Source organism: Saccharospirillum sp. (assembly GCF_039982735.1).
GTDB lineage: Bacteria > Pseudomonadota > Gammaproteobacteria > Pseudomonadales > Natronospirillaceae > Saccharospirillum.
This window is the reverse complement of the sequence record NZ_JBDWXV010000018.1, coordinates 115,343-198,082: the sequence shown is the minus strand read 5'-3', so window position 1 is coordinate 198,082 and position 82,740 is coordinate 115,343. Positions and strand designations below refer to the sequence as shown.

The window sequence follows — 82,740 nt, the reverse complement described above, 5'->3', positions numbered from 1 at the left end:
GGTGCACCGCCCCTGGGGCTCGTACAAAACCATTAACCTGGGGGAACGCCACCAGGTAAAGCGCATTACCGTGAAACCCGGTGAAAAACTCTCGGTACAGATGCACCACCACCGCGCTGAACACTGGGTGGTGGTGAGCGGCACCGCCAATGTCACCATTGGCGAGAAGACTCAAATGCTCAGTGAGAACGAATCGGTCTACATTCCCATTGGCACCGTGCACGCTCTGGAAAACCCCGGCAAGATCCCTCTGGAGCTGATTGAGGTGCAGACGGGCAGTTATTTGGGCGAAGATGACATAGTGCGGTTCACGGACCGGTATGGGCGGCAGTAACACCGCCTTTGGCCGGGGCACTGCCCCGGCACTCCTCTGTTGCGACTTTTATTTCCATTACCCGCCCCCACCCTGCTGTCATAGCCACGTTAAGGACCCAGCATGTCGACTGAACGCATTCTCCAGGCGCTGAACACCCTGAAAGATCCTCACACCGACCGGCCTTTCGCCGACACGGCTGACATCGATATTACCGAAGGCTCGCCCGTAAAAGTCACGGTGACACTGCACTATGCCGCAGGGCAATACCGGGAAGGGTTGGCTATGTTGCTGGCCAGCCATATTGAAGCCCAGGTCGATGACGTTGAAGTTGAGGTCTCTGTTCGCTGTGAAGTCGGCTCAGTGAACGTTCGGGAAAACCTGCCAGGTATGGAGAACATTAAGAACATCATCGCCGTTGCTTCCGGTAAAGGCGGCGTTGGCAAGAGCACGACGGCCGTTAACCTGGCGATGGCGCTGCAAGCGGAAGGCGCCCGGGTTGGTTTGCTGGATGCCGACATCTATGGCCCGAGCATTGGCACCATGCTGGGTGTGCCTGAAGGCACCAAGCCGGAAACCGTTGACAACAAGTTCTTCAAGCCCATAGAGGCCCATGGCCTGCAAAGCATGTCGATGGCCTACCTGGTCACCGAGAAAACGCCCATGGTGTGGCGTGGGCCTATGGTTTCGGGGGCATTGCAGCAATTATTGACCCAAACGAAGTGGGATAACCTCGACTACCTGGTCATCGACATGCCCCCGGGTACCGGCGACATTCAACTGACGCTGGCGCAGAAAGTGCCTGTTTCAGGCTCTGTGATCGTCACTACCCCGCAAGACATCGCCCTGCTGGACGCGCGCAAAGGCATCGAAATGTTCCGCAAAGTGAATATTCCGGTACTGGGCATTGTTGAGAACATGGCGATGCATGTGTGCTCAAATTGCGGACATGTTGAACACATATTCGGCGAAGGCGGCGGCGCAAGGCTCTCGGAAGACTACGACGTGAACCTGCTGGAGAGCCTTCCGCTGGACATCAGCATTCGCACCCAGACCGACAGTGGTAAACCCACCGTGATCGCGGAACCGGACGGTGAAGTGGCGGCGCATTACTTTGTGCTAGCGAGGAAGACGGCCGCAGCACTGGCGTTGCAAGGGGTTGATACCGGGCCTGAGATTTCGTTTGTCTGACGAGGGATTTAAGGGACGCGAAACAATAACTGACGCAAGACAATAGAAGACGCTGAACATCAAGCGACGTCAGTTGCTGTTCTGCGTCTTTCGATGTTTCGCGTCAATTATTGTCCTACGTCACTCCATGTCCCGCGACTTTTTCTATACCGGATTCCGGCCCACCGAGTAATAGGTAATTCCCTTCTTCTGCATCCGCTTGGGCTCAAACAGGTTGCGGCCATCAAAAACAATCGGCTCGGCCAACTGTTGTTTGATGGCTTCAAAATCCGGTGCCCGAAAAGACTTCCATTCGGTCACAATAGCCAGTGCATCGGCACCTTTCAGGGCACTTTCCTTAGTGCCGCACAGCGTTAACGCCGCTTCATTGCCGTAGATACGCTGGGTTTCTTCCATTGCTTCCGGGTCGTAGGCTTGCACCTTGGCACCGGCGGCCCACAGGGCTTCCATCAACACGCGGCTTGGTGCTTCGCGCATGTCATCGGTGTTGGGTTTAAAGCTCAGGCCCCAGACGGCAAAAGTTTTGCCTTTCAGATCGCCGTTGTAGTGCGCGTGAATCTTGCTGAACAGGGTGGTTTTCTGTTCGTAGTTGCGCGCCTCTACGGCTTTGAGCACTTTGGCGTCGAAGTCGATGCCATCGGCTGTGCGGATCAGCGCCTGAACGTCCTTCGGAAAGCAGGAACCGCCGTAACCAACCCCCGGGTAAATGAACTGATACCCAATGCGTGGGTCGCTGCCGATGCCCTGACGCACAGCCTCGACGTCAGCACCCAGCCGCTCGGCCAGATTGGCGATTTCGTTCATGAAGCTGATTTTGGTAGCCAGCATGCAGTTGGCGGCGTACTTGGTCAACTCGGCGCTGCGAACGTCCATCTGAATGATTTTTTCATGATTGCGGTTGAACGGGCCGTACAACTCACGCATTACATCCATAGACGCCGCACTTTCAGTGCCGATAACGATGCGGTCCGGTCGCATGCAGTCACTAACGGCCGCACCTTCTTTCAGGAATTCGGGGTTGGAGACGACATCGAAAGTCAGGCTGGTATCGGCCCGCTTGGCTAATACTTCCTTAATTGCCGCCGTGACTTTGTCGCCGGTGCCGACCGGTACCGTGGACTTGTTCACGACAATGGTGTGGCGGTTTATGTTTTCGGCGATGGTGCGGGCAACGGCAAGTACGTACTTGAGGTCGGCACTGCCGTCTTCATCGGGCGGGGTACCCACGGCAATGAACTGGATGTCGCCATGGGCGACGGCTGCAGGGGCATCGATGGTGAAGCTGAGTCGGCCGGATTCGTAGTTGGCCTTCACCATGGGTTCAAGCCCTGGCTCGTAGATGGGGATGATGCCTTTTTTCAGATTCTCGACCCGGTTGGCATCGACATCGACACACACGACCTCGTGCCCGGCTTCAGCCAGGCAGGTTCCCTGCACCAGGCCGACGTAGCCGATACCAAAGACAGTAATCTTCATTGTTTATCCCTTCACGTTGCGGGCGTAAGACGGTTTAAAGTTAATGGCGCGCAGTTTACCGCAGGTGATTGAGGGCTGCGACACCCGATTGCTTGACCTTTACCCAACGACCGATGTTAGATACACGCCCTTTTTTCAGTGCAGTCTTTTGGATGAGCGTTATCGATGGGTGAACTCTTTGCACTATTAGCCGCGCTGTCATGGACGCTGGCCGCCTATGGGTTTCGCCATCTCGGCACTGCCCTGTCGCCGTTACAGCTGAATTTCTGGAAAGGTTTGCTGGCCTGTGCGGGCTTGCTGGCGTTTATCTGGGTGTCGGGCCAGTGGGTCGAGATTCCGCCGGAAGTATTAACGCCGCTGCTGCTCAGTGGCTTCATTGGCATTACGCTGGGCGATACCTTTATTTTCTCGGCACTGAACCGCATTGGTGAACGCACGACGCTGTCGATTGCCGAATCGAGCGCGCCCCTGTTTGCCATTGGCCTGGGCATGTTATGGCTGAGCGAGTTTCTGACGCTGTGGCAATGGCTGGGCGCGGCGATGATCATCCCCGCCCTGTTCTGGGTGCTGGAACCGGAAAACCCGGCGCATCGCAGTCATCCGTTTCTGGGTATGGCGTTCGCGCTGGGGGCCGCGTTGTGCCAGGCACTGGGCATGGTGTTTATGCGTGAAGTGTTTCTGGCGGTCGATATGCCAGCTTCACAGGCATCGTTTTTGCGGCTCGCCGCCGGCATTACCGCCATTCCGCTGATCATAGGCTTGCAACGCAAGGCGTTCTGGCCCCGGCTGACAGGCCGCCAATGGGCGATTCTGGCGCTGAGTACCTTTGTTGGTACCCTGCTGGCCATCTGGTTTCAGCAATTGGCGGTTAAGCGCACCGAAGCCGGTGTAGTGCAAACCCTGATCGCCACCTGCGCCATTATGGCGTTCTCTATTGACCGGATACGCGGGCATCGCGCCAGTCGCAAGGCCTGGGGTGGCATGTTATTGGCGGTGACTGGTGTGGCGGTTATTGCGTTGAACGGGGCAACGCACTGACCACTAGCGCTGCACCTACAGTCCTCTCTCCACCTCTGGGGGAGAGAGTTAGAGAGAGGGGGCGGCGCAGCCGTTGGGTTTTTGGTTTCGATTGGAATGCACTGAAACGAGAAGAGAACCCTCTCCCCAGCCCTCTCCCGCAGTGCGGGAGAGGGAGCTATTTGGTGGTTGAATGACGCTTGTGCTTCGTTTGTGGCACCTACGTTTTATTACCATAACCAAACACACTAAAACGATTCCGCCAATTACCTTGTTAGCTATATGACAATTCACGATAATAGCGGCCTACTTTCTTATCACCTCATACACCGTTAAGGCCGTCTTTTAGATGAGCGACTACCTGCTTTTGCTGGTTGGCACCATTCTGGTTAACAACTTTGTTCTGGTTCAGTTTCTTGGGCTGTGCCCCTTTATGGGCGTGTCGAGCAAGCTGGAGACGGCCGTGGGCATGTCGGCCGCGACGACCTTTGTGCTGACGCTCTCCTCGGTGGCGAGCTATGTGGTGTACACCTGGTTGCTCGAACCACTGGGGTTGACCTACCTCAGAACCATCAGCTTTATTCTGGTGATTGCCTTTATGGTGCAGTTCACCGAGATGCTGGTACGCAAGACCAGCCCACTGCTGTACCGGGTGCTGGGCATCTTTCTACCGCTGATCACCACCAACTGTGCGGTACTTGGGGTTGCGTTGTTGAACATCAGCCGCCAAAACAGCCTGATTGAGAGCTTCTTGTATGGCTTTGGTGCGGCCGTCGGCTTTTCACTGGTGCTGGTGCTGTTTGCCGCCATGCGTGAACGGCTGGCGGTGGCCGATGTACCGGTTCCGTTTCAGGGCGCGGCCATTGGCCTGGTGGCGGCGGGCATTATGTCGCTCGCCTTTATGGGTTTCTCTGGTCTGGTGACGTTGGGGTAATTTATGTGGATCGCGGTTGTCACCCTGCTCATTCTCGCCGCTGTGCTTGGCGGCCTGCTTGGTTTTGCCTCGGTACGGTTCCGGCCCGAGGGTAACCCCATTGTCGACAACATCGACGACATTCTGCCGCAAACCCAGTGCGGCCAATGCGGCTACCCGGGTTGCCGCCCTTATGCCGAGGCTATTGCCAATGGCGACAAGATCAACAAGTGCCCGCCCGGCGGCGAAGCCACCATTCAGGCCCTGGCCGACCTGCTCGATGTCGAACCCGAGCCACTCGACGCTGAACATGGTGAAGAGAAAGGCCGCACCGTCGCGGTGATTCGCGAAGACGAATGCATTGGCTGCACCAAGTGCATTCAGGCCTGCCCGGTCGATGCCATTTTGGGCGCTGCCAAACAGATGCACACCGTGATCGAAAGCGAATGCACCGGCTGCGACCTGTGCGTCGAACCCTGCCCGGTCGACTGCATTGATATGGTGCCCATTGAAGTCACCCTGCGCAGCTGGCACTGGGACAAACCCGAACCCGGGGTTAGCCTGATCGCGACCGATCAGCCCGCAGACCGGGAGCGTGCCGCATGACTGCCCAGGCTGTGATCGTGACCGACAAGGTGTTTTCGCTGAAAGGTGGCATTCACCCGGATGAACGCAAAACACTCTCGAACACCACCCCCATTGCCGAAGTGCCACTGCCTTCAGTACTGGTATTGCCGCTGACCATGCACCTGGGCGCCCCGGCCGACCCGGTGGTATCCGTTGGCTCTACCGTGCGCAAAGGCGACGTATTGGCGACCGCCGTCGGCGGCATCAGCGCGGCCGTGCATGCGCCTACTTCCGGGCGAATTTGTGCCATTGAAGAGCGCGTGATCGCCCATGAATCCGGCTTGCCTGCCCCCTGCATTCTGCTCGAAGCCGATGGTGAGGACGACTGGCGCGCCCGCTACGGGCTGCCGAACTGGCGCGAGCAACCCGTCGATGAGCTGATTCAACGGCTGCGCGACTGTGGCGTGGTTGGCCAGGGTGGCGCCGGCTTCCCGACCGATGTGAAATACCGCAACAAGCACAAGCCGATCACCACCCTGCTGATCAACGCCGCCGAGTGCGAACCCTATATAACGGCCGACGACCGCCTGATGCGCGAGCACGCTGACGAGGTACTGCAGGGTGCCGTCATCGCCAAACACCTGCTCGGTGCAAGCACCATTCGCCTTGGCATTGAAGACAACAAGCCCCAGGCACTGGTTGCCATGCGCGAAGCTGCAGGCCACCTGGGCATCGACCTGCGCATCAGCGTGGTGCCGACCAAATACCCGAGCGGCGGCGAGCGACAGTTGATTCAACTGGTCACCGGCCAGGAAGTACCGCGCGGTGGCTTGCCGAGCGATCTGGGCATTGTGTGCCAGAACGTGGGCACCCTGGCCAGCATCTACCGGGCCGTTGTGTTTGATGAACCCCTGATCAGCCGGGTGACTACGGTGACCGGTGAGGCCGTCGACGCACCGGGCAACTACGAGGTGCGCATTGGCACTCCCATTGAGACCGTACTGAACCAGGCCGGTGTTCATCTTAAAAAAGCGGACCGGGTAATCATGGGTGGCCCAATGATGGGTTTTGCCATTCCTGACATTACCGCGCCGCTGATGAAAACCACCAACTGCCTGCTGGTGCCCACGCGCAAGGAACTGCCCCGGCCCATGCCGGATAACCCCTGCATTCGCTGCGGCTTGTGCGAACAGGCGTGCCCAGTCAATCTGCTGCCACAACAGCTGTTCTGGGCTTCAAAACACCGGGATCTCGACGCCGCCGAATTGCATTCGATCAACGATTGCATCGAGTGCGGTGCCTGCGCCTATGTGTGCCCGAGCCGCATTCCGCTGGTGCAATATTACCGCTACGCCAAGGGTGAATTGCGCAACGAACAGGAAGAGCAGATCAAATCGGAGCGGGCCCGGGCGCGCTTTGAAGCCCGCCAGGCCCGGCTTGAAAAAGAACGTCTGGAGAAAGAAGCCCGTCGCAAAGCTCGCGCAAAAGCGGCAGCCGAAGCCCGTGCCGCCAAGGCTGAGAGCGGCAGCGGCGAACCCGATGCCCAGGACGATGCCATCAAAGCCGCCATGGCACGCGCCAAAGCAAAAAAGGCCGGAGCCACACAGAACACGGCTGAACCAAGCCGGGAAGACCTTGAAAAAGCGTTGGAACTGGCGGCAACGAAAGTCAAAAAAGCCAATGAGCGGCTTTTGGTCGCCGAACAGGAATCGCCGGCCATGGTGCCCGCCTTGCGCAAGGCACTGACCAAACTCGAAGAGAAACATGCTACGGCTCAGGCCGCACTGGAAAACGCCGCTCATGGCGAACCGACACGCACAGAAGTCAAAAAGGAAACCGATTCATGACGGGGCTCAACCTGACCTCACCGCACGTGACCGGTCGCACCTCCGTCAGTTGGGTTATGGGCTGGGTACTGCTGGCGCTGGTGCCGGGCTGGATCGTTCTGATTGTCAGCTTCAGTGTCGGCTATGCCATTAACATGGTGTTGGCGTTGCTGACAGCGTTGATCGCCGAGGCACTGTTGCTGGCCTGGCGTGGCCGGCCCGTGATGTTCTTTTTGAAAGACCTGAGCGCACTGGTGACCGCTGCCCTGCTCGCGCTGGCGCTGCCGCCGCTGGCGCCCTGGTGGTTAACCGTTTTGGGCACGATGATCGCCATTGTATTCGCCAAACAATTGTTCGGCGGGCTGGGCAACAACCCGTTCAACCCGGCCATGGTCGCCTATGCCCTACTGCTGGTGTCGTTGCCGCTGTACATGACCACGCGCTGGGCCAGCCCCGACTTTTCGCTGCCGATCACAGACACCCTGGCGGTGATTTTCGCAGGCCAGACCCCGATCGATGGTGCCACCGGTGCTACCCCGCTGGATGTCTACAAGCTGGATATCTCGCGGCTAACCTCGGCTGAAGTGCTGCAATCACCCATTTTCGGCAGCTGGATCGCCGAAGGCTGGGATGTGGCCAACCTGGCGTTTCTGGCAGGCGGTGCGCTTCTATTGTGGAAACGCATCATCACCTGGCACATCCCGGTCAGTCTGTTGGCGGGCCTTGGCATGATGGCACTGTTGTTCAGTGGCGATGCCGATGTGCGCACCCCGATCGACCTGCATCTGTTTGCCGGGGCCACTATGCTGGGCGCGTTTTTCATCGCGACCGACCCGGTCAGTGCGGCCACCAGTAACCGGGGTAAACTGGTTTATGGCGCCGGCATTGGCGTGCTGATCTACCTGATTCGAACCTGGGGCAACTACCCCGATGCCGTGGCCTTTGCGGTGCTGCTGATGAACTTTGCCGCCCCGTTGACCGACCACTACACCCGCCCTCGTGTTTACGGCCACGACAAATCGGTGAAAGGCTTCAAGAATGACTGACGAAACCGATAATAACGCACAACCGGACACCGGCGCTGAAGCACCCATCACGCTAACGCAGGCGATTCGCCGCAGTGCCATCGGCCTGGGGATTTTTGCCGTGTTCACGGCTGGCATTATTGCCGTTACCCAGACTTTGACGGCCGATCGAATCGACGCCAATCAGCGCGAATTCGAAGCGCGGTCTCTCTATGACCTCACACCGGAAAGCCTGCGCGACAACGACTTACTGGAAACCGCCTACCCGATCGAACTGCCCGCCCTGACCGACACCGCGCTGCTGCGATTGAACCGCGACGCTACCTGGTACCAGGCGCGCAAAGACGGGGCCGTGACGGCGGTAATACTCCCGCTCGTCGCCCCCGAAGGTTATACCGAACCAATCCGGTTGATCGCCGCCATTGAGGCCAGCGGCACTTTGCTGGGCGTGCGGGTGATTACTCATAAAGAGACCCCGGGCCTGGGCGACCAGATAGAAACCAGCAAATCGGACTGGATATTCAGTTTCGACGGCCAGTCGTTCGAGACGATTGAGCCCGATCAGTGGCAGGTGAAAAAAGACGGAGGCGCCTTCGACCAGATGACCGGTGCCACCATCACCCCCCGCGCCATCGTGCGCGCCGTGGCCAGAACACTGACTTTCTTCGAGACCAACCGGTCGGTGCTGCTAAGCACCGACCCTGACACCACCGGAGTCGATTCATGAGCGACGCGACCCCCGCCAAAAGCACCGCCTCGGCCCGCGAGCTGACGCGCAACGGCCTGTGGAACAACAACGCGGCCCTGGTGCAGTTGCTGGGCTTATGCCCCCTGCTTGCCGTTACCGGTTCGGTGGTGAATGCGCTTGGGCTGGGCATAGCCACCATGGTGGTGCTGGTCGGCTCCAACACGGCGGTTTCGCTGATTCGACACTACGTGCCGGATTCGGTGCGGTTGCCCGCCTTTGTGATGATCATCGCCTCCTTTACGACCTGCGCCGAACTGCTCATGCAGGCGTTTACCTATGAGCTGTACCAGGTACTGGGTATTTTTATACCTCTGATTGTCACCAACTGCACCATTCTCGGCCGCGCCGATGCCTTTGCCCGCAAGAACCCGGTACTGCCGGCGATGCTCGATGGCTTTATGATGTCGCTGGGGTTTCTGGCCGTGCTGATTGTGCTCGGTGGTCTGCGTGAACTCATTGGCCAGGGCACTCTCTTTACCAATATGGATCTGATTTTCGGGCCCGTTGCAGAAAGCTGGGAAATCACCCTGTTTCCAAATTATCCGGATTTTCTGTTTGCCGTTTTGCCACCCGGTGCTTTCGTGGGGTTGGGCTTGTTAATCGCTGTGAAGAACCGGGTGGACTCGGGTATTGAAAAGCGCAAGGCCGCAAAAGCCGAGAAGCCGGTTGCTGGCTCCAAACGCGTGCGGGTAACCGGGACCATCAGTTAGTGGAATCATGAACAAAGCCAAACGAACTGAAATATTCAGCCGCCTGCGAGCCGCCAACCCCAACCCGGAGACGGAGCTCAATTACAGCACGCCCTTTGAGTTGCTGGTGGCGGTGGTGTTATCGGCCCAGGCGACTGACAAAGGGGTCAACAAGGCCACCGACAAACTCTACCCGGTCGCCAACACGCCGCAGGCCATTGTTGAGTTAGGTGTTGAAGGGCTGAAAGACTATATAAAAACCATCGGTTTGTTTAACAGCAAAGCAGAGAACGTGCACAAGCTGTGTCGCCTATTATTAGACCAACACAGCGACCTGAACCTCGATGCCGGGGAGATTCCGAACGAGCGAGTTGCTCTCGAAGCCCTGCCCGGCGTCGGCCGAAAAACGGCCAACGTGGTGCTGAATACCGCTTTCGGCCAACCCACCATGGCTGTAGACACCCATATTTTCCGCGTCGCCAACCGCACCCGCATTGCACCGGGCAAGAATGTGGTTGAGGTTGAACAACGCCTGCTAAGGCTGATACCGGCGGAATTCCTGATGGATGCTCACCACTGGCTGATTTTGCACGGACGCTATACCTGCACAGCTCGCAAGCCTCGTTGTGGTGCCTGCATCATTGAAGATTTGTGCGAGTTCAAAGACAAAACAGAATAATCTGTATTAAGCTAGGTAGCCTCTAAACAATGGATACCGGAACAGGACGTTCACCCCATGCAGTATCTGACACTGGCACTGGATGCCAGTTGCGACTTGCCAACGGCCGTTTATCAGCGCTTTGATCTGGCCACCCTGCCTTTAACCTGGCTCGCGAAACCAGCCAGTTTGCCACCCGATGACCGCAGCAAGGCAGTAACGGATGCCTGGTATCAAACACCAGACCACCCAACCCGCCTTTCATTGCCCGAACTGCATCAGGATACCCATCTCAGCCAACGGTTAAACGACAGCTGGTTGCTGCAGAGTGACGGCACCCTGATTATTACGCCGGCAAAGCATCGTCACCCCGGTCACCACCACTGGAACCATCAGGCTGCCACCCTGCAACCACAGCTCGACCGCCTCCGGCATGCCGCGAACTTGCACAGCCATTTCAGATTGCGCGTTATGGACAGCGGTCATACGCTGGCCGCTTACGGGTTACTGGTTCAGGAGGTCGCCCATTTGCATCGCGATCAGGGGCTCACCATCGATAAACTGCGCCTGCCTCTGCTGGCCTTTGCACCTAGAATTCGACACTTCTACAGCGTACCGGCGTTTGCCAACCCTGTGCTTTTCCCACTCCCCCCTGCTTTCCCACCACTGAACTGGCTGAAACGATCCATCATGGCTCACCGGAAGACCTTTCCCGTCTTTCAGGCTCTGGATGGAGAAGAAAAAATGATTCAACGCGCAACCGCTGAAGACCCTATTACTCCAATCGTCGATCTGGTCCATGCGGCACTGGAAGAAAGCCGGTTGAGTCATTCAGCGGTTAATGCCAGCTTCGCGGGTGACATAGAACCCTTGCAACAACATCCGGCTGTTCGACGCCTTCATCAGTTGGTCACTGCACAGGGTGGCCATCTTTGGTTGAGCCCAATGGCCGGGTCATCCGCCTGCCTGTTCGGGCGCAATGCCTTTTCCGTCGCATTGGTGAACTAAAAGCTTTTGTGGAATGGGGCTGGCTATCGTTCGCCGCTGGCACGGTTCAGTTCATCTTGCTGCAGCAATTTCAAAAATGACTGGCCCAGCAATTCATCCACCGTACCGTCACGCAGACGATGATTTCGCAGGTATTGATACAGCGCGATGATGTGTTTCAGGGTTTCGGTATCGGGGGTGTGAAACTTAGTAGCACCGGACTCGTTCGCAATGATATGCAGGGCCGACTGAAGAGCATCGATGGCGACTTCGGGTGCTGTATCAAATGGCAACCCTTCGCCACTGGCCAGCCAGACCAAAGAGCATTGGCTGGCTCGGGCAATTTGATGTGCCCGCGAGAGCGAGGGTTCGGAGCCGTTCAGGTATTTGCGAATCAGGCTTTCGCTGAGGCCGACTGAGCGTGCGAACTCGCTGACAGTACGGCCGGAGATCAGTATTTTCAGGCGACCGGAAAACGACATCAGGCTTCGCGGCGACTGGCCATGGCCGGAACGGTTTTCAGCGCCACTGACTCACCGGTGTCGGTGAGGCTCCAGCGGCCGAGATTATCGAACTGAATCAGCGACATGGAATGCAATTGCAGTTTAACTTCATCGAGTGCCGCACGTTCGAGCTTCACATCGGCCACTGCATGGCTGCCTTGCCAGCGACGCTTGACGTCGACCAGTGCCAGAGGCTGCAAATATTCGGCCAGTAGAGCGTTTACCCGGGCTTCTGTAACCGGGGTTAACAGGGGTGCGGCCAGCCAGGTAAAGACCGTTTTCCAGGAAACGGAGACACTTCCCTTCAACACTTTAAGCTGCCCTTCACGAAACGCCTTGCAACTGAACTGGCTGTGCCAGACCGACCGGGGGTTCGTCAGCGCCGACAAATCAGCGGCGGCTCGAGATGAACGGCCGGCAGACAATTCCTGTCTCAGGCGCTCTGCTTCAGCCCGTAAGGCAGCGAGCTCGGCAGACGATTCAGTCACCGTGCCTGCCTTTTGCCAACCGGGTGCCGGATGCTCTTCCATCACTTGCTCGATGGCGCGCTCGGTGACATCGCGCAGCGTTTCTTCGCCGTCCCACTCGTAATAGATACCGGTCTTCAGCAGACCAACCAGCTGATTCAGGCGGGTTTTATCGATGTCGCTTGGGCTGGGAATTTCATGGCCGGTGTAGATGAAGGCGACGGGGGTTTTGTGCTGGGCGCGAACGGTCGCGTAAGTCTGATGCAGGTAGCCAACGCCCTGCTCCGTCAGTGGGCCGTATTCATTACCGACCAGCAGGAACACATAGTCGGCATCGCTTAAGGCAAGTTGGTTCAGTTTCCAGAGGTAATTCGCAGAGACGGCCGGAAACGGCAGGCCGGTGGGAACACACTGCTGCGCCATGATGGCTTCAAACAGCACATTGCGTTCCTTTACGAGGTGACGCTCGAGTGACGCCACCATGATCAATTTTCGTGTATCAGACATGCTTGCTAACCACCTGCCCCATCCATGTTCGCAGAACCCTGTGATGAACCCGGACCCTTGCCGGCGCTTCTGGCAAAACTCCGAAGACGAGTATAACACAGGGTCTGGTAAACATGTCGCTAATCACGCCCCGGCCATACCCCTCGGGCATCACAACCGACCTGGCCGGGTTACACCGGTAAAGGCGGGCAAGGGCCAGTCTGTCCCCTCGGTCAGATTAACCAGCTCAAGCAGGATCATCGCCGTCAGACCCCAGATGTGGTGCCCGTCAAAATCGTAATGCGGGATCTGAAACGAAATACCATGACGTTCGATAGGCTGCAGCCGGGGCGCTGTATCGGTAAAAAATGCCCAGGGCACCGTAAACCACTCGGCAATTTCATCCGGACTGGCCACACACTGGTCGAGGTTCAATACCTTGCCGACAAACGGAAATACCTGAACCCCATTTTTCGATAAACCGGTCGATAACGGGCCCAGCACCTGAATCAGATCGGGCGGTAAATTCAATTCTTCGTGCGTTTCGCGCAAGGCCGTGGCCTGCAACGAGGTGTCTTCGGGCTCCCACATCCCCCCCGGAAACGCGATATCACCAGGGTGCGAATTCAAATGACTGGCCCGAACCGTCAGTAGCAGAGAGGGTTCACCAGCGTTGTCGACAAGCGGCACCAACACCCCCGCTCGCGGCTGGTCGAGCGAAAGCAGTCGTGGTTCATGGGTCGTCAACCGGCGTTCCAGTTGGTGAAAAAACGGGGAATAAGCAGTCATGGCCTCATTTTCGCACGTTTACAGCGCTGTGAGTGGCGTAGCGCACCGACCGTTTTCATGACCTTTACGGAGCAACCGTAAATAGACTGTTTTTTGAACAGTGTCACTGCCATTTGCCACTCAGTAGTGCTAGATTAAATCGGACAAGGAAGAGTCTGGTTCACACCCAGCCCAGTATAAGGCAACAGAAAGTAGGTTGTAGACCTTAATAGGCAACCCATCCATACGGAGACTGTGATGGCCAACCCTGTCATCGAACTGCCCGCCTTCGATACCCTTAAAGCGCTGGCTGATGAAGACCCCGAAGCGCTGGAAACCCTGCGCAGCCAACTGGTCGCCGAGGTTATTGAACGGGCGCCAAGTCACCAGCGGGCGCAATTGCAGGGTCTTCAATTTGTGCTCGATATGGAACGTCGCCGGGCTAAAAATCCGATGCAATGCTGTATTCGTATGTCTCAACTCATGCATGAACGGGTCGACCGGTTACGCGAATGCCTCAAAGATACGCTGTATTACGACGGATTGGCCAGCGCCGGAACCCGGTCCGAGCAGGATCACAATGCTGTGATACTGGATTTTCCCCGGCCGGTTCAAGACGCGCCGCCGAAGTCCTGATAGGCTTGTCGCAAGGAACCCACAACGAAACGTTTTATTCATGAATTTTTGCAGCCATTGCGGACACCGGGTGCGATTCGACACCCCTGAACTCGATAACCGCCCCCGCTTTATGTGCGACCAGTGCGGTACAGTCCACTACCAAAACCCTCGCGTTATTACCGGTACTTTGCCGGTGGCTCCCGATGGACGGATTTTGCTTTGCCGACGCGCCATTGAACCCCGCCATGGCTACTGGACCCTGCCCGCCGGCTTTATGGAAAACGGTGAAACGACGGTTGAAGGCGCACTGCGGGAGACGGTCGAGGAATCCCGCGTGATGGGGAAAAACCCGCAATTGCTGTCGATGGTCAGCCTGCCCGATTTCGATCAGGTGCATGTGTTTTACCGGATCGACATGCCCGACTTTTCGTTCGAAACCACGCCCGAAAGCAGTGAAGTGGTGCTGTTTCACCACCAGGACATTCCCTGGGATGAGATCGCCTTTCTGACGGTCAAGGTAACGCTTGAGCATTACCTGGAGCATTTGAATACCGAGCAAGTTCCGGTGCTTAATTCGGTGGTGCATCGACCCCAAAAACAGGTCTAGTAACGGCTGCGCCGTCCCCCTCTCTCTAGCTCTCTCCCCCCGGAGGTGGAGAGAGAACTGGAAGGTGCAGTGTGCGAGTGACTGGAACTGGCCAAAATTTGCTATCTTTCAGCGCTTCTGTCCAGTGCTCTTAAACATACAAGGGTTCTCTTCCGGCTACTGTTAAAAATACCGGGTTTGCCGCCTGGTTATTGCCTGCAACCCACTGTTACCGAGTTCTACCCCCCAGCCAGATTCGCCCATGCCACCGAACGGCACATCGATGCGACTGCGCATTGGCTTGTTAATGGCCACGTTGCGAGTGGTTAGCCTGCGCGCGATTCCGGTTGCTTCCTCAAGTGAACCACTCCAGACCGCGCCGCCCAACCCATAACGGCTTCGATTGGCCCACCGAACCGCCTGATCGACCGTTGAATAGGCCGCCAGTTGCAGTACCGGGCCGAAGATTTCATCCGGCCACACCGGGCTGGTCATCGGGTCATCGGTTACGGCCCAGGCCGGGCTGACGTATAGCCCGTCTACGCTAGGGTCTTCACTGTGCCGGGTCGCGGTTACCTTCAGGTTGTGCCACTGCTGGAGCAGGCGGTCGCGAATGTCGGGTCGCGCCAGAGGGCCTAGTGTACAGCCTTCAGACTCCGGCACTGCCGGCGTGAAATCCGCAAGTCGCTCCTGCAACCGGGCCAATACGGCATCCAGCCGGGTTTCCGGTACCAACCAGCGTTTGGCACACAGACAGCTCTGGCCCGAATTATTGAGCCGGGATGCCAGGGCGTTGTCGACAAAGGCATTCAGATCGCCACTGTCTGTCAGTAGCCAGACATCGCTGCCACCCAGCTCAAGCGTGCTGGGAATCAACCGTTCGGCACAGGCCACCGCGATGGCCCGGCCCGCATTGCTGCTGCCAGTAAAATGCACCTGGCGCAAATGGGGGTGATCGTACACAGCGGGCAGCACATCAATGTCGATCTGCAACAGGGCCACCGCGTCGGCAGGAAAACCGGCCTGGTGCATCAGATCGACGAGCATCCGGGAGCTGAGCCAGACGTTTGGGGCGGGTTTAATGGCCACCGTATTGCCCGCCAGCAGCGCCGGCAGCGCAAAGCGGCACACCTGCCAGACCGGGTAATTCCAGGGCATGATGCCGAGAATGCCACCCCAGGGTTCGAAGCTCAGCACGGCATCCGATTGCACATCGGTTTGCTCTAACGCGGCGGGACCCTGTGCAACCAGGTATCCGATCAGATCGATCGTCTTACTCAGTTCAGCCAGTGACTGGGCAAGAGGTTTGCCCATCTCCCGGCTGATCTGCCGGGCCAGAGAGTCTTGGTGCGTCGCCAACAACCCGGAGAGCGCTTCAAGCCAGCGCGTGCGATGCTCCAGTGGCAATGCCGCCAGTGCAGGCCATACTGTCTGCTGGCGATCCAGAACCTCTATCGTTTCAGCCTGTGACCAGCCATTCGCCTCAAACAGGCATTCCTGACTGGCTGGATTCACAGATCTGAATACACTCATGGTTCATCCTATTTTGAGGCGAAATGTTGTAAAGTTACAATCAGGCCAGGCGTTGTAGTCCCTTCGCCGGCTCCGTCCGTATTGAAAGAGGGGCGCAGTGACAGGGTTATTCGTACAATTAAGCCACTCTGTCGCTTGCACGATGCACACAAAAAATGAAAGAAAAGTACGACTACAGGGTTTACCACTGTAGGAAGCACTTGTTCGGTGCACCGGTGCAGGGAGCGCATTCTAAAGCATCGGTTGCCAAAGTTAACCTTTTCCCGGGAGAGATCGACACATGACTGTAATTCCTGACACCCTGCGTGAAAACGTACGTCTGCTGGGCGAACTGCTGGGCGATACCCTGCTGGAAACCCGCGGCCCCGAGCTGTTCCGCAAGGTTGAAGAAATTCGCCGTCTTGGCAAGGCCGTTAATACCAACGAGAACAGCGACCCACAGCCATTGATCGATGTGTTATCGAGCCTGGAAGACGACGATGTGCTGCCCATTGTGCGAGCTTTCAGCCAGTTCCTGAACCTGGCCAACATTGCCGACCAGCAATTTTTCTCCAGTGCCGAGGCCAATCAACGCGAAGCGGTGGAAGACACACTGGAACAGCTGGTCGATACGCTCGGCAAAGACAGCGTGGCCGATGCCCTGCGCAACCTGAACATTGAACTGGTACTGACCGCCCACCCGACCGAAGTGACGCGGCGCACCCTGATTCGCAAGCACGAACGCATTGCCGAAGACCTCGCCGACCTGAAACGCAACGACCTGCTGCGTTATGAACGGACCGAGCTGAAGTCGAATCTGCGCCGCACCGTCAACGAGATCTGGCACACCAACGAGATTCGGGATGAACGGCCGACCGCCGTCGATGAAGCCAAATGGGGCTTCGCCGTCATCGAAAACTCGCTCTGGCACGCCGTACCGCAATTTCTGCGCGAACTTGACCGCACGGCCCGCTCCCGTCTGGGCCAGGGCTTGAGTGTCGATGCCTCACCGTTCCACTTTTATTCCTGGATGGGTGGCGACCGCGACGGCAACCCGAACGTTACCCACAAGGTTACGCAGGAAGTGATATTGCTCGGGCGCTGGATGGCGGCCGACCTGTACCTGAAAGACATTCACGACCTGGCCGGTGACCTCAGTATGAGCGAAGCCAGTGCCGATTTAATGGCCGAGGTGGGTGAAACACCGACGCCCTACCGAGCCAAACTGCACGGCTTGCGCGCCCGGCTGGAACATACCCTGGCCTGGGCCGAGCGCCGGGTTCAGGGCGAAACGCTGGCCGCGCCGGACGACGTCATTGTCACCCGCGACGACATTCTGGCTCCGCTGATGACTTGTTACGACTCTCTGCTGGAGTGCGGCATGAGTCGCATTGCCAACGGCGCGCTGCTCGATTGCATCCGGCGTGTGCACTGCTTTGGTGTCAACCTGGTGCCGCTCGATATTCGCCAGGACAGCGAACGCCACATACTGGCCATCGATGAAGTGACTCGCTACCTGGGCCTGGGCGACTACAAAGACTGGGATGAAGACCAGCGAGAAGCCTTTTTACTGGAGCAACTGGGCAGTCGTCGCCCGTTGATTCCGCGCCACTGGGAACCGGGAGCGGATACCCGGGAAGTACTGGATACCGCCCGTATTCTGGCAGAAGAGCCGGCCGAGGTGTTATCGAGCTACATCATTTCGATGGCCAAACAACCGTCGGACGTTCTGGCCGTCGCGTTGCTGTTAAAAGAGAGTGGTCTCGACTGGAACGTGCCCATCGTTCCCCTGTTCGAAACCCTTGATGACCTCGACCGTTCGGTGTCGGTCATGGAAAAACTCTGGTCACTGCCCTGGTACCGCGAGTATTGCGGTGGCAAACAGACCGTGATGATTGGCTATTCAGACTCAGCCAAAGATGCCGGTAAACTGACCGCGACCTGGGCTCAGTACAAGGCTCAGGAGCGCCTGGTCAAGCTGGCCAGCGATAACGACATTCACCTGATGCTGTTCCACGGCCGTGGCGGCACCGTTGGCCGGGGCGGTGGCCCGGTTGAAAAGGCCATGGCATCCCAGCCGCCCGGGTCGGTACGTGGCGCCATTCGGGTCACAGAGCAGGGCGAGATGATTCGCTACAAGTTCGGCATGCCCCGGGTGGCCGTGCGCAGCCTCAGCATTTATGTGGCAGCCACTCTGCGCGCCACCCTGGAACCGAGTGCCGCGCCCAAAGCGGAATGGCGTGACCTGATGGAAGCGATGTCAAAGGCCAGCCTGGAGCGTTACCGCTCGGTGGTGCGGCACGATGAACGCTTTGTGCCCTATTTCAGGAGCCTGACCCCCGAGCAGGAACTGGGCATGCTGGCGCTGGGCAGCCGGCCGGCCAAACGCAAGGCAACCGGCGGTGTAGAAAGCCTGCGCGCCATTCCCTGGGTATTTGCCTGGATGCAGGTACGGCTGAACATGCCTTCCTGGCTGGGTGCTCGCCAGGCGCTGGAACATGGCCTGGCGACAAACCCGGAGCTGCTGCAGGACATGGTTGAGAACTGGACGTTCTTCAGCAGCTTTCTCGACCTGCTGGAAATGGTGCTGGGCAAAGCCGACGGCTCGATCACGGCCTACTATGAGCAACAACTGGTACCGCCGGAACTGCATGAACTGGGCGAAGACCTGCGTGAAGACCTGAAAGCCAGTGAGGTGTTGCTTAACCAGATCAAGAAACAACAGGTACTGCTGGAAAGCGACCCGCTACTGGCGCAATCGATTCTGGTTCGCAACCCCTACACCGACCCGCTGAACTACTTGCAGGCGGAACTGTTGAAACGGGCCCGTAAGACGGGGAATCTCGATTCACAACTGGAGCGTGCCCTAAAAGTCACCATGGCCGGCATTTCAGCCGGCATGCGCAACACGGGGTAACCGGACTGGGCTGGTGTTTCGCACCAGGCCAGCCCTCTGGGTGACGGAGAGAACTGCCATCCAGAGGGCTGGCCCTACTGGAGGCTGGGAGTCTTCGCCGATACGGATACTCCCAGTCGCCTCTTGCCTTTAATAGGAGCCTTTCGTCCTGCTATCGACTGAAGTCTAACCGCCAATGGTTGAGCTTGGCGGCCTTGGCGGGTATCTTAGCGTCTGGCTGATGCAGGCCTATAAGTTCGACACTGCATCAAGATCACCAAAAATAACAGGAATTAAACGATTTTACCGGTAGTTGCCGCCACATAGAGCAGCATACTGACGCTCAGACCGGAGCCGCACTCCTGACGTTTACAGGGGGTATCTGGCTCACGACCCCTGAATAGGACACTGAATTTGCAATAACGAGTGGATCGCTCAGTCGGTTCAGATTTTTTTAAACCATGTTTTTTCAAGATTAAACATTAACGAGGAGCTCGCCATCTATGCGCATTATTCTGCTGGGTGCACCTGGTGCCGGTAAAGGGACGCAAGCCCAATACATCACCGAAAAATTTCAGATTCCGCAAATCTCCACAGGCGACATGCTGCGTGCCGCAGTTAAAGCCGGCAGCCCTTTGGGCGTGAAGGTCAAGGAAGTCATGGCGTCTGGCGGCCTGGTCTCGGATGAAACCATCATTGAACTGATCAAAGAGCGCCTAACGCAACCGGATTGCGCCAATGGCTGCCTGTTCGACGGCTTCCCGCGTACCATTCCACAGGCTGAAGCCCTGAAAAACGAAGGCATTCGCATCGACTACGTCATCGACATCGACGTTCCCGATGAAGAAATCATCAAGCGCCTGAGCGGCCGCCGTGTACACGAAGCCTCTGGCCGTGTGTATCACGTCGACAATAACCCGCCCAAGCAAGACGGCAAGGACGACGAAACCGGCGACCCACTGGTGCAGCGCGAAGACGACAAGAAAGAAACCGTCGCCAAGCGCCTGGACGTCTACCACGCCCAGACCGAGCCGCTGATTGGCTTCTATAAAGACCTGGCCGCGAAAGAACCCGAAGTAGCGCCGAAGTACATTCATGTGCCGGGCATCGGCAGCTTTGAGGATATTCGGGACAAGATTGTTTCGAAGCTTTGAGCTGAGAGCTACGAGCTGTTAGCTGAGAGTTTAGAGAGCCCGCTTTTTAGCGGGCTTTTTTGTGGGCGGGGTTTAGAGGGGATTTTGGCTATTTCCATTCAACCTCAAGCTGAGTGTTGGCTGCTGGGTCTGGTTATCCGGGGTAGTCTGAGGCACGGATGCCGAAGTCTAGGCCCCATGGACGGGTTTATGCCGACCCCGGATAGCCAGACACAGTGGCCGACACGGGCTCATGGCACAGAATAATGCCAACGGCGTAACCACCTAGGCCCAATGACGGGCGATGGTTCAGTGGAGTGAGTCCGTGAGGGATTGCCTCGCACGCGTCCTGCGTGCGACCCCTTCGGGGCGCTTGCGCGGGCCTGAACGCTCCCGGCGTTCAGTCGAACCCGCGGGGGCTTCGAACGACTCCCTGCGCTTTGCGCAGGTTAAACAAAAAAGGGGTCCCCTTGGGGACCCCTTTTTTGTTTAATTTGGCGGAGAGTGAGGGATTCGAACCCCCGGTAGGCTTTCGCCTACGTCTGATTTCAAGTCAGGTGCATTCAACCGAACTCTGCCAACTCTCCTTAACAACGGGGCGTATGTTAACGAACCTGTGTTGGGTGTCAACCAAAAAGTTGCTAAGCTGCTGAAATTAAACAAGAAAGATCGCCCACTGCGGAGACACACTTATGTACTTACTGGTTGTTTATGTACCTGAAACGCACACTGAGGCGCTGATTGACGCGCTGTCTGATGCTGGAGCCGGTAACATTGGCGATTATGATCGCTGTGCCTGGTCGGTGCTGGGTCAGGGGCAGTTTCGGCCTTTGGTCGGAGCCAACCCTACTCTTGGCGAAACCGGGCAGTTGGAGCGCGTTGCCGAGCATCGCGTGGAAATGGTGGTTAAGAAAGACCGCATCAAAACGGTACTGCAAGCTCTGGTGGTTGCACACCCATACGAAGAGCCTGCGCATCATGTGATGGCGGTCATGGATCGACGAGACTTCCTATAGGCTACATGACAGTGGGCTAAACCGATGTTCTCTGGCAAATACCCATAAAAAAACCCGGGGCACTGGGTGCGCCGGGCTAAAATATTTTGCAAGAGAGTCAAAACGCTGCGTATCTTACGATTCAGCAGCGTAATGTAAACACTACCACCCGATTACGTCGCTTTTATTAAAATCGACCGGTTGTACATAAAATACTACATGCCCCTACCCTGGCGTTAATTGTCGTCCTGCGGGCGCAAACCACCATCCAGGCGACCTTCAAACAAATCGTCTACTGTAGGCGGCAAATAACGATCGTCTACATGATCCATGGTCTGAATGCGCACATCCCATATGCCATCCATACGGCGTGCTCTCAGATCTTCATCGCCATCCACAATGATCGTTGGGCGAATAATGACCATCAAATTGGTTTTTTGACGTTCAGTCGAGGTACTTTTAAACAGGTGGCCCAGGATCGGGATGCGCCCCAACAGCGGGACCCGGCTTTCACGTTCGATCAGGGTGTCGTCAATTAACCCACCCAAAACAATGGTACGACCATCGCCAATCAACACTTCCGTTTTGACTTGCCGCTTGTCAGTAATGATGTCTACGGCACCGAAGGTGTTGTTGCCTGAAATGGATTCGACGACCTGGTCGACCTCCAAACGTACAGAGCCATCCTGCTGAACATGGGGTATCACCGTAAGCGTGGTACCGACATCCTGGCGCTCAATGACAAACGGGTTTTCATCGCTTCCGTTACCACCCGTTTTGAAGGGCACTGAGCTGCCTACGGTGATAAAGGCCTCGCTGTTATCCAACGTCATGACGCTCGGTGTCGACAACAAATTCGTGTTCGACTGGGATTCGATCGCCTGAATAATGGCTGCAAAATTAGGGGTATCACTGATGGGGTCAACCAACCCCAGGAAAGCCCCGTTCGGCAAAGCCCCCACGTTTTGACTCGCCGCACCGGCTACCACACTGGGTAAGGAGGAAATCGCACCGTCAATACCCAGGTTGGTGCTACCAAAGGGTACACCATCGCTCACGCGCTCAGGGTTGGTCGCCCATTGAATGCCAAGAGCATCACTGACATTACCATTCACTTCAACGATAGCCGCTTCAATCAACACCTGTTTACGACGCACGTCCAGTTGGCGAATGATGCTTTCAATTTCAGTCATGACCGAAGGCTCTGCACGCACAACCAGGGCGTTCAAATCTTCGTCGGCAAGTATGTTGACTGGACCGGCAGGTGGCGCTGTTTGGCCATTGGAGCCTGTCTGAGCGGCACCTCCGGTAAACCCTTTGAGCAACTCGGCCATCCGCGCGGCGTCCGCATTGTTCAAGAAGATAACCTTAGACGCGCTGTTCTCCTGGGCGGGAATATCGAGCTCGCGGATCAGGGCGATGATTTGCGCCCGGGCATCGGCTTCGCCCTTAATGATAATGCGATTACTGCGCTCATCGCCAACGAGGTGGACGCTGCGCAAGCCACGTACGTCACCGCCCTGCTGAGACCCGGAAGTAACCGGTGTGGGGGCGACACGTTCGAGCAGCGTAATCACATTGCCCACCCAGGCATGCTCGAGTTCAATGACTTCTATTTCTTCGCTACCAGCCCGGTCGAGCAGTTCAACGATTTCGGAAATACGCTCAATGTTAGTAGCCCGGTCGGCGATGATCAGGGCGTTGGCAGTGCTCACGCCCGCCAAATGCCCGTACTTGGCCACCAGCGGGCGCAGAATCGGAACAAGCTCCATGGCAGAGGTATTCTGGATCGGGAAGACCCGAATAATGATTTCCTCACCGGACATCGACCCATCGGTATCAACGTCGAGACCTGCCGATTTGATGTCGGCCTGGCCAATAATTTTAATGGCGTTATCGGTCTCTACGGCAGAGAAACCATAGACTTCGATGGTGGCCAGAAAAATTTCGTAGATGGCGTCTGCGGTCAGGTTGCGATCTGAAATCACCGTTACCTGGCCACGTACCCGGGGGTCGACGATAAAGCTTTTGCCGGTAACGCGCGCCACCAGGTCAATCACTTCATTAATGTCGGCACCCTGCATGTTCAGCTGATAGGTTGGCTCTTCGGCGCGAACCGGAAGGCTGACCAGCACCAGCGCCAGAATCAGTAGCAGTGACCGTAACAGGGGTTCCGCAATCCTGCGAACCGGGCTGAAAGCATGCATCTTGTTGTCCTTTCTTAATCGATCGTTCTGCATTTGTCAGAATCGAGGTATGGATTGGTAGATGGTAAAGGAGCGCGAACCCCGTTGAATCTGTATTTTCAATTCACCGCCGGTTTGCAGAATCTGGTTCAGCAATGCCTGATCCTGCCCGATGTTACCAACCGGCTGATCATTAACCGCCGTCACCACATCGCCCGGGCGTAGCCCGGCCATGGCGAGCTGGCGTGCATTCTGGGTTACCTGATAGCCGGAGCCGGTGGCTTCGAGGCCGACTTCATCGAGCAGGCCCTGAGGGTCTGAGTTGGCACGTTGCTGAACATAAGACACCATTTGTTCAACCTGTGCCTGTACATCTTCGCCCCGGTCGACCCGCTGCTGAGCCTGGTCAATGGTCTCTCTGAAACTGCTGTCGTCTTCGATGGGCTCATCGTTGACTTGCAACAACTGCGATGTCGCTTCCCGCTCATAGCGCAGCGTCTCCAGCTGGCCATTGCGGTCGAGTATGACCCGGTCACGGTATACCGCCGACAGGGTCGCCTGGTTAAAAATATCGTCACCGACCGAGAACGCACTGGCCTGACTACCGCCGCGCGAAATAATGGCAAAACCAGTACCGTCGTCGCCACGGGCAAGCACGGCCTGCAGCTTCATGTTCAATCGCGTTTCAGGGGCTTCGACCGGCTGCTCGGGTTCGGCAGTTGCCACCGCCTCAAATTGCCCGAACAAGTGGCGTTCGCCCAAAGCGGCGCCGAGTTGTTCGGGGTTGGTGCTGCTCGCGGTGTTATTCAGGTTGGCTGGTTGAATGCGCGGTGCACCTACCTCGGGTACCGGCTGCAGCCAGAGCCAGGTAAGTTGGGCGCCGTAAACGGCGCTCAGGGCTATGAGGATCACCACGACCCAGCGCTGCAGCGGCAGCCATAGTTGCCGGCTTTGATTGACCCAATCCATCAAAACACCTTCTGTGAGATTTCTACCAGGGTCTCACGCCCGCCGGGAACCGGAATGCCCAGCCGCTCGGCCATGGCCCGTTGCACGGTAACTTGCCCCTGCCCTTCCCGGCTCAGTTGCGCCCGGATCAGTGAGGTGTCGTCCAGCGCATCGATCGCTACACGCCAGGCGGTGTCGTCGCTGGTGATTTCCCCTTGCATCTGGGGTACGTCGAACTGCTGCCGGGAACGCCCCATCGGCACTTCAACGGGCCCGCCGGACCAGGAGAGTTCACCGCTAGCGTCACCGAGGGCCCCGCCCCAGCCGGCATTGGCGCTCAGGTCTGAGATAACCAGCCGACCCTGGAGAGTCGAATTATAAGACCGGGTAATCTGGGCAAACGCCGCTTCGTCGACATACCCGGATACCTGCTCAACCCCCACGCCCGTCGGGCGCACCTGAATCTGGCCAGACACGTCGAGCGACGGGCTGGATACACGGATATCGTAGGGTAAGCGGGCTGTCAGCAGACCCAGGGGCTTCACCTGCCATTCAAGATTGAATTCGGGGCTGTTTGGCACCAGTACCCGGCTTTGTCCCTGCCAGATATTACCCTGCGGCTGTTCGAGGCGTACGCCTGCAGACCGCAGCGACGGCTCCGCGAAGCTGATGACCCAACTCAATGGCACGGTCGCCACCAGGGTGAGCAAATACACCCCTACAAACAACACCACTAATTTTAGATTAATTCTCATAGACTTCCGTTCTGCACTATCCCTGCGCCTTTTTCAGGCTTGCGCCCACAGATCAAAATATCGGGACGCCAGTGTATAGAAGGCCCCTATTCACGACAATCGGTTTACACCCATCTGACAGTGCTATGCGGCCTTGCTGCTGCCTCGGGCAGGCGTTTGCCGCCCATAAAAAAGCCCGCACGAAGCGGGCTTGTCGGGTATTGGGCCGGGCTGGCTTACATCATGCCGCCCATGCCACCCATACCACCCATGCCGCCCATATCAGGCATACCGCCGCCGGAAGACTTTTCTTCTGGCTTGTCGGTGATCATGGCTTCAGTGGTGATCATCAGACCAGCAACCGAGGCAGCCGCTTGCAGGGCTGAACGGGTCACTTTGGCCGGGTCGATAATACCCAGTTCCATCATGTCGCCGTATTCGCCGGTTGCCGCGTTGTAGCCGTAGTTACCAGAGCCTTTCTTGACTTCGTTCAGTACAACAGACGGCTCGCCACCGGCGTTGTAAACGATCTGACGCAGCGGGGATTCCATGGCACGCAATGCCAGGGCAATACCGGTGCGCTGTTCTTCGTTGTCGCCCTGAATCTCGCCTACGTTCATCAGTGCGCGTACCAGGGCTACACCGCCACCGGCAACCACACCTTCCTGAACGGCTGCACGGGTTGCGTGCAGGGCGTCGTCAACGCGGGCTTTCTTCTCTTTCATTTCCATCTCGGTGGCAGCGCCAACCTTGATGACCGCAACACCGCCTGCCAGCTTGGCAACGCGTTCCTGCAGTTTTTCCTTGTCGTAATCGGAGGTGGACTGCTCGATTTCGGCACGGATCTGCTCAACGCGGCCTTTGATGTCGGCGTCTTCACCGGCACCGTCAACGACGATGGTGTTTTCTTTGGACAGGGTGACCTTCTTGGCGCTACCCAGGTGTTCCAGGGTGGCGGTTTCGAGGCTCATGCCCACTTCTTCGGAGATCACGGTACCACCGGTCAGAATCGCCAGATCCTGCAGCATGGCCTTGCGACGGTCGCCGAAGCCCGGTGCCTTGGCAGCGGAGACTTTAACGGTACCGCGCATGTTGTTGACAACCAGGGTCGCCAGGGCTTCGCCTTCGATGTCTTCAGCAATGATCATCAGCGGACGGCTGGCCTTGGAGACAGACTCCAGTACCGGGATCAGGTCGCGGATGTTGCTGATTTTCTTGTCGACCAGCAGGATGTACGGGTTTTCGAGCTCGGCCGTCATGGTCTCCTGGTTGGTGATGAAGTACGGAGACAGATAACCACGGTCGAACTGCATGCCTTCGACGACTTCCAGCTCATCGTCAAAACCACTGCCTTCTTCAACGGTGATCACGCCTTCGTTACCGACTTTTTCCATGGCATCGGCGATCAGGCCGCCGATGGTGGCGTCGGCGTTGGCAGAAATGGTACCGACCTGAGCGATGGCTTTCTTGTCTGAGCAAGGTACAGACAGCTTGGCGATTTCATCAACAACAGCACGTGTTGCTTTATCGATGCCGCGCTTCAGGTCCATCGGGTTCATGCCCGCTGCGACTGATTTCAAGCCTTCGTTAACCAGGGCCTGGGCCAGTACGGTTGCGGTAGTGGTACCGTCACCGGCTTCGTCATTGGCCTTGGAAGCAACTTCCTTGACCATCTGAGCACCCATGTTTTCGAACTTGTCTTCCAGTTCGATTTCCTTGGCTACCGATACACCGTCTTTGGTGATGGAGGGTGAACCGAAGGATTTGTCGAGGATGACGTTACGGCCCTTGGGGCCCAGGGTTACCTTAACGGCGTCGGCTAGCAGGTTCACGCCTTTCTGCATTTTACCGCGAGCGGAATCGCCAAATTTTACGTCTTTAGCTGCCATGATGTGCTTACCTTCCTTAAAATTCGTTTAACGAGTTCGGTTTATGCAATAACGCCGAAGATGTCGCTTTCGGTCATGATCAGCAGTTCTTCACCGTCGATTTTAACGGGGCTGCCAGCATACTGACCAAAAACAACGGTATCGCCTACCTTCACATCCAGCGACTTAACGTCGCCGTTTTCAAGGATTCGACCGTTACCTACTGCCAGGACTTCGCCTTGAGAGGGCTTTTCTTTGGCAGAACCGGGCAGCACGATGCCACCAGCCGTCTTTTCTTCCTGTTCCTTGCGGCGTACTACGACGCGATCATGCAAAGGACGAATTTTCATGGATCCAATCTCCTAAAACACATAGTGGGAGTTTTGTTGTGAATTCGGGTCTGTTCGATACTGAACGGCCCCGGAATGCCAATGCTCACCGTTAATGGGGCCGACAAATTTTCATTTCAACACCTGGGGAGTTAAATTTTTTCTGTGCCTTTCGTTCGTGCCGGGTACCAGATAGGCCTGTCCGGGGCCGGCGTGAACCCTTCCCTGGGGCCTAGGCTTCGGCATCCATGCCTCAGACAACCCCGGACAGGCCTATCTGGCACCCGGCACTTGTTGCGTAGCCACCGCTCAATTTCACAGATTGCTTACTCGTTAGCCGACATTGGGTTCAGTGGGAAAACATCACCCGGCTAATACCACAGATCGGAAATGGGAGTGTCTGGTTCAAAATGATAGGCACATTGGGCCTGAAACAGTTCGGCCGTGGCCAGAGCATCCGTGAGGGCATTGTGAGGTGGGTAATGCGGCAGGCCGTAGCGTATACGGCTGTCCGATAGGCGGATGGAGACGGGCCGGCGGTTGGTCAGGCGGGCCCAGAGGCTTCGGGGTTTGTCGCGGTGCAGCATTGCCTCTATGGCCATGGTATCGACCATTGGAAATTGCAGGCCTTCGTTCCAGCGGGCTTTGACGACGACATCCATAAAGGATCGCTCTATGGCCCTATGGTGCACCACAGCAACTCGCCCGGCCAGGCAGTCGAGCAGACCAGGCAGAATCTCGGCCATGTCGGGGGCGTTTTTTATGTCGGTGTGGGTGATGCCGTGGAACTGAATTGACTGTTGAATCAGTGGCAGTCGGGGCTTTACAACCCAGTGCCGGCTTTCCGCTACCGAGATGCGTTTTACGGTAAAAGGAACCAGGCCGACGCTGAGAATGGCATGGCGATCTGCGTTCAGGCCGGTGGTTTCCACATCGAGGGCAACAAAGGGCACTTCGTTTACCGGACAGTCGGCCGCGACGGTCCCTGCCCGGTAAAAGCGCTGCAATTCCGGGTGCCTGACCTGGTCTGCCCAGGCGTTGAAGCAGGCAGGCCAGTCGGGCCTGGCCTCTGGTGTGTCACGGTCTCGGGGAACAAAAAAGCTCACACCCGATTCACCTGATACCGCATTCGCAGGTACTTCTGGGCGTTGCTAATGACCTGAAAGGCGTCTTTAAGGTTGCGTCGTTCGAAGACCGTCATGTTCTCGGGTTCAACGTTGTTGTCGGGTTCCTGTTCGGATTCCAGGTCAAGCGCCTGGTGTCGGGCACGTACAATGGAAATGTATTCCATGGCGTCGCGCAGGTCGTCACCGTTGCTGTGACCCAGAATGCGGGATTCGGCAATGGCATCGAGCCGGTTGAAGGAGTTCTGGGCGGTAGAGCCCGCCGCCAGAGCGTGAACCCGTATAACGTCGCTCAGCGGTGCGGTACCGCGTCGCTTCAGGTTAATGGACTTGTTGTGCTTGCCGTCGTTTTCCATAACGAAGGTTCGGAAAAAACCCAACGGTGGTGTTCGGTTGAGGGCGTTGCGTGCCAGGCAAGCCAGGAATCTCGGGCTGCGCTGAGCCCGGCTGGCGACATCAACCTTGAGGGTCTCGGCCAGGGCTGTTTCGCCGTGAATGCCGTCCAGGTCGAAAAATATGGAGCTGTTGAGCAAGGCCTGGGGGTCGGGGTTGTCGATCCAGTCTTTGAAGTAGGCGCGCCAGACGGACAGCGGCTGTCGCCACTGGGGGTTGGTGGCCATGATGCCGCCTTTGCAGTATTCGTAACCGCACTCTGCCAGACCATCACTGACGTAGGCTGCGAGCTTGGCGAAGTAATCGTCGTGTTCGTCCGGGTTGAAGTCGTCGCTGAGGATCATGGCGTTATCCTGATCGGTGACGACGTATTGCTCATCCCGCGCCATGGAGCCCAGCGCCAGAAAACAATAGGGTACCGGTGGCGGGCCAAATTCTTCCTCGCCCAGTTCCAGCAGGCGCTGTGTGAAACTGCGACCAATTCCGGCGATGGCGCTGCCGATCATGTGGCTGGTAGCGCCTTCGTTCACCATGCGAATGAAGGTGGCCCGAACGTCGGGCATCAGGCTGCTCAGGTCTTTTCTGCTTGGCTGGCGATGAATCTGGCTAACCAGATAGAGGCTGCTCTGGGATTCGTAGCGAATGATATCGGACAATGCCAGCACACCCACGGGCTTGCGCTGGCGTAACACCGGCAAATGGTGCACGTTGTGGCGCAGCATGCTGAGCATGGCATCGAATACAAAGGCTTTGGCATCGATGGTGATCAGTTCGGTGGTCATGAACTGACTGACCGGCGTGTCGTAGCCCAGTCGTTCCGCCAGGGCGCGGGTACGAAGGTCGCGATCGGTAATGATGCCGACCATGAAACCCGCCTGTTCGGGATGATCCGGATCGGTAATCACCAGGGAAGAGACACCCTCTTCGGTCATGGCCAGTGCAGCTTCGTGCAGCGTCGCAGTCTGCGGCAACATAACCGCCGAGCGCGACAGCAGTTTGTACACCCGGGAAGTCATCAGATCGGTATTTTGTTGCTGATTGACGGCGGCGCGCAGGCGAGACTGATCTTCAACCTCGACGAATTCGGCAAAGGTTTCACTCGACTCCCAGAGCCGGTCGAACAGATCTTTGGCGACAAAGTAGATGAGGGTGTCCTCTATCGCACGCGCCGGAAAACGCACGGGGCGATTCATCAGCAGGCCCCACTGACCGAAAATGTCGCCCTCGGCGAGGCGGTTATAGAGTTCGCCATTACTGCGGTACAACTCGACCGCCCCACTGCGGATAATGTGCAGGTAGGTGACCTCTTCGCCTCTGACCATGATGTCGGAACCGGCTTTGAAGTAGCCGATTTCGATCTGGCTGGCCAGGGTGTCGAGCCATTCATCCGGAAGCTGGTCAAACGGGGCGAACCGCCTGAGCTGATCACGTATCTCCAGATGCTCGACTTCCATCCTCACCTCCTGATATGGCGTTTTTCAAGACCTCTGGCATCTTAGCCGGGTTGGGTCTGTTCTGATAACGAATGGTGCCGACTCAAACAATGGTTGTCCAACCTCAACGCCGACCTTTATACTGCTGGCATTAAGGTTGTAACCTTTTTGTAAAGGCTTCTTATAAAGGACGTGGCCGCCCACTTTAATACGGCGGAGGCTGCAGCAGTCGGATCGTGCGCAGTATGCGCGATGACAACAAGGATATATGGACATGTCAGACACACCCAAAGGCCCGGAGCACCCGGGGCTGCCCCCCAGTGGGACGCATGATACCGCTATCATGATCGTCGACGACACCAAGTTCAGCAGCGCGATCATCCAGCGCATGCTGGTCAATGCCGGGTTTCGCGACATTCGCATTGCCGACAACGCCATTGATGCACTGGACGCGCTGAAACAGCGCCCGGCCGAGCTGATGCTGGCCGACTGGTTGATGCCGGGCATGGATGGCCTGGAACTGACTCAGCTGGTTCGCGAACTGGACCGGCGACGAGGCTGCTTCACCTATGTGATGTTGCTGACCGCCAAGGAGAACGACGAAGCCCTGCAAGAAGCTTTTGCCAAGGGCGTCGATGATTTCATTGGCAAAACCCACCTGAAAACCCAGTTACTGGCCCGGGTTCATGCCGGTCAGCGGTTGTCGCGCCTGCATAACTCACTGATCTCCCGTGAGCGTCAGTTGAAAGACCAGTTCCGGGCGGTGACCCGCATGAACCGGCTCGATGCTACAACCGGGCTTGGCAATTCGCAGCACCTGCGCCATCAACTGGACCGGACGCTGGTTCACATTAAAGGGCGTACCGGACAAATGGGGCTGATTCTGTGCCGGATCGATAATCTCGGTGAACTGGCCACCCAGGGCGGCCGGGCCTTACGCAATGAGCTGATTCGCGAGGCCTGCAGCCGCCTTACTGAACACACCCGTCCACTCGATGACACAGCCCGGCTTGGCGAGAACATCATTGGCGTGCTGTTGCATTCCACGGGCGGCAATGTGGCGACGCAGAAACTGATTCGACGCCTGTACGATGCCTTGTTCACCCGCGCCTATTCGACAACGTCCGGCTTTGTGTCACTGACGGGCTGCATTCAGCTCGACCTGGCCGATGCCTCCCAGCCCCTGCCCGCCTCGGCAGAATGGATGCTGGAGCAGGCGCTGGTGCGGTTACAGAAGATTCCCGTAGAACAGCGCCATGCCATGCATGTGTGGCAAAACGGACAAAGCGCCTGACTCTGGCCAGGCCTCTTTTGGTGGCTATCGTCCGCTGCGGGTACCTCAGTCAATTTTGAAACCAGCGTTAGGTCCACCAATGTCGCCTTGGGAGGTGCGCTAGCGTTACCATATGCGCTCACCCGGTAGGGACACGACGATATGGCAACCATCCTTCTGATTGGCCCCGGCGCCATCGGCAGCCTGATGGCCTGGTCACTGCAAAAACACGCAACCATTAAGGTGTATGCCCACCGTTCGGGCTTGTCGTTGCCTGGCTACGTTGAATCCGACGGAGAAACTCATCCGCTACGGTGGTCACTGACCGACTCGCTCGATGGTATCGATGCCGTACTGGTGTGTTGCAAGGCCACTCAGGTTGAACGCGCTACTTTGCCCCTCATTCCAAGACTTTCTGATATTCCCTGGCTGATTCTGTGCAATGGCCTGGGCCTACAGGCCTGGCTCAGCCAACAGCTGCCGGGACGGGTACTGTGGGCGTCGACGACAGAAGGCGCGGGCCGGTTTGGTCAGCGGGTTCGGCACACCGGGGTTGGGGAAACCCGGATTGGAAACCCGGCGCAGTATCCCGTTACTGATGAGACCGAACAGTGGGGGCGCAAACTGGTGAATCAGGCGGGCCCGCTGGAATTGCACTGGGAGACTGATATTACGGCGGTGCTTTGGCGTAAACTGGCGATCAATGCCGTGATAAACCCGATTACGGCGGTGCAACAGTGCCTGAACGGCGCCCTGGCCGAGCTGGAATGGGTCGGTGAAGTAGAGCTGTTGTGCGCTGAAATTCAACAGATTGCGCGGGCCAGTGACGTTCAATTGCCATCGGATCTTGCCGAACGGGTGGTGATGGTGGCCAAAGCGACGGGGCGCAACCGGTCGTCGATGCTGACAGACATCGAGGCCGGGCGGGAAACCGAGGTCGATTCGATTCTGGGCCCTTTGCTCTGTGCCGCCGATCGGCATGGCCTGGCGGCGCCACGTTTGCAATACTGGTACCAGGCGGTGATTCGCCTGCACCCGCTGATTCGCTGACGAGCGCGTAACCGACAGCGCCTTAACCGCATACCAAGGAGCCTGCATGGCCTATGCATCACCGACCCTGCTGGGGCGTATTCTCTGGTGGTTACTCGGGATCACCGTTGTCAGCAGTCTGAGCATTGGCTTTGTCTTTTTCTCGGGCCAGCACCTGCATCCGCTGGTGGTGATGTGCCTGATTGTGGTGATTTCCATTCTGGGTTCGGCCGTGTTGCTGCAGATTTTCCGCCGGCATTTTCTCAACCCATTGAACCAGTTGATGCTGGTGTCGAACCAGGTAACGGCGACCTCCAATGTGACGCTGCGGGCAAAAAAACACCACCAGGATGAACTGGGCAAGGTGGTTGACGCGTTCAATGCCATGCTCGATCAAATGGCGCGACGCGAGGCCGATCTGAAGGCAGAACGTGACCGGGCCACCCTGGCCGGACAAGAGTCGGAAGCCATGGCCGAGGCGGCGCAGAAGGCCATGCACAAGCTGGAGTTCGAGGTGCAGGTACGCCACCGGGTTGAACGCCGGCTGACCGAGTTTCAGAATTACCTGAACGCCATCATCAATTCCATGCCGTCAGCGCTGATCGCCGTGGACGAGAAGCTGATCGTCACCCAGTGGAATACCGAGGCGGCGCTGATCAGTGGCACCCGCCCGGAGCAGGCCATTGGGCTTTCGCTGCAGGAGGCCTTCCCGTTTCTGGGCCAGCATCAGGATCTGATTCTGCTGGCGCTGACCCGGCACAAAGTGCAAAGCCGGCACAATCTTGAACTGCAAACAGCCGAGCAACCCATCCGCGTCGACCTGGTGGTTTACCCGCTGCAACAGACCGATTCTCAGGGGGCGGTGATTCGGCTGGATGACGTAACCGAGCAGTTCAAGCTTGAAGAAGTGATGGTACAAACCGAAAAAATGATGTCGGTTGGGGGCTTGGCCGCAGGCATGGCCCATGAAATCAATAACCCGCTGGGAGCCATTGTTCAGAATGCACAGAACATTGAACGACGGCTCGACCCGGCCCTCAAACGCAACCGTGAACTGGCGTCCAGCCTGGGGCTGAACCTGGAACTGATGCAGCAATACCTCGCCACACGGGATGTACCCAAGTTCCTGACCAACATTTCCGAATCTGGCTTGCGGGCGTCACGCATCGTCACCAACATGCTTCAGTTCAGCCGCGACAGCGACCGTTTGCTGCAGCCCTACCCCATCGGCCAATTACTCGACCAGGCCATCAACATTGCCCTGAACGACTTCAATCTGAAATCCGGGTATCGCAAACAGCATCTGTTCGTCGATCAGGATTTTCGATCGCCCGAGGTTGAAGTGCCCTGCGTGATGACCGAACTCGAACAGGTGTTGCTGAACCTGATGAAGAACGCCGCCCAGGCGATCCGCGAGCGGTTCGACACCTTGAATGACATTGATGAGGGCATCATCCAGATACGGCAATACGTGCAGGACGATCATTGCGTGATCGAAGTGGCCGACAACGGCATCGGCATGGATGAACCTACCCGAAAACGCATTTTTGAACCGTTTTTCACCACCAAGGATGTGGGTGTGGGCACGGGCCTTGGTTTGTCGGTGAGTTTCTTTATCATCACCACCCATCACCACGGCCGGTTGCAGGTCGAATCGACCGTGGGCCAGGGCGCCCGGTTCATTCTGTCGCTTCCGCTGACCGATCCGCTGGTCAAACAAACGCTTGAACAGGTAATAACAGCCGATGACGTTCCTGGCCCGGCTGCCGATACCGATGCAGACCAGCCACCCCTTTAAAGAGGCTCGCTAACGTCAGCGAGCTTAAACCAATACCAACCGCAAGGACCGACACCACCATGGGTAACCGACTTTCCAAGATTTACACCCGCACCGGCGACGCCGGCGACACTGGCCTCGGCATGGATGGGCGTGTGCCCAAAGACAGCGGTCGCATTGCCTCTATGGGTGACATCGATGAACTGAACAGCCTGGTCGGCTTTCTGATGGTCTGCCTGGGAGACCAGCACAGTGAATACCCGATGCTCAGCCAGATTCAACACGACCTGTTTGACCTGGGCGGTGAACTGGCCATGCCCGGCTATGAACTGCTCGACGCAGCGCTGATCAGTGATCTGGAGGACCACATCGACCGCATCAACGAGCACCTGCCGCCGCTGAAAAACTTCATTCTGCCGGGTGGCAACGAAGCCGCCAGCCGCTGCCACCTGGCCCGCGCCACCTGCCGCCGGGCGGAACGGACGCTGGTGGCCTTCAACCGCCAGGAAGCAGAAGGCCATGTGCTGGCCCAGCAGTACCTGAACCGCCTGTCAGACCTGTTTTTCGTGCTGGCACGGCAGCTTGCCCGGGCCGATGGCTCCCAGGAAGTGCTGTGGCAATCGCGTCATCGTAAGAAGGATTCCTGATAGAGTTCACAGATTGGCAGAAGACCACTAAACAATGGCGATTATCCGCCGATAGCTCTTTCAAGCACTGACCAACCGAGCGTATAGCATGGCCGCCATCATCCTTGGCAAGAATCTGATCAGCGAAGATGAACTGATAGAGTTCGCTTTCAGTGAAGAAAACCTCAACGACCGCACCCTGCGCGAGTTGAAGGCCGAGGCCAGTGAGGCGGCGCTGGAATCCTCCTGGCTGCTGATCCGGATCATGAAGGCAGAGCGCATCTACATCAGCCACAAGCCCGCAATGCGCACCCCACCCCAGGCACCTACTCCTCCGACCCTCAAGTAGTTCTGGTTTGGTGGCAATTTTACGCGCCGGCCGCCGGGGATGGCCCTGTGGGGTCGGCGTAAATCCGTCAATGGCGGTACGTCTGGTCCGGCACCCCGGTCTCGGGCCTAGACCGCAGCATATGAATCCCATCCATGGGATTCACCCTTCGGGCTCGCTTAGCTCATGCTAAAACGCTCCTGGCGTTTTAGTCCCTGCTGCGGACTACCCCACAGGGGCATCCCCGGCAACCGCCGCTTGCATCCGTGGCCAATTCAAAATCCCAAAGAGTTTGACTCCCTGCCTGCAAAACCAGCGGTGGCTGTTTCGCATTCAGGCTGCTAAATTACGCAACAATTCCGGTAACTCGGGGTCAGGTCACTGCCTGCTCTGCTTTACCCATGCCTGTAAACCATGATCCGTGACGATCCGAGACCAAAGGGTTATTCCATGAGTACTATTCCAGCCGATTTGAAATATGCCGCCTCCCACGAATGGGTCCGTGACGAAGGTGACGATATCATTACCATTGGCGTATCCGATTTTGCCCAGCAACAACTGGGCGATGTGGTTTTTGTGGAAGTGCCGGAAGTGGGCGCCGAAATCGTTGCCGGTGACCCGGTTGCAGTGGTTGAATCGGTAAAAGCGGCCTCCGACATCTATACGCCGGTGACCGGCACTGTCATCGCGGTGAACGAATCGCTGGAAGATGCGCCGGAACAGGTCAACGAAGACCCTTACGAGAACGGCTGGTTTTTCAAAGTGAAAATGCAGGACCCGGGTGAGCTGAAAGATCTGATGGACGCCGAGTCCTACCAGGACCAATGCGCCGAAGACTGATCTTGCTGCGGCTCTGCGGGCCGCGTTAACGACCCCGTATCAGGGCGTGCCTGCCGGAACCGGCACGCCCCATCCCGCCCTACTGGACCGAGAGCGAGCACCATGACCGCACCCTTTTCCCTCGATGATCTGGAAAGTACCGACGAATTCATTCGCCGCCACATTGGCCCAGGCCTTGGTGAGCAAGCGGCCATGCTTGACGCTGTCGACGCCGACAGCCTGGATCACCTGACTGAACAGATTGTGCCCGGTGCCATTCGCCTGAACTCGGACCTGAACATCGAACGCGCCACCAGCGAACAGGATGCACTCGATTACCTGCACGCCATGGCACGCCAGAACAAGGTGTTCAAAAGCTACATTGGGCTTGGCTATCACGACACTCTGACGCCCAATGTCATTGCCCGCAACGTGCTGGAGAACCCGGGCTGGTATACCGCATACACACCCTACCAGCCGGAAATTGCCCAGGGCCGCCTGGAAGCACTGATTAACTACCAGCAAACCATCAGTGATTTGACCGGCATGCCTCTGGCCAATGCCTCACTGCTCGATGAAGCCACCGCAGCGGCGGAAGCCATGGCGATGGCGCACCGCTGTTTGCGCAAGGCGCCGGGCAACGTTTTCTATGTCGATGAAAACGTATTGCCGCAGACGCTGGCAGTGATCAAAACACGCGCCCGTTACATGGGCTTCGACGTGATGACCGGGCCCTTGGAGCAGGCAGCCGAGCACCCGGTGTTCGCCGCCTTGCTGCAATACCCGGGTGCCAATGGCGAGATTCGCGATCCGGAGCCGGTGATTGAGGCCCTGCACGCCAAAGGCGCGCTGGCGGTGGTGGCGACTGACCTGATGGCCCTGCTGATGCTCAAATCACCCGGCGAGATGCAGGCCGACATTGTGCTGGGTAACTCCCAGCGCTTTGGTGTGCCGCTCGGTTATGGCGGCCCTCATGCCGCTTTTTTTGCCACGCGCGATGAGTTCAAACGCAACATTCCCGGCCGGCTGATCGGCGTTTCCAAAGACACCCATGGCAAACCAGCGTTGCGCATGGCACTGCAAACACGTGAACAGCATATTCGCCGTGAAAAGGCTAATTCAAACATCTGCACCGCCCAGGTATTGCTGGCCAACATGGCCGGGTTTTATGCGGTCTACCATGGCCCCAAAGGTCTGAAACGCATCGCCCAGCGCATTCACCGGCTGACCGGCATTCTGGCCGAAGGGCTGGAAGCCAAAGGCATTCACATCGTTAACAGCCACTTTTTCGACACCCTGACCATTGACCCCCAGGGCAACCGCGAACTGATTCTGGAGCGGGCTGCTGCCAAGCAGATCAACCTGCGCGAAGATGCGGCAGGCACCCTGGGCGTCAGTTTGCACGAATGCACTAGCCGGGAAGATGTGGAAGACCTGTTCGATGTATTGATGGGTGACCACGATTTCAATGTGGCCGACATCGACGCCCAGATCACCGAACATGGCACCACCTTTATGCCAGAGACACTGGAGCGCGAATCGGATTACCTGACCCACCCGGTGTTCAACAGTCATCACAGCGAAACGGCGATGCTGCGCTACCTGAAGCGGCTTGAGAACCGCGACCTGACGCTGACCCACAGCATGATTTCGCTGGGTTCCTGCACCATGAAGCTGAACGCGACGGCAGAGATGATTCCGGTCTCCTGGCCGGAATTTGCGCGCATTCACCCCTTCGCGCCCCGTGCCCAGACCAAGGGTTACCGGGTGCTGCTGGAGGAGCTGGATACCATGTTGCGCGCCATTACCGGGTTCGATGCGATCAGCATGCAGCCTAACTCGGGCGCTCAGGGCGAATACGCGGGATTGCTGGCGATCCGTCGCTATCAGGAAGCCCAGGGGCAGGAAGGTCGCCACATCTGCCTGATTCCGCAGTCAGCCCACGGCACCAATCCGGCCTCGGCACAGATGATGGGCATGACGGTGGTGGTCGTTAAGACCGATGAGGCGGGCAATGTGGTCGCCGAGGATCTGCAGAAGAAGATCGCCGCTGCGGGCGATGAACTCAGCTGCCTGATGATCACCTACCCTTCGACCCACGGCGTTTATGAGGAAGGCGTTAAGGCCCTGTGCGATGCTGTGCATGCGGCCGGTGGCCAGGTGTATATGGACGGTGCCAACCTGAACGCTCAGGTCGGCGTGACCCGCCCGGCTGACATCGGTGCAGATGTGGCTCACCTGAATTTACACAAGACCTTTGCGATTCCCCATGGTGGCGGTGGCCCGGGCATGGGGCCGATTGGCGTGAGATCACACCTGGCGGACTATCTACCCGGTCACAGTGTGATGGCCAATGCGACCGGTCTGGCCGCTGAGGGCGCAGTCTCAGCGGCGCCCTTTGGCAGCAGTTCCATTCTGCCCATTTCCTGGATGTACATTCGCATGCTGGGCGCGCAAGGTTTGCGCACGGCGACTCAGGTGGCCTTGTTGAATGCCAACTACCTGGCGCAGCAGTTGAAGCCGCACTACCCGATTCTCTACACCGGCCGCAATGACCGTGTCGCCCACGAATGCATCCTTGATTTGCGCCCGCTCAAGGCGGCCACTGGCATCACTGAGGTCGATATTGCCAAACGGCTGATGGATTTCGGTTTCCACGCCCCAACCATGAGTTTTCCGGTGCCGGGCACCTTCATGGTTGAACCGACAGAAAGCGAAAGCAAAGCCGAACTCGACCGGTTCGTCGATGCCATGGTCTGCATTCGGGCGGAAATTGATTCTGTAGCCTCGGGTGAGTGGCCGGCCGACAATAACCCGCTGGTCAACGCCCCTCATACCCAGGCCGATCTGATCGGCACCTGGGAGCGCCCCTACAGCCGGGAAACGGCCATCTTCCCAAGGCGCTGGGTCAGCCAGGCCAAATACTGGCCGAGCGTAAACCGGGTTGACGACGTCTGGGGTGATCGCAATCTGTTCTGCTCGTGTCCAAGTATGGAAAGCTATATTTAGGGCTGGTGGTTGCTCACGTCGAATTGAGTCTGTGGCTGGAGCTCGTGTCGGCCACTGGGTATGGCTATCCGGGGTCGGCGTAGATCCGTCCTGGCGGTCCGACGTCTCGGGCCTAGGCCGCAGCATCCATGCTGCGGACTACCCCGGATAGCCATACCCAGCAGCCAACACTTGGCGACAGGTTAAATTCACTGAACCTCTCACCCAACTATCTCGGGCCGCCAAAATCCGGCTGATGGTCAAATAATATCTAAGGAGCACTTATGGAAATTATTCTCAGCATCATGGCATCAGACCGCCCCGGCATTGTCGAGCAAGTTGCCTCTGCGGTAGCCGATGCCGGCGGTAGCTGGCAGGAGAGCCGGTTGGCGACCATGGCCGGTCGCTTTGCCGGCATTGTTCGGGTCAATCTTGATGCCGGCCAGTTGGAGACGTTGCGGGCCAGCACTCAGGCTCTCGGCAGCAAAGGCTTGTCGATTCAGATTGAAGTGGGCGATAGCGAAGACACCACACTGCACCATCACCGCATCGCGGTAGTCGGCAATGATCGCACGGGTATTGTCGCGGAAGTTACTCGCAAGCTCGCGGCGATGAACATCAATCTTGTGGATGTTCATACCGATGTCGAACCGGCGTCGATGAGCGGTGGGGTGTTGTTCCGAGCCGAGCTGGAATTGGGGTTAACCGACGAACAAAGCCTCGACAGTGTGATTCAGGGTCTGGAGGATCTGTCGGCTGACCTTATGGTGGATGTGTTGGGTAGCGACTAAAACCTGACAACAGGCCAAAAAAAAGCGACCCGAAGGTCGCTTTTTTTATTTCTGCCTATCCACTTAGCTGCGTGGTTCGCTGGCTAACCCTTTAAACAGGGAGACACAGCAGAGCAGCAACACAATGGTAAAAGGCGCGCCCGTCGAGACGGACATGGCCTGCAGAGCCGTCAGCCCACCCCCCAAAATCAGAGCGATGGCGACCAGGCCTTCAAAGGTAGCCCAGAACACGCGCTGCGGTGTTGGGGCGTTCACCTTGCCACCGGCGGTGATGGTGTCGATCACCAGGGAGCCGGAGTCGGATGAGGTCACGAAGAAGACGATGACCAGCACAATGGCGATGAAGGAAGTGATCTGCGCCAGGGGCAGTACGTCGAGCATGGCGAACAGTTGCAGTTCCAGGCCAGAGTTGGCGACAGCTTCATAACCATCGTTGACGAACTGGCTGATGGCGGTGCCGCCGAAAGCAGTCATCCACAGAACACACGCCGCAGACGGGATCAGCAGAACCGAGACCATAAATTCACGAACGGTACGACCACGTGATACCCGCGCGATGAACATGCCAACGAACGGTGACCAGGAAATCCACCAGGCCCAGTAGAAGGCTGTCCAGCCTTGTCTGAAGTTGTCGTCTTCACGTCCGAACGGCATCGACAGAGCCGGGATATTCTGTACATACCCCCAGAGGTTGCCGACGAAGCCGGTCAGAATAGCCAGAGTAGGACCGACCAGAATGACGAACAGCAACAACAGAACCGCCAGGCTCATGTTGATTTCAGACAAGCGCTTAACCCCGGCATCGAGACCGGCCACAACCGACACCAGTGCAATGGCGGTAATGCCCATCACCAGCAGGACCTCCGTCGTCGCCCCCATCGGTACGCCAAACAGATAATTCAGGCCTGCACTGGCCTGCGAAGCGCCAATACCCAGTGAGGTTGCCAGACCGAACAGTGTCGAGAACACAGCAAGAATGTCGATGACATGCCCCGGCCAGCCCCAGACGCGCTCGCCGAGCAGCGGGTAGAAGATGGACCGTACGGTCAGTGGCAGCCCTTTGTTGAACGAAAACAGGGCCAGCGCCAGTGCCAGCACGGCGTAAATCGCCCAGGGGTGAAGACCCCAGTGATAGATCGTTGCGGCCATGCCCAGCCGTTGTGCAGCCGCTGCATCACCTTCAGCGCCACCTAGAGGCGCCCAGTCGGTACGAACGCCGCCTTCGGTCGCTATGCCACCCAAAGACGAGCTGAAGTGCGACATGGGCTCGGAGACGCCGTAGAACATCAGACCAATGCCCATGCCGGCGGCAAACAGCATTGAGAACCAGCCAAGGTAGCTGTAATCCGGTGTTGCGTCGGTACCGCCAATGCGCACCTTGCCCATGGGCGATACGATCAGAAACAGACACACCAGAACGAAAATGTTACCGGATATCAGGAAGAACCAGTCGAGGTTGCCCGTCAGCCAATTCCGCAAATTGCTGAACATGGGGCCCACACTCGTCTGGAATGCCAGCGTCAGAATAACGAAGGCAACGACTGAGAGGCCGGAAATCAGGAAAACACGGTTATGAATATCGAGCCCGAAAGGCCCGATATTCATTTTGATGTTGTCCTGACCGATCTGGTAGTCGGTGTCGATGGCATCGACTCGCCCATCGGGCGGTATCATGTCGGTATTTTCTGTCATAAAGGTTCCCTACTGTCAGATTGGGATCAAGAGTTAAGGCAAACGGAGGCCATTAGCGCAGTTGTGAACACTGACAATCCCGTTTACATACAACACACGTGGCGACTATCGACTGCACGGCTCTGGTTCGACAAACACTCAGGGCCGGGCGCTACAACGGTTGTTTGTCGCTGACAGGTCGCACGTTGGGGGGGAGTGTAAACCACCCTACTAACGTTTCGTGCACTAAAGACTAACGCACTGACACGCTCCATACAACCCATTGACAGTCACACTACTCGCAACATTGTTATCGTAATTGGTTATGCGAGTACGTCTCGATGGTAAAACCAGCGTTCAAAAAAAAAGCGCCTGTAGGCGCTGTTTTCTGATCAATTCCCGACATTTCCCCGTCAGTTGTTGGCAATGACTTCATTTTCGTTCACCGACAGGGTCTGTCCGAACTGCAATTCGGCCAACCGACGGTAGAGGGGAGACTGTGTCAGCAACTGGGTGTGCGTGCCTTCAGCAACGATGCGTCCCTGATCCATCACAACGATTCGATCGGCCCCCTGAACCGTCGCCAGCCGGTGCGCGATGATCAGGGTGGTGCGTTGTTTCATCAGTTTCTCCAGCGCCTGCTGAACCTGATATTCGCTTTCTGCATCTAGGGCACTGGTGGCCTCGTCGAGCAGCAGCAGATCGGGGTCTTTCAAAATGGCCCGGGCGATGACCAGGCGTTGCTTTTGGCCGCCACTGAGTCGCACCCCGGCCTCACCCAGGTCGCTGGCAAACCCCTGTGGCAAGGCTTCAATAAACGCCATGGCGTTGGCTGCTTTGGCGGCCGCCAGTACCTCGGCATCGGACGCGTCGGGCCGCCCATAGCGGATGTTGTGCCAGACGTCGTTGCTAAACAGCACGGGCTGCTGAGGTACCAGGCCGATGTGCTGGCGCAATTCGGGTAATGGCAATTCCCGGACATCCTGCCCCAGCAGGGTGACCGAGCCCTGTTGTGGGTCGTAAAAGCGCAACAGCAGCTCGAACAGGGTGGATTTGCCCGCGCCACTCGGGCCGACCAGCGCCACTGTCTCGCCGCGTTTTACGGCCAGGCTTACCTCACTCAGCGCATTGGTTTCAGGCCGGCTCGGGTAACTGAAGCTGACGTTGTTCAGGGTCAGGTGATGCTCGGCTTCCTGGTCGAGAGGCCCGGCTTCAGCGGGCGATACGATGATCGAGGGCTCTGCCAGCAATTCCATCAGGCGCTCGGTGGCACCCGCCGCCCGCTGCACTTCGCCATAAACCTCCGACACCCCGGCGACACCAAAGGCCACCATAACGGCGTAGAACACAAAGGCAGCCAATTCACCTCCGGTCATCGTGCCCGTCATGACGTCGTACCCACCAACCCAGACCATGGCCGCGATGGCGGTAAAGGCTAGCAGAATAACGACGGCCATCAGGATGCTGCGCTGACGAATGCGCTGGCGGGCAACGTCCAATGCGGCATCAACTTCCACCTGAAAGGCCGCCTTTTCGAAGGGCTCACGGGCATAGCTTTGCACGGTTTTGATCTGGCGGATGATCTCGCCAGCGTAACTGCCTACGTCGGCGACAGTGTCCTGGCTGCGCCGGCTGAGCTGGCGCACTTGCTTGCCCATGTACAGCACGGGAATCAGCACCGCAGGCACACCCAGCAGCACGACCAAAGACAGCTTGAGATTAGTGATCAGCAACATAATCAGGCCACCGGTCACCGTCAGTGCGTTACGCAAGGCAAACGACAGGCTAGACCCGATAATGGACTGCAGCAGGGTGGTATCTGTTGTCAGTCTCGACATGATGTCGCCACTGGCGTTTTCTTCAAAGTAGCTCGGATGCATGTGCACCAGGTGGGCAAAAACATCGGCTCGCAAGTCCGCCGAGACGCGTTCACCGAGCCAGGTAACCAGGTAAAACCGAACAAAGGTACCCACGGCCATGGCCACAACCAGCACCATCACAAACCCCAGGGTGCGATTCAGGGCACCGAGTGATTCAGCCAGTATGCCCTGATCGATCACCAGGCGTACGCCCTGCCCCAGTGCCAGCGTCAGGCCCGAGGTAAGCAACAGGGCCGCAGCGGCGCCCAGCATTAAATGACGATAACGTTTCAGATAAGGCCACAGCTGGGCCAGGAATCCGAAGGGGATGGCGGCAGATACCGGGCCAGACCCGGGCGCGGTACCGGGGTGTCTTGCGGCAGACGGCTCAGTAGCGTCGGCGATGACCTGAGGGTCTTGGGGTGAACTCACGGGCAATTCTCCTGATCGATTCCCGTCTAGTCAGGTCTAAGGGCCAGGAATACAAGGTCAACCGGACAGAATGTGACTTTCAGCCAGCCGGTCGACCCGCACAGGTTAAGTCAGGGTCGCTGCAAATCACCAAGGCCGCGTTCAACAATGCGGTCGGTAATGGACGCCAGGGCGTCAGTGGTCGTCTTGGTGCCGCGCAATACCTCGTGTATTTCACCGGACACATAGCGAGAGACGTACTTGTAAGTACGACCGGTGGCTGATGAGGGCCTCACCGCCACGTTTTCCAGCGCCCGGCCAACGGGTTCAAACACAGCGTTGCCCTGCGTCAGTTCCGGCTCGTTATACAGCGCCGACCGGGTCGGCAGATACCCGAATTCGGCGCGCCGGCGCTGCTCGGACTCGCTGGTCAGAAACCGCACCAGGTCGGCAGACAGTTCTGGGTAGCGTGTGGCCTCGGTTACAGCCAGCTGCCAGCCTCCCAGGGCCCCACTGGGCATGCCCGAGTCGCCTTGCGGCAACACCGTAACACCCACGTTCCCGGACACCGCCGACTCGGGCTCGTTGGCTAGGCGCCAGGCGTAGGGCCAGTTGCGCATAAACAAGGCGTTGCCCGCCTCGAACTGCGCCCGGGCGTCTTCTTCCTGGTACTCCAGTACGGCGGGCGGCGAAATGGTATCGATCCAGCCGACAGCCTGATCGATGATGCGGGCGGCACGGTCATTATCGAGCGTCACCACGCCCTGAGTGTTGACAACGGTTCCGGCATTGCTGCTGACCAGCCATTCCATGACATTGCAGGTCAGTCCTTCATAGTCGCTGCCCTGCCAGACATACCCCCAGAAGTTCCCGTTCTGCGAACGCTCTCCGAGCTGCACGTCGGTGGCAATAGTCTCCAGCTCATCCCAGGTTTGGGGTACCGGGTGACCATAGCGTTCGAGCAGATCTTTGCGGTAATACAACAAGCCGGTATCAACGTACCAGGGCATCGCAATCAGCCGGCCATCAACGGTGTTATTGGCCATTAAATTGGGGAAGAAAGCGTCCGTGTCTGGCACATAAGGCGATAGATCCAGCAAATACTCACCCAGCAACCCCGGCCAAATCACGTCGATCTGAAACACATCGACCGTATTGTGGCGTTCGCGCAGCAACAGCTGATACATCGCCAGGCGCTCGGTCGAGGACTGGGGTGTGGCGACGACATCAACACTGTGCCCGGTCTGCTCGGCCCAGCGGTTGGCGCCGTCAATACAAACCTGGCGTTCGATGCCAACGGCACCGCAGGCGATGGTCAGTTCCGCGGCCCATGCCGGGGCAGACAATATGACAGCCGCAACTGTGGCGGCCCCTAAACAGGGAATCATTGTGTTTTTCATGGTTGCGCTCTCTTGTTTTTATGGTTTTAGCGGGCACTGCGGGCCAGCATAACGATTGAGACCTCGACTCGGGCTGTTGAGAACTGCCAGACAGTCTTTTCTTAATCGTTTAAGATGAAGTATATCGCAAATTAAAAGTCATTTGATCCCTAAACACCGTTCTGCGAAGGTGGAATCTTACCAAGGCGTAGTGGAGCAGCACGACATGACACAGGCACTGATGACCCGGGAAGCACGGGAATCGCTTAATTTATCGACGAAACGCTGGTTTGAAACGGAGCTTGAGATTGAACTCGGGCAGTTTGAATGCGAATCGGTGATCGACTATTTCATCGAAGCGCTTAAACCGGCTTTGCATAACCGGGCCATCGCCCAGGCACTGGCCATGATGCAGGAGCATCATGCCCGCATGGAAGACGACCTCTATGCGCTGGAAGAACCGGAGGTCTGAGCCAAGCCCGACAAATCGGGCGTAGCCTCGCACTGGTTGGCCTGAAAATGTGAGCTCAGCATCGGGTAAGCGCCAATCAGCTGTTGTAACCGCGGCAGTGACCCGGTGGTCAGCAAGCGAGTGCTGCCCTGCCCCCACTCGGCGCTGCCAGCCCGGCGGGCCACTTCACCGGCGATGGCCTCACCGGTATCAATTAACTGCACCTGGCTGCCCAGCAGCCGCTGCAACCGGTCTTTCACCAGCGGATAATGGGTACAGCCCAACACCACGCGATCGACACCGGCATCAGTCATGGCGCTGGTGCACCGGGCCAGAATGGCGTCGATCCGCTCGGTATCCGGCCCCAGTTCAATGGCATCGGCCAGGCCCGGGCACGGCTGATTAACGACGCAGGTGTTGGGGTTGAAACGGGAAGCCAGCTGCTGGTAGCGGCTGGAGGCCAGGGTGTTTTCGGTGGCGAGAATGCCGATGGCGCCGCTGCGGGTACCGAGGGCAGCCGGTTTGATACCTGGCTCGACACCAATGATGTCGAACGGCAATCGCAGGCGCAGGGCATCAACGCAATGCGCCGTGGCTGTGTTGCAGGCGACCACCAATACGGTGCAGCCCTGGGCAATCAGCCAGTCGGCAATGCGGTCGCAGCGTTGTTGCAGCAACTCGGTAGACTTGGCCCCATAGGGAGCAAACGCCTGATCGGCAAGGTACAGCAAATCGGCCTGTGGCAGCCGCTGACGAATCCATTGCAATACCGTCAGGCCACCAATGCCCGAATCAAAAACCCCTATCACGCTAGCGTTCGCCCCTGTTTAAGCTCAGGGCAAGCCTAAGGCTTGCACTTTCGCTTGTAAACGGCGTTATAGCAGCGCCAGTGCGTCTTTGGGTGCCAGGTACTCAAGCCCCTGGTCATCCGCCACGCTCTTGTAGGTCACTTTGCCACGGCAGACGTTCAGTCCGTTGAGCAAATGAACATCATCCTGCATGGCTTGTTTGGCCCCTTTGTTGGCCAGAGCCAGGGTAAACGGCAGGGTTGCGTGGTTCAGTGCCATGGTCGAGGTACGGGCGACGGCACCCGGCATGTTGGCAACACAGTAGTGCACCACTTCGTCGACGACATAAGTCGGTTCAGCGTGGGTGGTTGCTTTGGAGGTTTCAAAGCAACCGCCCTGGTCGATGGCCACATCCACGACCACCGCGCCTGGCTTCATCCGTTTGATCATATCGGCCGTGACCAGCTTCGGTGCAGCTGCACCGGGAATCAGCACCGCGCCAACCACCAGATCGGCCTCCAGAACATGTTGCTCAACACTTTCACGCGTTGAGTAGACTGTGCGGATCTTGTTGCCGTATTGCTTGTCGAGCTCACGCAGGGTATCAATGCTTTTATCCAGGACGGTAACGTCCGCACCCAGACCAACCGCCATGGCAATGGCGTTCTGGCCAACGACACCGCCGCCGATGACCGTGACCAGTGCCGGTGCCACACCGGGCACACCCCCGAGCAACAGACCACGACCACCCTGGGCTTTTTCCAGACAATGGGCACCCGCCTGAATAGACATGCGACCCGCCACTTCCGACATGGGTGCCAGCAAGGGCAAGCGGCCGAAGCGATCGGTAACCGTCTCATAAGCAATGCAGGTGGCGCCCGATTCAATCAGATCGTTGGTTTGCGGTACATCCGGCGCCAGGTGCAGATAGGTAAAGAGGGTGTGATGCGGTTTGAGCATCTTGCGTTCGACAGCCTGAGGCTCCTTGACCTTGACGATCATCTCAGCCCAGTCGAATACACCGGCGGCTGTGTCCAGTATTTGAGCACCGGCGGCCTGATATTCTTCGTTACTGAAGCCGATTGCTGCACCCGCCTGGGTTTCGACAGCGACTTCATGGCCATTGTGAACCAGCTCGCGCACAGCGGTCGGGGTCAGGCCGACGCGATATTCGTGGTTTTTTATCTCTTTGGGGACGCCAACTCGCATGGTCTTCTCCTGTACGTCAATGGCTAGGGTGGTCTTTATTTAAGAACGCTGGGGACCAAATCAGTATAGAAAAAAAAGGCCGGGTGAGTGGCACTGAATTTACCACCAAAAACAGGGCTTATTACGAGGAAAACAAATAGAAACGATAAAGTAACCGTCCAAACTCGCTAATCACAGTGATATTTACTGCCAGGAGTCATGGGGGCGGCGTTAGCCCCTACCGATCCAGCCGCGCAGCCGGCCCAGCAGTGAGTGCTGACGCAGCATTCGATCGGCACGGTGCTGGTAGTAGCAGGCGCTGTAGAGCGCTTCTGTCAGTTCAATGGGGGCGATGGGACGATTGAAGCGCACCCGAAAGCGGCGATCGGCCTCGACCAGCAGGCGTTCGCAGGCACGATTGTCGGGCGCATCGAAGTCGTGCATGCGATGGGGTTCGTCAAAACGGATGCCGCGCTGATCAAACTGCTCGGCAAACCATTCAATCATCTGCTGGCGTTGTTCCATAGTTGAAGCCCTGGTTCTAGACCGCGACCGGCGCTGCATCCCGAACCGACTGTCGTTCAATTAGGCGCGGGGTAAATCGCAACGGCTGGTCGGCACTGGCGAATTTACTGTCGAGCTGATGCATGACAATACGGGCCGCCAGAGCCCCCATTTCATAGACCGGGTAACGAATGGTGGTCAGTCTGGGGTTCAGCAGGCGAGCGAGAATCACATCATCGAACCCAACCACTGATATTTCTTCCGGTACCCGGTGCCCTGAATCCTGCAGCATGGTAATGGCACCGGCGGCCATGGCGTCATTGTAAGTAAAAACCGCGGTAACACCCAGGTTGCGACTGACAACCTCAGCCATGGCATTGTGGCCACCCTCTTCATCCGGGAAGGTTCGCACCACCTTGCGCTCGTTAAAGGGAACGGAGAATTCCTCCAGGGCGCGCCGGTAGCCGTGCACCCGGTCGGCACCGTCTTCAATCGCGATGTTGGTGCCAATGTAGGCGATGTCCCGGTGGCCTTTCGACAACAAATGCCGGGTTGCCAGATAGGCGCCATACTCGTTGTCGAGATAGACGCAACGATGTTCCCAGCCGCGAATCAGCCGGTTCACAATGATGATGGGAATATCGAGCTCGAGCAGTCGAACCAGCTCATCATCAGGCAAGGCCTTGGAGTGAATAACCAGAGCGTCGCAGCGACGGTCGAGCAGGAAACGGATTGAATCCCGCTCTTTATCGATGTGGTGATAGCCCGCTGTTACGATCACATGCTTGCCACTGTCGTGCACGACGTGATGCACACCCGCCATCAGCGCACCAAAGAAAGGAGAGTCAATTTCACCCACCAGTAAACCGACGCAGTCAGACCGGCTGTTGACCAGGGCACGCGCCAGAGAGTTGGGGCGGTACTGCAACGCTTCCATCGCGGCCAGTACGGCCTGGCGTTTATCGGGCACAACCGATGCCGAGTCGTTAATGACCCGTGAAACCGTCGACACCGAGACCCCTGCTGCTTTCGCAACATCCTTAATGTTTGCCAATGCCCTACTCTCCTGAACCGCTTTGAGTATGAATCAAGTTTGACCGCTTTTCTGAATTGATACAACGCGCGCCGGAGCTCTGGCAACCAATTCAATCTTGAAAACGTTTTCAAATGCGATAAACTGCAATCCAAAGAATAACAGGAGGCTGCAATGAGCGCCCATTCCTTCAACCCGAGCGATCATCCGCACCGGCGGTTCAACCCCCTGACTGAAGACTGGGTACTGGTCTCTCCGCACCGTTCCAAGCGGCCCTGGCAGGGGCAGACCGAAGCGGTCAATGAACCGGAATTGCCCCACCACGACCCGAATTGCTACCTGTGCGCGGGTAACACGCGAATTTCCGGCGACCGTAACCCGGACTACGCCGATACCTTCGTTTTTGGAAACGATTTCGGCGCTCTTACCGCCGACACACCCGTCTATGAAACAGAGCATGACCCGCTGATGCAGGTTCAGGCCGAACAGGGTGAGGCCCGGGTGCTGTGTTTCAGCCCGGATCATGCACTGACGCTGCCGCAAATGTCGGTGCCGGCCATTGGCAAGGTGGTCGATACCTGGGTCGAGCAACTGGAGGAACTGGGCAGTCGCTATCGCTGGGTGCAGTTGTTTGAAAACAAGGGCACGGTGATGGGTTGCTCGCAACCACACCCGCACGGCCAGATTTGGGCCAGCAATGGCCTGCCCACCCTGCCCGCCCGGGAGCACAGCGCCCAGCGCGATTATTTTGAACAACACGGTCGCCCCCTGCTACTCGACTATGCAGACCGGGAAGCCGCTGACGGCAGCCGCACCGTGGTCAGCAACGACCACTGGATCGCCGTGGTACCGTTCTGGGCCAGCTGGCCGTTCGAGACATTGCTGATGCCGCGCCAGCACCGGCGCCACCTGACGGACCTGAACGCCAATGAAAAGCACGCGCTGGCCGACATACTCAAGCGCCTGACGACTCGTTACGACAACCTGTTTAAGACCTCCTTCCCCTACTCTATGGGATGGCACGGTGCCCCCTGCGATGGCAAAGCGAACGACCACTGGCAGGTGCATGCGCACTTCTACCCGCCCCTGCTGCGCAGTGCCACCGTGCGCAAGTTCATGGTCGGCTATGAGATGCTGGCTGAACCGCAACGTGATCTAACGCCTGAGCAAGCGGCCGAACGGCTGCAGACACTCAGCGACATCCACTACCGGGAACAACGCTAATGGATCCGTACACCACCGCCCGCCAGGCCTTCGAACGGCTCTATGGCACCGCCGCACACCATCACTTTCAGGCACCGGGTCGCGTCAACCTGATCGGCGAGCACACCGACTACAACGATGGCTTTGTGTTGCCGGCAGCCATTGATTACCACACCTGTATTGTTGGCAACCCGCGCGAAGACCGGGTTGTCAATCTGGTGGCACTCGACCTGAATGAAGCCCGCTCAAGCTTCCACCTGGATGAGCCCATCGAGCACGACGCTGCTGCGCCCTGGTCCGATTACTTGCGCGGTGTCTGCGACGTACTGCGCAAGGCGGGTTACCAGCTCTGTGGCGCTGATTTACTGGTCACCGGTAATGTGCCCCAGGGCGCTGGCCTCAGTTCATCGGCTTCACTCGAAGTGGTGACTGCCCGCGCCATGACCCAACTGGCCGGGGAAACCCTCAGCGGCACCCAAGCGGCCCTGTTCAGCCAGCAGGCTGAAAACCAGTTTGTCGGTTGCCAGTGCGGCATTATGGATCAGTTAATATCGGCCCGCGGACAACAGGGCCACGCCGCCCTGATCGACTGCCGTAGCCTGACCACCCAGCCGGTACCCATGCCTGCGGATGCGGCCATCGTCATCATCAACTCCAATGTGAAACGCGGTCTGGTCGACAGCGAATACAACCAGCGCCGGTTGCAATGTGAAGCTGCCGCCCGGCATTTGCAGGTACCAGCCTTGCGCGATGCGACACTGGATCAGCTGGAACAAGCGAAGGACGGGATGGACCCGGTCACCTACCGTCGAGCCCGTCACATCATCACCGAAAACGAGCGCACCCTGGCCGCGGCCGATGCCCTCGCCCAGTCCGACTGGCCCCGAATTAGCGAATTAATGGCCGCCAGCCATGCGTCCATGCGGGATGATTTCGAAATCACTGTGCCACCCATCGATGGACTGGTCGCCATGGTGGCAGACCTGATCGGTGACCAGGGCGGTGTTCGTATGACCGGCGGTGGCTTCGGTGGCTGTGTGGTGTCGCTAGTGCACGAGCATCAGGTCGAGGCGGTTATCGAGCGGGTAAACCAGCGCTACGAGGCCGAATTTGGCATCAAGCCAACGGTCTACGTCTGCCACCCGGTCGACGGTGCCTACCCGGACTGACCACAAATGCCAGTGCCGGGATGGACTTGCCCGGCTGCTGCTTTCACAATACGGCGCACATTAACCTTAACCAAAGACGTCAACGTTACTTTGGTGCCTGTCGTCTGCGGCGGGCACCGGTGGTGCCTCTGCGGGGTCGGCGTGAATCCATCCATGGAGCCTAGACCGCAACATCCATGTTGCGGACTCCCCCGCAGAGGCACCACCGGCACCCACCGCTCGCAATGTGCGAACCTCAAATCTCGAGTGATAATGACTTGCCAAACAATAATCTGGAGCACCCTGTGACCGTCACCCCAATCAACTCTGAAGAAACCATTGGCACCCTCAGTGACGGCCGCGCCGTTAAAGCCTTTACGCTGCGCAACAAAAACGGAAGCGAAGCCCGGTTTTACAACCTGGGGGCGGCATTCGTGGGCTTTCGATTACCCGGTATGGCGGATAACGACAACCTGGTTCTGGGTTGCGACACTCTTGAGGCCTTTATTGCCCAGAACGCCAACTTTGGCGCGACCATTGGCCGCTACGCCAACCGCATTGGCCATGGCAAAACCCGCGTCAACGGTCAGGCATTGGAACTGGAGTGCAACAGTGGCGGGCATCATCTGCACGGTGGCTCACAAGGCTTTGGTCACCTCATTTGGGACAGCCAGATCAACCTGGAAAACGATGAACCCAGTCTGATTTTCACCCTGACGTCACCGGACGGCGATGCCGGCTACCCGGGCGAGCTGACAATAACTCAGCGAATCCGGCTAACGGATAAAGATGAGGTTGTCATCGACTACGAGGCAACGACGACCAAACCCACGCTGGTAAATCTGACCAACCATGCTTACTTCAATCTTGCGGGTGAAGCGGCGGGCACGCTGAAAGATCATGAATTCCGGGTACACAGCGACACCGTAACAGACATCGATGCCACGCTGCTGCCGACAGGCGAGCTGGTTAAGGTTGAAAACACGGCGTTGGATTTGCGCAACTGGCGCCCAATCGATCAGGCACTGGAAACCCTGGATGACCCGAGCCTGGCTCGGGCTGGCGGCTACGATCACAACTATGTATTTGGCAAAAAAATGGAAGGCCCACTGACGTTGATGGCCGAAGCCCGGCATTTACCCAGCGGTCGCTGGATGCGCTGTTCGAGCACCCTGCCCGGTTTGCAGTTCTACAGTGGTGGTTTTCTGGGCGGGACGCCTAAGAACGACACAGAGACGTATCAGCGCCACGGCGCTTTCTGCATGGAGCCGGGCGCTTGGCCTGACTCGCCCAATCACGACCACTTTCCTGATTGCACCCTGACACCGGATCAGACTTACCGGGCTACTCTGGTTTTTGGATTCGGGCAGGATTGAAACCTCCGCAGCTAATACAAGTTTCGGAGTTCGCTGAGTAGACAAGCTGCGGCTACCTGGGGTGCCCCTGTGGGGGAGTCCGCAGCAGGGATGCTGCGGCCTAGGCTCCATGGACGGATTTACGCCGACCCCACAGGGGTGCCCCAGGTGGCCGGTGCGGGCCAACGCCACCTAGCAGCCCCGAACTCCGAAACTTGAGCTATGCAGACAAGTTAGCAGTCCGCTGGGCCTCACGCTCAGCCGCTTTGCGACCCCGGCGCTGTTCGATGCTTTCTTTGGCGTCGGCACCTATGTGCGCTTCACCGCGCGCTTTGGCCAGTTGCACCTGGCGTTCGCGTTCGATAAAGCGCTGACGGCGGTCTTCGGTCACCTTGTCGTAGCAGTGCGGGCAGCTGACGCCCGGTTCGTAATGGGCGTGGGCTTTTTCGGTATCGGAAATGGGCATCCGGCAGGCGTGGCACTGGTCGTAGCGGCCGGGTTCGAGGCCGTGTTTTACCGTGACCCGATTGTCGAACACAAAGCACTCGCCCTGCCACAGGGAATCGGCTTCCGAAACGTTCTCTAGGTATTTCAGAATGCCACCCTCAAGATGGTACACCTCGTTAAAGCCCTGCTCTTTCAGGTAAGCCGTGGATTTTTCGCAGCGAATTCCACCGGTGCAAAACATGGCGACTTTCTTGTGCTTGGCCGGGTCGAGGTTCTGTTTTACATAGTCCGGAAATTCGCGAAAGGTTTGGGTGTGCGGGTTCAGCGCATTCTTGAAAGTGCCAATGGCCACTTCGTACTCGTTGCGAGTATCGACCAGCACGACCTCAGGGTCTGAAATCAGGGAGTTCCAATCTTCGGGTTTTACATAGGTACCGACTACATTCAGCGGATCGATGCCTTCAACACCCATGGTGACGATCTCTTTCTTAAGCTTTACCTTGGTGCGGTAAAACGGCATCTCATCGCAAAACGATTCCTTGTGGCTGAGGCCGGCGAACGGGCCCTGGCTTTTGATCCAGCCAAGAAGGCGCTCTATGGCCTCCGGTCGGCCGGCGACCGTGCCATTGATGCCCTCGGACGCGAGCAACAAGGTGCCTCGAATGCCTTCCGCCTCCATCATATCCAGCAGGGGTTGACGGTAGTCGGCGTAATCGTTGAGACGAACGAAGTGATACATTGCAGAAACCGCAATGGTTTCTGCTACAGTGGTGTCAGTCATGAAACTTCCTATAGCGGGCTGGATCGCAAATCCAGAGCCACAGATTAATGAGGTCGCGAAGTTTAAGTGACCCTGGCGTTGATTTCCATAGCCGTTCTGACCGTTACAACGTTCAATTTATCGTTGTGACCCGCTAGACTGCATTGTCACGAGTCTTATACAGGGCTGTTTAGCTTCGAAACTCCACACTGTTTGCTAGAGGATACTCACATGAAAAAAGTACTGATCGCAGCAACGCTCGCAGCCGCAACACTTGCCAGCACGGCCTATGCCGGTGGCCGCGGTGGCGCTGAGCTGGGCCTCGCTTCCTATGGCGGTGGCGTTGGTTTTATCGGCGCCATCGGCTTCCCCATTTACGTTCCTGCACTGCAAAACAATGGTCTGAACACCTACGGTGAACTTGAGTTGGGTGTTGGCTTTAACGATGACGTTGCCATCGGCGGGGATCTGTCCCTGGGGTTACTCTTCCCGCTCGACACCGGCCTCGACATGTATGCCAGCCTGGGCCCGGGCCTTGGCGCTGAGGGAAATGGTGATGCAGACTTTGGCCTGGCCGCTGAAGTTGGTCTTAATATCCTGATCAGCAACCGGGTACTGTTCATTGAAGGCGGCGCTCACCCGGGCAATGGATACTTCACCGTTGGCCTGCATTTCTAAGCCGTGTGATAAGCCGGGTTAGGCTTCAGGCTAACCCGGTTTTGTTACTAATGCCTGTTGTTCCAGAAAGCCCAGCACCTGTTCAATGCTGTCCTCAGTCCGGTGTGGTGCGACGATGTCTCCGGTAAACACATGGTTGGACTCCCCGTCCACCCCATCTATTCGAATGCGCTCCTTAACCTCAGAACCCCACTTCTCATACACCCGATCGGTGTATTTGGCATTCACCACATGATCATCCTCACTGTACAGAAACAGCGAGGGGGCCTTGATGGCATCGAGCCGGCTTTTTCTCACCGCAACCACCAGAGCCTGTAATTGATGCAACACCCGGGTCGGGTAACTGGAGGTCCAGTATTTGCCGGAAAGTTCACCTTCCGGTTCCCGGCCATATTCGTGACCGGCAAGCCACGGCATCCAATAGCGGGACCAGGGCCAGCCAAACAGCTTCGACGCCCAGTGACGGGGCTGAAAATTGGGAGCGAACAGCACCATGGCGGCCAGGGCATCCTGTGCCGATGGTTGCTGTGCCAGCCAGGTAGACAGAGTGCCACCCGTTGAGCAACTGATGACGATGACACGGTCGCCCAGCGACCGGGCAATCTGCCAGGCTTCGGCGGTGTCTTTCAGCCAGTCACCGGCCTGGGCCTTGCCCAGACTTTCGCTGTCGAGGCCATGGCCAGTCAAACGGGCACCGTAATAGTTGGCGCCAATGGCCTCGGCTACCCGTTCGGGAATGGGCGCCAGCTCCTGACGGGTTGCGGAAAAACCGTGCAGGTAGAGCACCACCAGCGGTGTTTTGGCCGGTGCATTTGGGTTGGCGAATCGAACGTGCTTTTCGGCCCCTTCGGTAACTTCGCCCCGGGATTGCTCCGTCTGCGCCAGCCAGTCGGACAAACCGCCTAGCTCGACCGGCAGTTCATCGACGACCCACCGCAACGCCACCCGGGGCCGCGGGCCCAATACGATCACCAATACGACTACCAGGCCCAGCACAATCCAGATCACGTTACGGCGTCCTTACACGTTTGATTTTTAAGGTTAATGGCTGCAAAGAGTATCACAGTGATGGCTTTTTACTAAGACAGATGCTGACCAGGTTTATCCATTTGCTCCCCTAGAGCAACAATCAACCCCATTAACTGACTTTGTTCACTCTCGTTCAAGGGTCTTTTCATCATTTTACGGACCCAGTACACCCACTGGACCTGCTGTTTGCGACCCAGGCCGTCCAGCCAGTGGCTTAAATCAGACTGGTTGAGCAAGACCGCATCACGCCGGGCATGGTTACGGCAACGCAACTGATACCAGATGCGCAGGCTTCGCCCCGCCAGGGCCAATGCAAACTCGAGATTGGAGACCGGCCCGAGTTGCCATTGCTCGTAGCCGGGCACCCTGGACAGCACCTCGAAACTCAGCGGGTCTCGTCCGGCAAAGCCTCCGGCCAGACTGCCCAGTGCGCCGCCCACAACCGCTCCAAGAAACAGGGAGGTGCCCCCGACAGCTGCATCGACAACCAGGCCAGAGGCAGCACCGGCCGCCCCGCTCAGTGACGCCAGCCGGGTTCGCGACAAGCCCCAGGCCCGCCATTCGTGCGCATCCAGCAAGTCATCGGTCGCCAGTGATTGCCATTCGCCGGTCCAGTCGAGATTGCGATGCCCGTAATAGCCCGCGAGGGTGACCTGCAGTTGCTGCTCCTGTCGCTGGATATCGCGGTTAAATTGAGCTAGCCCCTGCTGCTTGAGTTGATCTTTGGGCCCGGCCAGGGGCAGACGCAGACGGTGTTGCAGCACTTGTTGCAAATACAAAACCAGGGCTTCGGCGCTGTGCTGATGGCGCTGCTGGCGTTGTTCCGACAAGGCATCGACGCTGCGCATCAGACCTTCACGCCAGGGCAGATGGATCTCTGCCATGCTGCGCAACAAACCCAGATGATGTTCAAACGGTGCCTGCAAAGGGTTGAAGGTACGCACCAGCGAAAAATACTGCTGCAGCGCCAGTTGCCACTCGGCTTCGTGTCCGGTTTCCCGTATTGGGTTCAACAGCGCCAGTCGCGGCTGGGCGGTCCAGGAGAGCAGCGTCAGTTCGGCTTCAAAGGTGGCGTCAAAACGCTGGCTGGTATCGACCACGTAGACAATGCCGGCGCCTTCCAGCACGGGGGTCAGCAGAGTGCAGTCGTCTGCGAATTTGGGGTCGTCGCGATGCGACTGAACAAACCGCCGCAACGCCTCAGGCCGGCCAGCGGCACCCTCACTGTGCTGTTCACACCAGGCGATGATCTGGCGTGCGCGCTGAAACCCGGGGGTATCGATCAGTTCATAGAGCACGCTTTGCTCAAGCATCAATTGGTAACGATGAGCATCCCGGGTGGTGCCGCTGACGGGTGATACGGCGATGTGATCATCCTGAGTCAGCGTCGACACCAGACTGGACTTGCCCTGATTGGGGTGTCCAACCACAGCGAATACCGGGATAGCCGTGGCAGTTGCCGGGTTCCGGGTCATGATGTTCCCTTCCGGGCTGCCAAATCAGTTGCCTGAGCGTCGAGCCAATATAATTGCACGGGCAATTCCTGGGTGCTGACAAAGCCCTGCCAGCTCTGGCGGTCGGTTTCCCGTTGTCCGGAACCCGGTTCAGCCGAACTGCTTAACAACACTTTCACTTCCTTGTGACTGCCCGCGCTGAGCGTAATCAGGTCGGCCAGATCACCGGTGGGTACTGCCTGTGCGGAAATCACCCACACTGGCTCCTCTTGCTCAGTGTGCCGTTCAATGGTCGCTTCGTCTTGTGCCAGACTGCCGCGACCGAGGTTGACTGAGCCAGCGGGCAATCTGCCGGGCAGCGGATCCTGCCAGGCGAGTACCGGGACCGAAGGCGACATCCCGGCTGTTGGCAGGTCCGCCTCATGGGCCGTAAAGGTGGCCGGTTGCTCCGGTGTCAGCGATTCGAAGTGCAACACCTCGGGACGCTGCTGTTCAAAGCGCTGATGCAGCTGCCGGTTCCAGCGCGGCCAGTGCGCCAGCCGGCGCCTCAGTACGCGGTGATTCACCAGCAACGCGAGGGCCACTGGTAGCAATACCCAAAGCAGAGTGACCTGGGTCAGCCACACAGCCCAATACTCCGAGAAATTCAGCAAGTTGGTTTCCCACCCGGTAATGCTGCCTGCCTGCGACGCGCTGATCGCCAGCGGTTCGGGCACGTTCAGAATGCCCAGCGTCAGCAGCGCGAACAGATCGTCGACGCGCACCGAGGCACCCTGCAATGAGGTGCTCCAATAGAAAATCAGTTGCCGGGTTAGCAACATCAGCCACATCCAGGCCATACCAGCCACCACAAACAACGCCTGGGCTTTCAGGCTTTGGGCAGCGCACCAGGCGGCGAACACTGCATCGTCTTCGGCGCTCAGCCAGTGGCGCCACCAGGGGCTGCGCTTACGCCACCAGGCATTGATTAGCGTCCAGACGAGTACCAGCATCGGAGCCAGCCAGAACACCAGCAAAAAAATCAGCATGTGGATGCCGCTGCCATCGGGCCAGACCATCAGCCCGCTGAACGCAAGGATGCCATTAATGGCCCCCAGCCAGAACCACCATGAAAACCACGGCATCCTGCGCTCAGCCGGCAAAGTGCTGGCGTATCCGAGAAACTCGAACCAGTTGTCCGTAGCCGGGCCTGAACGAAGCCCGGGTTCGGCATGCAACCAGCGTAAGCCCAGGTCGATGGCTTGGGTGGGTGATGTCTTCAGAGACGGTCGTGAAGTTGTCATGGAGTCCTATTACGATCGCCGGTACTAGACCGGCAAGTTGCAAAAATAAACAAAGCTGTGGCCCGAGTTTAGCAAGGAGCTTCGCAGGCGTCGCCTGCCCATTGGCGAGACCTTGCCGCTGTAACTATGCTCATTGTACTTGTCTGAATTTGGCTGACCGATAAAGGATGATCCCATGACCGTAAAGAAACGCTATCTCACCTCCAGACCCGAATGTCGGTGTACCTTTGTGTTACCCGCTGAGGCCGCTCCCAACGCCCGCTCTGTTGCACTTGCCGGTGACTTCAACAACTGGTCGCTCGACAGTCATCCGATGAAACGGCTGAAATCCGGCGATTTTAAACTTGAATTGAGCTTGCAGGTTGGCCAGCAATACCAGTACCGTTTTTGCATCGATGGTAACCAGTGGGAGAACGACTGGAACGCTGAAGCCTACGTGCCAGCTCCGGGGCTGCCGGTCGATAACAGTCTGGTAAGCCTCTAGTCACTTGCTGCATTTGAGTGCATTCAGCCTGCTTCTGTTGTCGCGATGCCCTGGGCTCGTGCAACAAAGAAATCGGAGAATGCCTCGACTGTTGGCTGGTGCCATTTGTGATGCTGCTAATGGCAAGCACCATGGCAGCTCTATACCTGCGTTCTTAGCAGAAGGCTGCAATTACCAAGTCCAAGCCGTACACTGATTCAATTTGGATTAACAGGGAGAGAGGGTGAACCGGCTTCGACTGGCAACCTATAACGTCGCACTCAACCGCCCCCGCGCTGGCGATCTAATGACCGATTTGACGACCAGACCAGGGCACCAGGTTTCTGGCTTGCTGCAAGTAATGGCGCAGGTCGATGCCGATGTCTGGATCATTAATGAGCTGGACTACGACCCAGGGCAACAGGCGTTAACCGCTTTTCAGGCTCGGCTTCGTGAAGCGGGCATGGATTTCCCCTATTGCTTTACCGCACCGGTGAACACCGGGGTGCCATCCGGACGGGATCTGGTAAAACAGGACGTAAATAACACCCTGGAAACTCCATTTGGGTTCGGTGACTTCCCAGGCCAATATGGCATGGCGGTTTTGTCCAAAGTTCCGCTCGATACTGAGGCATGCCGGACTTTTCAGCACTTTTTATGGCGTGATATGCCCGACGCTCTGATGCCTTCAAACCCGGACGGTTCGGCATTCTATACGGACGATGACCTGGCGGTGATGCGGCTATCGAGCAAATCCCACTGGGACTTACCGCTGACACTGCCTTCCGGGGCGTGCCATTTACTGATCAGCCACCCCACGCCTCCGGCCTTTGATGGCCCGGAGCGGCGCAACGTTTGCCGCAATCATGATGAGATTCGATTCTGGGTGGACTACATCAGCGGAGCGTCGTATATGACGGATGATCAGGGGTTGAGTGGCGGTTTGGCACCCGATCAGCCCTTTATTGTGGCTGGCGATCTGAATGCGTCATCGGCGGGCGGCGACAGTCAACCGGGGGCGATTAACCGTCTGGTGACGCACCCGTCCGTTCAGCCACTTCGGCCGCTTTCTGATCGAGGCCATGACCTGACTGCACGCTGGAAAATGCGAGCCGACTACGTTTTGCCGTCGACTCAACTGGCGGTTCTCGGGACAGGTGTATTCTGGCCAGCACCGGAGCACCCGCTCAACGTTGCGTTGGAGCGGGCGTCTGATCATCGGCCGGTCTGGCTGGATATCGCGCTGCCAGACCGGACCAATCAGGCCTTGCCGTGATGCTCGGCCAGGTAGATCCAGGTGCTGAGCACTGAATCCGGGTTCAGTGACACCGATTCGATGCCCTGATCCATCAGCCATTCGGCAAAGTCCGGGTGGTCTGACGGGCCCTGGCCGCAGATACCAATGTATTTGTTGGCCTTGCGACAGGCCTGAATGGCCATGCTGAGCAGGATTTTGATGGCATCATTACGCTCATCAAACAGGTGAGCAATTACGCCCGAATCCCGGTCGAGGCCCAAGGTTAACTGAGTCAGGTCGTTGGAGCCGATGGAGAAGCCATCGAAGTATTCCAGGAACTGGTCGGCCAACAAGGCGTTGGACGGCAGTTCGCACATCATGATCAGTTTCAGATCGTCCTTGCCGGATTCCAGCCCATTGTCGGCCAGCAATTCGACCACCTGACGCGCTTCATCAACGGTGCGTACAAAAGGCACCATCAACTGAACGTTGGTCAGACCCATTTCATTACGTACTTTCTTCATGGCCCGGCATTCAAGCTCAAAGCACTCGCGGAACGAATCGTCGATATAACGCGAGGCGCCGCGAAACCCGATCATCGGGTTCTCTTCCTGAGGTTCATACTGGGAACCGCCGACCAGGTGCGCGTATTCATTCGATTTGAAATCGGACAAACGCACGATCACCGGTTTCGGGTAAAACGCCGCAGCAATCGACGACACGCCCTCGACGATTTTCTCAACGTAGAAGTCGACCGGGCTTGGGTAGCCGGCCATGCGGTGATTGATGCTCTCGCGTACTTCGACTGGCGCTTCGTCGTAATGCAGCAACGCCTTGGGGTGCACACCTATCATCCGGTTAATGATGAACTCAAGCCGGGCCAGGCCAACACCGGCGTTGGGCAACGACTGGAAATCAAAGGCCCGGTCAGGGTTGCCGACGTTCATCATGATCTTGAACGGCAAGTCCGGCATGGTGCTCAGGTCGTTCTCTTCGACGTTGAAGTCCAGCAGCCCCCGGTAAACGCGGCCGGTATCGCCTTCGGCACAGGAGACGGTGACGTCGTCGCCACTGACCAGTTTATCGGTCGCATCACCACAGCCGACCACGGCCGGAATGCCCAGTTCACGGGCAATGATGGCGGCGTGGCAGGTACGGCCACCGCGGTTGGTGACGATGGCCGAGGCCCGCTTCATGATCGGTTCCCAGTCCGGGTCGGTCATGTCGGTGACCAGGACATCGCCGGCATGCACCTGGTGCATCTGGCTGAGATCACTGATCACCTTGACCGGGCCCTGGCCGATGCGCTGGCCGATGGCGCGGCCATCGATCAGCAACTTGCCCTTCTCTTTCAGCGCATAGCGTTCAATAACAGTGGCCGAGCCACGGCTTTTCACGGTTTCCGGTCGGGCTTGTACGATGTACAACTTACCGTCTTCGCCGTCGCGCGCCCATTCGATGTCCATGGGTCGTTTGTAGTGCTTTTCGATGGTCATGGCCTGATGGGCCAGTAGTTCCACTTCGTCATCGGTAAGAGAGAACCGCGACCGGTCGGCTTCATCAACCTGAACGGTTTCAACGGATTTTCCGGTCTCGGCCGATGCCCCATAGACCATTTTGATCAGCTTGCTGCCCAGGGTCCGCCGCAGAATGCCGTGGTAACCATCGGCCAGGGCGCGTTTGCTAACGTAAAATTCGTCGGGGTTCACCGCCCCCTGGACCACGGTTTCGCCCAGGCCATAGGCCGCGGTAATGAACACCACCTGGTCGAAACCGGATTCGGTGTCCATGGTGAACATCACCCCGGAGGCACCAATGTCGCTGCGTACCATGCGCTGTATACCTGCCGACAGCGCGACATGGGCATGGTCGAACCCCTGATGCACCCGGTAGGCAATGGCTCGATCGTTAAACAGGGAAGCAAAGACTTCCTTGATCGCCTGCAGCACCTCATCGATGCCGTGAATGTTCAGAAAGGTTTCCTGCTGGCCGGCGAAGGAGGCATCTGGCAAGTCTTCAGCGGTCGCCGAGGAACGCACGGCCAGCGACCGGCCCGGATCTCCGTCGGTCAGTGTCTGGTAAGCCGCCCGCACTTCTTTTTCAAGACGTTCGGGGAACGGCGCCAGCATGACTTCCTTGCGGATTTCACGGCCCACTGTTGCCAGTGCTTCGACATCATCGACGTCCAGCGATGACAGGCGTGAATCAATGCGCTCTTTCAGCCCTTCAAAAGCGAGGAATTCGCGATAAGCCTCTGCGGTCGTTGCAAAACCACCCGGCACGGTCACGCCCAGGGCCGACAGATGACTGATCATTTCACCCAGGGAGGCGTTCTTGCCGCCCACGGTGGGTACGTCGTGTATACCCAGTTCGGTAAAGTCCTTAACGAATTCCATGCTGATCTCCACGTGCTACTTGATAGGGTTGCCTGCCCTGTTGCCGGGCAGTGCATTCATTAAACCTCAGATCGAGGGCGTTGTGCATTTATTCTGTGAATGATGACCATTGCCTTGCGGAATGACCGGGGCCGCTGTTGTACCTCGACACTTGTGCCGCGGCTGTTTTATCCCGACAGTGCCGCTATAGTGTAGGACATCGACAAGGGGATGTGACCCCCGCTGACCCGCTCCGGATTCAAGGATTTGTTCATGAGTGCCAACCGCCCCGTCTTTTTTATTTCCGACAGCACCGGCATCACCGCTGAAACGCTGGGCCACAGTCTGCTGTCCCATTTCGACCGTACCCAGTTTACCGAAACGATTCTGTCGTTTATTGATACGGAACAAAAAGCGCGCAATGCGGTTGACCGGGTGGCCAGGGCGGCCCGCGAATCGGGTCTGCAACCGATCATTATCGAAACCATCATCGACCCGAAGATTCGCGACATTGTGCACGACAGCGATGCGCATACGGTCGATATCATTTCGACCTTTCTCGGGCCTCTGGAGCAGTTGCTGGGGCAGGCGTCGAACATACGCATCGGCCGACCCGAAGTATCGGCTGACTTTGGCCACTACCAGCGCCGCATGGACGCCATGCAATTCGCGCTGGAGAACGACGACGGCCGGCGACTGCATCATTACGATAAGGCCGATATTATTCTGGTCGGCGTGTCCCGCAGCGGTAAAACCCCGACCAGTATCTTTCTGGCGCTGCAAGCCAACATTTACGCAGCCAACTACCCGCTGACCGACGATGACTTTGAAGAGGCGCGCATGCCCAAGGCGCTGGAGCCCTTTCGCAACAAGCTCTACGGCCTGAGTATCGACCCGAAACGGCTGAACCAGATACGCGACGGGCGAAAAGCCAACAGCGACTACGCATCCCTGCGCCAATGCGAAGATGAAGTGCGCATGGCCGAAGCTCTGTTTCGACGGTTTGGTATTCCCTTTATCGATACCACGCGGCTGTCGATCGAGGAAATCTCAACCCGCATTATCGTCGACAAGGGATTGCGCGACCGCATTCGAACCGTCAACTAAGGCTAGCATCCTATTTGTTAAACCAGGCTATCAAACGCAAAAAAGGGGCCGTAGCCCCTTCAGAAATCACCCTGTCGCTGGCTCAGTTATAAGACCAGTTCAGAGTCACGCCAGAGAAGGCGTAGTAGGCTCTTATGCCAATCGTCCAGGTATCCGCAGCCGGGTTGGCAAAGCTGCATTGCTCTGTATTACCACTGCGATAGGGACGGCAATCGTAACGGCTACTGGTCGGCTGATTGCCCTGTCTGACATAAAGATCGGCATCACCGCTGCCACCCTCGATGCCCACGTTCAACGAAGACATACCGGCAGGCACTTCAACCGTGTAGTACAACCACTGGCCCTGTGTAGCCGAAAGATTGGAATCCGTGCCCGAGTCGGGGCCACCGCCGTCTGAGCCCGCATCAAACTCGGCCAGCAGCGTGACGCCCTCGTAGCCGTTGTAGCCACGAAGCATGACGTGATATACCCCGGCTTCCGGCGAAGCAACTGAGCAGGATTCTGCATTACCATCCTGCCAGGGGCGGCAATCGTAGTTCGACGTCGTCGGCTCGCTGGCGAATTGGGTATACAGATCGGCATCGCCACTGCCGCCGCTGATGCTGATGGTCAGATCACTGGCTCCGGCAGGTACCGATAAGGTGAACCGTTTCTCAGAACCCTGTCCTCCCTGCAGGCCAGTCACCGGTACGCCGTTTTCCAGCTCGGATTCTACTGGGCCGGTTGGCGCACAGGCCGCTGTGGACACCCCAACGGTATCAAACGCATCGACCACCACACCCAGGTCATACCCCAGTGCATTGGTTGCATCAACCGCACCACAGGCGCCCTCTGCGTAGTTGGTAGACTGGTTCCAGTACATCTGGTTTGCCAGTACGAAAATATCGAACGCCTGACGCGTGTCCCAGCCTTCACTGGTCGCGATCAGATAAAACGCCCGGTTAAACACGCCGGAGCTGTGGTGAACGTCCATGCCACCGACATAATCCGATGCGTGGCCGATGGACCTGCCGTCCCGGGTGGGGTCGTCCATATAGCGCAGCGAGCCCTGACCTTTGTAGATATCGGCACCTACCATCCAGTCGTTGCTGCCCTTCATAAAATATTCGGCTGCTTCCCCGGCCATATCCGAGAACGCCTCGTTGATACCGCCGGACTGATTGGCATATTGCAGGCCTGAGTTCTGCTCGGTAAACCCATGGCTGACTTCATGCGCCGACACATCCAGACTGACCAGCGGGTAGAAGCGGCTGGCACCATCGCCAAAGGTCATTTGCGAGCCATCCCAGAATGCATTCTCATAATTGTTGCCGTAATGGACCCGCATTCTCAATTTTTGGGTCAGTGGCGCCGTGTCGTACCACTGCTGATACATATTGAACACGACATTGCCAAAATAATGCGCGTCATTCAGCGGTGAATAGGCACCGTTGGTGTACCGGTTTTCATTGTTCGGGCAGGTAAAGGAAAACACATTGCCGCCACTGGTGGCTCCGCCCATATCAATCGTCTCGACGTTGTTGGTCGACATTCGACAGTTGTCGTCGACTTCCATGGCCGGGTAATCGGTACCGTAGACATACTGACCGGTTTTTTCGTTTCCGCCCGGCCCGGTCGCTTCCTGGTGCGCAATGCCATCCCAATGCTCAAGCACGGCGCCGGTATGGGCATCAATAAAATAGAAGGGGCGGGATGGCTCATCACCGTATTCAACCCAGCTGATCAGATACGCCAGCCGCGTCTGATCCTGCTCATCGACGTGTATATACAGTGTATGAGCCTGGTTCTTCGCGGCCAGTTTTAATGCCTCGACCGACAAAGCACCGGCGCTAAACCCTTGCTGGTTACGCTGAACAACCGACTGCGTCATCGCCTGGTCTATCGCGTCTGTCAGTTTGATGGACGGTGTGACCGAGGGCACTTCTGCCGCCAGCCCGGTCAGCACATCGCCACTGACATCAGCCACGACGCCCTGCCCGGTCTGCGTCACTGTCTGCCCCCAGACGGGAACGCCCTGATGCATTTGCTGAAACCGCGTCACTGTCATGCCATTGGCCAGTGTCCGGCTGTTAACCGATGCCATCTCGACACCATTCTGACTCGCAGTGATGCCTTGTGACGCCAGCATGTCGACACTGGCAGGCACCCGGTCTGCTGCCTGAACACCGGCAACCAGAGTCGCTGCCAGAGTCAGGGTAATCCTCGATAATTGCTTCATGATTGGATTCCTTCTTCTATTATTTTTTTTATCCGTCGCCACGAAGCGCAGTGCGCTTCCATGAGGGATCACCTCGCGACAGCAGCACACCCATCAAGCTCCCTGACGGATTGCGACACTGCACATTGGCGAAACGGAATTCGGAAGGTAAGACGTCTGAAGACAGGCCAACGGACACTGTGCGGGAATCGCACACCGTTGCTTTCACAAACCCCGAGTTGAGACACGCTCAAACTCTGTTCGGGGTTACCGAACTCCGTTAGCGTGCCGGAAAAACGGTGTCGGCAGTGCGCATTAGCCTCGATTTTTTGGGATAGACGTCACTTTTTTACGCAACCTGCCAACTCCCTCACAGCCTGAACGCTGGACGGGCTAACACTGGTAGAACTGGTGCTTTTCTTGCTTGGAAGGAATAGCCGCGATTACCCCACTGGCGGGAAAAAAATTGAGGCAACCAAACCGTTCACTTAATGAACAAGCAGCTATTGCTATCGAACACTTCGATATTCCTGATCAGACGTTCGTGTCGAATACACCTGCTGCCATAGCTGACCCTGACGGGACCGGAAGAAGGCGGCACAGCTGTATAGATAAAACATCCACAGCCGCTGAAACCGCTCGTCATACCGGTCCGACAAGTCCGGCCAGGCAGCATCGATTCGCTCAGCCCAAGCCATCAGGGTGCGATCATAATCAGGCCCGAAGTTGTGCCAGTCCTCGAGCCGGAACAGGCCCAGACTGGCATTGTTAATCTCGCGTCGTGACGGCACCTTGCCATTGGGAAAGATGTACTTGTTGATAAAAGGCTCGGGCGCCGCGCTGTCGGCTTCATCGCCAATGGTGTGCAACAAGAACAGACCATCGTCAGCCAGTAACCGATGGACTGTCTCAAAAAAGGTACGATGGTTTTTGGCGCCTACGTGTTCGAACATCCCCACTGAGACGACCCGGTCGAACCGACCCGTTAGACTGCGATAATCGGCCAAACGAATGTCCACCGGCAAATCTGCTAGTAAATGACGGGCAAATGCTTGCTGCTCCTGGCTGACGGTAATGCCAACCACATTAACCTGATAATGGCGCGCCAGGTGCCCGGCCAGACCACCCCAGCCACAGCCTATATCCAATACGGTCTGGCCGGGGCTGAGGTCAAGCTTGCGGCAAATCAGGTCGATTTTGGCCTGCTGAGCATCAGCCAGGGTCTGGGCCTGCGACCAGTAAGCACAGCTGTACATCATGCTGTCATCGAGCATGCGCCGAAACAGGTCGTTACCAATATCGTAATGCACTCTGCCAACGGTGAAGGCACGCCGGTCACTTTGAAAGTTGATTAGCCGGTAAGCCAAACCTCGACAGGCATCTTTCAACCGAACCAGCCCTGGCATATGACCCTGAACGCCGGTGCTCAACAGGCGCGTTATCATTTCGTCAATTCGATAACTGCTCCACCAGCCGTCAATGTAAGCTTCGGCCAATCCTACCGACCCGTGCCTTAACAAGCGTCCATAAAGTCGGGGGTTGTGCACCTGAAGATCCCATGGACGGTCGCCCTGAACCCGGATGTCTGCCTGATCCAAAACGCTTTTGATCCAGCCAGGCGGTTGTACGTCAACGGAGGGCGTTCTTAGGGCAATACGAGGGGCGTCTGCCTGGCGACTGCTCAGGCGGGATTCATTCGCCGTCGATTGATTGGGGGTCATCTTCGTCGTCATAGCCATCCCTTCTGAATCTGTATTCAGCGAGACAGAACACCTGTCCTCTCAGGGTAACCGAACTAACGTGTGACCAGGGTACTCAACCCACCTTTCACAGGGCGGTGACACCGACTGTCTCCGGGCAAAGAATACATAACCTAACGCTTAGCTAAGCACTGCATGGGCAGAGTATCAAGCTTTTGCGCGACAATGATTAACGAGCGTCCTGGCAAGCGTTCAAATGCCACCCAGCACCCAGGCAAGCACCAGGGGTATCGACACAATGCTCAGCGCATTGGAAAACATCACCATGGCGGCCACCTGTTCCGGCTGCTGGTTGTAGCGTTCCGCGACCAGATAGTTCAATACCGCCGGTGGCAAGGCACCAAACAGTATCAGCATGGCTTGCTGCACGGGCGGCAGATCCAGCAGCAGCGCCAGTGGCCAGGCGACCATCAACCCGAGAATCGGCGAGGCAACCGCGCTGACCACCCCGATGCGCCAGCCACTCAAGTCCAGATTCACCAACCGGACACCCAACGCGAACAACATCAGCGGAACAGCGATATCGCCCAGCAAAGCGAGCGAGCGAATCAGCCAGTCGGGCAAATGCACACTGAAACCGGCAATGGCCAGACCCAAAGCGGCAGCGATGATCATGGGGTTTTTCAGTACATGCAGCAGATGGGTTCGCGGGTTAAGCAGCCAGGCACCCACGGTAAAGTGCAGGGTGTTTTCCACAATAAACAGAATCACCGCCGCGGGCATGAATGCTTCACCGAAGGTGAAGAGCATCAGCGGGAGCCCGGTGTTACCGCTGTTGCGGAACATCATCGGCGGTACAAAGGTTTTCCAACTGACCCCGATGGCCCGGGCCAGGTAATAGGCACCAATGCCGGGCAGCAAGGTCACCAGAATGGCGCCCAGCGCCAGTGGCGCGTAGTCGCCCAAATCAACCGGACGCGAGGCAAACACACTGAGAATCAGGAAAGGCGTGAATACATCGATGTTGATGCGATTGGCCGCTTCCATGTTCGGGGCGTGCTTGCGCCCGTAGAGAAACCCGACAAGAACAACCAGAAAAATGGGCACAACAATGCCCGCAATACGCTCAACCATGACGCTTAACCAACCTGTTTACCAGAAAGAGCCCAGCAGGGAAGCCACTCAGAGACGCGCCTGGCGACCGGGCAATCGCCAGACCCACAGCACCCACAACACGGCAAAATTCAATTCAAACAACCGCTGCCACAAGCCCGGATACCAGTCGCGCTGCCAGGCCGCCACCTGCAGAACCAGAAAGGTTAACACCAGCGTCACTTTCAGCGCGCTCATGCCTTTGACGGAGGTCGCTGGCACCAGCCGGACACCCGAGACGACGGCACCGGCACTGAGCACCCAAATCAGTGTGCTGTGAATCAACTGGTTAGCGCTGCCCGAAGCCGGGCAACCCAGATCACAGGGAAACACCACACTGCCGATGTAGCTGGCAGCAAAGGCTATAGCCCCAAACCGCACCCAGGGGTCCATTTTGTTGGGCTCGAGCGCTTTTCGGGCGGCCTCGACAGCCCCCATCCAGAAGGCACCAATGAGCAAAAAAGCGCCATTAGCGGCAGATCGGTTAGGCATATCAATGGTACCCAACTCGCTGATGAACTGAACACTGCTGTAACCTGGCACCCGGGCACCCAAGACCCAGGGTAACGCCACCAGCAACAAAGTGGCGAGAATCGACAACATCATGGCTTTGGTATTCACAGGCATCCTTTTAGTAAGCCGGTCGCAGCGCAGAGCTTACCGGGCCAGAGCCGGGTGGTACAGAGCCCATCACAAACAGGTTTTGCTTTCTGGCTCCAGAACTGAATAATAGCGGCCTGTTTCGCCCACCTATCACCCGGTTTCGCCACTGCCATGTCAGCGTTGCTCTCATTCAGACACACCGGAAGTACCCTTCCAGCGCTGTTGCTATGGCTAATGCTCAGCCTCTCAGCAACCGCCCTCGCCCAACCGACCCCTGAACCGGTTTGCCCGGGTGATATGGACACCGAGTCTGAGCAATCCTTTGATACTCAGCATTTACTGACGGAAAACGGACTAACGCCCGACTTTTCACTGGACGACCGATCCGAGCCAGCCTCCCTGCCCTCTCTGCTGCTACTGGCTCGCCTGCCATTAACCACCTCTGACTCCATTCCGACCGGAAGCAAACAACGCCGCACTGGCTGTCATTTCAAGGCCTGGCCACAGGCACCTCCAGCGACTTGAGCTAGTCTGTCTGTTTGATGGTTTGCTTGTAAATTGAAGTTTCTGAGGTGTTAGCAAGTTGAGTGATGGCTGCCGGGTGGGCTCATCCGGGGGGAGTCCGCAGTATGGATCGGTCCGACGCCTCGGCTGCGGCCTAGGCTCCATGGATGGATTTACGCCGACCCCGGATGAGTCTACCCGGTCGCGATCACGAATTCCTGACACCAAGGCCCACATTGTGATTGCCAAGTCACACCTTCTGTAAATGGAGCGTTTCTGTGCCCTTAGCGTTAATCCTGATTATTGGTATTTTTACTCTTGGCTACCTCGCCATCATTGCCGAACACAGTCTTAAGATCGACAAGACAGCCCCGGCAATCATGAGCGCCGTCCTGTGCTGGACGGTATATATACTGTTCGCTGGCGATCTGATCGCCGTGGATACCCTGCCGGCCTGGTTTCTGGAAGAGCATGCCAATCTCGACCAGAGCGCGCTGATACATACCTGGGTTGGCGAGCATCAATTGCTGACCTTCCTGGGTGAAATTGGCTCAATTCTGTTCTTTCTTCTCGGCGCCATGACCATCGTAGAATTTGTGGATGCCTATGGCGGCTTTGCCATTATTACCGACCGGATCAAGGCAACCTCCACCGTTACCCTGCTGTGGTTAATTGCGGTGCTCGCCTTCTTCATGTCAGCCGCTCTGGACAACCTGACCACCACCATTGTGATGATATCGCTGATTCGAAAGCTCATCGCCAGCCGCCAGGAACGTCTGTTTTTTGCCGGCATGATCGTCGTTGCCGCAAATGCGGGTGGTGCCTGGTCACCAATAGGTGACGTGACCACAACCATGTTGTGGATTGGTGGACAGATCACCACCATGGCGATCATCAAATCCCTGTTTTTACCATCGCTGATTTGCCTGCTGGTACCCATGCTGTATCTGACCTGGTCATTACGCGGCCAGTCCATTCACCCGCCCCAGGCCATGCCTTACAAACAGGATGCCGATCAGGTAACCCGCCACCATCGCAATATTATTTTCGCGGTTGGCATTTTGGGCTTGCTGTTCGTGCCCGTGTTCAAAACCGTTACCCACTTGCCGCCCTTCATGGGCATGATGTTGAGCCTTTCGGTATTATGGATCGTCAGTGAAATCATTCATCACAGAGCCGACTACGACGACGACACCGAACTGCACATTACCCGGGTGCTGAAGCGTATTGATACGCCCAGCGTTCTGTTCTTTCTGGGTATTCTGCTCGCCGTTTCCGCGCTGGAAGCCACTGGGCTGCTATCGTCCCTGGCCAGTACTCTGGATCAATCGATCGGCAACATTAACCTGATCGTCTTTCTGATCGGGTTGATGTCTGCCGTTATCGACAACGTACCCCTGGTTGCCGCAACCATGGGCATGTATGACCTGTCGGTTTATCCAACCGATGCTGCGATGTGGGAATTTCTGGCCTATTCTGCCGGAACAGGTGGCAGCTGCCTGATTATCGGGTCAGCCGCCGGGGTGGCAGCCATGGGCATGGAGCGCATCAGCTTCTTCTGGTACCTGAAGCACATCGCTCCGCTAGCGCTGATGGGCTATATCGGTGGCGCACTGTTTTATCAGTGGGTTGTTTAATTCCTGCAAACAACCCTGGCGCGGGCTCTAAGGTCCGCGCCTCCCACAATAAGGGAGTGGGAACCCTAAAGTGCACTAAGTCGTTAATTCCTCATATACTGACATGGCCTCGCCTGCTTTCATCAGGCCGGGGCCGCCGCCCATCTGGATAACCACACCCAGCATTTCTGTAAAGGCCTCGCGGGTAACCCCCAGCTTGACCAGAGAGCGCACATGGTAACCAATGCAAGGCTCACAGTTAACACTGATGGCGATCGCCGTTGCTATCAGTTCCTTGGTCAAATGAGTCAGCTCACCATCCACATAGGTTGCTTTGCCGACTGACTGAAAAGCGTCGTAGGTGGCAGGCTGTTCTTTGCGCAATGCAATCAGGTGAGGGGTCAGGTCGTTGGTCTTCTTTAGAATACTCATTGGATACTGCTCCTGGTGTTAGAGACATCCAGTATAGGCAAGCACCCGCAACACACCTTGAGTTTGGTCAGTAAAACAAAAAAAACCGGGCGTTTGCCCGGTTTATTATGGGCAACTGACGTTACCCCATTCTTGTTTCAGGACTGTGCCTGGCAACTATTAGCCATTCACTTCCTGGAAAGTAGCGTGCATTTCCTTTGAAGGCTCTGTCGATGCAATGCTGCCAACATAGACAGCAATGGTCGAGAACAGGAAGCCTGGAACAATTTCGTACATATCGAAAATGCCACCGGTCAACTGCTTCCAGACAACAACGGTAATACCACCGACCAGAATACCAGCAATGCAACCGACCCGGTTCATACGGTTCCAGTACAGCGACAGAATAACCGCCGGACCAAAGGCGGCGCCGAAACCGGCCCAGGCGTATGACACCAGTGCCAGTACCGAGCTGTCATCATCCAGTGCGAAGAACCAGGCGACGAGCGCAATCAGTACCACAGCGCCACGACCAATTTTTACCAGTGACGCCGGGTCGGCATCTTTTCTGAAAATCGATTTGTAGAAATCTTCAGTCAGTGCGGACGAGGACACCAGCAACTGTGAATCTGCAGTCGACATGATCGCAGCCAGAATCGCCGCCAGTAAAATACCTGCCACCAGAGGGTGGAACAATGCCTGAACCAGGCTAATGAACACCGTCTCGCCATCGGGCAAACCCGTTTCAAAATACCCAATGCCTGCAATACCAACCAGCAGTGCGCCAGCCATACCCAGGAACGTCCAGGTTACGGCAATGCGACGCGCACGCTTCACTTCGTTGCGGTCTTTAATGCCTTTGAAACGCGCCAGAATGTGCGGCTGACCAAAATAGCCCAGACCCCATGCCAGAGATGAAATAATGGCAATCAGCCCCAGCGAAGAGCCATCGGCACTGGTGAACATGCTAACCAGATTCGGGTTTTTCGCTTCCAGAACGGCCGCCGGGCCTTCACCGATCACCATGAGTGCAAAGATCGGCACAATGATCAGCGCTGCTGCCATCAACAAGCCTTGCACCAGGTCTGTCCAGGAAACGGCCAGATAACCGCCAAAGAGCGTGTAGGAAACCACCATGATGGTGCCTATGGTAACGGCAATGGTGTAATCCCAACCGAAGACGGTTTCAAACAGTTTACCGCCCGCTACCAAACCGGAACTGGTGTAGAACAGGAAGAACAGCAAAATGAAGAAGGCTGAAATGGCACGAATCGCCACCTTATCTTCGAACCGGTTGCTGAAGTACTGCGGCAAGGTCAGGCTGTCCGAGGCAGCTTGTGAATAGGCACGCAAACGGGGCGCAACGATCAACCAGTTCAGATAAGTGCCTGCCAGCAGACCAACGGCGATCCAGGCTTCGCCCATGCCCGAGGCATATATGGCGCCGGGCAGACCCAGCAATAACCAGCCAGACATATCGGAGGCACCGGCCGACAGCGCTGAAGGCCAGGCACCCAGAGAACGACCGCCCAGTATGTAATCAGACAGGTCTGTCGTGCGGCGATAGGCCCAAAGGCCGATCCACATCATACCCGCCAGGTAGATAATAAAGGTCAAACTGACCGCTATGGTGTTGCTCATAATGTACTCCGAGTTATTGGGAGCCTCTGAACAATTCCCCCTGGGCTCTGCGCGAGCTAAAACGTTTTGCCCAAGTGGGCGGCACTCCGACGTACTTCGCAGCGCAATGGCCGTAGCCCTTGTCAAGAAGTGCAACGCCGTGGCAGAACGTTTTAGCCGCGCCCTCCGGGGCTTTCCGAGGAACGTTGCCACTGCGTTGGACTCATTTGAAAGGTCTAGACATTCCTGCATGAGTCCGCCTTGTGGCAACGTCCCTCGGATAAGCCAGAGCCCAGGGGGAATTATTCAGAGTCTCCCTATTGTTGTGATCGATAAGGCTATCGAGCGTTTCTCGTGCTGCTCCCGAATACCAGCGCTGTCCAGTGCAATGGGGTCGATCCGGGATGCAGAGGCGCGGGTGGCAACTCCACATCCCGGATCCAGTCGGGGCAGTTATTTGCGGCTGTTCAGGCAGCCACTGTTACCGGCACCGGAGGTCGGGATTCAACGCTCCGGCTTCGGTGTCATTCTCCGGCCAATTGGCCGGTTGAACGATTCATTCGCCAAACCGGCAGTTGCCGGCACAGCACCGTTATTAATCTTCGCTTTCCAGTGACAGCAAACTGGCGTTCCCACCCACCGCCGTGGTGTTGATGGTACGCACCCGTTCAGTCGCAAAGCGTTTGATGTAATTCGGGCCACCGGCTTTCGGGCCTGTGCCCGACAAACCACGACCACCGAACGGCTGTACACCAACCACCGCACCAATCTGGTTGCGATTGACGTAACAGTTTCCGACCCGGACCCGGGCTTCGATGTAGGCAGCCGTCGCTTCATTGCGACTGTGAATGCCGAGTGTCAGGCCATAACCGGTTTTATTGATGTCGGCAATTACCTGATCGAGTTCGCGCGCCTTGTAGCGATAGATGTGCAGTACCGGACCAAACTGTTCGCGTCCCAGTTCATCCAGGCTTTCAATACGAATGGCGACAGGTGGGATGAAATAGCCATGTCGGGTATGTTCACTCAACTTGGCTTCAGCCAGTACCCGGTCTTTCTTGCGCCAGCCGTCGACATAGTCGGTCAATCCGGTCAGGGCTTTCTGGTCGATCACCGGGCCACAGTCGGTTTGGTACCACTGCGGATTCCCCATTTCGATGCGGCTCAGTGCACCGCCGATCAGCTCAATGATGCGGTCGGCCACATCGTCCTGAACGCAGAGCACACGAAGGGCTGAACAGCGCTGACCGGCACTGGCGAAGGCTGAACCCATCACATCGGCAACCACCTGTTCCGGCAAGGCGGTTGAGTCGACGATCATGGCGTTCTGTCCGCCGGTTTCGGCGATGAAGGTAGGCATAGCACCGGTTCGCTCGGCGAGGGTCCGGTTAATCAGTTGCGCTGTTTCCGTAGAACCGGTAAAAGCGATGCCGACCAGACGCTCGTCACTGAGTACGGCGTTGCCAATAACGGGACCTGCACCCGGCAAATACTGGAGTACGTCACCGGGCACACCGGCCTGATGAAACAGTTCGACAGTACGGCCGGCAATCAGGGAGGTGCTTTCTGCCGGTTTGGCGAGCACGGTATTGCCCGCTACCAGCGCAGCGCAGATCTGGCCGGTAAAAATGGCCAGCGGAAAGTTCCAGGGGCTGATGCACAGAAAAACGCCCCGGCCTTCGTAATAATGTTCGTTGCTCTCGCCGGTCGGCCCGGGCAGCAGCGTTGGCTCGTTCATGTTGGCGCGCGCCTGCACGGCGTAGTAACGGCAGAAGTCAACGGCTTCACGTACTTCATCGATGCTGTCCTGCAGCGACTTACCGGCTTCACGAGCACAGAGAGCCATCAGTTCGGCCGTGTTGGCTTCCAGCAAATCGGCCAGTTTGTCGAGGCAGTCGGCACGCTTGATCGCCGGAGTCCGGTTCCAGCCAAACCAGGCTGAATCGGCGGTTTCCAGCGCTTGTTGCGCCATGTCGGCATCAGCGAAGTGCACCTGACCCACCGACTCTCGGGTGTCGTAAGGGCTTTTAACCTCAATCACTTCAGAGGTTGAGTGTGCTTTACCCGCCAACAGCGGTTTCTGTACCCATTGGGTGTCGTTCCAGGCATCAATGGTGTGCATCAAAGGGTCTCGTTCAAAGGCTACGGCAAGGTTATACCCCTGAGAATTACGGCGGCTGTCACCGTAGATTTCAGAGGGTCGTACAATTTTGGGGTTGCGATACACCGCACGGCTTTTTGCCAGCTCAACCGGAGATGACACCAGATCACCCACCGGCGTTTCAGCATCGACCAGGCGATGAACAAACGATGAGTTGGCGCCGTTTTCCAGCAGACGCCGCACCAGATAGGGCAGCAAATCCTTATGGGCACCGACCGGGGCATAGATGCGCACACGGTGTTTGTCTTCACTGAGCAGGGTGTCGTAGAGGGCGTCGCCCATACCATGCAAGCGCTGGTATTCGAAATCCCGCTCCGGGCGCTGCCGTGAAAACTCGGCAATCACCGCGACGGTGTGTGCGTTATGGGTGGCAAACTGAGGGTAAATGGCGCCATCGGCTTCGGCGCTCATCAGATAGCGCGCGCAGGTGATGTAGGAAACGTCGGTGTTTTCCTTGCGGGTAAACACCGGGTAATCGGCCAAACCGAGCACCTGGGCGTGTTTGATTTCTGTATCCCAGTAAGCGCCTTTAACCAGGCGCACCGGAATTAAATCCCCCTGCGCTTTGGCCAGCGACGTCAGATACCCCAGGACGGCCAGGGCACGTTTGGAGTATGCCTGAATAACCAGGCCGAAATTGCCCCAGCCTTTGGCGGCATCGCTCTGATAAACCTGTTCAAACAGACGCAATGACAGTTCAAGGCGGTCGGCCTCTTCGGCATCGATGGTAATGCCAACGCCCAGCGCCCGTGCTTCAGCGACCAGATCGGTCACGCGCTGGGCCAGCTCGGTCATCACCCATTCCTGATGGGATTCTTCGTAACGCGGGTGCAACGCAGACAACTTGATGGAAATCGTCGGTTTCGGTGCATCACTGGCCCACTCGTCCATGCGTGCGCCCAGTGTTTGCACCGCATCACGATAGGATTTGAAATAACGCTCGGCATCCGGGTCGGTAAACGCGGCTTCGCCGAGCATGTCGAACGAATAGGTGTACCCTTTCTTGCGGTAGGACTTGCCGTTCTTGATCGCTTCCTTGATGGTGCGCCCAAGCACGAATTGCTTGCCCATGATGCGCATAGCCTGGTTCATCGCAGCACGAATGACCGGCTCTCCGGCACGATTGATCAGCTTCGACAATAGATTGGCAGGTGACGTTTCACGACTGTCGAGCGAGGTTACCCGGCCGGTCAGCATCAGGCCCCAGGTAGAGGCGTTGACGAGCAGCGAATCCGACTTGCCCATGTGCTCTTTCCAGTCGGCAACGGACAGTTTGTCGCGAATCAGATCGTCGGCGGTATCCGGGTCTGGCACGCGCATCAGCGCTTCGGCCAGGCACATCAGGATTACGCCTTCTTCGTTATCCAGGCTGTACTGCTGCAACAACTTGTCGACGGCATGGGCCACATCACCCTGGCTACGAACCCGATCGACAATGCGACGGGCGGTGGCCTCAATGGCTTTGGCACTGTCGTCACCTGGCTCTGCAACCTCAACCAGTTGCGCCATGTATTCGTCTTCATCAACGGCGTACTGGTCCACAATAAACTGAAACCACTGTTGTGGTGTCAGATCCCGGTAGTCTCCCGATACCGCCCGAGAGGCGTCAAACTGCGTCATAACCATCCTGCCTGCAATCTAGTTGGAGTTATGCAGACACAGTAGCCGAGCCCCTCTGTTCAGCGATTGTCAAAAACGGGGCTTTTTTTGTTAAATAATCCGAAAGTTTCGGTAGCGATAAGGTTCGAGCGAGGAATTACATCGGGAAGGTGGTAGAGGAAGCGGGCTTGTGAACTGCGCCCTACCTCCCTTTACTAATGAGCGCTGGCTTGCTTGCGAATCTGACCCGGCGAGTGCCCGGTACGATTCTTAACTGCGTGGGTCAGTGCACTCTGGTTACTAAAGCCCGTCTCGAGTGCAATGTCGGCAATGGAGTGCGAAGAACAGCGCAGCAGCCAGATGGCCTGGTCGAGCCGCAGTTTCATGACGTACTGGTAAGGCGTCATGCCGGTCACCTGGCGAAACCGGAGATGAAACTGGCTTATGCTCATGTGACAGAGGTCAGCCATTTCGGTCACCGAGACTTTCTCCTGCAGGCGGTGACGAATCATCTGGTCGATTCTCGACAAATCGAACCGCCCGAGAGACTCCTGTCCGGGTACCGCTCGCCCGGTCAGGCGCTGGTACAGGCTGTGCAGCAAGAGAGCACTGACATGCTGCTGCATGTGTGGGTCGTGACCGAACTGATCAATCTCGCGCGCCATGGCGGTCAGCAGGCTGCCGAATTGCGCGTCGAGCTGGAAATAATGGGGGCGATCGAACAAACGGCACAGCATTTCATGGTCAATGCTGCTGTCGATGGAGGCATCCACCGAGAAATCGAGTACCACCATGCGGTTATCGCCCAGGCCCTGAAAGGCGTGATCACTCTGGGTGGGGACCAGACACCCATTACCCAGACACAACTGGTCACCGCCCTCACCTTCAAGTTCAAAGGCGGCATTGCCCTCGAACCCAAGAACAACCTGGTGATGACTGTGATGATGGCGACCACCCGTTTGAGGCATGGGCTCCAAACGACTCAATCCTCCCAACCACATAGCACGCTCCCAGAGGTGATGAATCAATACCGGTGACAGACCTGCATCGACCTTAGCCTCATACCATACGCCCCGCTACCGCTGTCGCCAAGTCATCGGGGGGATTAATGTCAGCAAGGGCTCGGCACTGCGCTCCGCATCGGTGCGGGAAGCTGCCCCAAAGACGCGCGGTCGCACCATAATGCAGCGCTTTGAACCCCTGAAACGCTCGACCGCGGCGATTTTAAAGGCACAGCCCTTGCAATGACAAGCCAAGCTCCGTCTTAGACCCATTACTGCAGGACCTCGCCGTGCGCGTATGAACATTCTTGTCATTGACCAACAACTCGAACGCGCCCAAATTCTGGAAACCGCTCTCACCGCGCTCGGCTACGCCGTGGTGATTCGATCGCCGAACGAACACCGCATCTACCAACTGGTCGAGTCCTTTCAGCCCGATGTTGTCATCGTCGATGCCCAGTCACCCGACCGGGACATGCTCGAGGATGTAGCGCTCACGTCCGACCGTATGCCGCGCCCGATCATCTTCTTCGCCGAAGATGACGACGACACCGTCATTCGTGATGCCATTAACGCCGGCGTCAGTGCCTACATTGTCGATGGCCTTCAGGCCAGCCGCGTCAACACCATTATCAAAGTTGCCATTTCCCGCTTCGAGGCCTTTCAGGCCCTGCGGGGCGAATTACGCAAAACCCGCGATGAATTGGTTGATCGCAAGGTCATCGACCAGGCCAAAGGCCTGCTGATGAAACATCGCCAGTGCGACGAAGCCGCGGCGTTTGGCGCCATGCGTAAAATGGCCATGAACAAGAAGGTACGCCTGGTCGAGATCGCCCAGGACATATTGGTGCTGTTCGATGAATAAGCCATCCACCGCCACCCCTAACGCCTTCACGCCCGGGCCGGCTGTTGTAAGCCAGCTTGCGACTGTTGACGAGAGAACACTGTAATGAGTAACCCGATCACATCCCAAGGTACCGACTGCACCGAGCTGAACCTCGGCTTTCTACCACTGCTCGATGCGGCGCCGCTGATCGTTGCCCAGGAAGCCGGGTTTTTTGCCGACGCTGGCTTGCAGGTGCGCCTGCACCGGGAAGGTAACTGGGCCAGCCTGAGAGACAAGCTGTCGCTGAAACTGATCGACGCCGCCCATTTGCTCGCGCCACTGGTGGTCGCCAGCCAGACTTCGCTGGCCAGCACGGCCATTAGAAATCGCCTCACCACGTCGCTGTCACTGGGGCTCAATGGCAATGCCATTACCTTTTCCAATGCGCTCTCGGCGGCACTCGGCTGTGCCCTGCCCGCAACGCAGGCCGAACTGGGGCCAGCGCTGAAAGCGGTGATCGACGACCGGCACAAACGCGGCCTGCCCAAGCTGGTGTTTGGTACGGTCTTTCCGATGTCGATGCACACCTATTTGTTACGCGCCTTTTTTGACCAGGCCAACATCGACCCCAACCAGGACATCGGGATCCGCGTGGTACCGCCGCAGCAAATGGTCGAGGCCCTGACTCAGGGCGATGTTGACGGGTTTTGCGTCGGCGAACCCTGGAACACCGATGCGGTTCGCGCCTGCCAGGGCAACCTGGCCTTGCTGGGCTACGATATATGGCCCGATGCACCGGAAAAGGTGCTGGCCGTTCACGCTGACTTTGCCGACCAGCAGCCCGACACCCATCAGGCCCTGATCGGCGCCCTGTTACGCGCCTGCCAATGGCTGGATGGTCCCAACAGCCTGGCCTCAGTCGCGCACTGGCTGGCGAAACCCGACTACCTCAATTGCGATTCCGACCTGCTGCTGGAAGCCATGCAAGCCCCCTGGCACGATGGCCAGCCACGCTGGCACAAGGTGTTCTTCCGCAACCGGGCTACCTACCCCAACCCGGATCACGCCCGCTGGATGCTGACCCAGATGCAAGCTGCCCGGCAATTGCCCGAAAAACGGGTTTCTGACGCCGAGGTGATAGACCGGGCGTACCAGCCAGAGATCTGGATAAAAGTTTTCAAAAAGATGACGACGGTAGCGAAAGCTGAAACTCCAACCGATTCAGAGACTTAGAAAGCCGTTGAAAAAAACGGCGTCAATCCTCCCGATTTTTCTTTAAAAACCCTCTTTTCAGCCCCCCTTCTCCTCTGTATTATGCGCGACCCGCTGACCACTGAGCCCCTGGTAAAAGAGTGCCAGGGCGCTGACGGGAGACCTGTATGAGCAAAGCAGCGTCGGCACCGGAGCCTTCACGGCACAACCCGGTTGCCCGGTTCAATCCGCACCGAGGCCAGACCTTTACCGACCGGAAAAAGTCAGCCAAACGCGGTTACCAAAAGCATCGCCCAGACTGGGCATAACATTAACCCAACGTGTCCAAAGCGATACCGGGAGCCATATCATGATCCGTTTCACAGTCGATACCATTCGTGTTCTCATTCACGTCAGCCCGCGGGGCGTGTTTGAGGACCTGTCTGACTGGGATCAAGAGGTTGTCGGCTCATACTCGGTCGATGTCTCGGCAAAACTGGACAAGGAACACTGGGCCGATGCCGCACTGGATGCCTTTCACGGGTCCATTTCGGTCGACGATGAAGACGCACTCGAATTTCTGGTTGAAGACAGCCAGGGCAGTCTGCTGATTGGTTCCCAGGGACATTTGCACGCCTCACTGATGGACGAAGCAGAACTGGTTTAACCGCTATTTTAAGAGCCGGCGCAGGGTGGTCAACAGCGCCGGATCCTCAGCATCATACTCGTTCGTCCCTCGATAGTTACCGCCTCAATCTCACCCGCTTCCCTGCTGCAAAATTGAGCCCCAATGGTGCGACTGCCCCAATTCAGCCCATAAATAGCGCATTAACACAGCGCGCAAGCCGCGGGCACAGTTGCCTCAGCAAACCCTCCAAGCCGCTCCGCTGCGGTGTTTCAGAGGTGATAATCGGTTCTGGCACGGTTATCGCTTTGTTCTGATTAGATCCATTGCTCCGCAGCAGACGCTTAATCGCTGCGCACAGAGCAATAACAACACAGTCTACTTGGCAACGGTGCCCTGTTCGCAAAACGCGAACTCGGTGCCGTTTTTTTTTGGGCGCTCGTCAGCAGCCAGACCACATTCCGGCACGCTGAGTGCAACGGTAAACCTTGGGGAGACAGATACTATGACCTTCAACCACGCTTCGACTTTCGTGCCTAAACGGCTCACCCGAACCCTGGTGGGCACTGCACTGTGCGCCACCGTCAGCATGGCCCAGGCCGACCTCGGCTGGCCGGAAAAAGAAGCCCTGACCTTTGGATTTATCAAACTAACCGACATGGCCCCGCTGGCCATCGCCTACGAAAAAGGTTACTTCGAAGACGAGGGGCTCTACGTCACGCTCGAAGCCCAGGCCAACTGGAAAGTTCTGCTTGATGGCGTTATTACCGGTGAACTCGATGGTGCCCATATGCTCGCCGGTCAGCCACTGGCTGCGACGCTCGGCTACGGCACCCAGGCCAACATTATTACGCCTTTTTCGATGGACCTGAACGGCAACGGCATTACCGTCTCCAACGATGTCTGGGCAAGCATGAAAGAACACATTCCCCACGAAGACGGCAAGCCGGTGCATCCGATCAGTGCCGAGGCGTTACAACCGGTCGTCACCGAATACCGTGACCGGGGCGAGGCGTTTCGGATGGGCATGGTGTTCCCGGTCTCGACCCACAATTACGAAATTCGCTACTGGCTCGCTGCGGGCGGCTTGCACCCGGGGTACTACGACCCGGCCAACGGTGATACCTCCGGGCTGATCGACGCCGATGTCGAACTGAGTGTTACCCCGCCCCCACAGATGCCCTCGACACTCGAAGCCGGCACCATCAAAGGCTACAGCGTGGGTGAGCCCTGGAACCAGCAGGCGGTGTTCAAAGGCATCGGTGTGCCGGTGATTACCGACTACGAGATCTGGAAAAACAACCCGGAAAAAGTCTTTGGCATTACCGAGGAATTTGCCGAGGCCTATCCGAATACCACCGTTAGAATGGTGCGCGCGCTGATCCGGGCCGCCCACTGGTTGGATGCCGACAACAATGCCAACCGGGAAGAAGCCGTACGCATTTTGTCCCAGCCCAAGTACGTTGGCGCTGATGAAGAAGTCATTGCCAACTCCATGACCGGCACCTTCGAATACGAACGTGGCGATGTGCGATCCGTCCCCGACTTCAATGTCTTTTTCCGCTACAACGCAACCTATCCCTACTACTCCGATGCCATCTGGTACCTGACCCAGATGCGTCGCTGGGGCCAGATCGACGAGCAAAAAACCGACGACTGGTATGTCGAGATGGCAGCACAAGTGTACCGGC

At 57.4% G+C, this 82,740-nt stretch carries 71 protein-coding genes and 1 tRNA gene (1 of these 72 running past the window's edge); 39 read left to right on the top strand and 33 right to left on the bottom strand.

Features of this window, described 5'->3' with window-relative positions; genetic code table 11:
• Positions 1–334 (top strand): cupin domain-containing protein (locus ABJT94_RS16565; RefSeq protein ID WP_348476569.1); only part of this gene is annotated, 334 nt, incomplete at its 5' end.
• A gap of 102 nt (positions 335–436) precedes the next feature.
• Positions 437–1,504, top strand: coding sequence for an iron-sulfur cluster carrier protein ApbC (gene apbC / locus ABJT94_RS16560; RefSeq protein WP_348476567.1), 1,068 nt, complete (start codon positions 437–439; stop codon positions 1,502–1,504).
• Positions 1,505–1,648: 144 nt separating this feature from the next.
• Here the strand turns inward: apbC and ABJT94_RS16555 are convergent, their stop codons facing one another.
• Complete coding sequence (locus tag ABJT94_RS16555) at positions 1,649–2,980, bottom strand: UDP-glucose/GDP-mannose dehydrogenase family protein (protein WP_348476565.1); 1,332 nt, start codon at positions 2,978–2,980, stop codon at positions 1,649–1,651.
• A 165-nt stretch (positions 2,981–3,145) separates the two neighbouring features.
• On the opposite strand from ABJT94_RS16555, the gene ABJT94_RS16550 reads away from it, so the two are divergent.
• The 9 genes from ABJT94_RS16550 to ABJT94_RS16510 all read left to right on the top strand — a co-directional run bounded on the left by ABJT94_RS16550 (position 3,146) and on the right by ABJT94_RS16510 (position 11,431).
• The gene (locus ABJT94_RS16550) at positions 3,146–4,018 is read left to right on the top strand and encodes a DMT family transporter (protein ID WP_348476564.1); all 873 of its coding nucleotides are present in this window, start codon (positions 3,146–3,148) and stop codon (positions 4,016–4,018) included.
• Positions 4,019–4,346: 328 nt separating this feature from the next.
• On the top strand, positions 4,347–4,931 hold the full coding sequence (gene rsxA / locus ABJT94_RS16545) for an electron transport complex subunit RsxA (RefSeq protein WP_028672676.1): 585 nt from the start codon (positions 4,347–4,349) through the stop codon (positions 4,929–4,931).
• 3 nt (positions 4,932–4,934) lie between these two features.
• Positions 4,935–5,516, top strand: a complete 582-nt coding sequence (gene rsxB / locus ABJT94_RS16540) for an electron transport complex subunit RsxB (RefSeq protein ID WP_348476562.1) — start codon at positions 4,935–4,937, stop codon at positions 5,514–5,516.
• On the top strand, positions 5,513–7,324 hold the full coding sequence (rsxC, locus tag ABJT94_RS16535) for an electron transport complex subunit RsxC (RefSeq protein WP_348476561.1): 1,812 nt from the start codon (positions 5,513–5,515) through the stop codon (positions 7,322–7,324). Before rsxB ends, rsxC begins: the two co-directional genes overlap by 4 nt.
• Entirely contained in the window at positions 7,321–8,349 is a 1,029-nt protein-coding gene (locus ABJT94_RS16530; protein WP_348476560.1) for an RnfABCDGE type electron transport complex subunit D, read from the top strand. The genes rsxC and ABJT94_RS16530 overlap by 4 nt, the downstream gene beginning before the upstream one ends.
• Positions 8,342–9,055, top strand: a complete 714-nt coding sequence (gene rsxG, locus ABJT94_RS16525; protein WP_348476559.1) for an electron transport complex subunit RsxG — start codon at positions 8,342–8,344, stop codon at positions 9,053–9,055. Before ABJT94_RS16530 ends, rsxG begins: the two co-directional genes overlap by 8 nt.
• The gene (locus ABJT94_RS16520; RefSeq protein ID WP_348476558.1) at positions 9,052–9,786 is read left to right on the top strand and encodes an electron transport complex subunit E; all 735 of its coding nucleotides are present in this window, start codon (positions 9,052–9,054) and stop codon (positions 9,784–9,786) included. Before rsxG ends, ABJT94_RS16520 begins: the two co-directional genes overlap by 4 nt.
• Positions 9,787–9,793: 7 nt before the next feature.
• Positions 9,794–10,444 carry an endonuclease III gene (gene nth / locus ABJT94_RS16515; protein WP_348476556.1) on the top strand — a complete coding sequence of 217 codons (651 nt, stop codon included), beginning with the start codon at positions 9,794–9,796 and terminating at the stop codon, positions 10,442–10,444.
• 57 nt (positions 10,445–10,501) lie between these two features.
• The gene (locus tag ABJT94_RS16510) at positions 10,502–11,431 is read left to right on the top strand and encodes a hypothetical protein (RefSeq protein WP_348476555.1); all 930 of its coding nucleotides are present in this window, start codon (positions 10,502–10,504) and stop codon (positions 11,429–11,431) included.
• A 23-nt stretch (positions 11,432–11,454) separates the two neighbouring features.
• On the opposite strand, the gene ABJT94_RS16505 is transcribed toward ABJT94_RS16510, so the two are convergent.
• The 3 genes from ABJT94_RS16505 to ABJT94_RS16495 form a co-directional block, all read right to left on the bottom strand.
• Positions 11,455–11,892, bottom strand: a complete 438-nt coding sequence (locus ABJT94_RS16505) for a helix-turn-helix transcriptional regulator (protein ID WP_348476554.1) — start codon at positions 11,890–11,892, stop codon at positions 11,455–11,457.
• The gene (locus ABJT94_RS16500) at positions 11,892–12,887 is read right to left on the bottom strand and encodes a DUF4062 domain-containing protein (RefSeq protein ID WP_348476553.1); all 996 of its coding nucleotides are present in this window, start codon (positions 12,885–12,887) and stop codon (positions 11,892–11,894) included. The genes ABJT94_RS16505 and ABJT94_RS16500 overlap by 1 nt, the downstream gene beginning before the upstream one ends.
• Positions 12,888–13,037: 150 nt before the next feature.
• Entirely contained in the window at positions 13,038–13,655 is a 618-nt protein-coding gene (locus ABJT94_RS16495; protein ID WP_348476551.1) for a CoA pyrophosphatase, read from the bottom strand.
• A gap of 237 nt (positions 13,656–13,892) precedes the next feature.
• Between ABJT94_RS16495 and ABJT94_RS16490 the strand changes: the two genes are divergently transcribed.
• Together ABJT94_RS16490 and ABJT94_RS16485 are read left to right on the top strand one after the other, a co-directional pair.
• Complete coding sequence (locus ABJT94_RS16490; protein WP_348476549.1) at positions 13,893–14,270, top strand: DUF3135 domain-containing protein; 378 nt, start codon at positions 13,893–13,895, stop codon at positions 14,268–14,270.
• Between the two features lie 40 nt (positions 14,271–14,310).
• Complete coding sequence (locus ABJT94_RS16485; RefSeq protein WP_348476548.1) at positions 14,311–14,859, top strand: NUDIX hydrolase; 549 nt, start codon at positions 14,311–14,313, stop codon at positions 14,857–14,859.
• 162 nt (positions 14,860–15,021) lie between these two features.
• Here ABJT94_RS16485 and ABJT94_RS16480 read toward each other — a convergent pair whose 3' ends face one another.
• The gene (locus tag ABJT94_RS16480) at positions 15,022–16,371 is read right to left on the bottom strand and encodes an aldehyde dehydrogenase family protein (protein ID WP_348476547.1); all 1,350 of its coding nucleotides are present in this window, start codon (positions 16,369–16,371) and stop codon (positions 15,022–15,024) included.
• Between the two features lie 280 nt (positions 16,372–16,651).
• Between ABJT94_RS16480 and ppc the strand changes: the two genes are divergently transcribed.
• Both ppc and adk read left to right on the top strand, forming a co-directional pair.
• On the top strand, positions 16,652–19,267 hold the full coding sequence (gene ppc / locus ABJT94_RS16475; RefSeq protein ID WP_348476546.1) for a phosphoenolpyruvate carboxylase: 2,616 nt from the start codon (positions 16,652–16,654) through the stop codon (positions 19,265–19,267).
• Between the two features lie 482 nt (positions 19,268–19,749).
• Complete coding sequence (adk, locus tag ABJT94_RS16470; protein ID WP_348476544.1) at positions 19,750–20,400, top strand: adenylate kinase; 651 nt, start codon at positions 19,750–19,752, stop codon at positions 20,398–20,400.
• 474 nt (positions 20,401–20,874) lie between these two features.
• On the opposite strand, the gene ABJT94_RS16465 is transcribed toward adk, so the two are convergent.
• Positions 20,875–20,966: transfer RNA gene (locus ABJT94_RS16465), tRNA-Ser, on the bottom strand.
• Positions 20,967–21,071: 105 nt separating this feature from the next.
• On the opposite strand from ABJT94_RS16465, the gene ABJT94_RS16460 reads away from it, so the two are divergent.
• Positions 21,072–21,395 carry an NGG1p interacting factor NIF3 gene (locus tag ABJT94_RS16460; RefSeq protein ID WP_348476542.1) on the top strand — a complete coding sequence of 108 codons (324 nt, stop codon included), beginning with the start codon at positions 21,072–21,074 and terminating at the stop codon, positions 21,393–21,395.
• Positions 21,396–21,610: 215 nt separating this feature from the next.
• Here the strand turns inward: ABJT94_RS16460 and gspD are convergent, their stop codons facing one another.
• From gspD to ABJT94_RS16425, 7 genes are all read right to left on the bottom strand, one after another.
• The gene (gspD, locus tag ABJT94_RS16455; protein ID WP_348476541.1) at positions 21,611–23,581 is read right to left on the bottom strand and encodes a type II secretion system secretin GspD; all 1,971 of its coding nucleotides are present in this window, start codon (positions 23,579–23,581) and stop codon (positions 21,611–21,613) included.
• Between the two features lie 36 nt (positions 23,582–23,617).
• Positions 23,618–24,529: a type II secretion system protein N gene (locus ABJT94_RS16450; RefSeq protein ID WP_348476540.1), complete on the bottom strand. Its 912-nt coding sequence runs from the start codon at positions 24,527–24,529 to the stop codon at positions 23,618–23,620.
• Positions 24,529–25,263: a type II secretion system protein N gene (gspN, locus tag ABJT94_RS16445; protein ID WP_348476539.1), complete on the bottom strand. Its 735-nt coding sequence runs from the start codon at positions 25,261–25,263 to the stop codon at positions 24,529–24,531. Before gspN ends, ABJT94_RS16450 begins: the two co-directional genes overlap by 1 nt.
• 215 nt (positions 25,264–25,478) lie before the next feature.
• Positions 25,479–27,131 (bottom strand): chaperonin GroEL, encoded by a 1,653-nt coding sequence (gene groL / locus ABJT94_RS16440; RefSeq protein ID WP_348476538.1) that lies wholly within the window; start codon positions 27,129–27,131, stop codon positions 25,479–25,481.
• A gap of 41 nt (positions 27,132–27,172) precedes the next feature.
• Positions 27,173–27,460, bottom strand: a complete 288-nt coding sequence (gene groES / locus ABJT94_RS16435; RefSeq protein WP_348476537.1) for a co-chaperone GroES — start codon at positions 27,458–27,460, stop codon at positions 27,173–27,175.
• 350 nt (positions 27,461–27,810) lie between these two features.
• Complete coding sequence (locus tag ABJT94_RS16430; RefSeq protein WP_348476536.1) at positions 27,811–28,545, bottom strand: 3'-5' exonuclease; 735 nt, start codon at positions 28,543–28,545, stop codon at positions 27,811–27,813.
• Positions 28,542–30,410 carry a DUF294 nucleotidyltransferase-like domain-containing protein gene (locus ABJT94_RS16425; RefSeq protein WP_348476535.1) on the bottom strand — a complete coding sequence of 623 codons (1,869 nt, stop codon included), beginning with the start codon at positions 30,408–30,410 and terminating at the stop codon, positions 28,542–28,544. Before ABJT94_RS16425 ends, ABJT94_RS16430 begins: the two co-directional genes overlap by 4 nt.
• A gap of 253 nt (positions 30,411–30,663) precedes the next feature.
• On the opposite strand from ABJT94_RS16425, the gene ABJT94_RS16420 reads away from it, so the two are divergent.
• The 8 genes from ABJT94_RS16420 to ABJT94_RS16385 all read left to right on the top strand — a co-directional run bounded on the left by ABJT94_RS16420 (position 30,664) and on the right by ABJT94_RS16385 (position 40,020).
• Positions 30,664–31,683 (top strand): response regulator, encoded by a 1,020-nt coding sequence (locus tag ABJT94_RS16420; protein WP_348476533.1) that lies wholly within the window; start codon positions 30,664–30,666, stop codon positions 31,681–31,683.
• Positions 31,684–31,824: 141 nt separating this feature from the next.
• Positions 31,825–32,712, top strand: coding sequence for a 2-dehydropantoate 2-reductase (locus ABJT94_RS16415; RefSeq protein WP_348476532.1), 888 nt, complete (start codon positions 31,825–31,827; stop codon positions 32,710–32,712).
• Positions 32,713–32,758: 46 nt separating this feature from the next.
• On the top strand, positions 32,759–34,489 hold the full coding sequence (locus ABJT94_RS16410) for an ATP-binding protein (RefSeq protein ID WP_348476531.1): 1,731 nt from the start codon (positions 32,759–32,761) through the stop codon (positions 34,487–34,489).
• 59 nt (positions 34,490–34,548) lie between these two features.
• Entirely contained in the window at positions 34,549–35,115 is a 567-nt protein-coding gene (locus ABJT94_RS16405; RefSeq protein WP_348476530.1) for a cob(I)yrinic acid a,c-diamide adenosyltransferase, read from the top strand.
• An 88-nt stretch (positions 35,116–35,203) separates the two neighbouring features.
• Positions 35,204–35,443 carry a hypothetical protein gene (locus tag ABJT94_RS16400; protein WP_348476529.1) on the top strand — a complete coding sequence of 80 codons (240 nt, stop codon included), beginning with the start codon at positions 35,204–35,206 and terminating at the stop codon, positions 35,441–35,443.
• A 429-nt stretch (positions 35,444–35,872) separates the two neighbouring features.
• Positions 35,873–36,262, top strand: coding sequence for a glycine cleavage system protein GcvH (gene gcvH, locus ABJT94_RS16395; protein WP_348476528.1), 390 nt, complete (start codon positions 35,873–35,875; stop codon positions 36,260–36,262).
• Between the two features lie 102 nt (positions 36,263–36,364).
• The gene (gene gcvP, locus ABJT94_RS16390) at positions 36,365–39,250 is read left to right on the top strand and encodes an aminomethyl-transferring glycine dehydrogenase (protein ID WP_348476527.1); all 2,886 of its coding nucleotides are present in this window, start codon (positions 36,365–36,367) and stop codon (positions 39,248–39,250) included.
• A gap of 263 nt (positions 39,251–39,513) precedes the next feature.
• On the top strand, positions 39,514–40,020 hold the full coding sequence (locus ABJT94_RS16385) for an ACT domain-containing protein (protein ID WP_348476526.1): 507 nt from the start codon (positions 39,514–39,516) through the stop codon (positions 40,018–40,020).
• A gap of 63 nt (positions 40,021–40,083) precedes the next feature.
• Here the strand turns inward: ABJT94_RS16385 and ABJT94_RS16380 are convergent, their stop codons facing one another.
• From ABJT94_RS16380 to ABJT94_RS16370, 3 genes are all read right to left on the bottom strand, one after another.
• The gene (locus ABJT94_RS16380) at positions 40,084–41,712 is read right to left on the bottom strand and encodes a BCCT family transporter (RefSeq protein WP_348476525.1); all 1,629 of its coding nucleotides are present in this window, start codon (positions 41,710–41,712) and stop codon (positions 40,084–40,086) included.
• Positions 41,713–42,104: 392 nt separating this feature from the next.
• The gene (locus ABJT94_RS16375) at positions 42,105–43,982 is read right to left on the bottom strand and encodes an ABC transporter transmembrane domain-containing protein (protein ID WP_348476524.1); all 1,878 of its coding nucleotides are present in this window, start codon (positions 43,980–43,982) and stop codon (positions 42,105–42,107) included.
• Positions 43,983–44,092: 110 nt separating this feature from the next.
• Positions 44,093–45,361, bottom strand: a complete 1,269-nt coding sequence (locus ABJT94_RS16370) for an ABC transporter substrate-binding protein (RefSeq protein WP_348476523.1) — start codon at positions 45,359–45,361, stop codon at positions 44,093–44,095.
• Positions 45,362–45,566: 205 nt separating this feature from the next.
• Here ABJT94_RS16370 and ABJT94_RS16365 point away from each other — a divergent pair, with 205 nt between their 5' ends.
• Entirely contained in the window at positions 45,567–45,812 is a 246-nt protein-coding gene (locus tag ABJT94_RS16365; RefSeq protein WP_348476522.1) for a DUF2164 family protein, read from the top strand.
• Here the strand turns inward: ABJT94_RS16365 and murI are convergent.
• From murI to ABJT94_RS16345, 4 genes are all read right to left on the bottom strand, one after another.
• A complete protein-coding gene (murI, locus tag ABJT94_RS16360; RefSeq protein WP_348476521.1) occupies positions 45,785–46,600 on the bottom strand; it encodes a glutamate racemase in 816 nt (271 codons plus the stop codon). The genes ABJT94_RS16365 and murI overlap by 28 nt on opposite strands.
• Positions 46,601–46,666: 66 nt before the next feature.
• Entirely contained in the window at positions 46,667–47,788 is a 1,122-nt protein-coding gene (gene ald, locus ABJT94_RS16355; protein ID WP_348476519.1) for an alanine dehydrogenase, read from the bottom strand.
• Positions 47,789–47,998: 210 nt separating this feature from the next.
• The gene (locus ABJT94_RS16350; RefSeq protein ID WP_348476518.1) at positions 47,999–48,292 is read right to left on the bottom strand and encodes a hypothetical protein; all 294 of its coding nucleotides are present in this window, start codon (positions 48,290–48,292) and stop codon (positions 47,999–48,001) included.
• A gap of 16 nt (positions 48,293–48,308) precedes the next feature.
• Positions 48,309–49,325, bottom strand: a complete 1,017-nt coding sequence (locus tag ABJT94_RS16345) for a substrate-binding domain-containing protein (RefSeq protein WP_127555626.1) — start codon at positions 49,323–49,325, stop codon at positions 48,309–48,311.
• A gap of 153 nt (positions 49,326–49,478) precedes the next feature.
• Here ABJT94_RS16345 and ABJT94_RS16340 point away from each other — a divergent pair, with 153 nt between their 5' ends.
• The 3 genes from ABJT94_RS16340 to ABJT94_RS16330 all read left to right on the top strand — a co-directional run bounded on the left by ABJT94_RS16340 (position 49,479) and on the right by ABJT94_RS16330 (position 53,031).
• The gene (locus tag ABJT94_RS16340; RefSeq protein ID WP_348476516.1) at positions 49,479–50,528 is read left to right on the top strand and encodes a UDP-glucose--hexose-1-phosphate uridylyltransferase; all 1,050 of its coding nucleotides are present in this window, start codon (positions 49,479–49,481) and stop codon (positions 50,526–50,528) included.
• Positions 50,528–51,676: a galactokinase gene (galK, locus tag ABJT94_RS16335; protein WP_348476514.1), complete on the top strand. Its 1,149-nt coding sequence runs from the start codon at positions 50,528–50,530 to the stop codon at positions 51,674–51,676. The genes ABJT94_RS16340 and galK overlap by 1 nt, the downstream gene beginning before the upstream one ends.
• Before the next feature lie 284 nt (positions 51,677–51,960).
• A complete protein-coding gene (locus tag ABJT94_RS16330; protein ID WP_348476512.1) occupies positions 51,961–53,031 on the top strand; it encodes an aldose epimerase family protein in 1,071 nt (356 codons plus the stop codon).
• Positions 53,032–53,230: 199 nt separating this feature from the next.
• Here ABJT94_RS16330 and ABJT94_RS16325 read toward each other — a convergent pair whose 3' ends face one another.
• The gene (locus ABJT94_RS16325; RefSeq protein WP_348476510.1) at positions 53,231–54,238 is read right to left on the bottom strand and encodes a rhodanese-related sulfurtransferase; all 1,008 of its coding nucleotides are present in this window, start codon (positions 54,236–54,238) and stop codon (positions 53,231–53,233) included.
• Positions 54,239–54,448: 210 nt separating this feature from the next.
• On the opposite strand from ABJT94_RS16325, the gene ABJT94_RS16320 reads away from it, so the two are divergent.
• Complete coding sequence (locus ABJT94_RS16320; RefSeq protein WP_348476509.1) at positions 54,449–54,895, top strand: hypothetical protein; 447 nt, start codon at positions 54,449–54,451, stop codon at positions 54,893–54,895.
• 30 nt (positions 54,896–54,925) lie between these two features.
• Here ABJT94_RS16320 and ABJT94_RS16315 read toward each other — a convergent pair whose 3' ends face one another.
• The 3 genes from ABJT94_RS16315 to ABJT94_RS16305 all read right to left on the bottom strand — a co-directional run bounded on the left by ABJT94_RS16315 (position 54,926) and on the right by ABJT94_RS16305 (position 58,661).
• On the bottom strand, positions 54,926–55,903 hold the full coding sequence (locus ABJT94_RS16315; RefSeq protein WP_348476508.1) for an alpha/beta hydrolase: 978 nt from the start codon (positions 55,901–55,903) through the stop codon (positions 54,926–54,928).
• Positions 55,904–55,974: 71 nt separating this feature from the next.
• The gene (locus tag ABJT94_RS16310) at positions 55,975–57,399 is read right to left on the bottom strand and encodes a DUF3482 domain-containing protein (RefSeq protein ID WP_348476507.1); all 1,425 of its coding nucleotides are present in this window, start codon (positions 57,397–57,399) and stop codon (positions 55,975–55,977) included.
• Positions 57,396–58,661, bottom strand: a complete 1,266-nt coding sequence (locus ABJT94_RS16305; protein WP_348476506.1) for a DUF2868 domain-containing protein — start codon at positions 58,659–58,661, stop codon at positions 57,396–57,398. Before ABJT94_RS16305 ends, ABJT94_RS16310 begins: the two co-directional genes overlap by 4 nt.
• Before the next feature lie 175 nt (positions 58,662–58,836).
• Between ABJT94_RS16305 and ABJT94_RS16300 the strand changes: the two genes are divergently transcribed.
• Positions 58,837–59,145, top strand: a complete 309-nt coding sequence (locus ABJT94_RS16300) for an isoamylase early set domain-containing protein (protein ID WP_348476505.1) — start codon at positions 58,837–58,839, stop codon at positions 59,143–59,145.
• A gap of 223 nt (positions 59,146–59,368) precedes the next feature.
• Positions 59,369–60,400, top strand: coding sequence for an endonuclease/exonuclease/phosphatase family protein (locus ABJT94_RS16295; protein ID WP_348476504.1), 1,032 nt, complete (start codon positions 59,369–59,371; stop codon positions 60,398–60,400).
• Here ABJT94_RS16295 and ppsA read toward each other — a convergent pair.
• On the bottom strand, positions 60,385–62,757 hold the full coding sequence (gene ppsA, locus ABJT94_RS16290) for a phosphoenolpyruvate synthase (RefSeq protein WP_348476503.1): 2,373 nt from the start codon (positions 62,755–62,757) through the stop codon (positions 60,385–60,387). The genes ABJT94_RS16295 and ppsA overlap by 16 nt on opposite strands.
• Positions 62,758–63,009: 252 nt before the next feature.
• On the opposite strand from ppsA, the gene ABJT94_RS16285 reads away from it, so the two are divergent.
• Complete coding sequence (locus ABJT94_RS16285; protein WP_127555638.1) at positions 63,010–63,843, top strand: pyruvate, water dikinase regulatory protein; 834 nt, start codon at positions 63,010–63,012, stop codon at positions 63,841–63,843.
• Positions 63,844–63,925: 82 nt separating this feature from the next.
• On the opposite strand, the gene ABJT94_RS16280 is transcribed toward ABJT94_RS16285, so the two are convergent.
• The 4 genes from ABJT94_RS16280 to ABJT94_RS16265 form a co-directional block, all read right to left on the bottom strand.
• On the bottom strand, positions 63,926–66,061 hold the full coding sequence (locus tag ABJT94_RS16280; RefSeq protein ID WP_348476502.1) for a pre-peptidase C-terminal domain-containing protein: 2,136 nt from the start codon (positions 66,059–66,061) through the stop codon (positions 63,926–63,928).
• A gap of 488 nt (positions 66,062–66,549) precedes the next feature.
• Positions 66,550–67,773, bottom strand: a complete 1,224-nt coding sequence (cfa, locus tag ABJT94_RS16275) for a cyclopropane fatty acyl phospholipid synthase (protein ID WP_348476501.1) — start codon at positions 67,771–67,773, stop codon at positions 66,550–66,552.
• A 219-nt stretch (positions 67,774–67,992) separates the two neighbouring features.
• Complete coding sequence (locus ABJT94_RS16270) at positions 67,993–68,874, bottom strand: AEC family transporter (RefSeq protein ID WP_348476500.1); 882 nt, start codon at positions 68,872–68,874, stop codon at positions 67,993–67,995.
• A 48-nt stretch (positions 68,875–68,922) separates the two neighbouring features.
• The gene (locus tag ABJT94_RS16265) at positions 68,923–69,513 is read right to left on the bottom strand and encodes a DUF998 domain-containing protein (protein ID WP_348476499.1); all 591 of its coding nucleotides are present in this window, start codon (positions 69,511–69,513) and stop codon (positions 68,923–68,925) included.
• A gap of 279 nt (positions 69,514–69,792) precedes the next feature.
• On the opposite strand from ABJT94_RS16265, the gene ABJT94_RS16260 reads away from it, so the two are divergent.
• Together ABJT94_RS16260 and nhaD are read left to right on the top strand one after the other, a co-directional pair.
• Entirely contained in the window at positions 69,793–70,020 is a 228-nt protein-coding gene (locus ABJT94_RS16260; RefSeq protein WP_348476498.1) for a hypothetical protein, read from the top strand.
• Between the two features lie 257 nt (positions 70,021–70,277).
• Positions 70,278–71,636, top strand: coding sequence for a sodium:proton antiporter NhaD (gene nhaD, locus ABJT94_RS16255; protein ID WP_348476497.1), 1,359 nt, complete (start codon positions 70,278–70,280; stop codon positions 71,634–71,636).
• Between the two features lie 75 nt (positions 71,637–71,711).
• Here nhaD and ABJT94_RS16250 read toward each other — a convergent pair whose 3' ends face one another.
• From ABJT94_RS16250 to ABJT94_RS16235, 4 genes are all read right to left on the bottom strand, one after another.
• Complete coding sequence (locus tag ABJT94_RS16250; protein ID WP_348476496.1) at positions 71,712–72,047, bottom strand: carboxymuconolactone decarboxylase family protein; 336 nt, start codon at positions 72,045–72,047, stop codon at positions 71,712–71,714.
• 159 nt (positions 72,048–72,206) lie between these two features.
• The gene (gene putP, locus ABJT94_RS16245; RefSeq protein ID WP_348476575.1) at positions 72,207–73,670 is read right to left on the bottom strand and encodes a sodium/proline symporter PutP; all 1,464 of its coding nucleotides are present in this window, start codon (positions 73,668–73,670) and stop codon (positions 72,207–72,209) included.
• Between the two features lie 571 nt (positions 73,671–74,241).
• Positions 74,242–77,427, bottom strand: a complete 3,186-nt coding sequence (putA, locus tag ABJT94_RS16240; protein ID WP_348476495.1) for a bifunctional proline dehydrogenase/L-glutamate gamma-semialdehyde dehydrogenase PutA — start codon at positions 77,425–77,427, stop codon at positions 74,242–74,244.
• 194 nt (positions 77,428–77,621) lie between these two features.
• Positions 77,622–78,407: an AraC family transcriptional regulator gene (locus ABJT94_RS16235; RefSeq protein ID WP_348483085.1), complete on the bottom strand. Its 786-nt coding sequence runs from the start codon at positions 78,405–78,407 to the stop codon at positions 77,622–77,624.
• 298 nt (positions 78,408–78,705) lie between these two features.
• Here ABJT94_RS16235 and ABJT94_RS16230 point away from each other — a divergent pair, with 298 nt between their 5' ends.
• The 5 genes from ABJT94_RS16230 to ABJT94_RS16210 form a co-directional block, all read left to right on the top strand.
• A complete protein-coding gene (locus ABJT94_RS16230) occupies positions 78,706–79,272 on the top strand; it encodes an ANTAR domain-containing protein (protein ID WP_348476492.1) in 567 nt (188 codons plus the stop codon).
• Between the two features lie 84 nt (positions 79,273–79,356).
• Positions 79,357–80,466 carry a CmpA/NrtA family ABC transporter substrate-binding protein gene (locus ABJT94_RS16225; RefSeq protein ID WP_348476490.1) on the top strand — a complete coding sequence of 370 codons (1,110 nt, stop codon included), beginning with the start codon at positions 79,357–79,359 and terminating at the stop codon, positions 80,464–80,466.
• Between the two features lie 146 nt (positions 80,467–80,612).
• Entirely contained in the window at positions 80,613–80,753 is a 141-nt protein-coding gene (locus ABJT94_RS16220) for a hypothetical protein (RefSeq protein WP_213677648.1), read from the top strand.
• 41 nt (positions 80,754–80,794) lie between these two features.
• A complete protein-coding gene (locus ABJT94_RS16215; protein ID WP_213677647.1) occupies positions 80,795–81,091 on the top strand; it encodes a hypothetical protein in 297 nt (98 codons plus the stop codon).
• Between the two features lie 547 nt (positions 81,092–81,638).
• Positions 81,639–82,740: the 5' portion of a CmpA/NrtA family ABC transporter substrate-binding protein gene (locus ABJT94_RS16210; protein WP_348476573.1), read on the top strand. It continues 197 nt past the right edge of the window; only the first 1,102 of its 1,299 coding nucleotides appear in the window; it begins with the start codon at positions 81,639–81,641; the stop codon falls past the right edge of the window.

Excerpts from the sequence above, each read along its gene's own strand:
- putA (WP_348476495.1), bottom strand. The coding sequence starts at position 77,427 with ATGACGCAGTTTGACGCCTCTCGGGCGGTATCGGGAGACTACCGGGAT.
- rsxC (WP_348476561.1), top strand. The coding sequence starts at position 5,513 with ATGACTGCCCAGGCTGTGATCGTGACCGACAAGGTGTTTTCGCTGAAA.
- ABJT94_RS16285 (WP_127555638.1), top strand. The coding sequence starts at position 63,010 with ATGAGTGCCAACCGCCCCGTCTTTTTTATTTCCGACAGCACCGGCATC.
- ABJT94_RS16250 (WP_348476496.1), bottom strand. The coding sequence starts at position 72,047 with ATGAGTATTCTAAAGAAGACCAACGACCTGACCCCTCACCTGATTGCA.
- groES (WP_348476537.1), bottom strand. The coding sequence starts at position 27,460 with ATGAAAATTCGTCCTTTGCATGATCGCGTCGTAGTACGCCGCAAGGAA.
- ABJT94_RS16485 (WP_348476548.1), top strand. The coding sequence starts at position 14,311 with ATGAATTTTTGCAGCCATTGCGGACACCGGGTGCGATTCGACACCCCT.
- adk (WP_348476544.1), top strand. The coding sequence starts at position 19,750 with ATGCGCATTATTCTGCTGGGTGCACCTGGTGCCGGTAAAGGGACGCAA.
- ABJT94_RS16505 (WP_348476554.1), bottom strand. The coding sequence starts at position 11,892 with ATGTCGTTTTCCGGTCGCCTGAAAATACTGATCTCCGGCCGTACTGTC.
- ABJT94_RS16555 (WP_348476565.1), bottom strand. The coding sequence starts at position 2,980 with ATGAAGATTACTGTCTTTGGTATCGGCTACGTCGGCCTGGTGCAGGGA.
- groL (WP_348476538.1), bottom strand. The coding sequence starts at position 27,131 with ATGGCAGCTAAAGACGTAAAATTTGGCGATTCCGCTCGCGGTAAAATG.
- rsxG (WP_348476559.1), top strand. The coding sequence starts at position 8,342 with ATGACTGACGAAACCGATAATAACGCACAACCGGACACCGGCGCTGAA.
- ABJT94_RS16215 (WP_213677647.1), top strand. The coding sequence starts at position 80,795 with ATGATCCGTTTCACAGTCGATACCATTCGTGTTCTCATTCACGTCAGC.
- gcvH (WP_348476528.1), top strand. The coding sequence starts at position 35,873 with ATGAGTACTATTCCAGCCGATTTGAAATATGCCGCCTCCCACGAATGG.
- ABJT94_RS16370 (WP_348476523.1), bottom strand. The coding sequence starts at position 45,361 with ATGAAAAACACAATGATTCCCTGTTTAGGGGCCGCCACAGTTGCGGCT.
- nth (WP_348476556.1), top strand. The coding sequence starts at position 9,794 with ATGAACAAAGCCAAACGAACTGAAATATTCAGCCGCCTGCGAGCCGCC.
- ABJT94_RS16320 (WP_348476509.1), top strand. The coding sequence starts at position 54,449 with ATGAAAAAAGTACTGATCGCAGCAACGCTCGCAGCCGCAACACTTGCC.
- gspN (WP_348476539.1), bottom strand. The coding sequence starts at position 25,263 with ATGAGAATTAATCTAAAATTAGTGGTGTTGTTTGTAGGGGTGTATTTG.
- ABJT94_RS16480 (WP_348476547.1), bottom strand. The coding sequence starts at position 16,371 with ATGAGTGTATTCAGATCTGTGAATCCAGCCAGTCAGGAATGCCTGTTT.
- ABJT94_RS16350 (WP_348476518.1), bottom strand. The coding sequence starts at position 48,292 with ATGGAACAACGCCAGCAGATGATTGAATGGTTTGCCGAGCAGTTTGAT.
- ppc (WP_348476546.1), top strand. The coding sequence starts at position 16,652 with ATGACTGTAATTCCTGACACCCTGCGTGAAAACGTACGTCTGCTGGGC.
- ABJT94_RS16405 (WP_348476530.1), top strand. The coding sequence starts at position 34,549 with ATGGGTAACCGACTTTCCAAGATTTACACCCGCACCGGCGACGCCGGC.
- ABJT94_RS16490 (WP_348476549.1), top strand. The coding sequence starts at position 13,893 with ATGGCCAACCCTGTCATCGAACTGCCCGCCTTCGATACCCTTAAAGCG.
- ABJT94_RS16220 (WP_213677648.1), top strand. The coding sequence starts at position 80,613 with ATGAGCAAAGCAGCGTCGGCACCGGAGCCTTCACGGCACAACCCGGTT.
- ABJT94_RS16235 (WP_348483085.1), bottom strand. The coding sequence starts at position 78,407 with ATGTGGTTGGGAGGATTGAGTCGTTTGGAGCCCATGCCTCAAACGGGT.
- ABJT94_RS16300 (WP_348476505.1), top strand. The coding sequence starts at position 58,837 with ATGACCGTAAAGAAACGCTATCTCACCTCCAGACCCGAATGTCGGTGT.
- ABJT94_RS16510 (WP_348476555.1), top strand. The coding sequence starts at position 10,502 with ATGCAGTATCTGACACTGGCACTGGATGCCAGTTGCGACTTGCCAACG.
- apbC (WP_348476567.1), top strand. The coding sequence starts at position 437 with ATGTCGACTGAACGCATTCTCCAGGCGCTGAACACCCTGAAAGATCCT.
- ABJT94_RS16365 (WP_348476522.1), top strand. The coding sequence starts at position 45,567 with ATGACACAGGCACTGATGACCCGGGAAGCACGGGAATCGCTTAATTTA.
- ABJT94_RS16340 (WP_348476516.1), top strand. The coding sequence starts at position 49,479 with ATGAGCGCCCATTCCTTCAACCCGAGCGATCATCCGCACCGGCGGTTC.
- gspD (WP_348476541.1), bottom strand. The coding sequence starts at position 23,581 with ATGCATGCTTTCAGCCCGGTTCGCAGGATTGCGGAACCCCTGTTACGG.
- ABJT94_RS16310 (WP_348476507.1), bottom strand. The coding sequence starts at position 57,399 with ATGACCCGGAACCCGGCAACTGCCACGGCTATCCCGGTATTCGCTGTG.
- ABJT94_RS16530 (WP_348476560.1), top strand. The coding sequence starts at position 7,321 with ATGACGGGGCTCAACCTGACCTCACCGCACGTGACCGGTCGCACCTCC.
- rsxB (WP_348476562.1), top strand. The coding sequence starts at position 4,935 with ATGTGGATCGCGGTTGTCACCCTGCTCATTCTCGCCGCTGTGCTTGGC.
- ABJT94_RS16420 (WP_348476533.1), top strand. The coding sequence starts at position 30,664 with ATGTCAGACACACCCAAAGGCCCGGAGCACCCGGGGCTGCCCCCCAGT.
- ABJT94_RS16415 (WP_348476532.1), top strand. The coding sequence starts at position 31,825 with ATGGCAACCATCCTTCTGATTGGCCCCGGCGCCATCGGCAGCCTGATG.
- ABJT94_RS16260 (WP_348476498.1), top strand. The coding sequence starts at position 69,793 with ATGGACACCGAGTCTGAGCAATCCTTTGATACTCAGCATTTACTGACG.
- ABJT94_RS16550 (WP_348476564.1), top strand. The coding sequence starts at position 3,146 with ATGGGTGAACTCTTTGCACTATTAGCCGCGCTGTCATGGACGCTGGCC.
- ABJT94_RS16380 (WP_348476525.1), bottom strand. The coding sequence starts at position 41,712 with ATGACAGAAAATACCGACATGATACCGCCCGATGGGCGAGTCGATGCC.
- ABJT94_RS16385 (WP_348476526.1), top strand. The coding sequence starts at position 39,514 with ATGGAAATTATTCTCAGCATCATGGCATCAGACCGCCCCGGCATTGTC.
- ABJT94_RS16270 (WP_348476500.1), bottom strand. The coding sequence starts at position 68,874 with ATGGTTGAGCGTATTGCGGGCATTGTTGTGCCCATTTTTCTGGTTGTT.
- ABJT94_RS16225 (WP_348476490.1), top strand. The coding sequence starts at position 79,357 with ATGAGTAACCCGATCACATCCCAAGGTACCGACTGCACCGAGCTGAAC.
- ppsA (WP_348476503.1), bottom strand. The coding sequence starts at position 62,757 with ATGGAATTCGTTAAGGACTTTACCGAACTGGGTATACACGACGTACCC.
- ABJT94_RS16450 (WP_348476540.1), bottom strand. The coding sequence starts at position 24,529 with ATGGATTGGGTCAATCAAAGCCGGCAACTATGGCTGCCGCTGCAGCGC.
- ABJT94_RS16500 (WP_348476553.1), bottom strand. The coding sequence starts at position 12,887 with ATGTCTGATACACGAAAATTGATCATGGTGGCGTCACTCGAGCGTCAC.
- ABJT94_RS16280 (WP_348476502.1), bottom strand. The coding sequence starts at position 66,061 with ATGAAGCAATTATCGAGGATTACCCTGACTCTGGCAGCGACTCTGGTT.
- cfa (WP_348476501.1), bottom strand. The coding sequence starts at position 67,773 with ATGACGACGAAGATGACCCCCAATCAATCGACGGCGAATGAATCCCGC.
- ABJT94_RS16325 (WP_348476510.1), bottom strand. The coding sequence starts at position 54,238 with ATGACTGACACCACTGTAGCAGAAACCATTGCGGTTTCTGCAATGTAT.
- ABJT94_RS16495 (WP_348476551.1), bottom strand. The coding sequence starts at position 13,655 with ATGACTGCTTATTCCCCGTTTTTTCACCAACTGGAACGCCGGTTGACG.
- ABJT94_RS16410 (WP_348476531.1), top strand. The coding sequence starts at position 32,759 with ATGGCCTATGCATCACCGACCCTGCTGGGGCGTATTCTCTGGTGGTTA.
- galK (WP_348476514.1), top strand. The coding sequence starts at position 50,528 with ATGGATCCGTACACCACCGCCCGCCAGGCCTTCGAACGGCTCTATGGC.
- ABJT94_RS16520 (WP_348476558.1), top strand. The coding sequence starts at position 9,052 with ATGAGCGACGCGACCCCCGCCAAAAGCACCGCCTCGGCCCGCGAGCTG.
- ABJT94_RS16460 (WP_348476542.1), top strand. The coding sequence starts at position 21,072 with ATGTACTTACTGGTTGTTTATGTACCTGAAACGCACACTGAGGCGCTG.
- ABJT94_RS16425 (WP_348476535.1), bottom strand. The coding sequence starts at position 30,410 with ATGGAAGTCGAGCATCTGGAGATACGTGATCAGCTCAGGCGGTTCGCC.
- ABJT94_RS16400 (WP_348476529.1), top strand. The coding sequence starts at position 35,204 with ATGGCCGCCATCATCCTTGGCAAGAATCTGATCAGCGAAGATGAACTG.
- ABJT94_RS16305 (WP_348476506.1), bottom strand. The coding sequence starts at position 58,661 with ATGACAACTTCACGACCGTCTCTGAAGACATCACCCACCCAAGCCATC.
- rsxA (WP_028672676.1), top strand. The coding sequence starts at position 4,347 with ATGAGCGACTACCTGCTTTTGCTGGTTGGCACCATTCTGGTTAACAAC.
- gcvP (WP_348476527.1), top strand. The coding sequence starts at position 36,365 with ATGACCGCACCCTTTTCCCTCGATGATCTGGAAAGTACCGACGAATTC.
- ald (WP_348476519.1), bottom strand. The coding sequence starts at position 47,788 with ATGCGAGTTGGCGTCCCCAAAGAGATAAAAAACCACGAATATCGCGTC.
- ABJT94_RS16230 (WP_348476492.1), top strand. The coding sequence starts at position 78,706 with ATGAACATTCTTGTCATTGACCAACAACTCGAACGCGCCCAAATTCTG.